116 protein-coding genes (1 of these 116 only partly in view) are annotated in these 114,654 nt (G+C 34.3%); 48 read left to right on the top strand and 68 right to left on the bottom strand.

Annotated elements, in window-relative coordinates:
• Positions 1–465: 465 nt before the first annotated feature.
• The 9 genes from Q0845_RS04715 to Q0845_RS04675 all read right to left on the bottom strand — a co-directional run bounded on the left by Q0845_RS04715 (position 466) and on the right by Q0845_RS04675 (position 7,295).
• On the bottom strand, positions 466–1,173 hold the full coding sequence (locus tag Q0845_RS04715) for a LytTR family DNA-binding domain-containing protein (RefSeq protein WP_298509897.1): 708 nt from the start codon (positions 1,171–1,173) through the stop codon (positions 466–468).
• A 3-nt stretch (positions 1,174–1,176) separates the two neighbouring features.
• A complete protein-coding gene (locus tag Q0845_RS04710) occupies positions 1,177–1,494 on the bottom strand; it encodes an Hpt domain-containing protein (protein WP_298509894.1) in 318 nt (105 codons plus the stop codon).
• 3 nt (positions 1,495–1,497) lie between these two features.
• Positions 1,498–2,547 (bottom strand): ATP-binding protein, encoded by a 1,050-nt coding sequence (locus Q0845_RS04705; protein ID WP_298509892.1) that lies wholly within the window; start codon positions 2,545–2,547, stop codon positions 1,498–1,500.
• 51 nt (positions 2,548–2,598) lie between these two features.
• Positions 2,599–3,738, bottom strand: a complete 1,140-nt coding sequence (locus Q0845_RS04700) for an FIST N-terminal domain-containing protein (protein WP_298509889.1) — start codon at positions 3,736–3,738, stop codon at positions 2,599–2,601.
• 2 nt (positions 3,739–3,740) lie between these two features.
• A complete protein-coding gene (locus tag Q0845_RS04695) occupies positions 3,741–4,955 on the bottom strand; it encodes an ATP-binding protein (protein ID WP_298509886.1) in 1,215 nt (404 codons plus the stop codon).
• Positions 4,952–5,494, bottom strand: coding sequence for a heme NO-binding domain-containing protein (locus Q0845_RS04690; protein WP_298509882.1), 543 nt, complete (start codon positions 5,492–5,494; stop codon positions 4,952–4,954). The genes Q0845_RS04695 and Q0845_RS04690 overlap by 4 nt, the downstream gene beginning before the upstream one ends.
• A 79-nt stretch (positions 5,495–5,573) precedes the next feature.
• A complete protein-coding gene (locus Q0845_RS04685) occupies positions 5,574–5,987 on the bottom strand; it encodes a response regulator (protein WP_298509879.1) in 414 nt (137 codons plus the stop codon).
• A 207-nt stretch (positions 5,988–6,194) separates the two neighbouring features.
• On the bottom strand, positions 6,195–6,701 hold the full coding sequence (locus Q0845_RS04680) for a hypothetical protein (RefSeq protein ID WP_298509877.1): 507 nt from the start codon (positions 6,699–6,701) through the stop codon (positions 6,195–6,197).
• Between the two features lie 3 nt (positions 6,702–6,704).
• Positions 6,705–7,295, bottom strand: a complete 591-nt coding sequence (locus tag Q0845_RS04675) for a carboxymuconolactone decarboxylase family protein (protein ID WP_046755002.1) — start codon at positions 7,293–7,295, stop codon at positions 6,705–6,707.
• A gap of 112 nt (positions 7,296–7,407) precedes the next feature.
• Between Q0845_RS04675 and Q0845_RS04670 the strand changes: the two genes are divergently transcribed.
• From Q0845_RS04670 to Q0845_RS04645, 6 genes are all read left to right on the top strand, one after another.
• Positions 7,408–7,830, top strand: a complete 423-nt coding sequence (locus Q0845_RS04670) for an OsmC family protein (RefSeq protein WP_298509871.1) — start codon at positions 7,408–7,410, stop codon at positions 7,828–7,830.
• A 92-nt stretch (positions 7,831–7,922) separates the two neighbouring features.
• Positions 7,923–8,663, top strand: coding sequence for a protein phosphatase 2C domain-containing protein (locus tag Q0845_RS04665; RefSeq protein WP_298509868.1), 741 nt, complete (start codon positions 7,923–7,925; stop codon positions 8,661–8,663).
• A 256-nt stretch (positions 8,664–8,919) separates the two neighbouring features.
• Positions 8,920–9,219, top strand: coding sequence for a GIY-YIG nuclease family protein (locus Q0845_RS04660; protein ID WP_298509865.1), 300 nt, complete (start codon positions 8,920–8,922; stop codon positions 9,217–9,219).
• A 505-nt stretch (positions 9,220–9,724) separates the two neighbouring features.
• Positions 9,725–11,413, top strand: a complete 1,689-nt coding sequence (gene recJ / locus Q0845_RS04655) for a single-stranded-DNA-specific exonuclease RecJ (RefSeq protein WP_298509862.1) — start codon at positions 9,725–9,727, stop codon at positions 11,411–11,413.
• Positions 11,414–11,865: 452 nt separating this feature from the next.
• The gene (locus Q0845_RS04650; RefSeq protein ID WP_298509859.1) at positions 11,866–12,972 is read left to right on the top strand and encodes an OmpA family protein; all 1,107 of its coding nucleotides are present in this window, start codon (positions 11,866–11,868) and stop codon (positions 12,970–12,972) included.
• Positions 12,973–12,979: 7 nt separating this feature from the next.
• Complete coding sequence (locus tag Q0845_RS04645; protein WP_298509856.1) at positions 12,980–14,254, top strand: MFS transporter; 1,275 nt, start codon at positions 12,980–12,982, stop codon at positions 14,252–14,254.
• A 10-nt stretch (positions 14,255–14,264) separates the two neighbouring features.
• Here Q0845_RS04645 and Q0845_RS04640 read toward each other — a convergent pair whose 3' ends face one another.
• Positions 14,265–15,599, bottom strand: coding sequence for a sulfatase-like hydrolase/transferase (locus Q0845_RS04640; RefSeq protein WP_298509853.1), 1,335 nt, complete (start codon positions 15,597–15,599; stop codon positions 14,265–14,267).
• Between the two features lie 114 nt (positions 15,600–15,713).
• Here Q0845_RS04640 and Q0845_RS04635 point away from each other — a divergent pair, with 114 nt between their 5' ends.
• Entirely contained in the window at positions 15,714–16,070 is a 357-nt protein-coding gene (locus tag Q0845_RS04635) for a DUF6686 family protein (RefSeq protein ID WP_298509850.1), read from the top strand.
• A 316-nt stretch (positions 16,071–16,386) separates the two neighbouring features.
• Here Q0845_RS04635 and Q0845_RS04630 read toward each other — a convergent pair whose 3' ends face one another.
• The 7 genes from Q0845_RS04630 to Q0845_RS04600 all read right to left on the bottom strand — a co-directional run bounded on the left by Q0845_RS04630 (position 16,387) and on the right by Q0845_RS04600 (position 23,034).
• Complete coding sequence (locus tag Q0845_RS04630; RefSeq protein ID WP_298509848.1) at positions 16,387–17,151, bottom strand: UDP-2,3-diacylglucosamine diphosphatase; 765 nt, start codon at positions 17,149–17,151, stop codon at positions 16,387–16,389.
• Positions 17,152–17,260: 109 nt separating this feature from the next.
• Positions 17,261–17,710, bottom strand: a complete 450-nt coding sequence (locus Q0845_RS04625) for a 6-carboxytetrahydropterin synthase (protein ID WP_298509846.1) — start codon at positions 17,708–17,710, stop codon at positions 17,261–17,263.
• A 172-nt stretch (positions 17,711–17,882) separates the two neighbouring features.
• Positions 17,883–19,064 (bottom strand): hypothetical protein, encoded by a 1,182-nt coding sequence (locus Q0845_RS04620; RefSeq protein WP_298509843.1) that lies wholly within the window; start codon positions 19,062–19,064, stop codon positions 17,883–17,885.
• 387 nt (positions 19,065–19,451) lie between these two features.
• On the bottom strand, positions 19,452–20,219 hold the full coding sequence (locus tag Q0845_RS04615) for an enoyl-CoA hydratase/isomerase family protein (protein WP_298509840.1): 768 nt from the start codon (positions 20,217–20,219) through the stop codon (positions 19,452–19,454).
• A gap of 395 nt (positions 20,220–20,614) precedes the next feature.
• A complete protein-coding gene (locus Q0845_RS04610; RefSeq protein ID WP_298509836.1) occupies positions 20,615–21,946 on the bottom strand; it encodes an MATE family efflux transporter in 1,332 nt (443 codons plus the stop codon).
• Positions 21,943–22,452 carry a GNAT family N-acetyltransferase gene (locus Q0845_RS04605; protein ID WP_298509833.1) on the bottom strand — a complete coding sequence of 170 codons (510 nt, stop codon included), beginning with the start codon at positions 22,450–22,452 and terminating at the stop codon, positions 21,943–21,945. The genes Q0845_RS04610 and Q0845_RS04605 overlap by 4 nt, the downstream gene beginning before the upstream one ends.
• 48 nt (positions 22,453–22,500) lie before the next feature.
• Entirely contained in the window at positions 22,501–23,034 is a 534-nt protein-coding gene (locus Q0845_RS04600; protein WP_298509830.1) for a hypothetical protein, read from the bottom strand.
• A gap of 140 nt (positions 23,035–23,174) precedes the next feature.
• On the opposite strand from Q0845_RS04600, the gene Q0845_RS04595 reads away from it, so the two are divergent.
• The 5 genes from Q0845_RS04595 to Q0845_RS04575 all read left to right on the top strand — a co-directional run bounded on the left by Q0845_RS04595 (position 23,175) and on the right by Q0845_RS04575 (position 25,978).
• Positions 23,175–23,969, top strand: a complete 795-nt coding sequence (locus tag Q0845_RS04595) for a universal stress protein (protein WP_298509827.1) — start codon at positions 23,175–23,177, stop codon at positions 23,967–23,969.
• A gap of 269 nt (positions 23,970–24,238) precedes the next feature.
• A complete protein-coding gene (locus Q0845_RS04590) occupies positions 24,239–24,466 on the top strand; it encodes a hypothetical protein (protein ID WP_298509824.1) in 228 nt (75 codons plus the stop codon).
• A 130-nt stretch (positions 24,467–24,596) separates the two neighbouring features.
• Positions 24,597–24,767 (top strand): hypothetical protein, encoded by a 171-nt coding sequence (locus tag Q0845_RS04585; protein ID WP_298509821.1) that lies wholly within the window; start codon positions 24,597–24,599, stop codon positions 24,765–24,767.
• A 184-nt stretch (positions 24,768–24,951) separates the two neighbouring features.
• On the top strand, positions 24,952–25,221 hold the full coding sequence (locus Q0845_RS04580; protein ID WP_298509818.1) for a hypothetical protein: 270 nt from the start codon (positions 24,952–24,954) through the stop codon (positions 25,219–25,221).
• A gap of 22 nt (positions 25,222–25,243) precedes the next feature.
• On the top strand, positions 25,244–25,978 hold the full coding sequence (locus Q0845_RS04575) for a nucleotidyltransferase domain-containing protein (RefSeq protein WP_298509815.1): 735 nt from the start codon (positions 25,244–25,246) through the stop codon (positions 25,976–25,978).
• Here the strand turns inward: Q0845_RS04575 and Q0845_RS04570 are convergent.
• The 7 genes from Q0845_RS04570 to Q0845_RS04540 form a co-directional block, all read right to left on the bottom strand.
• On the bottom strand, positions 25,968–26,816 hold the full coding sequence (locus tag Q0845_RS04570; RefSeq protein WP_298509812.1) for an alpha/beta hydrolase: 849 nt from the start codon (positions 26,814–26,816) through the stop codon (positions 25,968–25,970). The two genes, Q0845_RS04575 and Q0845_RS04570, sit on opposite strands and share 11 nt — an antisense overlap.
• 2 nt (positions 26,817–26,818) lie before the next feature.
• Positions 26,819–29,584: a PD-(D/E)XK nuclease family protein gene (locus Q0845_RS04565; protein ID WP_298509810.1), complete on the bottom strand. Its 2,766-nt coding sequence runs from the start codon at positions 29,582–29,584 to the stop codon at positions 26,819–26,821.
• A 66-nt stretch (positions 29,585–29,650) separates the two neighbouring features.
• Complete coding sequence (locus tag Q0845_RS04560) at positions 29,651–31,024, bottom strand: OmpA family protein (protein ID WP_298509805.1); 1,374 nt, start codon at positions 31,022–31,024, stop codon at positions 29,651–29,653.
• Positions 31,025–31,145: 121 nt separating this feature from the next.
• Complete coding sequence (kbl, locus tag Q0845_RS04555) at positions 31,146–32,339, bottom strand: glycine C-acetyltransferase (RefSeq protein WP_298509802.1); 1,194 nt, start codon at positions 32,337–32,339, stop codon at positions 31,146–31,148.
• A gap of 127 nt (positions 32,340–32,466) precedes the next feature.
• Positions 32,467–35,613, bottom strand: a complete 3,147-nt coding sequence (locus Q0845_RS04550; RefSeq protein WP_298509799.1) for an exodeoxyribonuclease V subunit beta — start codon at positions 35,611–35,613, stop codon at positions 32,467–32,469.
• A 76-nt stretch (positions 35,614–35,689) separates the two neighbouring features.
• On the bottom strand, positions 35,690–36,007 hold the full coding sequence (locus Q0845_RS04545) for a hypothetical protein (RefSeq protein ID WP_298509797.1): 318 nt from the start codon (positions 36,005–36,007) through the stop codon (positions 35,690–35,692).
• Positions 36,008–36,229: 222 nt separating this feature from the next.
• Positions 36,230–36,547 (bottom strand): hypothetical protein, encoded by a 318-nt coding sequence (locus Q0845_RS04540; protein ID WP_298509794.1) that lies wholly within the window; start codon positions 36,545–36,547, stop codon positions 36,230–36,232.
• A 336-nt stretch (positions 36,548–36,883) separates the two neighbouring features.
• On the opposite strand from Q0845_RS04540, the gene Q0845_RS04535 reads away from it, so the two are divergent.
• Entirely contained in the window at positions 36,884–37,492 is a 609-nt protein-coding gene (locus tag Q0845_RS04535) for a superoxide dismutase (RefSeq protein ID WP_298509791.1), read from the top strand.
• Between the two features lie 612 nt (positions 37,493–38,104).
• Here the strand turns inward: Q0845_RS04535 and Q0845_RS04530 are convergent.
• From Q0845_RS04530 to Q0845_RS04510, 5 genes are all read right to left on the bottom strand, one after another.
• Complete coding sequence (locus Q0845_RS04530) at positions 38,105–40,003, bottom strand: amidophosphoribosyltransferase (protein ID WP_298509788.1); 1,899 nt, start codon at positions 40,001–40,003, stop codon at positions 38,105–38,107.
• A gap of 68 nt (positions 40,004–40,071) precedes the next feature.
• Complete coding sequence (locus Q0845_RS04525; RefSeq protein WP_298509785.1) at positions 40,072–40,998, bottom strand: PfkB family carbohydrate kinase; 927 nt, start codon at positions 40,996–40,998, stop codon at positions 40,072–40,074.
• A 113-nt stretch (positions 40,999–41,111) separates the two neighbouring features.
• Complete coding sequence (locus Q0845_RS04520) at positions 41,112–41,702, bottom strand: START domain-containing protein (protein WP_298509783.1); 591 nt, start codon at positions 41,700–41,702, stop codon at positions 41,112–41,114.
• 58 nt (positions 41,703–41,760) lie between these two features.
• Positions 41,761–42,237, bottom strand: a complete 477-nt coding sequence (gene rnhA, locus Q0845_RS04515) for a ribonuclease HI (protein ID WP_298509780.1) — start codon at positions 42,235–42,237, stop codon at positions 41,761–41,763.
• 2 nt (positions 42,238–42,239) lie between these two features.
• Positions 42,240–42,809, bottom strand: a complete 570-nt coding sequence (locus tag Q0845_RS04510) for a phosphoribosylglycinamide formyltransferase (protein ID WP_298509777.1) — start codon at positions 42,807–42,809, stop codon at positions 42,240–42,242.
• A gap of 188 nt (positions 42,810–42,997) precedes the next feature.
• On the opposite strand from Q0845_RS04510, the gene Q0845_RS04505 reads away from it, so the two are divergent.
• From Q0845_RS04505 to Q0845_RS04480, 6 genes are all read left to right on the top strand, one after another.
• The gene (locus tag Q0845_RS04505) at positions 42,998–43,234 is read left to right on the top strand and encodes an acyl carrier protein (protein WP_114901751.1); all 237 of its coding nucleotides are present in this window, start codon (positions 42,998–43,000) and stop codon (positions 43,232–43,234) included.
• A 107-nt stretch (positions 43,235–43,341) separates the two neighbouring features.
• Positions 43,342–44,592 carry a beta-ketoacyl-ACP synthase II gene (gene fabF, locus Q0845_RS04500; RefSeq protein WP_298509768.1) on the top strand — a complete coding sequence of 417 codons (1,251 nt, stop codon included), beginning with the start codon at positions 43,342–43,344 and terminating at the stop codon, positions 44,590–44,592.
• A gap of 3 nt (positions 44,593–44,595) precedes the next feature.
• Positions 44,596–45,330, top strand: a complete 735-nt coding sequence (gene rnc / locus Q0845_RS04495) for a ribonuclease III (protein ID WP_298509765.1) — start codon at positions 44,596–44,598, stop codon at positions 45,328–45,330.
• 184 nt (positions 45,331–45,514) lie between these two features.
• Positions 45,515–46,000: an IPExxxVDY family protein gene (locus Q0845_RS04490; RefSeq protein WP_298509762.1), complete on the top strand. Its 486-nt coding sequence runs from the start codon at positions 45,515–45,517 to the stop codon at positions 45,998–46,000.
• Entirely contained in the window at positions 46,000–47,430 is a 1,431-nt protein-coding gene (gene pyk / locus Q0845_RS04485) for a pyruvate kinase (RefSeq protein WP_298509759.1), read from the top strand. The genes Q0845_RS04490 and pyk overlap by 1 nt, the downstream gene beginning before the upstream one ends.
• 88 nt (positions 47,431–47,518) lie before the next feature.
• The gene (locus Q0845_RS04480) at positions 47,519–48,142 is read left to right on the top strand and encodes a hypothetical protein (RefSeq protein ID WP_298509757.1); all 624 of its coding nucleotides are present in this window, start codon (positions 47,519–47,521) and stop codon (positions 48,140–48,142) included.
• 285 nt (positions 48,143–48,427) lie between these two features.
• Here the strand turns inward: Q0845_RS04480 and dinB are convergent, their stop codons facing one another.
• Positions 48,428–49,540 carry a DNA polymerase IV gene (gene dinB / locus Q0845_RS04475; protein WP_298509754.1) on the bottom strand — a complete coding sequence of 371 codons (1,113 nt, stop codon included), beginning with the start codon at positions 49,538–49,540 and terminating at the stop codon, positions 48,428–48,430.
• 40 nt (positions 49,541–49,580) lie between these two features.
• Between dinB and Q0845_RS04470 the strand changes: the two genes are divergently transcribed.
• The 10 genes from Q0845_RS04470 (at position 49,581) to Q0845_RS04425 (ending at position 58,711) form a co-directional block, all read left to right on the top strand.
• Positions 49,581–50,057, top strand: a complete 477-nt coding sequence (locus Q0845_RS04470) for a CYTH domain-containing protein (RefSeq protein ID WP_298509751.1) — start codon at positions 49,581–49,583, stop codon at positions 50,055–50,057.
• Positions 50,050–50,553: a hypothetical protein gene (locus Q0845_RS04465; protein ID WP_298509748.1), complete on the top strand. Its 504-nt coding sequence runs from the start codon at positions 50,050–50,052 to the stop codon at positions 50,551–50,553. Before Q0845_RS04470 ends, Q0845_RS04465 begins: the two co-directional genes overlap by 8 nt.
• Before the next feature lie 31 nt (positions 50,554–50,584).
• Positions 50,585–51,466: an endonuclease/exonuclease/phosphatase family protein gene (locus Q0845_RS04460; protein ID WP_298509745.1), complete on the top strand. Its 882-nt coding sequence runs from the start codon at positions 50,585–50,587 to the stop codon at positions 51,464–51,466.
• A gap of 627 nt (positions 51,467–52,093) precedes the next feature.
• Positions 52,094–53,401 (top strand): PcfJ domain-containing protein, encoded by a 1,308-nt coding sequence (locus tag Q0845_RS04455; RefSeq protein ID WP_298509743.1) that lies wholly within the window; start codon positions 52,094–52,096, stop codon positions 53,399–53,401.
• A gap of 132 nt (positions 53,402–53,533) precedes the next feature.
• On the top strand, positions 53,534–54,232 hold the full coding sequence (locus tag Q0845_RS04450) for a hypothetical protein (protein WP_298509739.1): 699 nt from the start codon (positions 53,534–53,536) through the stop codon (positions 54,230–54,232).
• Positions 54,220–55,617 carry an RtcB family protein gene (locus tag Q0845_RS04445; protein ID WP_298509734.1) on the top strand — a complete coding sequence of 466 codons (1,398 nt, stop codon included), beginning with the start codon at positions 54,220–54,222 and terminating at the stop codon, positions 55,615–55,617. The genes Q0845_RS04450 and Q0845_RS04445 overlap by 13 nt, the downstream gene beginning before the upstream one ends.
• 288 nt (positions 55,618–55,905) lie before the next feature.
• A complete protein-coding gene (locus tag Q0845_RS04440; RefSeq protein ID WP_298509731.1) occupies positions 55,906–56,466 on the top strand; it encodes a hypothetical protein in 561 nt (186 codons plus the stop codon).
• Positions 56,467–56,607: 141 nt separating this feature from the next.
• Complete coding sequence (gene prfH / locus Q0845_RS04435; RefSeq protein WP_298509728.1) at positions 56,608–57,204, top strand: peptide chain release factor H; 597 nt, start codon at positions 56,608–56,610, stop codon at positions 57,202–57,204.
• 8 nt (positions 57,205–57,212) lie between these two features.
• Entirely contained in the window at positions 57,213–57,761 is a 549-nt protein-coding gene (locus Q0845_RS04430) for a hypothetical protein (RefSeq protein ID WP_298509725.1), read from the top strand.
• 5 nt (positions 57,762–57,766) lie between these two features.
• Positions 57,767–58,711: a C45 family autoproteolytic acyltransferase/hydolase gene (locus Q0845_RS04425; protein ID WP_298509721.1), complete on the top strand. Its 945-nt coding sequence runs from the start codon at positions 57,767–57,769 to the stop codon at positions 58,709–58,711.
• A gap of 49 nt (positions 58,712–58,760) precedes the next feature.
• Here Q0845_RS04425 and Q0845_RS04420 read toward each other — a convergent pair whose 3' ends face one another.
• From Q0845_RS04420 to Q0845_RS04410, 3 genes are all read right to left on the bottom strand, one after another.
• Positions 58,761–58,928, bottom strand: a complete 168-nt coding sequence (locus Q0845_RS04420; protein ID WP_298509718.1) for a hypothetical protein — start codon at positions 58,926–58,928, stop codon at positions 58,761–58,763.
• Between the two features lie 270 nt (positions 58,929–59,198).
• A complete protein-coding gene (locus tag Q0845_RS04415) occupies positions 59,199–60,002 on the bottom strand; it encodes a hypothetical protein (RefSeq protein WP_298509715.1) in 804 nt (267 codons plus the stop codon).
• Positions 60,003–60,017: 15 nt separating this feature from the next.
• Entirely contained in the window at positions 60,018–61,133 is a 1,116-nt protein-coding gene (locus Q0845_RS04410) for a hypothetical protein (protein WP_298509713.1), read from the bottom strand.
• Between the two features lie 43 nt (positions 61,134–61,176).
• Between Q0845_RS04410 and Q0845_RS04405 the strand changes: the two genes are divergently transcribed.
• Both Q0845_RS04405 and Q0845_RS04400 read left to right on the top strand, forming a co-directional pair.
• On the top strand, positions 61,177–62,430 hold the full coding sequence (locus Q0845_RS04405; RefSeq protein ID WP_298509710.1) for a M20/M25/M40 family metallo-hydrolase: 1,254 nt from the start codon (positions 61,177–61,179) through the stop codon (positions 62,428–62,430).
• Between the two features lie 137 nt (positions 62,431–62,567).
• Positions 62,568–62,846 (top strand): hypothetical protein, encoded by a 279-nt coding sequence (locus Q0845_RS04400; protein ID WP_298509708.1) that lies wholly within the window; start codon positions 62,568–62,570, stop codon positions 62,844–62,846.
• Positions 62,847–62,922: 76 nt separating this feature from the next.
• Here Q0845_RS04400 and Q0845_RS04395 read toward each other — a convergent pair whose 3' ends face one another.
• The 11 genes from Q0845_RS04395 to Q0845_RS04345 all read right to left on the bottom strand — a co-directional run bounded on the left by Q0845_RS04395 (position 62,923) and on the right by Q0845_RS04345 (position 76,844).
• Positions 62,923–63,162, bottom strand: coding sequence for a hypothetical protein (locus Q0845_RS04395; protein WP_298509706.1), 240 nt, complete (start codon positions 63,160–63,162; stop codon positions 62,923–62,925).
• Between the two features lie 78 nt (positions 63,163–63,240).
• Complete coding sequence (locus tag Q0845_RS04390; RefSeq protein ID WP_298509703.1) at positions 63,241–64,944, bottom strand: helix-turn-helix domain-containing protein; 1,704 nt, start codon at positions 64,942–64,944, stop codon at positions 63,241–63,243.
• Between the two features lie 168 nt (positions 64,945–65,112).
• Positions 65,113–67,467 (bottom strand): penicillin-binding protein 1C, encoded by a 2,355-nt coding sequence (gene pbpC / locus Q0845_RS04385; RefSeq protein WP_298509700.1) that lies wholly within the window; start codon positions 67,465–67,467, stop codon positions 65,113–65,115.
• Between the two features lie 240 nt (positions 67,468–67,707).
• A complete protein-coding gene (locus tag Q0845_RS04380) occupies positions 67,708–68,025 on the bottom strand; it encodes an antibiotic biosynthesis monooxygenase (RefSeq protein ID WP_298509698.1) in 318 nt (105 codons plus the stop codon).
• Positions 68,026–68,046: 21 nt separating this feature from the next.
• Entirely contained in the window at positions 68,047–68,898 is an 852-nt protein-coding gene (locus Q0845_RS04375) for a hypothetical protein (RefSeq protein WP_298509695.1), read from the bottom strand.
• Positions 68,898–74,474 carry an MG2 domain-containing protein gene (locus Q0845_RS04370; protein WP_298509692.1) on the bottom strand — a complete coding sequence of 1,859 codons (5,577 nt, stop codon included), beginning with the start codon at positions 74,472–74,474 and terminating at the stop codon, positions 68,898–68,900. The genes Q0845_RS04375 and Q0845_RS04370 overlap by 1 nt, the downstream gene beginning before the upstream one ends.
• A 70-nt stretch (positions 74,475–74,544) precedes the next feature.
• Positions 74,545–75,585, bottom strand: a complete 1,041-nt coding sequence (locus tag Q0845_RS04365; RefSeq protein ID WP_298509689.1) for an isoaspartyl peptidase/L-asparaginase family protein — start codon at positions 75,583–75,585, stop codon at positions 74,545–74,547.
• Between the two features lie 166 nt (positions 75,586–75,751).
• Positions 75,752–75,985, bottom strand: a complete 234-nt coding sequence (locus Q0845_RS04360; protein ID WP_298509687.1) for a hypothetical protein — start codon at positions 75,983–75,985, stop codon at positions 75,752–75,754.
• 17 nt (positions 75,986–76,002) lie between these two features.
• Positions 76,003–76,287 (bottom strand): hypothetical protein, encoded by a 285-nt coding sequence (locus tag Q0845_RS04355; RefSeq protein WP_298509684.1) that lies wholly within the window; start codon positions 76,285–76,287, stop codon positions 76,003–76,005.
• Positions 76,288–76,298: 11 nt separating this feature from the next.
• Positions 76,299–76,571, bottom strand: coding sequence for a class I lanthipeptide (locus tag Q0845_RS04350; RefSeq protein ID WP_298509681.1), 273 nt, complete (start codon positions 76,569–76,571; stop codon positions 76,299–76,301).
• Positions 76,572–76,589: 18 nt separating this feature from the next.
• Entirely contained in the window at positions 76,590–76,844 is a 255-nt protein-coding gene (locus tag Q0845_RS04345; protein WP_298509677.1) for a hypothetical protein, read from the bottom strand.
• 170 nt (positions 76,845–77,014) lie between these two features.
• Between Q0845_RS04345 and Q0845_RS04340 the strand changes: the two genes are divergently transcribed.
• The 5 genes from Q0845_RS04340 (at position 77,015) to Q0845_RS04320 (ending at position 81,628) form a co-directional block, all read left to right on the top strand.
• Positions 77,015–77,557, top strand: a complete 543-nt coding sequence (locus Q0845_RS04340) for a 3-hydroxyanthranilate 3,4-dioxygenase (RefSeq protein WP_298509674.1) — start codon at positions 77,015–77,017, stop codon at positions 77,555–77,557.
• The gene (locus tag Q0845_RS04335) at positions 77,547–78,278 is read left to right on the top strand and encodes a hypothetical protein (RefSeq protein ID WP_298509671.1); all 732 of its coding nucleotides are present in this window, start codon (positions 77,547–77,549) and stop codon (positions 78,276–78,278) included. Before Q0845_RS04340 ends, Q0845_RS04335 begins: the two co-directional genes overlap by 11 nt.
• A gap of 88 nt (positions 78,279–78,366) precedes the next feature.
• Positions 78,367–79,920: an aldehyde dehydrogenase family protein gene (locus Q0845_RS04330; protein WP_298509668.1), complete on the top strand. Its 1,554-nt coding sequence runs from the start codon at positions 78,367–78,369 to the stop codon at positions 79,918–79,920.
• A 133-nt stretch (positions 79,921–80,053) separates the two neighbouring features.
• Positions 80,054–81,007: an OmpA family protein gene (locus tag Q0845_RS04325; RefSeq protein ID WP_298509665.1), complete on the top strand. Its 954-nt coding sequence runs from the start codon at positions 80,054–80,056 to the stop codon at positions 81,005–81,007.
• 15 nt (positions 81,008–81,022) lie between these two features.
• Positions 81,023–81,628, top strand: coding sequence for a hypothetical protein (locus Q0845_RS04320; RefSeq protein ID WP_298509662.1), 606 nt, complete (start codon positions 81,023–81,025; stop codon positions 81,626–81,628).
• Between the two features lie 90 nt (positions 81,629–81,718).
• Here the strand turns inward: Q0845_RS04320 and Q0845_RS04315 are convergent, their stop codons facing one another.
• The 17 genes from Q0845_RS04315 to prs all read right to left on the bottom strand — a co-directional run bounded on the left by Q0845_RS04315 (position 81,719) and on the right by prs (position 96,326).
• Positions 81,719–81,907 carry a hypothetical protein gene (locus Q0845_RS04315; RefSeq protein WP_298509660.1) on the bottom strand — a complete coding sequence of 63 codons (189 nt, stop codon included), beginning with the start codon at positions 81,905–81,907 and terminating at the stop codon, positions 81,719–81,721.
• An 854-nt stretch (positions 81,908–82,761) separates the two neighbouring features.
• On the bottom strand, positions 82,762–83,751 hold the full coding sequence (locus Q0845_RS04310; RefSeq protein WP_298509657.1) for an acyl-ACP desaturase: 990 nt from the start codon (positions 83,749–83,751) through the stop codon (positions 82,762–82,764).
• Between the two features lie 33 nt (positions 83,752–83,784).
• On the bottom strand, positions 83,785–85,278 hold the full coding sequence (locus tag Q0845_RS04305) for a nicotinate phosphoribosyltransferase (protein ID WP_298509654.1): 1,494 nt from the start codon (positions 85,276–85,278) through the stop codon (positions 83,785–83,787).
• Between the two features lie 229 nt (positions 85,279–85,507).
• Positions 85,508–85,888 (bottom strand): hypothetical protein, encoded by a 381-nt coding sequence (locus Q0845_RS04300; protein WP_298509651.1) that lies wholly within the window; start codon positions 85,886–85,888, stop codon positions 85,508–85,510.
• 83 nt (positions 85,889–85,971) lie between these two features.
• Positions 85,972–86,607 (bottom strand): transglutaminase family protein, encoded by a 636-nt coding sequence (locus Q0845_RS04295; protein WP_298509649.1) that lies wholly within the window; start codon positions 86,605–86,607, stop codon positions 85,972–85,974.
• On the bottom strand, positions 86,604–87,359 hold the full coding sequence (locus tag Q0845_RS04290) for a metallophosphoesterase (protein ID WP_298509646.1): 756 nt from the start codon (positions 87,357–87,359) through the stop codon (positions 86,604–86,606). The genes Q0845_RS04295 and Q0845_RS04290 overlap by 4 nt, the downstream gene beginning before the upstream one ends.
• Positions 87,360–87,405: 46 nt before the next feature.
• Positions 87,406–88,311, bottom strand: a complete 906-nt coding sequence (locus tag Q0845_RS04285) for an ADP-ribosylglycohydrolase family protein (protein WP_298509642.1) — start codon at positions 88,309–88,311, stop codon at positions 87,406–87,408.
• Positions 88,308–89,147, bottom strand: a complete 840-nt coding sequence (locus tag Q0845_RS04280) for a Sir2 family NAD-dependent protein deacetylase (RefSeq protein WP_298509639.1) — start codon at positions 89,145–89,147, stop codon at positions 88,308–88,310. Before Q0845_RS04280 ends, Q0845_RS04285 begins: the two co-directional genes overlap by 4 nt.
• 91 nt (positions 89,148–89,238) lie before the next feature.
• Positions 89,239–89,778 carry an RNA 2'-phosphotransferase gene (locus Q0845_RS04275; protein ID WP_298509637.1) on the bottom strand — a complete coding sequence of 180 codons (540 nt, stop codon included), beginning with the start codon at positions 89,776–89,778 and terminating at the stop codon, positions 89,239–89,241.
• Entirely contained in the window at positions 89,775–90,410 is a 636-nt protein-coding gene (locus tag Q0845_RS04270) for a DUF4291 domain-containing protein (protein ID WP_298509635.1), read from the bottom strand. Before Q0845_RS04270 ends, Q0845_RS04275 begins: the two co-directional genes overlap by 4 nt.
• A gap of 5 nt (positions 90,411–90,415) precedes the next feature.
• A complete protein-coding gene (locus Q0845_RS04265) occupies positions 90,416–91,333 on the bottom strand; it encodes an ADP-ribosylglycohydrolase family protein (RefSeq protein ID WP_298509632.1) in 918 nt (305 codons plus the stop codon).
• Positions 91,320–91,841, bottom strand: a complete 522-nt coding sequence (locus Q0845_RS04260; RefSeq protein ID WP_298509629.1) for an O-acetyl-ADP-ribose deacetylase — start codon at positions 91,839–91,841, stop codon at positions 91,320–91,322. The genes Q0845_RS04265 and Q0845_RS04260 overlap by 14 nt, the downstream gene beginning before the upstream one ends.
• Entirely contained in the window at positions 91,838–92,656 is an 819-nt protein-coding gene (locus tag Q0845_RS04255; RefSeq protein ID WP_298509627.1) for a TIGR02452 family protein, read from the bottom strand. Before Q0845_RS04255 ends, Q0845_RS04260 begins: the two co-directional genes overlap by 4 nt.
• A gap of 1 nt (position 92,657) precedes the next feature.
• Positions 92,658–93,524, bottom strand: coding sequence for an MBL fold metallo-hydrolase (locus Q0845_RS04250; protein WP_298509625.1), 867 nt, complete (start codon positions 93,522–93,524; stop codon positions 92,658–92,660).
• 313 nt (positions 93,525–93,837) lie between these two features.
• Positions 93,838–94,398: an NADAR family protein gene (locus tag Q0845_RS04245; RefSeq protein ID WP_298509623.1), complete on the bottom strand. Its 561-nt coding sequence runs from the start codon at positions 94,396–94,398 to the stop codon at positions 93,838–93,840.
• Positions 94,399–94,470: 72 nt separating this feature from the next.
• Positions 94,471–95,415, bottom strand: coding sequence for an ADP-ribosylglycohydrolase family protein (locus Q0845_RS04240; protein WP_298509620.1), 945 nt, complete (start codon positions 95,413–95,415; stop codon positions 94,471–94,473).
• Between the two features lie 95 nt (positions 95,416–95,510).
• The gene (gene prs, locus Q0845_RS04235; RefSeq protein ID WP_298509617.1) at positions 95,511–96,326 is read right to left on the bottom strand and encodes a ribose-phosphate diphosphokinase; all 816 of its coding nucleotides are present in this window, start codon (positions 96,324–96,326) and stop codon (positions 95,511–95,513) included.
• Between the two features lie 161 nt (positions 96,327–96,487).
• Here prs and Q0845_RS04230 point away from each other — a divergent pair, with 161 nt between their 5' ends.
• Positions 96,488–97,489: a hypothetical protein gene (locus Q0845_RS04230; protein ID WP_298509614.1), complete on the top strand. Its 1,002-nt coding sequence runs from the start codon at positions 96,488–96,490 to the stop codon at positions 97,487–97,489.
• Between the two features lie 161 nt (positions 97,490–97,650).
• Here the strand turns inward: Q0845_RS04230 and Q0845_RS04225 are convergent, their stop codons facing one another.
• Positions 97,651–98,325, bottom strand: a complete 675-nt coding sequence (locus Q0845_RS04225; protein WP_298509917.1) for an NUDIX domain-containing protein — start codon at positions 98,323–98,325, stop codon at positions 97,651–97,653.
• Positions 98,326–98,641: 316 nt separating this feature from the next.
• Here Q0845_RS04225 and Q0845_RS04220 point away from each other — a divergent pair, with 316 nt between their 5' ends.
• The 6 genes from Q0845_RS04220 to gwsS all read left to right on the top strand — a co-directional run bounded on the left by Q0845_RS04220 (position 98,642) and on the right by gwsS (position 103,515).
• Positions 98,642–100,318 (top strand): helix-turn-helix domain-containing protein, encoded by a 1,677-nt coding sequence (locus tag Q0845_RS04220; RefSeq protein ID WP_298509611.1) that lies wholly within the window; start codon positions 98,642–98,644, stop codon positions 100,316–100,318.
• Positions 100,319–100,417: 99 nt separating this feature from the next.
• Positions 100,418–100,696, top strand: coding sequence for a hypothetical protein (locus Q0845_RS04215; RefSeq protein WP_298509609.1), 279 nt, complete (start codon positions 100,418–100,420; stop codon positions 100,694–100,696).
• 358 nt (positions 100,697–101,054) lie between these two features.
• A complete protein-coding gene (locus tag Q0845_RS04210) occupies positions 101,055–101,255 on the top strand; it encodes a hypothetical protein (protein WP_298509606.1) in 201 nt (66 codons plus the stop codon).
• Positions 101,256–101,331: 76 nt separating this feature from the next.
• Entirely contained in the window at positions 101,332–102,327 is a 996-nt protein-coding gene (gene gwsG / locus Q0845_RS04205; RefSeq protein ID WP_298509602.1) for a grasp-with-spasm system ATP-grasp peptide maturase, read from the top strand.
• Positions 102,303–102,509: a hypothetical protein gene (locus tag Q0845_RS04200; protein WP_298509599.1), complete on the top strand. Its 207-nt coding sequence runs from the start codon at positions 102,303–102,305 to the stop codon at positions 102,507–102,509. The genes gwsG and Q0845_RS04200 overlap by 25 nt, the downstream gene beginning before the upstream one ends.
• Positions 102,502–103,515, top strand: coding sequence for a grasp-with-spasm system SPASM domain peptide maturase (gene gwsS / locus Q0845_RS04195; protein WP_298509596.1), 1,014 nt, complete (start codon positions 102,502–102,504; stop codon positions 103,513–103,515). Before Q0845_RS04200 ends, gwsS begins: the two co-directional genes overlap by 8 nt.
• A gap of 9 nt (positions 103,516–103,524) precedes the next feature.
• On the opposite strand, the gene Q0845_RS04190 is transcribed toward gwsS, so the two are convergent.
• The 6 genes from Q0845_RS04190 to Q0845_RS04165 all read right to left on the bottom strand — a co-directional run bounded on the left by Q0845_RS04190 (position 103,525) and on the right by Q0845_RS04165 (position 109,345).
• Positions 103,525–103,779, bottom strand: a complete 255-nt coding sequence (locus tag Q0845_RS04190; protein ID WP_298509593.1) for a hypothetical protein — start codon at positions 103,777–103,779, stop codon at positions 103,525–103,527.
• Between the two features lie 38 nt (positions 103,780–103,817).
• Positions 103,818–104,954 (bottom strand): ATP-binding protein, encoded by a 1,137-nt coding sequence (locus Q0845_RS04185; protein WP_298509590.1) that lies wholly within the window; start codon positions 104,952–104,954, stop codon positions 103,818–103,820.
• On the bottom strand, positions 104,951–105,580 hold the full coding sequence (locus tag Q0845_RS04180) for a hypothetical protein (RefSeq protein ID WP_298509587.1): 630 nt from the start codon (positions 105,578–105,580) through the stop codon (positions 104,951–104,953). The genes Q0845_RS04185 and Q0845_RS04180 overlap by 4 nt, the downstream gene beginning before the upstream one ends.
• Positions 105,581–106,333 (bottom strand): SDR family NAD(P)-dependent oxidoreductase, encoded by a 753-nt coding sequence (locus tag Q0845_RS04175; RefSeq protein ID WP_298509584.1) that lies wholly within the window; start codon positions 106,331–106,333, stop codon positions 105,581–105,583.
• Between the two features lie 87 nt (positions 106,334–106,420).
• Positions 106,421–107,290 (bottom strand): aldo/keto reductase family oxidoreductase, encoded by an 870-nt coding sequence (locus tag Q0845_RS04170; RefSeq protein ID WP_298509581.1) that lies wholly within the window; start codon positions 107,288–107,290, stop codon positions 106,421–106,423.
• Positions 107,291–107,509: 219 nt separating this feature from the next.
• Complete coding sequence (locus Q0845_RS04165; protein WP_298509578.1) at positions 107,510–109,345, bottom strand: sodium:solute symporter family protein; 1,836 nt, start codon at positions 109,343–109,345, stop codon at positions 107,510–107,512.
• 237 nt (positions 109,346–109,582) lie between these two features.
• Here Q0845_RS04165 and Q0845_RS04160 point away from each other — a divergent pair, with 237 nt between their 5' ends.
• The 5 genes from Q0845_RS04160 to Q0845_RS04140 form a co-directional block, all read left to right on the top strand.
• A complete protein-coding gene (locus Q0845_RS04160; protein ID WP_298509575.1) occupies positions 109,583–110,578 on the top strand; it encodes a MoxR family ATPase in 996 nt (331 codons plus the stop codon).
• 130 nt (positions 110,579–110,708) lie between these two features.
• Positions 110,709–111,575, top strand: a complete 867-nt coding sequence (locus tag Q0845_RS04155) for a DUF58 domain-containing protein (RefSeq protein ID WP_298509572.1) — start codon at positions 110,709–110,711, stop codon at positions 111,573–111,575.
• Positions 111,576–111,600: 25 nt separating this feature from the next.
• Complete coding sequence (locus Q0845_RS04150; protein WP_298509570.1) at positions 111,601–113,274, top strand: hypothetical protein; 1,674 nt, start codon at positions 111,601–111,603, stop codon at positions 113,272–113,274.
• On the top strand, positions 113,271–114,278 hold the full coding sequence (locus tag Q0845_RS04145) for a VWA domain-containing protein (protein ID WP_298509567.1): 1,008 nt from the start codon (positions 113,271–113,273) through the stop codon (positions 114,276–114,278). The genes Q0845_RS04150 and Q0845_RS04145 overlap by 4 nt, the downstream gene beginning before the upstream one ends.
• A gap of 2 nt (positions 114,279–114,280) precedes the next feature.
• A protein-coding gene (locus tag Q0845_RS04140) for a flavodoxin family protein (protein ID WP_298509563.1) crosses the window boundary here: on the top strand, positions 114,281–114,654 show its 5' portion. 139 nt of this gene lie beyond the right edge of the window; 374 of the gene's 513 nt are visible here — the first part of the coding sequence; its start codon is at positions 114,281–114,283; its stop codon lies beyond the right edge, outside the window.

Genomic DNA, 114,654 nt, shown 5'->3' with positions numbered 1-114,654 from the left:
AGTACTTCAAAGTGGATTCCGCAATAAATGCGGAATGACACAAGAGTAAACATTCGTGAATTCGTGGTTAAAAAAAGAATAAGAGTAAAACACAAGAGTGAGAACAATTTAAAATTCAACACTTAACATTTAATATAACAAAAGAACAAGTCTAAACGCGCAAGTTTCCGAACTCGTGCCGCCAAACAAGCTTTAAAAGTATTGAGAAGTTTCAAATAGAATAATGTGGTTTCAAATAGAAAATTCTGTGAGTACTTCAAAGTGGATTCCGCAATAAATGCGGAATGACACAAGAGTAAACATTCGTGAATTCGTGGTTAAAAAAAGGACAACAGTAATCGCCCAAGAGTGAGAACAATTTAAAATTCAGCACTTAACATTTAACACAACAAAAGAACAAGTCTAAAAGCGAAGCGGTCTAACATCTAACAGCGTAAGCGGTCTAAAAGCGTCAGCGATCTAACATCAAAGTAAATCCAATCGCTTCATCAATTCCGGACGCTTAGAACGACTTACAGGAATCACATCTTTCTTAATTAACACACTATTGTCTTCAATATCAATGATTTTCTTCAAATTGATAATATATGAACGGTGAATTTTCAGGAACAAGGTATCAGGTAATTTTTCCTCAATTTTCTTTAAAGTAGAATGTACCGTATAGTTTTTATCTTCCGTTTTAATATGAATATAATCGCCTTTCGCTTCTACCAAATAAATACTTGGAATGTCAATCTTTATCAAACGACGATCAATATTGATATAAAAATCATTTTCACGCTTCGTTTCAGCCGTATTTTCCTCCGTTTTTTCAGCGAGTAACTGATGTTTTTTTGCTTTTTCGACCGCTTTTTTAAAACGAGCAGATTCTATAGGTTTTAGCAAATAATCTACAATGCATTCGTACTGAAATGCTTCAATAGCAAACTTCGGATCAGACGTTGTTAGTACAATACTCGGTGGGTTTTTGAGTGTTTTTACAAAATCAAATCCTGTAAAATCGGGCATATGAATGTCCAAAAAGATAAGGTCTACTTCATTTTCATTCAAATATTTAATGGCTTGCATCGCATTTGGAAATTCTCCAACCACTTGCAATGAATCTATTTCATCACACAAGGTTTTTATAATCGTTCTAGCCAGTCTTTCATCATCAATAATAATACATCTCATGCCTTAAATAGTTTTTATATACGCCGTAATCGTGTTTAAAATTTCTTCAAAATCAGTTACGCCATCCATGTTTTTTTCACGAAGATTATGCTCGTAAGTATTTGCGAGTTCATAACTTTTTTCAAGTCCCAAAATACTAATTTTGTGCTTAATTTTGTGCACGTTTTCTTCAATTTTTTTGTAGTCTTTTTGAGTTAAACTATCGTAGTAGGCTATTTTTTCTTCTGGAAATTCAGTTTTAATAACATCAATAAGCGTCTTTCGGATGTTTTCATCACCGCGCGCTAATTGTTCTATATAGGTTAAGTTGGGTTGTTCCATTTTTTATTTTCTTAAGGTAAAATAAAATGTTGTTCCTAGGTTTGGTGTGGATTCAATCCAGACGTCACCTTGATAAAGATCGATGATTTTTTTTACAATTGAAAGTCCTATTCCCGTAGATTTGTAATCATTTTGAAGCTTTTGAAAGGCCACAAATATTTTGTCAAAGTATTTTTCTTCAATTCCCTTTCCATTATCCTTCACATAAAATTCCCAGAAATTATTTTTATCGGTATAACCAATTGTAATTTCTCCTTTTGGTTTATCATTAAATTTGATCGCATTTCTAAGCAGGTTTCGAAACAATTCTCCGAGTCGAAAATGATCGCCCGTAACTGTTGGTAATTTTTCTGGAATTGAGATCGTAATATGCTCAGGTACTTCCATAAAAGGGATTACTTTTTGAAGCACCTCATAGGTGTCTACTTTATAAAAATCTTTTTCAACATGACCAATAGAGGAATATCTTAAAATTCCTTTTACTAAAGTGTCCATTTTTTCTACATTGTCACGAATAAGGGTAATGGTATTTTTTCCATCATCATTCAATACACTTTCATAATCTTCCTGAAGCCAATACGTCAATGCATCAATGCTTTGCAGTGGAGATTTTAAATCGTGCGAAACCAAATGCGTATAATCGTTGAGTTCTTGATTTTGACGCTCTAAACTCTTTACCAATTTATCGCGTTGTTCGTTTATTTTTAAAATTTCTTTGGTTTGATTGTCAATGACATCAACTAATTGCATAGAATCTAAGGCAACATTGTCTTGCTTTTCGTCCTGAGGAAATTCGTGTACATTTAAGGTGTCAATCACATTTTGAAGCTTTTTGATCACTTCTTTTTGTGCATCCGATTCTTTTTTAAGTTGCTGATTGGCTTCAAAGAGTTCTTCCGAGCTAATCGCCGTAGCACGTTGTAACATGGCAAACTGCTCATCGGAAGTATTGTACGAACGATTTATAGCATCCAAGAAACGCTCCATTTCAGGATGTGCCTGCAATTCAGCACTTATATATTTTCTAAGTTGTCTTTTTAATAATGAATTCATGTACTCAATACTTGAGATTTAAAATACGTTATAATGAGCTTTTTATATAAACTATTCGCTTATGAGCGTAATGGTCATGGTTTGATTGTGTAATTGACAGGTTTTTTCATCGCTAAAAGGCGCAATTTCACCATAAGAATACAAGCCACAAATTGTGGTATTTTCGCCAACTACTTCAGTCACTTCTTCTATTTCTTCTTCGACACGTTGATCCAATACTAATTTTCGTCCAATACAACTTACCAAAATGGCTAATTCAGGAGCTTTTTTTCGTAATTCTAATGCTTGTACGGCTGCTTTTTCTGAAGCATTGACAATATTATCAACATTGGTCATCATTAACTGTACACGTGAATTTTCGAGAATATCACCTGCCAAAATCATAGAGTTTTCAGCTTCGTTAATATTTAAAATGGTACGAACTATAGATTGTTTTTCATTGGTCGATTTTACCTTGAGCGGATACAACAAAGCTGCCGCAGGCAATTCTTTCGATTTTTCACCTAAATACTTCTTATATAAGTCCAAAGCAGGTTTATGATCCAATTCATACAGCACATTCGCTTCCGACTTTGTCACAATACGTTCAGGTCCAAAAGGCGTCCAACCACCATTGATGGCAAAACTCACATCAAGTGTTTCTCCGTACAATCCAATAGCGACGATTTCTCCCGATTTTGGAATTTCGTTGTATGAGGCAACCGTTTTTTCAAATCGTGCTGCATCGCCACACAAAGCACCTGTAATTAAAACATTTTCTTCGGTAGCAGCATTCATTCCCATGGTCAATTGACTTCCATTGATAAAGCTACCTTCCGAAACAATAAATACATGCTTTAGTCCTTCGGCTGGAAATTGCTCAATAAGTTTTTTTCCCGTTTCATAACTATCAATTTTGGCATCATCCGTTAGCACATTTACCGTTTTAATGCTAAATTGACTCTTCTCAAATTCAATAGCCGTAATCGTAATACTTTCATCATCTACATATTGCGATGTAATATCTCCAGATGTAGAACCAAAGACAAATTCGCCATCATTAAAAAGCGCTTTCACTTCTTCATAAATGCCTTTATCTTCTAACATATATCTGTTTCCAAAAACCAATACAAGCGGATTTTTCAGCGTGCGATTTTCACTCAGATATTCCCAATCGGAAGTCTTTGTTTTTTTAAGTTGTACTGTTTTCATTTTTATTTTTTAATCGTAAAGAAGAACGTTGTGCCTTCTCCAGGCTCACTTTCGAGCCAGATAGTACCTTCATACAAATCGACAATTTTTTTTACGATTGATAATCCGATACCTGTAGATTCTTTGCTTTTATTTAAAGAATGAAAGATTTTGAAAATGCGGTCGTGAAACTTTTTTTCAATACCAATTCCGTTATCACTCACGGAAAATTGATAAAAAGAAGGTTCTTCTACAAAATCAATTTCAATAATTCCTTGATCTTTATTGTTAAACTTTATTGCATTGCTCACTAAGTTTTGAAATAATTGCTGAAACTTGGTAGAATCGCCTTTAACAACAGGCAGTTTTTTCAGCACCTTGATAGAAATATGCTCAGGAACGAATAACAAACGACTTACATCGTCCATTATTTGGTCTAAATATACATATTTTGTTTCATTAATTTCGGAGCCTGCACTCGAATATTCCAAGATGTTTGAAATGAGTTTTTCCATCGTTTCCAAAGTACCTTCAATGAGTGTAAGATTTTGTAGCGTTGGCTCGTCCAGCTTTCCTTCATTGTCCATTTTTATCCAAGAAATCAAGGCGTCAATACTGCGCAATGGCGATTTTAGATCGTGGGAAACTATATGTGCATATTCGTATAACTCGTTGTTGCTTTTTTCGAGTTCTTTGAGGATTTTTTCTTTTTGATTTTCTAAATTTTTCAGTGCTGTAATATCTCTCACAATACCTTGCGCAGCAATGGGTTTTTCATTTTCATCATAAATTAAAGAGGCATTTATTTGAACCCATTTTATTTCTTTTTGCTTGGTAATGATTCGCGCCGTATAATTGGCAAAAGCACCTTCTTTGAGCAGTGTTTTGAAGGATGTAAAAGCGTATTCAGCATCTTTAAAATAGATAAGTCGAACGATATTGAAATTTTCTTGTGCAATATCGTACCCAAAAAAGTCAATAGCAACATTGTTCATTTTTATTACATTTCCTGTAATATCTATGACTACATACGCATCATTAATATTTTTAAAAACGCCTTCGAGCTGTGAGGATTTTTCATTGACAGAAGCTTCTAATTTTGCATTAGAAACTTTAAGCTCTTCTGATAAAACATATAATTCCTTCGATTTATCTTCCAGAATTTTTTCTGCGGCTTTTCTTGCAGCTTTTTCTCTTTTGAGCGCGCGTTGTAATATGTCTATTTTTTCCTGACTCATTCATTTTTCTTAATGATAAACTTTACTTCAGTTCCGTCTTCTTTTATCTTTTCTAGCATAATTTCGGCAGAACTATTGAAGTGTTCAAAGGTTTTGTTCATTAAACCCAATCCAAAATGATGCATAGCTCTGCTCGATTTATAGATCATAGTCAATGAGTTTGCTGTTTTTTCTTGAACAACAAACGTGGGCAATTCAGCGTCAGGGTATATTTTGCGGACTTCTACATGAATATGATTTTCGATAGAAGCTAACATTTCAATAGGATCGTTATATGTTGCTAGCAGTCCGGGATAACTGCTTTCAATAACGCTAAAAAAATGTTCTGCATAGGTAAGTAGTAAATCATCAATAGAGATTTTAGTATGGCTACTTAAGTTTTGTAGCAATTGAAGCATTTCTGAAAAACGATACGTTCCTATTGCAGTATACGCACCTTCAGATTCTAATTTTGATTGTGAAACAATGGTATCTACCATTTCCAATCCAAACTTGTCTTCTACTAAATCTAAAAATTCTGTAAAGATGATTCCTTTCATAGCACAGTTAGGTTAAGTTCACTTAAATACTTTGGGATTATTTACGAGTTCTTAGGGATTTTGGGGGTTTATAGTGTGTTTATGCACTTTTCAATTCGTTGATAGACCAATAGGAAAGTGCGATTTCTATTTTAGAAACATACTCTTCGTATTTTAATGGTTTTAAGATATAGCCAGAAATTCCGATTCGGTAACATTCTAAAATATCTTTTCTATTGTCAGATGTTGTCAAAATCACTGTGGGAATATGTCGTAAATCAGGATCATTTTTTAAAATTGATAAAAACTCTATGCCATTAATTTTTGGCATGTTTAAATCGAGTAAAATGATATCAGGTAGATTTTGTTTCGTTTCTAAAATTGCCAGCGCTTCTTCTGCATTTTTCGCTTCTGTTATTTCATGTTTGGCTTTTAGCAATGAAACCGTACGATTCATCTTCATGATTTCGATCATGTTGTCTTCGATTAATAATACGTTTAATGAATTTTTCATTTCTTTTATTGTATGAGCAATTATGAGTACAATTTTAGTTCATAAAAAATCATTAAAACGTGAATGCAGTCTAACGAAGAATAAGTGTAGACGAAATGCAAAAAAGTGTAGATGAAGATTTTTTGAAATGAGCGATTTTTCGCGAAAACCTGTCATTATTCTGCAAATAAAAAACCCTTACTGACTTACAATAAGGGTTTTATATGCTTATAAATTGTATTTTTTCTTTAATTTATTACTTTCCATCACTGTGTATAATGCATAAAGAAGCAGACCAACAGTGATAAATTTCCAAGTAATTCCGCTAAATACTAATATTGGATTTACTAGATATAACAATAAGTAATAGCCCAAAATAACGGCCAGCGAAGCAAGAATAAAAACGATAGGTTTTTTGGGTAATAAATAGCCAAATACACCCAAAATTAGCGCAATAACCAGATAAAATATGGTATCTGACGTACTCCTGAAATTTGTGTAGACTAAAAAAGCACTTAAAACTTTAAAACCAGCTACGATATAAAGTATAATTTGTGTTCTGGACACTACTTCTTCCGCACTTGCTACTTTTGATATATTGAGCGTTTGCCGTCCAATAAAAATGGCTTTTTCTTTTTCTGTTCCAGCGATTGGAAATTTACAGTCTTCACAAATAATAGCTACTTGTGCTACTTCAGCTCCGCAATGAGGACATTTATTTTGTGCTTCTTGCATATTTTACACGTGTTTTCCTTTTTCCCAACCGTGTTTTCCTAAGTATTGATTTCCACTTTCTACAGCGCCTTCTTCAATAGAAGTTCCCATACTATCATTCCAACGGTTTAAATATCCGAATAATGAAATAACACCTAACATTTCTACAATTTCACCTTCGTTCCAGTGTTTGTATAATTCAGTTTTAATGTCTTCATTCACTGCATTAGGAATGATAGAAGCTGCCAATGAAAAATCAAGTGCAGCACGTTCAGCATCTGAAAATGCTGGATGTGTTTTATATTCCCAAATATTATCTAATTGTTCTTGTTCTGCTCCGTAACGTTCTGCAGCTCTAATAGCGTGTGCTTGACAATAGCGACAACCTGTTGCATTACTACTTACCCAAGCAATCATTCGCTTTAAAGCAGAAGTTACACGACCTTCATTTGCCATAACAGCTTTATTTAGGTTGATAAATGCTTTTGAAATGGCGGGTCTGCGTTGCATAGTCAAAACAGAATTTGGACAAAATCCTAGCGTTTCGTTAAAAAATTCGGCTAATTCTTTGGTTTCCAAATCATGATCTGGATTCAATGGAGTTACTAATGGCATAATCGTATATTTTTAAATTTATTACTTGTATTTTTGAATTCACTTTGCGTGAAAAACTATTTTTTGTATTTCATGCGAATTTAAGCAATTATAAACAAAACGAACTTCAAATATGGGACATAAAATTACGACACAATGGAAAGGAAACATGTTGTTTGAATCCGATAATCCAACGGGACAAACAGTATTGATGGATACTTCACCAGCGAATGGTGGAAATAATGAAGGATTAGGTCCAAAAGCAATGATGTTGTCTTCATTAGCAGGTTGTTCAGGATTGGATGTAGTGTCTATCATGAATAAAATGAAAGTGACTGTGGATGAATTTAAAATGGAAGTAGCTGGCGAACTGACAGAAGAACATCCAAAATACTATCATACAGTTACGCTAGATTATCACTTTTACGGGAAAGATTTAAACGAAAAAAAGATTCAACGTGCAGTAGATTTATCGGTAGAAACGTATTGCGGCGTTATGGAAATGTTTCGTCGTTTTGCAAAAGTGGAAACCAATACGTATTTTCACAGTTCTTAATTCCGTAGTATAATTTTCCTCAGTTTTATTTAGAAACCACATTTTGATGCGTTCAAGATGAAGAAAATTGTATCAGGAATTAGTGATCACAAATGAAGATATATACAAGTATTAAAAAAGGAGATTTTCATACAAATCATTGTGAAGATGCTCTCGTTTCTACAAAAATTGGAGAAAGTAAAGTCCTTATTGCAGTCATGGATGGCTGTTCAATGGGAACGGAAAGTCATTTTGCATCTACGATAATTTCAAAGATTCTTAGAAAAATTAGTCAAGAATTATTTTATACCGAGTTTTTAAAACTTCAGGAAAAGACATTGAAAGATGTCCTTCATAAAATAATGGAAACCTTGTACAAAGAATTGAAATACATTAAAAACCATCTAAGTCTTGAAACAGCCGAATTGTTAAGTACACTCATATTGTGCGTATATGACAAAGCCACCAAAGAAGCCGAGCTTATTGCGGTTGGAGATGGATTGATCGTTTATAACCAAACGATTATGGAATACGAACAAGGAGATAAACCTGATTATTTTGCTTATCACTTACAAGAAGATTTTACTTCTTGGTATGAGAATTTTGATCAGAAGTTATCTTTAAAAAATGTAGATGATGTAAGTATTATGACAGATGGAATCTATACGTTTAAACGCTTAGGTCAACGTACAGATTACGAAGAAACTACAGAAATGATTGATTATTTGGCTATTGATCAAAATGCTACCAATCATGAAGATATGTTACAAGGAAAAATGATTTTTTTAGAAAAAGAGAAATTGTTGAAACCCATGGACGATCTGGCAATTATTAGAATAATAAACCAAGAATAAAATTAGATTTTTGTTGGATCAGCAATCGTCACTTCGAGTGAATTTGTGTAACAAATTTGTATCGAGAAGTATTTTAAAACAAAAAGTATATTTTGAATACTGTAGTAGATCTCGATACAAAATTCTTTCAGAATTCCACTCGATCAGACGTTTTGGGATTCAAATGTTTGTAGAGAAACGAAAACGTCACTTCGAGTGATTTTTCATAGAAAAATAGTATCGAGAAGTACTCTGAAACTAGAACTAAATCAGGAAAATGAAACAATCGTATGTATACATCTTAAAATGCGCTGATAACTCATATTATACTGGAGTTACTTCAAACCTTGAACAACGATTTGAACAACATCAAAGCGGATTCTATAAAAATTGTTACACATACTTACGTAGACCATTGTCTTTAGTTTTTTACGCTTCTTTTACAGATATTAACATGGCAATTGATACTGAGAAACAAATTAAAAAATGGTCGCGCGCTAAAAAAGAAGCTTTAATTAATGATGCGTATGAAGCTTTACCTAATTTAGCCAAAAAGAAATTTAGAATAAACGAGTAGATCTCGATACAAAAACTCTTAGGAGTTTTCACTCGATCAGACGTTTGGAGTTTATAGAGAAACAAGAACGTCACTTCGAGTGAATTTGTGCAACAAATTTGTATCGAGAAGTATTTTGAAGCGAAAAAGTATATTGTGATTTTCTCAGTAGATCTCGATACAAAAACTCTTGGGAGTTTTCACTCGATCAGACGATTGGAATTTATAGAGAAACAAAAACGTCACTTCGAGTGAATTTTTACAACAAATTTGTATCGAGAAGTACTTTGAAGCGAAAAAGTATATTGTGATTTTCTCAGTAGATCTCGATACATAAACTCTTGGGAGTTTTCACTCGATCAGACGTTTGGAATTTATAGAGAAACAAGAACGTCACTTCGAGTGAATTTGCGCAACAAATTTGTATCGAGAAGTACTTTGAAACGAAAAATAGTAGAATAACAAACCAAGAATAAAATTAGATTTTGAAACGAAACAAAAAAGTAAAAATCTAAACAGAACAAACATGCGTTGGACATTAAAACCAAAACCAGAAACACATAAAATCAAACACCTTATGGAAGTGTTGCAAGTAGACGAAATTGTCGCAACACTTTTATTGCAAAGAGGAATTGAAACCTTTGAAGAGGCAAAAAACTTCTTTCGCCCTACTATTGAACAGATTCACGATCCGTTTTTGATGAAAGATATGGACAGCGCTGTGGCGCGAATTGATAAAGCAATTGCTGATGAAGAAAATATTTTGGTGTATGGCGATTATGATGTAGATGGAACTACTTCTGTAGCATTGGTTTCTTCCTATTTAAAGACGATTTATCCAAATGTAGCTACGTATATTCCAGATCGTTATGAAGAAGGTTATGGAGTGTCGTTTCAAGGAATTGACTATGCTTCTGATAATGATATTTCGTTAATTATTACGCTCGATTGCGGAATTAAAGCGATTGATAAAGTAGCATACGCCACCGAAAAAGGAATTGATATTGTGATTTGTGATCATCACCGACCAGGAAGCGAATTGCCAAAAGCAGTCGCAGTTTTAGATCCGAAACGAGATGATTGTACCTATCCGTATGATGAATTGTGTGGTTGTGGAGTTGGATTTAAGTTGATCCAGGCATTAGGTTCAAAAAGAGGGCAAACAGTGACGGACTTGTTTCCATATTTAGATTTGGTAGCCACTGCAATTGCGGCCGATATTGTTCCTGTAACTGGCGAAAATAGAACACTAGCACATTTTGGAATGAAAGTGATTAATTCCAAACCGAGAGCAGGTATCCAAGCGATTATCAATCAGCTAAAAAAAGATAGTTTAACGATTACGGATGTGGTTTTTGTGATTGCACCGCGAATCAATGCGGCAGGAAGAATTAGTCACGGATTGCACGCGGTAGAATTGCTTACCGAGAACGATCTGGAAGTTGCCAAACAATACGCAGCGTCCATTGAAGCCTTTAATTCTGAACGACGCACGCTTGATCAGGAAATTACGAAAGAAGCTTTTCAACAAATAGAAAAATTAGAAGAACAAGAACGCTCTACCACGGTTGTATACGATGAAAATTGGCACAAAGGTGTCATTGGAATTGTGGCTTCACGCTTGATAGAAACCTATTATCGTCCGACGTTGGTTTTTACCAAAAGTGGTGAAAAATTAGCAGCTTCTGCACGCTCTGTCAAAGGTTTTGATGTATACAATGCCTTGGAACAGTGCAAAGAACACTTAATTCAGTTTGGCGGTCACAAATATGCCGCAGGATTGACCTTGAAAGAAGAAAATTACCAAGCATTTAAAGATGCGTTTGAAGAAGTGGTGAAAAATACGATCGATAAAAATCTACTCACACCCGAAATTTTGATTGATAAAGAGATCACACTTCAAGAAATAACACCAAGATTTTATCGAATTCTCAAACAATTTGCGCCATTTGGTCCGCAAAACATGAGTCCCATTTTTATGAGTACACAATTGCAAGATACAGGTTGGGCAAAATGTGTTGGCGCCGATGAAGATCATTTAAAACTGAGTGCCGTACAACGAAAATCACCAAGAATCAATGGAATTGGTTTCAATTTAGGCGATAAGCTATCTAAAGTACAAAACAAAAAACCATTTGATGCGGTATATTCTGTAGATGAAAATACATGGAATGGAGAAACGACGTTGCAATTACGATTGCGAGATATTCGGTAGTTTTCAATCATAAATTTTATGTTTTTAAATAGAATTTGATTTGTTAAGCGTCACATCGAGTGGATTTGTAGAACAAATTTGTATCGAGATGTACTTTGATAACTTAACTTTCAAAAGTATCCTAATATTAAAAGAAGCACGTTTTACATCGAAGTAGTTCTTGATACATTTTATCTCCATTTTATTTCGATAAAACACTCGAACTGACGTTTGAAACGAAGATTTAATTGTGCATAAGAGATAGTTTGTGGATATATTTATAAATAATTAAATACTATTTAATTTGTGAATTCGTGACAAAAGAAGTGCAATAAAAAGGCTTTTGAGTATTGAGTGTTTAACCACGAATACACGAATATTTTTAAAGAGTATTTGTTAGTTGTATGATACGATTAAACTTTTATGAAACTCATATTTAAATACTAAGTTCAGCACAAAACCGTTTCTATGAAATGAAAACAACCTTTCAACTTTTTATATTTCTAACATCTTCATTTTTATTTTCGCAGAATTTAGTCTTAAACCCAAGTTTTGAAGACTGTATGCATTGCGAACGATCGATGGGACAATTTGACAAGAACGTGACTGATTGGAGTACGCCTAGTAAAGGTTCTACAGATTATTTTAATTATAAAGGAAAGAAAAATTACAATCATTACAACGGATATCAAAAGTCAAGAACCGGAATTGCACATGCAGGAATTTATGTGTTTACAGAAAAAAATTATCGAGAATATGTTCAAGGAACTCTAAAAGAAACTTTAGAAAAAGGAAAGGAATACACGGTTACGTTTTATGTGAGCTTGGCCGAAAAATCTACGAAAGCCACGACCGATTTAGATATTTTATTTACGGAAGAAAAGTTGGTTAAGTGTTATCATTCTAACTACTGTGAGAAACAAATTAAACCTAAAAAGGCAACCGATAAAAAGTTTCGTAAAGTTGAAATTGATCGTGAACGTTTCTATCGTGAGAAACTAGGTTGGACAAAAATTTCCTTTACGTATACAGCATCAGGTTTTGAAAACTATTTTTCTATTGGGAATTTTAATTCGAATTGGAAAACAAATAAAATACAAATACAACGTGCGCAAGAATACGAGTTTGCGTATTATTATATTGATGATGTTTCTATTGCATCTGTAGACAGTGAAATAATGCTTCCGCCAGAAGAACAACCAGAAATACTAAAAGTTGAAACTGTTATAAAGGAGGATGAAATTTATACGTTTAACGATGTGCTGTTTGAATTTGACAAAGCAATTTTAGTAGAAACTTCGGTAAAAGAGCTAGACGAGTTGTATGCATACTTGGAAAAAAGCCCTTTGCTTACGATTGAAATCTATGGACATACAGACAATATTGGCAGCGTAAGAAGAAATAAAGAATTATCTTTACATCGTGCAAAAGCAGTTTCAGAGTATTTAATTTCTAAAGGATTGGAAGCATCACGAATTAAATGGTTTGGGTTTGGAAGTTCAAAACCAGTAGTTCCAAATTATACAGCTGCACAACGAAAGAAAAACAGACGAGTAGAATTCAAGTTGAATTCTGAATAACCAATTCATGCAAAAACTAGATCCTTACGCAGCTTTACGATTCAAAGAATTCAACATCTTCTTATTAGTACGCTTCTTTTTGGTCTTCGGTTGGTCTATGCAATTTATGGTCATTGAATGGCAAGTGTATCAAATTACAGGCGATCCTATGTCATTGGCATATATCGGATTGGCAGAAGCAATTCCGGCAGTTTCTATGGCATTATTGGCGGGTCATATTGTAGATCAGCGGGAAAAACGAAATTTGTTACTAACCTGTATTGCTTTTTTCTCTATCATAAGCTTAGGATTATTTTTATTGACTTGGCCAGAAGTTATAGGCGATTGGTCGCAAAACACCGTATTGTTCTGCATTTATATTTTAGTATTTTTTGGCGGATTTTTACGATCGTTTTTTGGGCCAACCATTTTCTCTCTAGTAGCATTGCTTGTTCCTAAAAAAATCTATCCAAATGCCGCAACGTGGAGTAGTTCTACTTGGCAAATGGCAAGTATTTTAGGGAAAACTTTTGCAGGATTTACGATTTATTGGATTGGAGTTCATTATTCTTTATGCATTGTATTTGGAATGGTCGTATTGTCTTTTGGATTATTATCATTAATCCCGAAGAAGCCAATTATGAATCCAAAAATTGGAGAAGATGTTTGGGAAAGTCTAAAAGAAGGAATCAATTTTGTACGAAACGAACCATCTGTGTTAGGAGCGCTGACTTTAGATATGATTGCGGTACTATTTGGAGGTGCGGTAGCATTATTGCCAATTTTTGCCACAGACATATTAGGTGTAGGCGCGCTTGGATATGGCTTTTTAAGCGCAGCAACTTCCGTTGGAGCTATATTAACCATGTTGGTCACTGCGTATATTCCGATTACTAAAAACGCTGGAATGAAACTACTTGTTGCCATCTTCGGATTTGGAATTTGTATCATCATCTTCGGATTGTCTAATATATTTTGGGTATCCTTAGTAGCCTTGTTCTTTAGTGGTGTCACTGATGGCGTTTCAATGGTCATTCGTCAAACGATTTTACAACTCAAAACACCAGATGAAATGCGTGGACGTGTAGCTGCCGTAAACTCTATGTTTGTAGGTTCGTCTAATGAATTGGGCGCGTTTGAAAGTGGTGTAGCTGCAAAATTGATGGGAACAGCAACCGCCGTAGTATTTGGTGGAACCATGACCTTAATTACAGTAGTTACGACTGGACTCGTTTCTCCATCCTTCCGTAAACTAGATTTGACAAAAGATTTAGAAGAGCATCAAGGCGCAAAAGACATGTAAATAGGTATAATTACTGGCGTATTTCGTTCAATCTATTCACCAATTCATCTTTTATGGAACTATCAGAAGCGCTTAATGGCAATTGATTTGCGTTTAATAAATTAGGATTTTCAAAAGGATTTTCACTTAAATTATAGAACGCTTCTTCTCCATCTGAAAATAAAATATACTTGTGTGTAGCATTTCTAATCGTATAATCTGATCCATTATCTCTACTAATTTCTGTATACGTATAATCGCGTGTATCAGTATTTGTAGTTGTAAGTAACTCTTTAAAGCTTTTGCTATCGTTTATTTCGAAAGTTCCAGAACCAGCAATATCAGCTATGGTTGCAAACAAATCGGTTGTATTTACGAGTGCATCTTCAACGGTATTAAATCTGCCAACATCTTTTCCAGAAACAATCATAGGAACATTGACGCCACCTTGATATACCGTTCCTTTGGCACGTTGCGAAATATATTGCTGCACAACTGCATTTGGAGTGCCATTATCTCCAATAAAAATGACAATAGTATTTTCTCTTTCTTCAGCAGACATAGAATTCAGCAATCGACCAATTTCGGAATCCATAGCTTCTAACATTGCCATATAATACGGAATCGGATTGGCATCAATACTTGCTTGATCTGTAGGCAAGTTTCCTTGAGTATGCAACTCATTTGGTGGCAAATGAAAAGGTGTATGTGGCGCATTATAGGCTAACCATAAAAACCAAGGATTAGATTGGTCAGCAATCCAATCAATTGCTAAATCCGTAAATTTTGTGGTCGTGTATTCGGTAGAATTTGAAGTTTGCTGATTCTCTGTGAGATTCCAATTCCAATACGATTGTACGCCACCAGATAATAAACCTGCATAATAATCAATTCCCATAGCTGTAGGATGTGAAGCACTTGATGATAAGTGCCACTTTCCAATAACGGCGTTGGAATATTCGGGACTATTTGCTGCTAAAAATTGTTGCAATGAAGTTTCTGAAGTTGACAATACATCACCAACATTCAATACATTGGTTCTAAAACCATACTTTCCTGTTAAAATACTTGATCTGGTAGGTGTACATGTCGGATTTGACCATAAGTTTGAAAATCGAACACCACTATTGATCATGTTTTGCAAATTAGGCATGTTTGGTTTTATGGTGCCTACATCAAAACCAGGTGTTGCATCCAATCCCATATCATCTGCAATGATCAATAAAATATTGGGTTTGCTTGAGCTAGGATCTGATGGAGTTTCTGTAGGAGCCTCTGCTACAGTTGAGGTTATAGTATCGTCATTTCCACAAGCAAAAAAAAGTAAAGAAAAGAGAGCAATAACAATGATTTTGGGAGTGTTCATAAAGTAAGATTTGGATATAAGACCTTAAATCTACCAAATGGTTTATATATTAATATAAATTTTATTTAGACTAATTATAAATAATTGTATATTTGAAACTTCAAATTAAAAGTCATGAGCGATATACAACGTATTTACCACAATAATATTGGAATTGCTTTTCAATGGAAGCAAGATTTAGCTAAAAATAGACACGATCACTACCAAGTTATTTTTAGAGATACAGGTTTTTATTTGACATTATCGCAGCTAGAAAATTTTTCTAAGTTAGTACAACAAGCTGTTTCTCGTGGTTGTTGTTCAGAATGTAAAGCCAATAATAATTGTCGTTCTATTTTGTTAAAAACTCCAGCAGCAAATGTAGATTTAGCAGTTTCTGAACAAGAATTAGATTCCATTTCCGATTTGATGGAAGGCACGTTGTTTCAAATTAAACTCGATCATTATTTGAAGGATGTGTGTAGTAATTAGACCTTTCTTTTATTATTTTGAATGCTAAATGTTGAATTTTAAATTATTTCTATTCACATTCTCAAACCGTCAGATCGAGTGATTTTTTGTAGAAAAATTGTATCGAGATTTACTTTGAAACTTAGACTTTACTTCAAAAATTGTCTTTAATCTAAATATCTTGGCTCTATTTTTACCACAAATTCACGAATATTTTTTGATAGATGACTTCGCTTTTAGATTTATTAGAAACGTCATAATAAACAAAGTGAAACTATCTTTTTCTTAAGTAACAGATTACTTCGTCATACTTCCTCGTAATGACGTATTGAACATGTTAAATATCTACTTCAAATTTCTTCAAAGAAAGCGTTTTCCCATCAAATTCTCCGTAGGTATAATAGTGAATCCAATCGCCAAGATTTACATAGCGACTTTTCTCGTTGAGGTCAATTTCTAAAGGCAAATGACGATGTCCGAATACAAAATAATTGTAGTGTTTGGTTTCTAGTTTGCGTTTGCAATATTGTACCAACCATTCGTTTTCTTCTCCTAAAAACTTGGCATCTTCATCACCAGAAATCAGTTTATTTTTTACCGACATATATTGTCCCAATCGCATGCCTAGATCAGGATGTAGCCAACGAAAACACCATTTGAAAAAAGGAAAGGTAAATACTTTTTTCATGCGTTTATACCCTTTGTCTCCGGGACCTAATCCGTCACCGTGGCCAATAAAAAAAGTAGTTTCGTTAAATGTAAATTCTTGTGGTTTATGATATACAGGAATGTTCAATTCTTTCTCAAAATAATCACGCATCCACAAATCATGATTTCCTACAAAAAAGTAAATTGGAATGCCTTTATCACTCAGATCGGCTAATTTTCCAAGCACACGCACAAATCCTTTAGGAACTACGGTTTTATATTCAAACCAGAAATCAAATAAATCACCCAACAAAAAAATAGCGGCTGCATCATGCTCAATTTCATTCAGCCAAGCCACAAATTTTTTCTCTCTCGGAAAGCTCGCTTCTGCAGTTGGTGCGCCTAAGTGATTATCGGAGGAGAAGTATATTTTTTTTCCTTCAGGAATGTTCATGTTGTAAATATAAGAATTCTTGTATTCCTATGAAGATGGGAATCTTTTTCTATGCAATGTATCGTTTTCATATAAAAAGGTACTCAATCAAGTTGAGTACTGCGCTTCGCTAGTTATCGCTCGCAAACCATTCTGCACAAGACGAATCGGTTTCTTGCAGGCGCAATGAAAACAATTTGATAGTATCAGGAAGTCTATTTTTGATTTTCGCAGCAAAATCGATCACCATATTTTCGCTTGTTGGTTGATAATCTGCCAAAATTACATTGTGTCCTTCGCCACGCATTGTCAATGCTAAAGATTTATGTGGTGTATTTTGGTTGAATACAATGGCATGGTCAAATACATCAACTACTTCTTCTTTTACGATTTTTTTCAGATCGCTAAAATCAATCACCATTCCCCATTTTACATTCGTATTGTCTGTAATAGGAGTTCCAATCACGGTTACAGAGAGTTTATAACTGTGTCCGTGTACATTTTTACATTTCCCGTCATAGCCGTATAAAGCATGACCGGTTTCAAAATTAAATTGCTTTGTAATGCGAATTTTACTCATTTTCATTTTCAATTAATGCGCAAAGATAGTTTTTTATTGGATTTGTTGTTTGCTTTTAGGTGTTAGGTCTTCGTTTTTTTGGATTTATGATTCTTTGCTTGTCATTCCTGCGTAGGCAGGAATCTATCTATATTTTCATTTAGAAGGTTTGTTGTTGTAAAAAAGTATAATTTTAATTCTGAAAATACACTTCTGGAATTTGTTCTTTTACATTTTTAAATGGAAAGTCAAGATCTTCAATGGGAGTTTCTTCAAAAGACAGAAAATGTGGAATTGAGATGTTTTGAATCACCTTTTTTGGATGCAACGAATTTATATGTAAACGCTGTTTCTTATTCAATTTTTTATAAGATACGTTGTATGTTTTTCTACTAGCATTTTCTCGTATTCGAATATATTCACTATTGACAGCATCATTAAATTGTAAATAATGTTTGTAATCTGATTCTAAATCAAAAAGAACAATCAATATTTTATGTTGAGAAATGGCTTTTTCAATTTTATCAGAAAAGGCGTCATACGTATATTTTTCTTTTTCATAATAAAATTCATTTTTAATCAGAAACGCGTATACTTCTTCCTCGAAGGTAAAGTCGTTTAGTGAATAAAAAAGACCACTATGCATTCTTGGTTGATATAACTTGCCGTTTACTTTTTGATCGTAATTTGCATTGTAAATAAGTGAAAGCTTTTGTTCTTGTTGAGTAGAAATAGATTTTATGGAATCTTTAAAGACTTTATAATCAATAGAATTTACGGTGTATAAAGTTCTGGAATCTACTTTTTGCAATTCTAAGAAAAACTTTTCTAAATCTCTTGTAGAGGTATTTTTATCACATATAAATAATGTATGAGGAGGATCATATTCTCCGCCGCTACAAGAAGTAGAAGAAGAAATAAAATGTTTGATATCTGAAAAAGAACCATACTTATCGTTTAGTAAAAATGCAGATTCGTTAGTATTTGGTTTTTTGCCATAGGAGATATAATACATATTTGCATCTTGATGAATTTCAATGGCACTTTCAGATTTAATATTGGGTAATTTTATCTCTAAAGGCGAATAGATGGTTTCCTTAAAACAACGATTGCCGTTAAAAATTATGGAATCTTTGAAAATAGAAGTAGAGAAAGTTTGTCCAGCAAAGTGTAGGCTGTTATTTGTAATTTTTACTGGAAAAGAATTCCAATAACTTCCAGCTTTACTTAAATAAATGCTGTCTGCATCTATCTTTAAATACACAGGATTTAAACCATTATGACCATAAACATACCAAGTTCCATAATACTGCTCTTTTTTAGAACAGGAAAATAATATGATTGAAGCGATACAGAATAGGATGATTTTCTTCATTGGAATACTGTTGGTTTACTAAAAAGCAGCAAATTTTGTGCCTTATTTTGAATATTTTAGATTCCTGCCTACGCAGGAATGACAAATGAATAATCAATATTTATTTTGACCTCAATATTGCTCGAACAGACGTTTTGTAATTGTAATATAATGATGAGCTACTGAATCAAGTTTAGCATGACGTAAATCTATAATTATATACTAATAACAATAGATGCATCCAAAAATCTAAAAGCAAAGAGCGTTTAATTCAATTTGGTAATTGGTTAATTTGAAAAGGAGTTATATACAAAAGTTTGCTTGCCAAAATACCAAGAGCGAAGCGATCTAAGAGGCGAAGCCGATCTAAAAGCGTCAGCGATCCAAAAGCAAAGCGTGTCTAAAAATCTACTTCTTAAATTTCGCCAATGCATTTTTAGTAAAGTCAGATAATACCAATGTTCCAGAAAGTTCAGCGCGTTCGGCTAAGAGTTCATCCCAATTTTCAGTGCCTTCCCACAGTATTTTTTTCATACCAGCCAACGCATCCGGATTGTATGAAGCAAGTTTTGCTGCAAAGAGTTCAACTTCTTTGTCCAATTCTTGCTGAGTTTCAAAGACTTTAGCAAACAAACCTTTCTCTTTTGCCCAATAGGCCGTTTTCCATTCGCTTGGCGCCAAACTTAATTCTGAAAATCCAGCTTTTCCAATTCGATTTTGTACAGCTGGTGCAATCACAAACGGACCAATTCCAATGGTTAATTCTGAGAGTTTTACAGAAGCTGCTTCGGTTGCCAATGCATAATCACATGCAGAAATTAACCCAACGCCTCCGCCGACAGCTTTTCCTTGTACACGACCAACAATCAGTTTTCCACAGGTGCGCATTGCGTTGATCACATTAGCAAAACCACTAAAAAATGTTTTTCCAGCTTCCAAAGTATCAATTGCAACGAGTTCATCAAAAGAAGCGCCAGCACAAAATGCACGATTGCCTTCACTTTTAAGAATAATCACGCTTACCGCATCGTTTTCAGCCAATTTTTTCAATTCATTCGTCAATCTATCTAACAATTCGCCAGGAAAAGAATTGCTTGCAGGATGCCCAAATTCTATCGTAGCGATATTATTTTGAATGTTGGTGTATAAACTTCCGTTGTTACGTGTTGTGGTCATGATATTGTGATTTTGTGTTGCAAAAATAGGAAGATAATTTTAGTAGAGAGAATTTAGATATTCGTATTGAGATGTTCTTAAGAATAACTCAGTATTTAAAAGAAGATCTCGATACAATTTTTCTTCATTTCATTATGAAAAACCACTCGACCTGACGGTTTGAGAAAATACGAAAAGTACGTCATGCTGAACTTGATTCAGTATCACAGATGAGTGAGAAATAATTTAAATTTCAAAAAATCTAATCCCAAAACACGTCTAATATGAAAGTAATTCTCGATACATTTTATTCCGATAAAATTCTCGAACAGACGTTTGGGAAACTGAAATTGAAACAAGTCTAAAAGGCAAAGCCGCTTCTAACAGCAAAGCGATTCTAAGTAAGTCTAACAAGTCTAGCTTCTCGTTTTCGGAACAAATTCTTTTCTAAATAAGTACACAAGTGGGAAACCACGAGCAATCATCCACAAAGTAAAAGCAATCCAAACCGCATATAGTTTTAAATCGAAATAATCTAACAAGAAAATAGTAGGGACAAAAACAGCAAAAGTTGAGACTAGCAATACGTTTCTAAGAACAGCCATTTTAGCCAATCCTTTAAAAATTCCATCAAAAACAAATGCAATGGCACAAACAGGTTGCATGGCTAATACCAACCAAAAAACTGCGTAGAATTCATCTAAAACTGCGGTTTGTTTTGTGAAAACCCAACCGATTGGAAAATATAAAATACCGCCAATGATTAACATGATGACACCAACCATGATGGCATAGCGAATCAATCGTTCGCTGAGTTTTACCAATTCGATATAGTTTTTTTCTCCATAAAGTTTTCCAGATAAGATGTTTCCAGCACTTGAATATCCATCGATAATGAATGCGCCAAATAACCAAATATTGAGCAAAATGGTATATGCGGCGCTGTAGTGTGCACCGTATTTTGTTGAAAATGCAGTGCCAAAATATAAAGCGGTATTTAAAGCAATGGTTCTAATGATTAAATTCAGAATCATGATGGCCATTTTTGGCAATTCTTCATGCAAAGGAAGGCGAATCTGAAGTGGAATTTGTGTTTTTTTCAAGAGTAATATTACTGATAAAATTGCCATAAAAACCTGAGCTACAATACTTGCATACGCAGCGCCTTCTACATGCATGGCTGGAATTAAATCTTGTATTCCGTATACCAAAACGATATCTAAACCAATATTTAGTAAAGTCCCTAAAATAGCAATGATCATAGGAATATAGGTGTTTTGCAAACCTCTAAATACGCCAAAAATGGCAAACGTAAGTAAGGTAAACGGCAAACCAAAGATGCGAATTTGAAAGTACGAACTACTGTAGTTTAGAACCATGCCTTCTGCGTTGTAAAATCTAAGAATATATTCTGCAAACGGATAACTGATGCTAATAACGACAATACTAATGAGAAGAATGATTCCGATAGCTTGTGCAGGCAAGGTTTTGATTTGGTCTAACTTGTTGGCGCCTAAGTATTGTGAAACTAGCGCTGAAATAGCACTGCGCGTTTGTCCAAAAACCCATACCAGCATTGAAATGAATGCGCCTGCAATTCCGACAGCGGCCAAGGCTTCGGTAGCATCAATGTCTACGTTTCCAACAACTGCGGTATCAGTAATGGATAGCAAAGGTTCCGCAACTCCAGCAATTAAGGCAGGAATGGCAATTTTATTAACAAGTGATGTGGTGACTTTTGTTTTCAAAGAATTCGTTCGTAACAATGAAATGGATATACACTTTGCTTAGGAAAGTAGATATCTTCCAATTTTTTATAGCCACGAAGTTCGTAAAACTTTTGGTTTCTAGGGTTCTTACTAAAGGTATCTAATCTTATAGAACTATAATTATTTTCTATAGCGTAGTTTTCTGCAAATTGCATTAAAAACTGCGCGTAGCCTTTTCCTTGTGCTTTTGGATGAACCGCTAATCGATGAATGTAAATATTGGCACCATTTGGCGTAATCCAATCTACGGTTTTATATTCTTCATCCATCAAGGTAGAAATGACAACACAACCCATAATCTCGTTGGCTTCTAGCAAAACATAGAGTTCATTTCGAGTGATATCATGCGCAAATGCTTCCCGATTTGGATAGTTTTCATTCCATTGAAAAATTCCTTTTTCAGTCATATGTTTTGCACAAGCTTTGGTGATGTTTAGTAAAGCATCAATGTCTTGAGAAGTTGCTATGCGAATGTGTGCGTTCATGTGTGTTTTTATTTCTTTTCCAATATCTTTTATTAGGCAGGACTTTTTTTACCATTCTCTCCAAAGGTCTGCAATTCCTTCTCCATCAGCATAGTCTTCTGGGTTCAATCCGGAAGCAATGGTTATTTGGTCAATTAATTCACATAAATCTTCCCTTTCGCCAGTTTCAATTAAACCTTCAACACTATTATCTAAGGTATTTAATGAATTCACAGCTTTTTCAAACAGTGCTATTTTGTCTTTTTCGTTTCCATGTTCACCTAGTGTGATAAGTTTAGCAATTAGGTTGTCAAAAATAGCTTTAGCAGCATTGCAGTTTTCTTCTGAATATTGTTCCATTTCATATTCAAAAAATGCTTCTCTCCATGCTTTAAATGGATATCCTTTTTTAGTTTGATTCAGTTTTTCCGAAAAAGCGGAATTATTGGTATTCACAGTTGGTTGTTCTATCTTGATTTCTTGACTTTCTTCTGTTTTCGTGGTTGTTTCTGAAGACTTCTTGTTCTTTTTTAGATTTACGATACTATATACGATTCCACAAACGACTAGAATTCCTATTACTATGTATATGGTATTTTTCATATTCTCTTGATTGATGGTGTTTTCAGCTATTGTTAAAACTAAAATAAACTTCCAAAAGATCAAACTATTTTTAAAGTTTAAAAAACAGAAATATCAGGATAGAACTAAAAAATGATTATTTTTGCAGAAATTTTAAGACAATGAACCATATTTTAGTTCCTATTGGAGAATCTACAAATGCAAAGAATACCTTGCAGTACGCGATTGATTTCGCCGAAGCAATGAATGCCAAAGTATTTGTATTTAGAGCATTTAAAGTACTTTCTAAAGCAGGAACGATTTTAAATGTCGACGAGATTGTTGGTCGTGAAACGGCTAGCCACGTAAAAGAAGTTGTAGAAAGTGTAGACTTGAAAGGTGTTGATGTGTCTGTAATTTCTGCAAAAGGAAACGTAATTGATAGTATTAATTCAATTGATAAAGAGTTAGGAATTGACCTAATTATTCTTGGGCCAAGAAGTAACTCTATTAAAGAAGAAATGTTTTTAGGAAATACTTCTGGAAGCATTGTAAAACAAACAGATATTTCGGTTTTAGTTGTGCCTGAAGGATATGCCTTTAAACCTGTTAAAAAAGTGTTGACGGCTATCAAATCAGGAGTAATTAAGCGTAAAGAAGTATTGCAGCCATTGGAAACTATTTTAGAAGTTTTTGGTGCAAAAATGCGCTTGTTACAAGTAAAAACGCCTAACTTTTTAGAAGAAGATTTAGAATTTCATTCAGAATTGGCAGCGATAACTTCTGCATATAAAAGTTCTGAAAATGCAACCTTATTTCAAGGAGTTTTAGAGCATTTGAATGAAAATCATCCAGATATGATTTGCGTATTTAGACGCAAGCGTGGATTCTTTAAAAAGCTTTGGGAACAAAATTCTGTAAAGAAAGTAGATTTTGAAAGTCGTTTGCCTTTATTAGTATTAAAAGGAACCGAATAAGAAAAAGAAAAATTTTAATGCATAAAAAGCTGCTCAGTATTGTTATTGAGCAGCTTTTTGTTTTTTAGGCTTACTGTCAATTGATACTATGTTTTTTATAACTTTTAAAGTATAACCAAAACTTTACAGTATGAAAAGAAGACAGTTAAAAAGTTTAAACTTATTAGTAAATTTTAGTGCTCGGGTTTAAATAAATACGACTATAGACACTATTTTTTTTCAAAATTTGATTTTAGTTTCGATACAAATTAATTTCAAAATATTTAATTATGAAAAAAAGAGAAATTAAGTCATTAAGACTACGAAAAAAATCGATTGCAACTTTTAATAATCCTGCTACAGTTAAAGGTGGTCAACAAACAGAGGAAACACGTCCAGTAGGTTGTAGAAGTGGATGTTTTTGTCTTACAATAGAATGTCCAACCGATTCAATGGATGTAGGATGCTTTACCTACGATCCTAACAATACTTTATGTATAGCTCCTCCGAATCCATAAAAAAGTCTAAACGAGTTTATACTATAGAAAGTTGTTCAATACTATTTTGAGCAGCTTTTTTATGTCAGAGTTTTTTGAAGCAATCAGTAAAGTATTTTGTAACTTTATAAAGTAACCAAAACTTTAGAGTATGAAAAAAAGAGAGTTAAAAAGTTTAAACCTTCATAAAAAGGTCATCAGTAAACTAAAAGTAAAAGACTTAACAGCAAAAGTAGGAGGAGCTACTGGAGATCCTTGTAGTGGTGATACAGCTCCTATTTATAGTTGCCACGAAGAAACGTGTATGGGACCGCCACAATAGGCGATATATTATGAAGAAAGTGAGTTTTTAAGACTCACTTTTTTTATGAATTACTACGCTATATTTTTCAATAGATATATAGTTAATTTTGCACTCGTATTTTTTAAAATACGAGTATAAAAAATATGTTTTACAAGCTTTTCGTTTTAGCTTCGATTCAAATTAACTTTTAAAATCTTTTATTATGAAAAAAAAGAATGTTAGCAAATTGAAGCTGAATAAACTTCAAGTTTCTAATTTGAATTTCACCAATTCAGTAGTTGGAGGAAGAAGAACATTTACAAATTGTTTTTCATGTGATCCGAACGATTGTGTTTCAGATGGAACACATTGCGATTGTGGAACCATACGTTGTGATGGCGGTGGTGGAGGAACAGAATCTCACCCAAATTGTATCACAGCAAATTGTGGATATCCAACAGATGGTTGTCCAACAGATTATGACTGTTCTTAATCGTAAACTATAATTGTTTTATATGAGTTTTGAAACTACTTTATTTCAAAATTTTATCAATCAATTATCATATGGTTCTGAGATTGATACTATGATACTTTGCGGTAGTTATGCATTAGGCACAGCTACCGAATCGTCCGATATTGATCTCAGAATTATTGTTTTTGATACATGTGCTATTTCTGAAAGACGTATTATGACAATAGATGGCTATCAATTTTCGTATGCAACCTATGGAGAAAGTCAATATAAGTCTATGATGGAGCAGCAATTTACCAACAGAAGCAAGTTTGAAGCGCGAATGTTGGCTACTGGAACTGTGCTCTATCAGCATGAAAAAAGCACACTTTCTCTAAAAGCTTTCGCCGAGAACATCATGTTGAAGCCTTTTGATGCACTTTTGCAACGTGAGTTGAATAGATTGCGTTATAAAGTCAGGAATCACTATGAAAAAGTAATGAAACTATCTACATCATCCAGTTTCTTTGCCTATAATTATTTTTGCTTTTTGAAAAATTTACTGCTTACCTACAGTAATATTTTAGGCACTGAATATATTTTGGAAGATAAACTAGAAGCGTATTTTTATTCAGAAGATTTTCGAGAATTGCATCAAATGCAAAACATAGAAGACGAGCAATTTAAGTTACTCTTTGAAGCTGCTATTCAAAACGTAAAAAAAGATAATTTACAAAAGCTGTATGCACATGTAGAAACTAAAATTGGCGCAATTTCGTTAGATAATTTTACTTTTTGATAAAATCAATGGTTGTTTGTACGACGTGTTGCAAATCTTTTGGCAACTGTGTTTCATTCCACGGATGACGCGCACCAAATACATGATCGGCATTTTCAATGAGATAAAGCTCGCTTTTAGGATTCCACTGATGTAATTTTTGTGCTTCTTCAACCGAAACTGCTGGATCTGTAGTTCCGTGAATGATTGCATGTGGAATGTGTATGTTTTTTGTCGCTCTTTGAATATCTAAACGTGTCGCATTTGCTTTAAAATCTTCGAAAAATTGATAGAAATGTGGCATTTCTTGCTTTGTTCTGCCATTAATTACATAAAAAACACCTGAATCTTTCCAATCTTGTAAAGCTGTTCCTTTTGGGAATCGTGTTGCGTAATCGGAAACGCCAGCCCAAGAAATTAGTTGGGTTATTTTTGTTGCCTCTGCTGCTTTTATCGTTACAATTCCGCCACCGCGTGAATGACCAATTAAGGAAATAGTTGCTGTGTTTGCTTCCGCAGAAAATTCAAAGGAATTGCTGACTATATGATCAATTATATACTGTAAATCGTTGAGTTCTTTGGTATAATTGTTTTCGCCAAACGCAGTTAAATCAGGGAAATCAATAGGTTGTTCCATCGTACCGCCATTGTGCGAAAAATTGAACTTTACAAAGAAAAAATCCGCTTTAGCGAAAGCTTCTGCTACCAAATCCCATGCGCCCCAATCTTTAAAACCTTTATAACCATGACAAAAAATAACAATAGGCTTCTGCTGATCGTTTTTATTAAAAAAGTAATCAACTAGTATGCTTTTGTCGTTTTTGCGCGTTAAAACCTTGTTTTTGACCTTCTGTATCATGTTTAAACTTCTTTTTCGGTGAATGGAATATCGGTATTGCAAATTTCAAGAATCAACTGTTTCAACTCAACTAAAAAATCATCTAGCGTTTCGGTGGTGATGACTTGATTTTTGTTTCGAGCTCTGGCAGATTCTTTGGTGCCAAATTTTAAAAATCCGCTTTGTAAATTTTTAAAAGAAATAATACCTGCTTCTGTTTCTTGTTGGAATGCTTGTTTTTGATGAATCATATACGCATACGCCAATACTTGAAAGCTTTTGCTGAATTTATAATCTTGTGTGAGTAAATCCCAATCGACAATTTCGACATCACCTTGCGACACTTTTCCCGTCTTATAATCTATAATACGCATCACGCCATCGAGTTCGTCAACACGATCCACTTTTCCGCCAATATATACAGGAAAATCCAATTCTGGAATCTCAACTTTGGCTTGTAATGTTTGTTCTATTTGAAGAATTCGCAAAGTTTTTCCGCTTTTTAAAGTCTGCAATTCTTGTTGTAAAAAGTTGGTCACATAACGTTTGGCAACATTAAAAATGATGAGGTTTTTTCCACGATGAATATTTCCTTCACCATAGGTTTTCTTGAAATTTTCCACCACAAGTGCTTCTACATTTTTAAACATCGCTTTGATGTCATTTGTGGTAATTATTTTTCCTTCAAATGGCTTGTATAATAATTCCAAGGTATCGTGTACAACCGTTCCAAGCGTGTTTGCTGCCACAGTTTCTTCTACGGCTTCGTATTCGTTGATGCCTAGTATTTTTTGATAATAGAAATCTATCGGATTGCGAATGTAGGAAGTCAATGCTGAAGGCGAAAATCCTTTGTTGGCAATATCTTTGATACGACCCAACATGGAAGTTTCTTTTTTGACTACTTGCAGCTGATGTTCAATTTTTGGCACTTTCGGAATCACTACATTTTGTCTTAAAGTATGATTGGGCATCTTATAGGTTTCCAATTGCATTAAAAAACGACTTCGTTCACCACCATTGAGTCCGTCAGCTTCAGTATTGTAGAGTAAATATACGTTTTCGGCTCTGTGCAACAAACGGTAAAAGTGATACGTATAAATGGCATCTTTTTCTTTGTAAGTTGGCAGATTGAACTGTTTCTTAAGATCAAATGGAATAAACGAATTGTTGCTTTTTCCGGAAGGTAAAATTCCTTCGTTTACCGAAGAAAGAATCACGGTTTTAAAATCGAGCACACGTGTTTCTAGCATTCCCATTAATTGCAATCCTTGTAAAGGTTCGCCTTTAAAATCAAGCGTTTCTGTACTGATAATTTCTTTATACAAGGCCAATAAGGACTTAATATCTGTGATATAATTGTGTTGCTTGGTCAACAATTGTAATTGGTTGAAGACTTCATTGAAACGATATAAATATTCCAATGCTAATAAATGTTGCTCGCGATTTTCAATCAGTTTGGCTTTCAAATGACGAATCAGCTTCACGCAATTCTGAATGGCCAATTTTGGTTTATCATTCCAATAAGTAAACAAAAGTTTTGCAATTTCCTGTACGTTTTTTGGGAAGCGTTCTACAATCTGTTCCGTGCTAACGTATATGATATTATTTGATTGAATGTATTGAATAATATCTGCTGCCAGATTTCTGTCTTTTTGTTGAAAAAGCGGGCGCAAATTCGTGTCTGACAATACATTGATAATATTTTTATAGTAAAATGTATTGTTTCTATGATGTTCCTGGAGCAGGTATAAATTATTGAAAGTAGTTGCTAGTGGAATGTCTTTTAACGGAAATCCCATTGTAATATTTAGCCGTTCTATTGCTTGTGGAAGTGAATTTAAGCAAGGAATTAATAATTGCTCGTCGCCAAGTACAACCGCAACATCTTGCAGCGTTTCATCTTCTTGTTGCAAGGTTTGAAGAATTTCTCCAATATATTTTGCCTGAGTTACATTTTTAGGAACTCCAATGATTTCAATATTTTTAGTGTTGGAGAAATTATCAGCGATCCAAGAAAAATCGTGTTTTTGAAAATAATTCCATTCGTATCTGTGACGACGTAAAAATAGACTTGCATCATGTGCAGGATCGTCAAAAAATACTTGATCTGTATCCCATAAAATTTCAGCCAATCCGACTTCTAAAAATTCTTGAATAATCTTTTCTTCAGCAGTATTTAATGCATTGAAGCCAATAAAGTAATGTTTTTTGTCTTCGTTTTTCTGTAAATAAAATTCCAAACTATCCACAGCTTCACGATAGACCAATCCTTGATAAGCAATTCCTTTTTGGGTGATTTTTTCAGTTAAAACATCGTAGTATTCTTGAAGTTTATTCCAAAAAGTCAAATAGTTTTTGACTAAAGTTGTTGGTTCTTTTTCTAAAGACCAGTGATTAATTTCCTGAATTGCTCCTAGATAATTGAAAATGTCTTTTTGAGAAATTAAATAACGATCAATTTCATTAAAATCTTGTAATAATATTTGTGCCCATTTTGAAAAAGAATCAAAAGGTTCTTGTGCTTCTTTTGGTGTGAGTTCTTTATAAACAGTATAAAATTCGAAGAGTAATTCGGTATTACTTACAGAAGTATAACCAGAAATTTGCTCTACTAATTCTTCAATACTTAAAATATCGGGTGCAAAAGATGTTTGCTGAATTTGTTGCGAAAGTTCGTGCTTTAAGAAGACACCTGCTCTTTTGCTGGGCAATACCAAGGTAAGATTGCTAATATTGGTATTGGTTTCAAGAATATAGCTAACAACATGCGAAAGAAATGACTTCATGTTGTAAAAATAAAAAAACGCCTCGATATTTCGAGGCGTTTTCTATGATGTTATTGTGAATTAAGATTAGTTTCTTACTAATTTAATTTCTACTCTTCTGTTTTGAGCTCTTCCTTTGCTTGTTCTGTTAGAAGCGATTGGCTCTTTTTCTCCAAATCCTACTGCAGAAAACTTGTTACTTACTTTAGATTCTAAGTATTTTTTAACAGCGTTAGCTCTCTTTTCAGATAACTTTTGGTTTAATTTATCAGATCCTACGCTATCAGTATGTCCACCGATAGTGAAAGCTTCTTTAGGGAAACCTTTGATTAATTCAGCAATCTTGTCTAAGATAGCATAAGTTTCAGCCTTGAAAGAATCTTTTCCTGAGTTAAAGTATACAGTTCTAGCTAAGTTATCTAAAACAGTGATTTCAGTTTCAGTCATTCTAGCGATTGGAGGACATCCGTCGTTCTCAGCAACACCAGCAACTTCTGGACATCTATCATCTTTGTCTAATACTCCGTCACCGTCTTTGTCAGTCCATGGGCATCCTTTGTTTGCAGATGGTCCAGCTTCGTTAGGACAGTTATCTTTTTTGTCAGTGATTCCGTCACCGTCAGTATCAGGACATCCGTTCATTGCTTTAGAACCAGCAACTTCTGGACAATCATCTTTGTTATCAGCGATTCCGTCACCGTCAGTATCAGGACATCCGTTTAATGCAGCTAAACCTGCAGTATCAGGACAGTCATCTTTACTATCTTCGATTCCGTCACCGTCAGTATCAGGACATCCGTTGAATTCTGGTAAACCTTTTACGTCTGGACAAGCGTCGTCTTTGTCATAAATTCCATCTTCGTCAGTATCTTTTCCTCCAAATCTGATAGAAATACCAGCTAAGTGTTGGAAGTGAGGCGCTAAGTAGTCCTCAAAAGAGTGCTTATAAGTTGTTTGTACGCTGAAAGCGATATTTTCAGTAAACCAGTAGTTTACTCCTAGACCTGCATTTACAGTTCCAGCTCCGATATCGTCAACCCAAGTGTAACCTCCACCAACTTCTACGAAAGGATCAAATTTCCCTAAGTCATAAAGCTCATTAAGATTGTACTTGATAAGAGCGTCAAATCCGTAGTATGTTAGATCTTCTACTTTTTGCTCTCCGTAATTTTCAATTCTGTTAACAGAACCTCTTACTCCTACAGAGAATCCGTCTCCTACGTACTTAGAAACGCTTATTGCTGAAAGTGTAGGTAGGATATTCCAGTGATCTCCTAAGTTGAAGTACTCGTCAAACCACTTTCCTGTAATGCCCGCAGCTTCCATATCATTCGTTGGATAGAAATCAACAGCATTAACGCTAACGTTAATTTGCCATGGGTTATTTGAGTCTTGAGCTTTTACGTTGCTGAATCCTACTACAAGCAACAAAGCAACTAAAAATCTGCTAAGATGTTTCATGTTTTAATTATTTAATTTTAAGTGTTAATTAAAGGACAAATGTAAGTTGTTAATACTTATTAACAAAGACAAATATATTAATTTTTTTAGAAAACGTTAAGAAATATGAATATTTAAGCTTTTAAATGACGTTTAATTCTTTTCCTATTTCTGTAAATGCTGCAATCGCTTTGTCTAAATGTTCTTTGGTATGCGCTGCAGATAGCTGAACTCGTATTCTTGCTTTTTCTTTAGGAACTACTGGATAGAAGAAACCAATTACATAGATTCCTTTTTCCAATAACTTGTCTGCCATTACTTGTGATAGCTTGGCATCATATAACATTACTGGAACGATAGCAGAGTCACCATCTACAATATCAAAACCAGCATTTTTAATTCCTTTTTTGAAATAGTCAGTATTGTCAGAAAGCTTATCACGTAAAGTGGTATCGTTTTCTAGCATTTCAAATACTTTGATAGATGCTCCAACAATAGCAGGCGCTAGCGAGTTAGAGAATAAATAAGGTCTTGAACGTTGACGTAGTATTTCAATGATTTCTTTTTTTCCTGTGGTATATCCGCCCATAGCGCCACCCATAGCTTTTCCTAGTGTTCCTGTAATGATGTCAATTTTGCCCATTACATTCTTTTCTTCTAAGGTTCCGCGTCCAGTTTCACCAATAAAACCAGTGGCATGACATTCATCAATCATAATCATAGCATCATATTGTTCCGCCAAAACGACAATTTGATCTAGTGGTGCTACCAATCCGTCCATAGAAAATACACCATCAGTCACAATGATTTTAAATCGTGCTCCATCTGCATTTGCTTGTTGCAATTGCTTTTCTAAATCTGCCATATCATTGTTTTGATAGCGGTAACGCGCAGCCTTACACAAACGCACACCATCAATGATAGAAGCATGATTTAGTGAATCTGAAATAATAGCATCTTCTTTTGTAAGCAAAGGTTCAAAAACACCACCATTGGCATCAAAAGCAGCAGCATATAATATAGTATCTTCTGTACCGTAATAGTCTGCAATTTTTTGCTCTAATTTTTTGTGAATATCCTGTGTTCCACATATAAAACGTACCGAAGACATTCCAAATCCGTGCGTATCCATCGTATCTTTTGCCGCTTGAATTACATCAGGATGCGAAGACAATCCTAAGTAATTATTCGCACAAAAATTAATAACAGTTTCTCCTGTATTTATTGTGATTTCTGCTCCTTGCGCCGAGGTAATGACACGTTCTTTTTTATACAATCCAGCTTCTTTTATTTCTTCGAGCTCTTTTTGTAAGTGTTGTTGAATACTTCCGTACATGCTTATTTAGGTTTTTACAAAAATAGTTACCATTTTTGAGTTATACCATATTATTTTTTGAATTTACTGTAATTAAATAGCCTTTTGAATGTCAATTTTTATCATAAGTTCAAAACAAGTGCCGATATTACACATATTTAACAATAATTTCCTCATTGACATAGAGTAATATTTTTTTGGTCACCGTAAAGCCCATTTCTACCAAAGTGTCTGCATATTCATAAATTTGCTCTACATAAACCGGGTTGTGCATTCCCGTTTTATAATCAATAATCGCGGTTTCATTGTTGGGATTGACAACGATTCTATCCGGACGAAGAATTTTTCCAGCTTTTGAAATGATGTCTTTTTCGTTATAAACCGTATTATCTTGATGAAAATAGCTAGTAATTTCTGGATGTTTTACCACATGACCAATGCTTTCTTCGAGCTTTTCGCGTTGTTGCTCGTCAATAATTCCTTTGCTAATGTATTCATCCAATACAAATTCAATATCGGAAGGATATTTTATTTGCGCCAATACATCGTGAATCAGATTTCCTTTTTCAATAGCTGCTTCTTGCGAAGTGTCCCACAACAATCCTTGTTTGGTCATTAAATGTAAGTTGTGATCTTCTTTGGCTGTACTGATAAATTTTTGCTGTTTTATTGTATGAATTTCTTCTGAATGAGCTGCTTCTGCTAGATTTTCCGCAGAATCGCCAAATGTATAGGTTAAAAGTTCATCATTCCAAAGTTCCTTTCCTTTTAGATAATTAATGAATAAACCTGAAAATGTTTGCAAACGTTCATTTCCGTTGCGATCTACATCTTTTTTGGTGATAATATGTAATTGCTGTACAGGTCGCGTACAGGCTACGTACAGAATGTTGAAATTATCCAATTCCAATTGCGATTGTCTTGCTGCATGTAGCGTTTCGCCCAATTCGCCATATTCTTTTACGGTACTATTTAGGTTTAAATACGCTTCTTCAAAGCCATTAAAATCATCTTTATTGATAGGAAACCAAAGTTTGGGTTCTAATTCCTTGTAAATATCAGTATTGGCGAACGGAAAAATAACGACCGGAAATTCCAAACCTTTCGATTTGTGAATGGTCATAATTTGTACAGCATTTTCTGAGCCAGAAGCCATAATGCTGAGATGGTTCTTTTTCTTTTCCCAATGTTCTAGGAAACCAGCAAAACCTAATTGTTTCTTTTGTGTATATTCCAATACAAAATCGAGGAAAAACTGAATATAGGCATCAGATTCACTAGTTAGTTGAAATGCACGCACACAATATTCTACCGCTTCATACAACGATAATTGCAAGAAATAGGTAAAGTCAAAATCAAAGTCAGTCAAAGCTTCAAACAAAGCTTCTGGCTCCAGAATGACATGTGTTTTTAAGAATTCATGCGTTTTTGAAATCTGCAGTTTTTCAGTCGCCAAATAATTCAATAAATGCAGTTTGACTTCATTGTTTTTAGGCTGAATGGCCAAGCGTAAGATATCATTGATAAATTCTACAGCTCGCGAGCGTTTGATAAGTAAGGTTTCTGATGAAATGATTGGAATGCTCTTTGAAGAAAGTGCATCTGCAATAGCAATTCCTTCATTTTTTCTACGTGTCAACACGCAAATATCTTTATAATCGAATCCTTTTTGTAGTGTTTCTTCAATTTTGGCAATCACTTTATCAGGAATAATCTCAAATTCTTCTTCGACGGTTTTGGCTTCTACAAAATCAAAGGAAACCAATCCTCCTTTTTTGTCATTGACTTCTTGTGTACTTCCGTGTTTATAGATTTCTTGGAATTCCTCTTGGTGAAAAAACTGTGATATATGTTGAAAGAACTCATTATTGAAATTGATGATTTCGTCGTAACTGCGATAGTTTTTTGGTAGGTTTTTCGAAGCCTTTTTAACAAAAAACGGATTTACATCTTTGTTCAATCCAATAAATTGCTCTGCTTTTCCGCCACGCCAACGGTAAATAGACTGTTTGGCGTCTCCAACAATCGTTAACGAACCGCTTTTTGCGTCCATAGCTTCAGTTTGTAGTTTATTTGAAATCAATGGAATTAAATTTTGCCATTGCATTTCGGAAGTGTCTTGAAACTCGTCAATAAAATAATGCTTGTATTTTTCGCCCAAACGTTCATAAATAAACGGTGCAGGTTCATCCTTAATGGTTTCGCTAATCAAGGTGTTAAATTCTGAAATCAACAATAAATTCTGCTCTTCTTTGATGGTTTCTAGCTCTTGTTGAATGGCATTTAGTACCGAAAGTGGCGTAGCATTTTTGTAAAAATTCTTCAGAAAGCTCAAATCATACACTTTATCTTTACAACTGTGATAGCGTTCGGTTAATTCTGGTAACAAACCATCAATAGTAGCAGCTTTGTCTGGATCTAAGGTTTTTTTGTACACGCTTCCTTCGGCTAAATTATCTGCAAGCTTATTACCATAAAGACTTTTTTCATTAAAATCTTTATCCGCAATTTTTTTAAAATGATTGGGCAAGGTTTTGCGTAGAAAATCATCGAATTCAAGTCCTGCATGTTGCAATTTGTCTAAGACAGCTTGACCAGCATTGGACAATTCTTCCGAAGTCGTATTAATTTTCTTTTTAAGCAATTCTTTTAATTCGCTAAAATCTTCCAGCGTTTTGTCTTTCAGCTTCCGCAGATGTGACTTTTCGTTTTCATTGAGCAATAGTTTCGCAATCTTATTCAAATCAAAACCAATGTCCCAACTTTTATCATCATCGGCTTTTTCCAGAGCATATGCTATTAAAACATCCGAAATAAGTTTGTCTTCGCCAGCTTTGGAGATCAATTGGTCTACCGCTTCATTCAGTAAAGCATCCGTATCAAGTTCTACTTCAAAATTTAACGGAAGTTTTAAGTCGTATGCAAAGGTTCTAATGACGCTATGCGTAAACTTATCAATGGTAGCGACTTCAAAAAAGGCATAATTGTGTAAAATACTCTTCAGTACTTCTTTGGCTTTTTGTTGTAGTTGTGCAGGATGCAGTTTTAAATCTTCTGCCAATTCCATAAACATGGAAGAATTTTTAGCAGTTTCATCAAAAGAAAACGCATTTAAATTTTCAATAATACGCGCTTTCATTTCGGCCACAGCCTTATTGGTAAAAGTCACCGCCAAAATTTGCTTATACGTATCTTTTTGAACGGAAGACAGTAAAATGCGCAAATAATCTTTAACGAGTGTGTACGTTTTTCCAGAACCTGCAGAGGCATTGTAAATAATAAAAGGTGTAGACACAGAAGAATTTTTAAACTATAAACAAAGATAGTTTAAAAAAAGAAAGCCAACCTTTCGATTGACTTTCCCAGTGCTTTTAGCAGCTAAAGTTTGGACAAGATGGCTCGTTAGATCCTCCTGGAGGACAACCATCAGTAGGACAGCCATTTGTAGCAGGCGGACAATTGTTTGTATGGCAATTGTATACTGTACAATTTAAAAATGTTACATTATTACAGGTGTTAAACTGTGTACATGTATCTGTAAGTCCGCAACCTCTGTAGCAGGTTTCTAATAGTGATATGTCATACGACGTGCATAAAATACCAGATCCTCCAACAACTTGACCTTTGTTAAAGTTGGACACTTGCGATTTCTTTAACTGTAATTTCTTAATTAAATTCTTTTTTTTCATGATTTAAAAAAATTTATGGTTAAACATTTATTAAGTAGAATATCAATAGGTTAACTTGCTATTCTACAATAAAGTAACAAAAAGTATTTCGAAAATACATATTCAAATACTAGGTATTTTATTTTTTAGACTGTAAGATTATAACACATATTCATTTCTTAAATAAAAAAAATCCCGCTTTATTTTAAAGCGAGATTTTTATAATGTATACTAACTAAGTTCCTAGCATTCGTATCCTGGGCAAGAAATTCCGCCAGAATTTCCTCCTGTACCGCATCCAACATTAGTCCCGCAATTGTTTGTTCCACAGCCATTTGTAGGGCAGTTTACGGAACAGTTGGCAAATGTATATTGATTACAATTTGTGTAATTTGTACAAGTCACAGTTAAATCGCATTGTGTAACACATGTTTCTGCAATAGATAAGTCAATAGGCTCACAGATATATCTTGATCCACCACCAACAACCTGTTCTTGACTAAAATTAGAAACTTGCGTTCTTTTCAATTGTAACTTCTTGATTAAATTCTTTTTTTTCATGATTTAAAAAATTTTGTGGTTAAACATTAATTATAGAGTATTAATTAGTTAAATTGCTGCTATTCAGTAAAGTAACGAAAATTGTTTTAAAAACATATGCATCATTTTGTAGTATTTTTTTAATTCAATATGTAAGTGTTGTAGAAAATATTGAGTTTTTTATTCTGATTTTGATTAAGAATTTTAAGATTGAAATATGCAGAAATAGTTCTTTTGAAATAGATTAACTTTATGTGAACATTAGTAGAATCTCTTTTCTCTGTTTTATTATGTCCCTTGATATGATTATTTTTGTTAACATAAAACGAATGTTTAACTAAATAAAAAACAAACATAATGGCTTTTGAATTACCGAAATTACCATACGCATATGATGCCCTAGAACCAAATATTGACGCAAGAACGATGGAAATCCACCATTCAAAGCATCATAATGGATATACAAATAAGTTAAACGCTGCTATTGAAGGAACTGATTTAGAAGGAAAATCAATTGAAGATATTTTAACGAACTTAGATATGAATAATGCTGGAGTTCGTAATAATGGAGGAGGATTTTACAATCACAGTCTTTTTTGGGAAGTAATGAACCCAGAAGATAGAGGATACCTTTCAGGAGAATTAAAAGATGCTATTGAAGCAGAATTTGGTTCTAAAGACGCATTTATCGATGCATTTAGCAAAGCAGCTGCTACACAATTTGGATCTGGTTGGGCATGGCTTTGTGTGCACAAAGGAGGAAAAATTGAAGTATGTTCTACACCAAACCAAGACAATCCATTAATGCCAGGAGTTACTTGTGGAGGAACGCCAATTTTAGGATTAGATGTATGGGAACATGCATACTACTTAAACTATCAAAACAGACGTCCAGATTATATTAAAGCATTTTTTAATGTAATTAACTGGAACGAAGTTGAGAGACGTTATGCAGCAAACAAATAAGAAGAAAAATAAACTTCTATAAAATAGAAAAGGCGAACAGCAATGTTCGTCTTTTTTGTTTTACAATCAAGAACCAAGATTTTTAGAGTCTGGAATCAAGAAGTTTTTGGATGTTAGTTTGATAAAGTTTGAAATTTTATACTTCAAATAGATTTCACATCAAGTGTGGAATGATAAAGCGTAAGTAAGATAGAAAAATTAAGTAAAGCTAAACTTGATTTGGTTTCTCATAAGAGTGAGAGAAGATTTCTGAGTAAGGATCTAACAGCGAAGCAGTCTAAGAGATTCCCGTTCTCCACGGGAACAAGTCTAAAAGCGAAGCGATCTAAAAGCGGAAGCAGTCTACAACAAATCAATCTAAAATTTCACTTTAGTGTATAAAAAAAGGTGGAATGAACCACCTTTTTTTGCCCCAAATCTTACCATGAACTTAACCTACTTATGCTATGGCATTGCTAATGTAAGTAGACTCGTTAAAACAGTACTAATAAATCAGATCAAATGCCTTTTTTTTAGACTAAGTGTATAATTTAACTTTTATTTAAGATTGCAATATTGATATTGGAAAATTTCTTACAAATAAAATCTCTTTTTTTATTGAGTCTCAAAAACTTAGTATGCACGTTCTTTGTTGCCTTCGTAAAAGTTAATAAATGCTTTGTTTACTACACGATTTCCTCCATTGGTTGGATAGTTTCCTGTAAAATACCAATCTCCTAAATTGTTTGGGCACGCTTTATTTAAATTGGCTACTTTTTGGAAAATTACATTCACTTCTGCGTTGACTGTATCGGTTTTGATAAGTTCACTTATTTTTTCTGATATTTCTTCGTCTGTAAAAGGATCGTAAATCTCTTTTACAAAGTTTTGAACATCGATATCTTTTAAATTTTCTTGTGCTTTACACTTTTTATATACTTCTTCTATCAAATTGTATTGATTGCGGTCTTTTAAGAGTGATAAGGCAGCTCTAAAAGCAATTAAATCTTCCATACGCGCCATATCGATACCATAACAATCAGGATAACGAATTTGCGGAGCAGAAGACACTACAACAATTTTCTTTGGATGCAAACGATCCATCATTTTGATGATACTCTTTTTCAAAGTCGTTCCGCGCACAATACTATCATCAATAATCACCAAATTATCTTCTGGTTTTATGACTCCGTAGGTGACATCATATACGTGAGCAACCAAATCATCACGACTGCTATCTTCAGTAATAAACGTACGAAGTTTTACATCTTTGATGGCAATTTTTTCCACACGCGGTCTTTCCGAAAGAATTTCGCGTACCTTTTCTGCAGATAACGAACGTTGTCCATTTAAAATCTCATTGGTTTTGCGCTCGTTTAAGTATTCTTCCACAGCTTCCGTTAGTCCAAAAAAGGAAGTTTCTGCGGTGTTTGGAATAAAGGAGAAAACGGTATTTCTAATATCGTCATCAATCGCTTTTAATACTTTTGGAAGTAATAATTTTCCAAGTGTTTTACGCTCTTGATAAATTTCTGCATCACTTCCACGAGAAAAATAAATACGTTCAAAAGAACAAGCTTTGCGTTCTAATGGCTCTAAAATTTCTTTGGTTTGAACAGAACCATCTTTTTTAATGATTAATGCGTTTCCAGGATCAATTTCTTGTACATTTTCAAAATCTACATTAAATACAGTTTGAATCACGGGACGTTCCGATGCAACGACCACAATTTCATCATCTTTATAATAATATGCTGGACGAATTCCCGCAGGATCTCTCAATACAAAAGCATCTCCATGACCTAATAAACCAGCCATAGCATAACCTCCATCCCAATCTCTAGCAGATTTTCGTAAGATTTTAGCAATGTTCAAACGTTCTGCAATTAATGGAGAAGCTTGTTGTTTGTTGTAACCTTCAGCTTTTAATTTTTTGTACAATTTAGCCACAGCATCATCCAAAAAGTGACCAATTTTCTCCATAATTGTAATGGTATCGGCTTTTTCTTTTGGATGTTGTCCTAATGTGATTAACTTCTCAAAAAGCTGATTTACATTCGTCATGTTGAAGTTTCCAGCGACAATCAAATTACGATGCATCCAGTTGTTTTGCCTTAAAAAAGGATGTACACTTTCAATGCTGTTTTTTCCAAAAGTACCGTAACGAACGTGTCCTAAAAACAATTCGCCTAAATATGGCAATTCTGCTTTTTGGCGAGCCACATCGTTATTCAATGCTGGAGTTTCATCCATGATAGCATTGATACGTTCATTGACCTGCGCAAAAATATCTTGTATTGGTTGCTGTTGATTGGAACGAACTCTACTAATATAGCGTTCACCAGGCTTCATATCGAGCTTAATACTCGCTAATCCGGCTCCATCTTGTCCTCTGTTATGTTGTTTTTCCATTAGCAAGTACATTTTATTGATGCCATAAAATGCAGTACCATATTTTTCTTTATAGTACTCTAATGGTTTTAATAGCCTTAAAAGTGCAATACCGCACTCGTGTTTCAAAGCGTCACTCATTGTTGTAGTTTGTGTTGTTGTTGTGTGTATTGTGATAAAAAAAAGCGCTCAGTTTTGAGCGCATTTTTTTAGTTTACTTCTATTTCAAACTGAGTCAGTTGTTTAAACTGCTTCAAGCGATTTGTAATTTCTTCTTTAGTGAGCGATTCCATGCGTTGTGTTCCAAACTTTTCTACACAGAATGAAGCTAAGTTAGAACCATAAATGATGGCATTTTTCATACTTTCAAATGAAATATCTTCATGCTTCGCTAAATATCCAGAAAACCCTCCTGCAAACGTATCTCCGGCTCCTGTTGGATCAAATACTTCTTCTAATGGCAATGCTGGTGCAAAGAATATGTTTCCATCACTAAAAATTAAAGCGCCGTGCTCTCCTTTTTTAATCACTACATATTTAGGACCCATTTCATGAATCTTCTGTGCGGCTTTTACCAATGAATATTCACCAGATAATTGACGCGCTTCTTCATCATTAATTGTAATTACATCTACCTTTTTGATAACGGCTAATAAATCGTCCCAAGCGCAATCCATCCAAAAGTTCATTGTATCTAATACAATTAATTTTGGTTTCTCTGTCATTTGATTAATCACACTCATTTGTACGCCAGGATGTAAATTTCCTAACATTACAATCTCAGCATCTTTGTAGTTTTCAGGAACTACAGGATTAAAATCTGCCAATACGTTTAGCTCAGTAACCAACGTATCTCTAGAATTCATATCGTTGTGATATTTTCCACTCCAGAAAAATGTTTTTCCTCCTTCAACAACTTCTATTCCTGAAATATCAATATTTCTGTCAGCTAGCATGTCTAGGTATTCTTGTGGAAAATCTTCTCCAACAACTGATACAATTGCTGAATCTACATCAAAGTTTGCAGCAGACAAACCAATATATGTAGCTGCGCCACCTAAGATTTTATCTGTTTTTCCAAATGGTGTTTCAATAGCATCAAAAGCAACCGTTCCTACAATTAATAATTTGCTCATTTCTTGAATTAAAATTTTTTGCAAACTTACATAAAATTTTCCCAAGAAAAACAGCTTGCGTATTTAGATATTTTTTTTGTGATTTTTTTGACAGAAAGTATCTTAGAAATGTACTATTCAACGCGTTCCTTTAAAGCGTTAAGGTTGTAAAAAGGTGCTTTTGTAATGGTGCTATTTACAAACCAATTGGGAATGCTTCCGCCTGGATCGCCATGCATTTGATGTGTAATTTTTACGGTATCTCCCATTTGTTCAAGCAACCAATAGCCTTCAAAATAAGTGATACGCAAGTAATCATCTTTTTCTTCATAACGATCGGAAGCTGCCGAAACATCAATTTTTACGACATCTTGTGTAATGCGACGAATTTTAAGTGCAATAACAACATCTCTATTCCGAACTGGCCAAGGCAAATCGAGTGCTAACCAAATAAGATACTCACTTTCCGAAGTTTTACTTAGTAATTTACTGTCTAATGCTTTATAATTCCAGTCTTGTAATTTATCGCCATCTACAATAACATCCAATACTTCATCAATAGAGCTTTGGACTGTCATTTCAGCCTTAAATATCTTTAAACTACTAGAATTTGAAGATTTTACATAAATTTTAATATCGTTTTTATCTTTCTTGAGTTTCCAGTCTTTTTGAGCAAAAAGTGGAATGCAGAGAAGTAAACTGAAAATAGCAATATAGGTTTTCATGTTTGATTTTGAGGGAATTATAATAACAAAAATACAAATATGATACCAAATAAACTAGTTAGAGCAATTTGTTGCGCTCGTTTTCGAAGAAATTATCAATTTTTAACTTTTCTTTTTTTGAAGCTTCTACGGCTAAAAAATCGCAACGTTCGTTCTGTACATGATTATTATGACCTTTAATCCACTGGAAACGGACAATATGTCTTCGGTAAATTTTTAAGAAACGAATCCATAAATCGGTATTTTTCTTTCCAGAAAATCCTTTTTTCTCCCAACCAAAGACCCATTTTTTCTCTACAGAATCTACAACATACTTCGAATCGGTAAAAACTTTAACATCGGTATGCATATACTTCAATTTCTCTAAAGCCACAATAACAGCCAACAATTCCATGCGATTGTTTGTTGTTTTTCGATATCCTTCCGAAAATTCTTTGCGATACGGTTTTCCAACCCATTCCATGACAATTCCGTAACCACCAGGTCCTGGATTTCCTCTAGAAGAACCGTCTGTATAAATATGTACGTCTGCCATAATTATGAGTTTTCTAATACCTGCGCTATTACTTCAGGAAAATGTTTGTATTCAAGCTGATGAATCTTTTGAGCAAGGGTTTCGGGCGTATCATTTTCGCTTACAAAAGTTTTCGCTTGGAAAATAATAGCACCTTCATCATAATTTTCATTGACAAAATGTATGGTAATACCGCTTTCTTTTTCTTTATTTGCAACCACAGCAGTATGCACATGTGCTCCATACATGCCTTTTCCTCCATATTTTGGAAGCAAAGCAGGATGGACATTAATTACCTTGTTTGGGAATGCAGTAAGTATATGTTCAGGAAATTTCCATAGGAACCCAGCAAGAACAATTAAGTCAATTTGTGCAGTTTGGAGCAAGTTTAATACATCATTACTGCGATATAATGCAGTTCTGTTGAAGCTTAAACCACTGATTTTGTGATTTTTAGCACGTTCTAAAACTTTGGCATGCTGATTGTTAGTCAAAATTTGAACAACGGAAGCATTGTTTCGTTCTTGAAAATATCGAATAATATTTTCAGCATTAGTTCCGGAACCTGAAGCAAAAATTGCGATACGCTTCATAAAAAGAGTGAGATTTTAGTAACTGTTGTTTCGACAAAAAAAAGAATAATTATTAACAAAATGAAGGCAAAATCAAATTACTTATCCTAAAATTTTAGTAAATTAGAACACATTTTTTGTACAAAATGTTGTTTTAAATTAAAGTTTTTTATTTTTGCCAACAATTAAATTTTAAAAACTATAAGATTATGTCAGACATTGCATCAAGAGTAAAAGCGATTATCGTAGACAAATTAGGTGTAGATGAGAACGAAGTAGTTCCAGAAGGAAGCTTTACAAACGACTTAGGAGCAGATTCATTGGACACGGTAGAATTGATTATGGAATTCGAAAAAGAATTCGATATTCAAATTCCAGATGATCAAGCAGAGAACATTGCAACTGTAGGTCAAGCTATCTCTTACATTGAAGAAGCAAAAAAGTAAGAAAAGAATAAATTTTCTATATTAAAAACAACATTAGAATGCATGATGTGCATTCTAATGTTTTGTTAGAAGGAATTTCTTCTTAATTTTAAACGAACTTATCAAAGATGGAATTAAAGCGAGTTGTAGTTACAGGTTTAGGAGCGTTGACTCCTATCGGAAATACCGTAGAGGAATATTGGAATGCACTCATCGCAGGAAAAAGCGGAGCTGCTCCAGTTACACATTTTGATCCTGAAAAATTTAAAACAAAATTCGCCTGTGAAGTTAAAAACTTTAATGTCACAGATTTTATCCACAGAAAAGAATCGAGAAGAATGGATAAGTTTTCGCAGTATGCAGTTGTTGCTTCCGATGAAGCCATTGCAGATGCAAAACTTGACATGGATACTATAAATAAATTAAGAGTTGGTGTTGTTTGGGGCGCAGGAATTGGTGGTTTAGAAACATTTCAAGAAGAAGTGATTAACTATGCCAATGGTGATGGTACTCCAAAATTCAATCCTTTCTTTATTCCAAAAATGATCGCAGATATTGCGCCTGGAAATATTTCTATTAAACATGGATTTATGGGGCCAAATTATACAACAGTATCTGCTTGTGCATCATCAGCCAACGCGATGATTGATGCTTTAAACTATATTAGATTAGGACATTGTGACGTAATTGTTACTGGTGGAAGTGAAGCCGCAGTTACCATTGCTGGTATGGGCGGATTTAACGCGATGCATGCCATGTCAACACGAAACGATGACCCACAAACAGCTTCTAGACCATTTGATGCAAACCGTGATGGTTTTGTATTGGGTGAAGGTGCAGGTGCTATTATTCTTGAAGAATACGAGCACGCCAAAGCTAGAGGTGCTAAAATATATGCGGAAGTAATTGGTGGCGGATTGTCATCAGATGCTTACCATATGACAGCTCCACATCCTGATGGAATTGGAGTCATGGCAGTAATGAGAAACTGTCTTGAAAATGCAGGAATGCAACCTGAAGAAGTAGATCATATCAATACACACGGAACGTCAACGCCACTAGGTGATGTTGCAGAGCTAAAAGCCATTACCGAAGTGTTTGGTGATCATGCTAAAAATATAAATATTAATTCTACCAAGTCCATGACAGGACATTTATTGGGAGCGGCTGGTGCTATTGAAGCTATTGCCTCTATATTGGCAATTGAACACGGAGTCATACCACCCACAATAAATCATTCTACGGTAGATGAAAATATTGATCCGAGTCTTAATTTAACACTCAACAAAGCACAAGAACGAGATGTAAAAGTTGCTATGAGCAACACGTTTGGTTTTGGAGGACACAATGCTTGTGTATTATTTAAAAAGCTAAACTAATTCATGAACTTTGTTCGCAAAATACTAAACTCCCGATCTGAAGAAGATGGGGATTTTTTTGTTGAACTTGAAGATATTCTCGGTTTTAAAACCAAAAGAAAGAAAATTTATAAGAAAGCTTTTACGCATCGTTCAATGAATCAGAAAGACTCGAAAGGGAATTCTGTAAACTACGAACGACTCGAGTTTTTAGGCGATGCCATGCTAAGTAGCGTGATTTCTTCATATCTTTTTGTGGAGGTTCCTTCGGGAAATGAAGGTTATTTGACAAAAATGCGCTCCAAAATTGTAAGTCGTGAACACTTAAACGAATTGGGACGCGATTTAAAATTAATTGAGTTGGTGCGTTCTCGCATTCCTAAAGATAATTTTGGTGAAAATATTCATGGGAATCTTTTTGAAGCCTTAATTGGTGCTATATTTTTAGATAAAGGATACAAATACTGTGAAAAATTCATTCACTTACGTGTAATTTCTCCATACGTAGATATTGAACGCTTAGAAGGAAAAGTAATTAGTTACAAAAGTTTGCTCATTGAATGGTGTCAAAAAGAAAAGAAAAACTTCAAATACGATGTATATGAAGATACCGGAAATGACGAATTGAAACATTTTGCTGTCAAACTATTCATTGACAACCGCGTGGTTGGAAAAGCACGTGCCACTTCCAAAAAGAAAGCAGAAGAAAAAGCATCAAAACGTGCCTTTTTTGCCTTTCAAAAACAAATTAACACTTAATTTTCACAAACAATTCTTGCCTTTTTTTCCAAATTTCGAAATTACTACGAGGTGATTTTGCGATTTCAAAAAAAGAATTGATTAGCTATAACGTTTTCGTTGCGAAATCTTTAGAAACATTACTAAAAATTAACCTTTATATAGTCATTAAATTATATATTTACATTTGTTAATTACAAGATTTATGGCAATTCATAAACTCTTTGAGGATGATTTTGAAGAAGATAACTACACGTTGATAGCAATTCATTGTTCAGCAGAAGATTATCGTTTAGCATATTTATTAAATAGTCATTTGGATCTGAAATTAGCAAGAAAACAGGAAGATTTAGACTATAATTATATGGAAGCTTCTTTCTCTATTTATGAATGGAATGATGAAAAAAACTTTGTGACTTGGAATTTGGTTGCAAATATTAGTAGAAAAGAAGTGGAACGAGTTGCGAGTGCAGGATCATTATTTTCTGAACAACAAGGGAAAAGAACGGTTTCTAAATACTTAATCCCTGAGCGCAAAAAAGTTGATTATTTTGTAAAAATATCAAGCGAAAGTCATATAAAATCCCCTAAAATTATACTCTCTAAAGTAAATGCCATTGCAGAAGTAATTACGGCATATATCTTAGAAGCAAATCAACTAAAATCTAAAAACAATTTAATTTTTGAGTAATGCCAAAAAGAAAAAAGACGAAAATAGTAGCTACACTTGGACCAGCATCAGGATCAAGAGAAATCATTAAAAAAATGATAGAGCAAGGAGTAGATGTATTTCGCATCAACTTTTCGCATGCCAATTATGAAGATGTAACAGAACGTATTGCCATCATCCGAGAATTAAGTGAAAAACACGGATTCAACACTTCTATATTAGCAGATTTACAAGGACCAAAATTGAGAGTCGGTATCATGTCAGAAGATGTGATTGTAGAGCCAGGCGATCATATAAAATTCTGTACAGGAGAAGAGTTCAAAGGAACTTCAGAGAAAGTATACATGAACTATCAAAACTTTCCAAGAGATGTAAATACAGGAGAACGTATTTTACTAGATGACGGAAAACTTATTTTTGAAGTAGTTGATACGGATGGAGAAAAAGAAGTTACCGCGAAAGTAATTCAAGGTGGACCATTGAAATCTAAAAAAGGAGTCAATCTTCCAAATACAAATATCTCGTTGCCTGCGTTGACAGAAAAAGATATCAAAGATGCCATTTTTGCCATTGGACAAGATGTAGATTGGTTGGCTTTATCGTTTGTACGTCACAGTCAAGATTTGATGGATTTACAAGCAATTATCAACGAACATTCAGATCATAAAATTCCAATCATTGCCAAAATAGAAAAGCCAGAAGCAGTTGCCAATATTGATAAAATTGTTGCCTATTGTGATGGTTTAATGGTAGCTCGTGGTGATTTAGGTGTAGAAGTGCCTGCGCAAGAAGTACCATTGATTCAAAAGCAATTGGTATTGCGTGCTAAAAAAGCAAGAATTCCTGTAATCATTGCCACACAAATGATGGAAACGATGATTACAAGCTTAACACCAACAAGAGCTGAGGTTAATGATGTTGCCAATTCTGTAATGGATGGTGCAGATGCAGTAATGTTGTCTGGAGAAACTTCGGTTGGTAAATATCCTGTAGAAGTAATTCAGCAAATGACAAGAATCATCAAAAGTGTTGAAGATTCTCCACTCATTAGCGTACCACATTCGCCACCACACATTCGAACCAAACGATACATTACTAAATCTGTATGTTACCATGCGTCGCATATGGCAAATGAAATCAAAGCAAAAGCTATTTGTACTTTGACAAACAGTGGATATACTGCATTTCAAATATCTGCTTGGCGTCCGGCTTCACATATTTTAGTATTTACATCGAACAAAAGAATCCTTACGCAATTAAACCTACTTTGGGGCGTAAAAGCATTCTATTATGACAAATTTGTAAGTACTGATGATACCGTTGAAGATGTAAATAAAATAGCAAAAGAGAAAGGATTTGTGAAAAAAGATGATATGTTGATCAACTTGGCTGCGATGCCAATCACAGACAAAGGAATGGTAAATACCTTACGTGTTTCGTTGATTGAATAATTAGATCTTAAAAAAATAAAAATAGTACAGCAATATGCTTTGATACTTTGTCTGTATTAAAGCATATTTTTTTTAAACAACTACAGCTATGATATTCCAAGAATTACTCATAAACATTGACAAACTCACCAAGCAGTTTGATACCATTTCATCAGATAGAAAAGCACAACTAGAAACGCTATCTGCGTACGTTCAAAAAAAATATAACGACAAAAAAACACCAAAGTTGATTGTGATTTGCACGCACAACTCACGAAGAAGTCATTTAGGACAAGTATGGTTGGCAGCAGCAGCAGATTATTACCAATTACCAGCATTAGAAAGCTATTCTGGTGGAACAGAAGCTACAGCTTTCAATCCAAATGCAGTAGCTGCTGTAAGAAGAATTGGTTTTGACATTTCAAAACTAGTAGAAGCTGAAAATCCAATCTATAAAATTCAGTGGAAAGAAGATCAAGAAGCATATAACGCATTCTCAAAACGTTTTGAAGAACCGCCAAATCCAACACAAGAATTTGCTGCCATTATGGTGTGTACAGAAGCCGATGAAGGTTGTCCTTTTGTGCCTGGAACCGATTTTAGAATTGCTTTGCCTTTTGAAGATCCAAAAGCATTTGACGGAACACCACAAGAAGCTGCAAAATATGACGAACGTTGTGAACAAATCGGAACAGAAATGTTGTATATGATGTCGAAAGTTTCAGTGGAATAATCTAATCGTCACTTCGAGTGAAATTTTACACATTGAGCGGAGTCGAAATGTAAAGATTTAGTATCGAGAAGTACTTTGAAAAGTAACAGCTTCTAAGTAGATCTCGATACTATTTTTCTTCGAAAAATCACTCGATCTGACGTATGAACTTGATTGTCATTCCTGCTTAGAAAAGAAGGAAATTCCACTAAAAGAATAGAATAAAAAAGTCTAACATTCCAAGAAGTCTAAGTCAGTCTAACAATCTAACAGCGATAGCGGTCTAAAAGCATTAGCGTTTCTAATCTAAAAATCAAACTTTAACTGAACCGAAATACTCTTTTTTTCTTCTATTTTGGACGACTTTTTCTCTTTCTTATCCGTATTTAAATTACTCAAAGAAATACCCAACAAGCGTACGGAATCTTTCAATTTCTCCTGATATAACAACTCTTTTGCAGTTTCTAGAATCAAGCTTTTATCAGAAATATAATATTGGATGGTTTTGCTACGAGTTTGGGTTGTAAAGTCGCTATACTTAATTTTTAACGTGATGGTTTTTCCTGAAATAGCATACTTTTTTAAACGTTTTTCCAGTTCTTTAGCAATATTTTCAAGCTTTTCTAACATGAAAATCTCGCTGGTTAAATTATCAGAAAATGTGCGTTCGGCACCAACCGATTTTGCAATTCTATTGGGTTTTACTTCACTTAAGTGAATTCCTCTCACAACGTTGTAATAGAATTTTCCAGATTTTCCGAAATGCTCAGTCAAATAGTCAGCTTCTCTGGCTTTTAAATCTTTTCCAGTAAAAATTCCCAACTGATACATGCGTTCTGCAGTCACTTTTCCAACACCATAAAACTTTCGGATGTCCAAATCTTCTAAAAAAGTCAATACTTCTTCTGGCGGAACTGTCTTTTGTCCGTTAGGTTTATTATAATCACTGGCAACTTTGGCAATAAACTTATTAATAGAAATTCCTGCAGAAGCTGTTAAACCAACATCTTTTAAAATCTTAGCTCGGATTTCCTCTGCAATCAAAGACGCGCTCGGATTTCCTTTCTTATTCTGCGTTACATCCAAATACGCTTCATCCAAAGACAAAGGTTCTACCAGGTCTGTAAACTCATAAAAAATTTTCCGGATTTGCTTAGAAATTTCGCTGTAACGATCAAATCGCGGTCGTACAAAAACTAACTCAGGACAACGTTTCCTAGCTAAAAATCCACTCATGGCACTGCGTACACCAAACTTTCGCGCTTCATAACTTGCTGCACTCACAACACCGCGTTTTCCGCCACCGCCAACCGCAAGTGGTTTTCCTTTTAGTTCAGGATTATCCATTTGTTCTACAGACGCATAAAACGCATCCATGTCCACGTGAATAATTTTTCGTAAAGGGAAATCGAAATCCATATTCAAAATTATAATATCTTTAGCCGATATAATAGGAAACATGCAGGAAATAGAACGAAAATTTCTCGTTAACAGTTTAAAATTTAAAGAAGAAGCTACCAATTCTTTCGAAATAGCGCAAGGTTTTCTGAATACGCATGCCGAACGAACCGTGAGAGTTCGCATCAAAGGAAATGAAGGATTTCTAACTATCAAAGGAAAATCAAATGAAAGTGGAACCAGTCGTTTTGAATGGGAAACCGCAATTTCGATAGAAGAAGCAAAGCAATTATTGCCCTTGTGTGAACAAGGAATCATTGAAAAAATACGTTACAACATTCCGTACGGAAATCATACATTTGAAGTCGACGAATTTTTTGGACAAAACGAAGGCTTAATCGTTGCAGAAGTCGAACTACAACATGAAAACGAAGCGTTTAAAACACCAAATTGGCTTGGCGAAGAAGTCACGGGACAAACAAAATATTACAACTCTCAACTCAGTAAAAAACCATATAAAACTTGGCATCATGAATAAGTATCTTGGCCTCATTTTTTTAGCAATTTTCTTGGTTGCATGCAATACCTCTCAAGAAACAAAGAAACCAACACAAAATACTGTGTCAACAATAGATGCTAAAAAGAAACTTACAGAAACAGACAAGCAAAAATTAATACAAAAAGGGTACAAAATTATAGACTTTATAGATCCCAAAACAAAAGATACCATACTCATGCAACAGTACTTTATGGCATTTTTAAAAAAAGGGAAAAATCGTTCGCACAATACCAAACAAGCAGACAGTTTACAACGTTTACATTTGGCGCATTTAAAAAGAATGTATGACTTAGGATATGCTGATATTTCGGGACCTTTTGGCGATTTGGGTGACATTCGTGGAATTACGATTTACAATGTTCCAACGATTGAAATGGCAGACAGTTTGGCAAATTCAGATCCAATGGTAAAAGCAGGACGTTTGGAAATTGAAATGCATCCTTGGTGGGCAGGAAAAGGACTTCCGTTACGATAACATGTCATTCCTGCGTAGGTAGGAATCTACTATGAAATTAAAAAAGTACTTCAAAAAATCACTTCAATATTTCCTGATTCTCGCAATCATTGTACAGCTTACCGTCAAAGATATGTTTTATCTTTCGGCGTTACTTTTTTATGGAACACCGCTTCCGTTGATAGTACTCGGACTGTTGCTTTTACTACTATTTATAAAGGCTTCCGCCAGAAAATACTATGCAATTGCTGTGGTTTTATTAACGGTAATGTGGATTAATAGAAGCTATACGTATTCGCCAGATGTTGATACTACAAATGCTACAGAAGTCGTTTTGTGGAATGCGTACAGAATCCGAAATTTTGAAGATGCATTTTCAGAAAGTAAAACCATTCCAGATGTGATGGTTTTGATTGAATGTGATGAATACAATTATAAAAAAATAAAAGAAACATACAAAAACTATCATTTTGAACTCACAGAAAAATCTGTTGGAATTTTTTCAAAAACACCTATAAAAATTCATTCAAAAGTAAAAACAAAAGATCATGTTGTTGTGGTTCATTTTAGCACAAAAAACACAAATTTTTATGCAATTGATGTCTCTTCGGATCTACGACATTTTCGAAAACCAATGCTCGAAAGTATTCTTTCTGAAATCAAAACAGACGAAAAAAACATCATTTTAGGAGATTTTAATACACCTTTTGAGTCCTTATTTTTCAAAAATTTCAAAAAAAATTACCAGCATGCATTCACGGAAAAAGGAAACGGATTTCGCGAAACTTGGTTTTGGAATATTCCGCTACTTTCCCTAGATCATATCTGGCTTTCCAAAGATTTAGAAATTCTAAAAACTGAAAAAATTGCAACTTGGAAATCGGATCATTCCATGCTCAAAATGTACCTCAAAAATCAGGTTGAGAAAAAATAAATTTGGAAATTTAAAAAATGATCTTCTATATTTGCAACCATCAAAACGTGACAAAACAACAAACAAGTATTAACAAAAACTGATAAAGTGCAAAACATAAAACTTACATATCGAAACAGTGTTGGAAACATTCCGATGCGCGACTTGGGTTTTACCAGTTGTATCTTTAAATAGAAATATATAACATCATAAAACAACCCGAGTCCCAAAAGGCTCGGGTTTTTTAATGCTCATTTTTTAAAAATATGCTCATAACAGCAACAAAACATATCGGAACAAACACTGTGAATGCACAGGGAATGTTCATTTTAGAACCCAACTATTCTTTGGAATAAAGAGTAGTATATACAACAGTATCAAAGCTCGGTTCTATTGCAGAATCGGGCTTTTCTGTTTTTAAGAAAACTTATAAAATAACAACACAACAAAAACCTAGAAATCGTGTAGCAACACAAAACGAAGAAAGATGAATTTAATCAAACAAATGGAACGACTGTAAACTCGGGAGTGTGTTTTCAGTACCAACAAAAAGAATTTTTAATCCATAAAAAAAGCAAGCATGCGACAAGAAAGACAAACACACGAATTAAAATTTTTTACTGAAAACAACACTCAAAAGAGACAGTCATGGAAACAAAAAATATACATCGAAAACATATTTCGAAGTCCAGAAGATTAAAGGAAAAACTCGCGGCAAAAGCCAAAGAAGAAGCATTACAGAAAAGCTTACAAAAACATAACAAAGCAAAAAAAGTACTATTTCCTGCAATGGTTGAAAAGATTTATGAAGGAAACGGGCAAACAAAATATGAACATAATTCGCTTGCCTTTATCATAGCAAATCATTTTAGCGGATTGCATAAAAGAAATCAAGCACGCAGACGAGATGCACTGAGAAGAATATTGCTGCATCTCTATAAAAAGCGTTGTACAAAACTCTTGCGAGATGATAAGTATTTACATGTTATTTACCTCCTTGCATGGTTTAGTGCACCACATATAAAAGAAGTAGAAACTTGGAAGCGAAACAGTTACAATGCAGATAAGCAGTTGAGAAGTTTCATTAAGCATTGCTATGTAAAGTATGAAGTTCCAGCATTTATGTATGAAGCTTGGTTTGATTATAACCGTAAATATATTGCTTGGTTTATTGATTTAGGAATTGGAAAAAGTGTAAAAACCTTATCAAAAATTCCAGTCCGATTAACTAAGAAAGGAGCACATGAATTCTTGCAAGCGCCAGCAAACTATACCATTGAAATGGCGTTGCGTAGAGCACAAGCATTGGCATTTGGTTCAGATCAATTATTGGCAGAACGTATTGCATGTACAACGTTAAGTCGAAACAACTTTCAACAGGAAGCTTTTTGGGAAACAGTGATTCAGTTCTTCATGAAACAAACCATGTTAGATTTCAACAAAATGACTGAAATCATAGATTATCTAGACCATTGTATTCAACAAAACGCTGAATATTCTATCAAAGGAAGAACCATTACATCGTTGACAAGACAATCAGACGAATGGCATACAGAACAAGCAATTCACAGTGCAAGTGTGGTAGATATGTTTACATGGGAACCTACTTTAAATAGCTCATTTATAGTGACTAGTAAAAGTGATAAAGATGTTAAAAAATATCGCTTATTTGAGTTGTGTTCATCCAAAGAATTGATTGTAGAAGGACGAAAAATGAACCATTGTGTAGCATCATATGCACGTTCATGCTGTGTAAAAGTGACAAGTATTTTTTCACTAAGATGCATCAGTTTTTCAAAAGGACACGAAATATTAGCAACGATCGAAATGGACATTCGATCACAAACAATAGTGCAAGCAAAAGCACGATTCAACAAGCCAATTACAACAGTTGCCAAAAAAATTATGAACGATTGGGCAACGCAACACGATCTAAAAATCGGGAAATGGCTTTAAATAAACGCATAAGTAAAGACGCAAAAAAAAGAAATCATGAGAACTAAACAGAGCTGCATATTAGCTCGATAACATTGGGAGAAATGTTGAGCATCGTGAAAAATGAAAAAATAATAATAAATCATTTTCATAATGAAACCAGCTCACATTAAAGAACAAAGAGAAAAACATCTCAGACAAGTTGAAAAAAGACTGCGTGAAATTTGGGAACTGCAACGCGAGTTAGGATACAAAAAGTTAAAAACACCTATTCGCCACGGATGGTTCAAAGAAGTCGTACTGACTTCCAAAATAGAACGCTATCGAAATTATGAACATATCATCGCAGCTTTCAAAAGGGCGAAAGCCCAAATTTGGGGAGCCGATAAAGGGAAAGCAGATGCTAAATGGTACAAAGGTGTAGAGCGACACGAAATTTATGGAAGCTTTAAACTTATCAGTCGTAAAGCCTACAACAAGTTGCCCGTTGGAGTACAAAAACTCTTTCGAGTATATGTATACATAAACAGACTTGGAAAAAGAAGATACAAGTATTATTTGCAAATACCCAAAGAGTGTTACCGCGTAAAATTTACAAGAGCATACGTAACGCACTCTAAAATTATAGATCCTTTGCTCGAAAGTGAAGAAGCGCTTTTAAAAGCAATTCGAGAAAAAGCAGGCTACTATAATTTGTATGCAAAAGAATGGAATAGTTGGAAAAGAGGAATGAAAAAACACGAATACATTCCTAGGAAAAGAGGAGAAAGAAGACGAACGAATGCATTATTGAATCAACTCAACGGATTTTCGGTAGCTGTTCAAAAAGACGAACTATTATGGCAAAATTAAAATTAAGAGGGAAAGACCTCATAGAGATAGGGTATCCACAAAAAGGAAAAGTAATTAGTATTGCTATTGAGGTAATGCTACGAAATTTTAAGCATGAACGAAAAGACAAAGCATTACAGCGTTTAAAGACAATCCTTAAAAATCCTGAAAAATATCTAGGAGATGGAATGGTTGGCAGAATTGCGGAAGAACTGACAACTCCTGTACAAGTGGAAGCAAAAAAATTAGAAACGAAACGTGCGCCTTTTACCATATTTGGCGAAAACGGAATAGAAGAAGAAGCAAAACATCAATTGTACACCGCGTTAAAATTGCCTATTGCAAAAGCAGGCGCATTAATGCCCGATGGACATGCAGGATACGGTTTGCCAATTGGTGGTGTATTGGCGGCAAAAGATGCCGTAATTCCGTATGGAGTTGGTGTCGATATTGGTTGTAGAATGTGTTTATCGTTATACGATATTCCAGCGTCTTACATTGATGGACATCGCGACAAGTATGTGAATATGTTACAAGAACATACCAAATTTGGAGGTTACGAAACTCACAAGCGTATCAACGATCATGAAATCTTTGATCGCTCGGAATTCAGAGACATTCCAACGGTAAAGAAACTGTTCAAAAAGGCATATAAGCAATTAGGTTCTTCTGGTGGAGGAAATCACTTTGTAGAATTTGGAATCGTAGATATTTCTGATGTAAACAACGAATTCAATATTCCTATCGGGAAGTATTTGGGAATTCTGTCGCACAGCGGATCGCGTGGTTTGGGCGCTAATATTGCAAAACATTACACAAAATTAGCAATACAACAAACGCCGTTACCTGGAGAAGCGAAAAACCTAGCGTGGCTGGATTTAAATACACATGACGGGCAAGAATATTGGTTGGCAATGAATTTAGCAGGCGATTACGCTTCGGCGTGTCATCATGATATTCACAAGCGTTTAGGGAAAGCTTTAGGCGCAAGACCATTGGCAATGGTAGAAAATCATCACAATTTCGCTTGGAAAGAAATCGTCAATGGAGAAGAACTCATTGTACACCGAAAAGGAGCTACACCAGCACAAAAAGGTGTTTTGGGAATCATTCCAGGATCGATGACAGCACCAGGATTCATTGTTAGAGGAACTGGAAACAAGCATTCGTTGCAATCAGCTTCTCATGGAGCTGGACGTCAATTATCAAGACGAAAAGCCAAACAAACCATCACACAAAGTGAGATAAAGAAGCAATTAAAAGACCATGGAGTCACTTTAATTGGTGGTGGAATTGACGAAGCACCAATGGCATACAAAAACATTCACCAAGTCATGAGCAATCAAACAGAATTGGTAGAAGTTGTTGGAAGTTTTACACCAAAAATTGTGCGCATGGATCGCTAATTCCTTTTTGTCATTCCTGCGCAGGCAGGAATCTTGAGTTGCGTCTTCACAAAATACTAGGGAAACTAAGGTTCTCAAGGTTTCTCTAGTATTCTAAATGGAGATGGTAAAAAAATGAAACTAAATAAAACATAAACGTCACTTCGAGTGATTTTTCGAAATAAAATGAAGAAAAATTGTATCGAGAAGAACTTAGAAATTCAAAATATAATACTCCAAAGTAGTTCTCGATACACCAAATCACAGATTTGTCACTCGAACTAACGAAAACAAAAAAAGAGACAAAAAATGTCAACATATACAAATGATATATTATTCATTCAAGCATTAGAAAGCTATTCGTATGACATAGAACAATGTGTAGAAAAATTACAATACATATTAGGTGGAAACGATCATGCAGGCGCTAATTATTTGATGGGAAAAATTTATCACGAACAAGCACATGATTATGTGAAAGCCCGTGAATACTACCATCGTGCCTTATGTATAGATCATGAATATGTAGAAACCTATTATTTCTATCCATACTTATTAATTGATGTTTGTGATTACAGTGAAGCCGAACATGTATTAGAAGTTGGTTTTTCATTACTACAAACAGACAAAGCGCGATTGTACCATGCAAAAGCAATGATACATGAGAAATTGGAGCAATTCAAAGAAGCAAAGACGAATTTGAAAGCTGCTAAAAAGTGTGCGATGAATAATAATTTTAGATACTTCATTGACGGTCAATTAAAACGTGTAAATGAAAAAATGAACGTTGGAAAGAAGTCAAAGAAGAAAAAATCAAAACGTAAAAACAAAACAACAACTAACGTGAAATTTAATTCTATGTTAGATTAATCAAGTATGAGTTTAATATGATTTCAAATGTCATTCCTGCGAAGGCAGGAATCCATAAAATTTCAAAGTGGATTCCGCATCAAGTGCAGAATGACAGCTAGTGTCAGATCAAACTCAGATTAAATAAAAAATATAGAAATTATGGACAATCAATTTTGGGTGCAAATTTCCTCAGGTTCAGGACCTGAAGAATGTCGCCTCGCCGTAAAACACTTAACAGAAAAACTAATGCGATTGCCAAATTTTACTTTCACTGTCATTGAATTGGTAGCGACTAAATACCAAAACTATAAATCAGTTTGGTTACGTGCTACTGGCGATGCAGCTGATTTTAAAAAGCATTGGCAAGGAACGGTACAATTTATTTTTAGGAGTCCGTATCGCGCACATCATCAGCGTAAAAACTGGTTTGTGAATGTGAAAGTATACGTAATGCCTACACAAATTTTGTGGTCTCCAAAAGAAGTGCAAATCAAAACAGCACGAAGTTCTGGAGCTGGTGGACAGCATGTAAACAAAGTAGAAACGGCGGTAAGCATGACACATATTCCTACGGGAATTACAGTACAAGCAAGCGAAGAACGCTCGCAATTTTTAAACAAAAAACTAGCATTTGTACGGTTGAATATGGCGATTAATGCGCAAAATCAACAACGTCAAAACGCAATGGAAAAGCAAAAGTGGATGCAGCACAAACAGCTGCAATTGGGAAATCCAGTGCAAGTTTTTAAAAAATAGAACAACTTATGGGAGCACCACATAACAAAAAAAGATACGGTGAAGTATGGCCGCAAGACCGTATTTCACTGTCTTTACTTGAATTGCAATTTCTGAGAGAATTTGTGATTTTATCAGGCGGTTGGGCTTGGCATTTTTTATCGCCAGAAGGACATACAGAATACAAACATGCACACGATCATAAAGATATTGATGTCTTTGTAGATCCGAGAAATGTTGCAGAAGTTATGTATGTATTACACCAACGAGATTTTAAAAAAGTATGGACGCGTTATGATCATTTGCAAAGTGAAGAAAATTTTAGACGCTACGAAAAAACAGTGGAAACTGAGACAGGAAAATCCATCAGAATTACGATAGATTTCTTTGTCAAATCAGAAGTTCCATCACGATTCGTAAAAGAATGGAATGTAGTAGAACCCACATTTTTACTGAGTTTATATAGTAATATTCATTCTAGTGATAAATGTTGGGCAGTACAAGCCGCCATCCGCTTATTAGCTAAAAATATTGATCCACTTGATCATTCAGCATTGGTTACCATACCAAAAGAATAGAAAACATGAAAACGTATATTATAAATTTAGACTTGCCAGCAAGTGAACGTTGGTCATTTCTATCAGTATATAAAAAAGAAATTAACGAATTAATACAATGTTACTTGAATGATTTTACCGGAGCAGAGTTTATTTTTGAAGGTGTTGAATTGTACAAAGAACAATTTGTTAATGAAACCTATGTGCAAGAAATACAAAGCATTGCAGCTATTTCAGATTTTTCAGTGAATGAAATTTTAGTAGCAAATTTGTATTACGATGTATTGAAACTATATTTTGGTTGCACAGCTTTTGCAACTTGGAATGGCAGCGAAATGTTGCATGCACGTAACCTAGATTGGCATACAGATGAGAATATATTAAGTACACATTCGATGATTTTTGACTATCAAAAAGATGGAAAAACGGTTTTTAAAACCATTGGTTGGCCAGGATTTGTAGGCTCACTTTCGGGAATAAAACCGCAAAAATTTGCCATTACGTTAAATGCAGTTCTAAGTGAAGATCAAGCAGCATTAGCATTGCCAATTTCATTTGTATTGCGTGATGTGTTGGAAAGCTGTGAATCATTTGAAGAAGCGAAAATTAAACTGGAAAACACACCTATTATTTGTGATTGCTTATTGTTGCTTTCGGGAACACATTCGAATGAAAAAGTAGTAATTGAACGCACTCCGAAAAGAACAGCAACGCGTATTTCAAATGAAGATTTTATTGTAGTAACCAACGATTATAAACAACTGCAAAATGGAAGAGCAGCAGGCAATATTTTGCAAGCCACTTCTTGTGGACGATTTGATATAACAACAAAATTATTACGAGAAAAAGACATAAAACGAAAACAGGATTGTTTGGAAGTTTTAAAGGATAAAAATGTAATCATGGGCATTACAGTACAACAAATGGTGTTTAACGTAAATACAGGTCAAATAGCCTTGATTTGTACATAATAGAATATCTGGAAAATGGCATAAATCATTTTCCAGATATTAATGTTTGTTATTGTTGTTGCATTGTTAAGCAAAGATCTTCTCCAACGTAAATTCTAGTTGGACAAAATGCAGAGATCAAAGAAGTTGTTGGAGGCAATCCTCCATTTACTTGTCTAGCATTTAATTCAGAAATTGAACGCTTTTTTAATTGCATTTTTCTCATACTTTTTTTCATACTGTTGTAATTTAATAAGTTAATGGTTCTTAAATATACTAAAAGGAAGAGTAAATTATGAGGAATTGAAACAGTTCTACGCTGGATTTATAGACTATTTTGCAATTTGTCAGTTTTCAATTATCTAATGTCAGTTTTGTCAGTATAGGCAATATTTCACATATAAAATTTTAGAAGACTTAGAATTATTTTAAGTGGCAAAAAGAGATTTTTTAAGCAATTATGAAAGTTAAAAAGGTGTAATGCTGGATGTATAAATTGTAAGGAGCTTTATGTAAAAGAAGCGACAAGTTTGTTAAACTTTTGAACATACTGCGCTATTTTTTCAGTATCTTTTTTTGAATGTAAAAATGGTTTTCTACTTCCCGTGATCATTATATCAGCAACAATAGTTCCATTTCCGTCTTCTATACAAGCTGATGAAAAAGGAGAAAACTTATCACAAGAAGTGTTTTTTAATTGTGTAGAAAGTCGTGCAAATTCTGCCGTTGAAAATTGATTGGAAATTGCCAATTCTTCCAACGTAACTAAACTAGAAAGTGGCTGCAAACTTTTGTCTGCTACGTTCATTGCAGATAAACTCAACGATTTTAGGTTTGTTAATGAAGCCAAAGGTGCCAATGAAGAAACTTTCCAATTTGAGCCCATTCCACCAGAAATTTGTAAATCTTCTACCGAGGTTGCTTTTGCTAAATCTTCTAAGGTATTTACTTTAGTGAGATCTCCTAAATAGAGCTGTTTTAGGTTTTTATTTTTGCTAAAATCCCAAAATTGCAGCGTTTTTGTATTCCAAACATTTACAATGGTTTCTACCTTCGTAAGAGTTTCTAAAAGTGATAAATCCTTTACTCTGCAACCATACAGGTTTAAATATTCGGGTGAAATATGCGGAATTATTTTTTCAAATGCTTTTTGATTCACACAAATCAACCACACTTTTTTAAAATTGAATTCTTGAATAAAAGACAAACCTCTTGTTTTGTCACTTATCGCAATTGAAGTTGTGCTTCTATCTACAAGATCTAAATCTGTAGTAAAATTAGGTCTGTCTTTGGAAATAGCTTCAAGAATCATACATGTACGTTAAATTTATTCTTGCCATTCTGCAATAAAAAGATTGGTATCTCTTCCGCCACCATTATTTCTGTTAGATGAAAAAGCTAACTTTTTTCCGTCGTTTGAAAATACTGGAAAAGCATCAAAAGTTTCACTATGTGTAATGCGTTCCAAACCTGTTCCATCAATATTAATCATATATAAATTGAATGGAAATCCACGTTCGCTTTCATGATTTGATGAGAAGATGATTTTTTCTCCTGAAGGATGGAAAAATGGACTCCAATTGGCATTTCCTAAATCGGTTAATTGTTGTAAATCGCTTCCATCAGCATTGCAAATGTATAATTCCATTTCGGTTGGTTGTACCAAGCCTTCTGCCAATAATTCTTTGTATTCTTTGATTTCTTCTTTGGTTCTTGGACGCGACGATCTAAAAATAATTTTTGTCCCATCAGGTGAAAAGAAAGCGCCACCATCATAACCCAATTCGTCTGTGATTTGTTGTACATCAGTTCCGTCAATATTCATCGTATACAATTCTAAATCACCACTACGTGTTGAGGTAAACACAATTTTATCACCTTTTGGCGAAACAGTTGGTTCAGCATCGTATCCTTTTTCATGTGTCAATTGCTTCACGATATTTCCTTCCAAATCGGCCACAAAAATGTCAAACGAATCATATACAGGCCAAATATACTTTCCGTTTTTACGTAACGGTACATCTGGACATTTTTCATCTACCAAATGTGTAGACGAATAAATAATGTGTTTGTTATCGGGTAAAAAATACGAACAGGTTGTTCTTCCTTTTCCCGTACTTACCATTGGCGGCATGTTGTCTTTAAACGTTTCGTCAATATTCATCAAAAACATTTGATCACAAGACACATTCCATTTTGTATTATTCGACTGGAAGATTAATTGTTTGTCATCAAAACTCCAGTATGCTTCAGCATTATCGCCACCAAAAGTAACTTGACGAATGTTTTTAAAGTATTTTTCTTCTGGATAGATTAGTGGATTGTCAGAAGCAGTTTTTACGGTTTCTTTCGACTCAGAATTGGTCGTTTTCGTTTTTTCTTTTGAAGTTTCTTTGCAAGAAAAAAGAACAAAGCATAGCATTAAAACAAAAATTCGTGTCATAGCGTACTAATATTTTGATAATTTAGCACAAAAATAACTTCTTATGTGCAAGAAACTAGTATTTGTAATTCTTTTTTTAGCATTTGTATGTGCTTGTAAAACAGAACGTCCCATCGAAAACCGCATCAAACAAGACATCGAAGTCTTGGCAGATGATAAATTAAAAGGAAGAGCCACAGGCACAGAAGGTGAAATGTTAGCCGCATCGCACATTGCAAATCGTTTCAAAGAGTTAGGAATTCTGCCAAAAGGCACCAACGAATATATTCAGGCATTTACATTTACACCCAAAACAGATCCGCATGCAGAAGTTGAATATGGAAAAGGAAATGGAAAACAATCGGTTACAGGAAGAAATGTAATTGGTTATATTGATAATAAAGCAGACAATACAATTGTCATTGGTGCACATTACGATCATTTAGGAATGGGACAAGAAGGTTCGTTACACAGAGGAGAACCTATGGTACATAATGGAGCAGATGATAATGCAAGTGGCGTATCGGTGATGTTGTATTTGGCAGATAAATTGCTAGATACAAATACAGAAAACAATTATCTATTTATTGCTTTTTCGGGAGAAGAAATGGGCTTGTTAGGCTCTAACTATTTTGTGAAAAATCCAACAATCGATCTAACGAAAGTAAATTATATGATCAATATGGACATGGTTGGTCGATTGAAGAAAAATAAAACCTTAGCAATTTATGGAACCGGAACTTCACCAAGTTGGCAAGAAGCTGTAGAGAAAGCCAATAGTGAACATACGTTCGATTTTAAATTGAATCCGTCTGGAGTTGGACCTTCAGATCATACATCTTTCTACTTGCAAGATATTCCAGTATTGCACTTATTTACAGGACAACATGTAGATTACCATAAACCGTCAGACGATTTGGAAAAGTTAAATTATGACGGAATGCTTCAGATAGCAAATTTCATTCACCGTGTCATTTCACAAGTCAATTCGAAAGAAAAATTAGCATTTACCAAAACCGTCAATGAATCTGATGATACACCACGATTCAAAGTAACGTTGGGCGTTATTCCAGATTATCTATTTGACGGAAAAGGCATGCGTATTGATGGTATTAGCGAAAATCGTCCCGCACAAAAAGCAGGTTTGCAAAAAGGTGATGTTGTGGTACAATTAGGCGAGCACGAAGTAACGGATATGAAAACCTATATGCGAGCGTTGTCTAAATTTGAAAATGGCAACAAAACGACTGTAAAAGTAGATCGTAACGGCGAAATCATAGAAGCTGAGATTACATTTTTTGGGAAGAAGAAAAAATAGTTTTTACCTAAAAATGAATACGTGACAATTTATAAATTCCAATCATAGCTATTTATAAATCACAACCTACACTCCTTTTTTTAAGGCTGAATATGCACGTATTTAGCGTCATAATTTAATCGCAAAATCAAACAATTATGAAAAAAAAGAAATTAGGAAACTTGTCATTAAACAAAACAATAATCAGCAATTTTAAGGGAAACTCCATACTAGGAGGAATTGATGTAACCAAAGAACCACCTTGTACGGTATTTTCAGATAACGGACCTTGTCCTACAGAAATTGGTTGTGGAACTATTACGGGACCAACGTTAACTCCTACCTGTGCCGAAGGATGCACATTGCCTACAATTCAATTATCATACTGTAATGGCGGAATTCCAGATCCTTGTGAATCTGTACAAATATGTGCTTAATACGATATACATATTCAAAAAAAGAGAGTACTTAAAAAAGTACTCTCTTTTGATATTATTTGACTTTTTATACTACTTATTTAGGAGTTGTATTTCCAGTTCCTATGGGATCTGTGATATCATGTGTGTCTATCGATGTATTTGTACAAACGCCCACAATGCATGACATTTGTAAATTTGATGGTTCGCAAGTAATAGAAATACATTCATCTAAGTTTGCTGTTGTCCCATTTGGAGCATCGAGTCCTTTTCCTTGAATTTTTTGTAAATTTTCTAAGCGTGCAATCTTTATCTTATTCAATGCAAAACGTTTCATATGTGTAGGGTTTTTAATTAATATGAGTCTCAAAGATTGTGTTTTTTTAATCACTATCAATGATGTAATGGAGAGAATTTATGAATTATCACCATTGTTTTTATCTTGTAATTGCAGCGCCTTTATATACGATGTAGGATCCATTCCTGTAGCATTTTTAAATACTTTTGAGAAGGTTTCTCTTCGGGCATATCCAAATTCATTGGCGATTGCTTTTATAGAATATAATCTAATTTTTTTATCATTCTTCAACGTAATTAAGGCAGTATTGATGCGTAGTTCGTTCAAATATGCTGTAAACTTTTTTCCTTTATACGTATTCACTACATGTGACAAATAGGACGTATTTGTTTTTAGTTTTTTAGCAACAGAAGCAAGTGTACAATCTACATGTAAGAATAGTTGTTTGGCTTCAAACTTTTCTAAATCCTTCAATATTTGTGCAACACCTTCGTCGTTAATAGATAAGTCTGTTTTTTGTAAAGTTTCTTTAGGTTTCTTTTTTTGCGATTCTAATTGTTGTATTTGGACTAAAAGCTCTTCGAATCGTTTCTTATTCTTCTTTTTACTTCGGTTAAATAATAGAAATAATAATATTGCTAAGCCTACAAAAACAAGCGATATAATGTATAAGTAATTTACCGTCTTTTTTTGCTGATTTTTTTCATCAGTTACTTTTTGAAGCGCATCTCTTAATGATGAAATATCATGATCTTTAATCGTATTTTGAGCATGTATATTTAAGCTATCTTTTTGTTGGGTAAACTTTTCAAAGAGTTCAAAATTCTCTGTGGCGGTTTTGATATCTTTCTTTTCTAAATACATTTTTGCCAACTGATAATACACTTCTTCCAATTCGGGAGAAGTAAAATCTTCTGTCGTTGCTAAATGTGTGAATTTTTCATACTGAATAATTGCTGAATCAATATTTTTTAAGGCTTGATAACTTTTCGCTTTATATAAATAAGAAGTGATAAATTTCTTTGCCTGTCCAGTTTTTGTAACTAAAGAATCTAAAGAAACTGCATTGGCAATACATTGTTGATATTGCTTTTTTTGATAGTAAATAATGATTTTATTGAATAATAAATCAGTGTATAAAGCCGGATGTGTTTCCAAGGAGGTTTTTGCCAATCCATTACTGGTGTATATTAAAGCAGAATCTGGTTGTTGAATTCTCAAATATGTATCTCCTAAACCCAGATTATTTTTTATTTCTAAAGCAGTATAACTTGCAGAATTTAACTCTTTTATTACTTTTAAATTTTGTTTAAAATCAACAATCGCGCTAGCATATTCTTCAATTTGTTTTTTTGTCAAAGCAATATTGGTAGACATCACTAAAACATATGTAGTGCTCTTCATTGATTCGGCAATAACCTTTGCTTTTAAGTAAAAATGAATGGCAGAATTGTACGTTCCTTCTTTAAAAAATATATTCCCTTTTTGAACCAAATTTTGCAACAATAATTTTTTATCATCGGCAGGTTTATTGGCCATTGATTCATCCGTAAATTCCAAAGCAGACTTGGTGTCACCTAATCGTAGATATACATTTCCTTTGCGGTATAAGGCTTTAGCAATGCGCTGTTTGTTACTGCCTTTTTTGGCAACAATACACAAAGCATCTACATATTTTTTAGCTTCTTTCGGATTTGTATACGTTGCAAGATATCGTTGTTCTAATTCTTCAAAAGATTTTGTAGCTAAGGAATCTGTTTGCCCAAAAACACCTTGAAAACTCAGAAATAGCAACACATATATGAAAGACGGTAGTTTCATAATTAAGGGATTAATGTTTTAGGGGAATTCAACTGAACATGAAAAATACTAAATTTTGTGCCCAATAAGAAGAAACTATAATTATTATTAGTTGTTTATTGAAATGATTAAGAGTAAACGTATTTATGATAGCAATGTAAATAGAAACCTTCGTAATAAATACTTTCTTCATTCCTGAATCTCAATAGTTCGTTTGGCTTCGTTGCCCAATGCATCTACAACGGTAATTGTATGCATACCACTTTCTGGCTTGATTTCCATTTCATGAATGGTCTCAGTGGTGCCTAAAAAAGTTTCATCCAAATACCAGAAAACTTTCGTATCAGGAATGGAATGTGCCAATCGTAAAATGACACCATTTATATTGCCGTCAAAATCTTTTGGAAGAAAGACTTTTGTAGCTTCTTCAGGATAAATAAAATCCATACTTTTTTGAAATTCAGCCGTACAATCTTTTCGAAATGGCGGCAAGGTTTTATACAACGGATTTTTATTCTGATAGTAATATTCCATCAGCGGTGGCAACACAAACCAACTTTTATGCACCATTTGACTTAAAGGTTGACAAGACGAATTGACTTGATAACGTTCGTCCAAATCTAAATGCACTAATGTATGATACGGACAAGGTTTTGTTTTTAGTCCGCTTGTAGGAATGAATTGTTGTTCTTTTTCTATGCATAATTCGGAAGCTCTATAACCACTTTTGGCACAAATTTCAACTTCAACCAATTCATCATACGGAACGTCAAACCATTCACTTTTGGGTAAAATATCAAACACATCAAACAAAATTGGTGCTGCTGCAACCGTTCCAATCAATCCGGGACGACCTTCGCCATCGGCATTTCCAACCCAAACACCAACAACATAATCTTTTGTAGTTCCAATGGCCCACGCATCACGAAAACCAAAACTCGTTCCTGTTTTCCATGCAATTTGCTTGCTAGAATCGAAAAACTCCCAGTTTTCTTCACCTTCTGGACGATTTACTTCTTTCAAAGATTCATAGGTTAAATACATTGATCCAGCATCAAAGGTGGTTTTTTCCGCGGCAAGCGAACCAAAATCAACGGTTTTATCTGCTAAAAAAGTAGGTTCGCAAAATTCATTCGTAAAATATTGACCGGAGTTTTCACCAAAATGCGTCAAGGTTGATGAAAACGCAGCATAGGTTTTGCATAAATCCCACAAATTACTTTCTGCTCCACCAAGTATTAATGATAATCCATAATGATCGGCATTATACGATATATCTTTCAATTGCAATTTTTTGAGATAATAGTAAAACTTATCCAAGCCAAATTGTTGCAACATACGTACTGCCGGAACATTTAATGAACGTGATAACGCACGTTTTGCCGTTACCGCGCCATCATAGGTTTCTTTAAAGTTTTTCGGATTGTAATTCCCAATTTGCGTGGGAACATCGACCACTAATGTATTTGGAAGCAAATCGCCCGCATCTAATATTGCCGTGTACAAAAATGGTTTCATAATACTTCCTGTACTTCGCGGTTTGTGAATGATGTTGACATCTTTTTGATGTGCTTTATCGGTTGGTGTATTCCCAACATATGCGCGTACTTTTCGTGTTTTTACATCCAAAACAAGCACGGCAGCATTGTACACCTGATTCTGTTGTAGTTCTTTATAATGTTTGGCAACAATCGCATTGGTTTCTTTCTGTAAATAGGTTTCTACAGCCGTTTGCACACGTTTTCCTTTGTGTGTTTCTGCTACTTTATCAAGCAAATGTTTAGCAGTTTGCGGCAAGGCATATGGTTTTTGTGGCAAAGGTTCTTTGATCGCCAAATCATACGTTAGTTGATCAATAATCTGCTGATCAAATAGTTTTTTGAGCAAGCGATCGCGTTTGTTTTTTAACCGTATTTGATTCTTTCCAGGATAAATTAAACTTGGCGCATTGGGTAATACGGCAAGCGTAGCATTTTCTGCCCACGAGAGTTCTTGCGGTCTTCTTCCAAAATAACGCCAAGCAGCAGCATCTAGTCCGACAACATTTCCACCAAAAGGTGCATGTGACGCGTACAGTTTTAAAATTTCATCTTTAGAATAGCGAAATTCCAATCGTGTCGCAAGAATAATTTCTTTGGCTTTTTCAAAATACGTCCGTTTTTTTCCTTTTCGCGATAAGCGAATTACTTGCTGAGTTAAGGTGCTTCCGCCGCGTTGTACTTCGCCTGAAGTCATATTTTGCCAAAGTGCTTTTGACATAGAAACTGGATTAAACCCAGGGTGATTGTAGAAATACGCATCTTCAAACTGTATAATACAGGTTTTAAATTTTTCTGGAACCGAATCTAATTGCGGGAAACGCCACTGTCCATCATCGGCAATTTTTGCACCCAATAAAGTGCCTTCACGACTTTCAATAACGGTAGAAGTTGGCACGTCAAATAAAGTATCTGGCAAACAGAAATAATAAACAATCAGCAGTATCGCAATGATCGCTGTTTTGATTTTATTATTCTTTATTTTCTTGACGATGTGTTTTAGCATTTTTCTTCTTTTAAAATATAGCTAGTAGCCTAAAGATATATCTTAAGTTGAAAATAGATTAAAGATTCGTTGCTGTCACTTCGAGCGCAGTCGAGAAGCTTATGAAAAGTTGTTTTTTGTTTGAATCTCGACTGCGCTCGATTTGACATTTATTAGTTCTTATGTCCACAGTACTTCTCTATATATTTTTTCTTCATTTCATTATAAAAAAACACTCGAAGTGACATTAGAAACTTTTAATTAAAATCGTTCCTTAAAACTATACTCACGCTCTACTTTACAGATTTTTACATTATAATAAGCATACCAATCCTTGATACCTTTTCGTTGTGCCACTAAATGATCGGTATGTTGTTTCCATTGCTGAATGGCTTCCAAACTTTCCCAATAACTTACCGTAATTCCAATAGTATTTCGGGCGCTATCAATGCCAATAAATCCAGCTTGTTCTTTGGCTAAATCTTCCATTTGTTGTGCCATTTCTGCATAACCTTCTATGTTTTCAGTTTGAATAGAGGTAAAGATGACGGCGTAATACGGTGTAAATTCTGTGTTCATTATTTTTATTCAATTGATATTTTATATGTTCCCAAGAAACCAATCATAGCCAGAGATATTTCTATATTCTTTAGGGACAGTATGCAATACTTGTTCTACTTTTTTTTCGTTTGAATGATATCGTTTGTTAGATCGTATGATTTTGCCTGTTTTTTCTCCTTTTAAATTTCTTTGGAAATACATAAACTCTAAAGTATCTACAGCAGTTCCATTCCATTTGTATGTATACATTTCCGTTTCTCCTGCATGTCCATAACAAATACCTCTGATGACACCTTCTTTTGGAGAAAACGTGGGATTGAGAAAGTGAAAAATATTAGTAAATTCTTTGGAGTCTTTTTGAAATAAATAAACATTACTAAATGCTTTTAAACAACAACCTGAACTTCCATACCCATTTATCACAAAATCGTTGCGTTGGTCACCATTAATATCTTGTATGGTATCAGATATATATGTTATTGCCGATTGCTCATGATGTAAAATTTCCTTTAATTTATTTTCGTCTACACTAAAAATATTGAAATGAATTGTGCCTGAATCAGATCTAGACACAATAGCATGTCGTTCTTTTTTTGAAAAAAAGTTTCCAGTTGATATGTTTACCTTGGCAAGAATAAAACTATCTTTTATTTCTTCATAATGTGTTTTATAAACATCTTCACTAAGGTGAAGCTTTAATTTAGAAATAGCGCGATCTAATACTTCTTGCATTAAAACACTATGACTTTTTTCTTCCTCTTGTTCTTCCGTTACAATTGGTTTTGTCTTTTTCTGTTGAATGCTACTTTTTTTAACTTCAATAGATTTTGTTTTTGTACAACTGACATAAACGATACACAAAAAGATTCCAATAAGATATGTTATTCGCATTATTTCACTACTTCAATCCATTGTCCTTTGGTACGTACAAAGAAATCATTATCATACATCGCTTCTGCCTGAACGCCTGGTAAATAGTATTTTCCTAAATAGGAAGCATTCAGTAATACATTGAAGGTTTTTGCTTTTCCGCGTGGCAAATCGAAATAGAAATTCACACGATCGTCTCTAATATCTGTATGTCTTGCTTCGCTTGAAGGCGTATTTCCGTAATCGGTAAAACGTGTATTCACAATTTCCCAACCAGACGGGAAGATTTCTGTCAACGCAATATCGCCTACAAACTCTGGTTTGTCGTTTGAAACGGTTACAGTGGCCATAAAATCGGTTCCTTGTGTTAATTGTGATACATCAATGGTATTTCCAGCTTTATCCTTATAGGTTACACGAATATCAAGGTTTCGTTTTTCTGCTAATTCTTCACCCAAAGGCAATTTCCCAGTACTCAAAACTCGTACAAACAATACATTATCTTCTTTGTTTTCTACTTGAACCGTATTACTTCCTTTTTGGATAGCTAAACTACGTTGCGCAATGGCTTTTGTGGTTTGAATCGTTTGTGGAGCTTTGCCATTAAGTGCATATTGCATCTTGATATTTTTTCCACCATTTTGCGTCACCATTTTACCCATGGCTAATAAGCTATATGCTGTTGTTTGCGTACTCATCCAGCGATTTGATGATAAGTCTTTGGCAATAGTTTTGGCAATATCAATCATTTTTTGATCTTTTAAAATCACCATTGTTTCCATCGCCATCGCACGATTTCTATCTACCGAACCATAGGTATAATCATATCGTTTATTAGAAGGTGTAAAGTTGATATTGGCTGATTTTGCTATTTGCTCAGCAGCTTCTTTTTGTGAAGCCAAAGCATAGGCTGCTGCCAATCGCCATTTGGCATCGTTGGATAAATTATTGGTTTCGCGCAATCGGTTCATAGAAGCCAAATCTGGATAACCTGCCAATGCCAACGTATATAAGCGATAGGCTTGAGTTAAATCATCATTGTAGTATCGGTTATTGTTGCGCCATGAACGCGCTGCATTTTGCTGATAGTTGATCCACTGATTCATAAATGTCAATGGCAACGTATAGCCTTTTTTCTCAGCTTCAATCATAAAATGACCTGCGTAATTTGTTCCCCAATCGCTTATAGAACTTTCCCCAATCCAATAGCTCATGCCGCCATTTGGACGTTGGAAATGTGCCAAACGTTTGATTCCTTTTTCTATGTTTTGCGTAATTTCTCCTCTTTTCTGTGCTGTCAAGTCAAAAATATCGGCTAAATATAATTGTGGAAATACACTCGACGTTGTTTGCTCTACACAGCCGTGTGGATAACGAATTAAGTATTCCATACGTGCGGTGAAATCCATTGGCGGTAAGGTTGAAAACTCTACTGTAGCCGCATTGCTTCCTGCAACACCAAAAGTATCAAAAGAAAGTGTTTGCGATTCGTTTCCTTGCAATGTTAATTCATGTACTTTCTTTGAAATCGGATTCGGATTTTCTACATCTAATTCTACTTTGTACGATGCTTTTTCGCCGTTTCCAGAAGCCAATACTTCAATGGTTTGAATGCCTTTTATTTCGCTTACATCTAAGTCAAAATAGACCATTTTTTCATCTGGTTTGCTAAAGCTGAGTGATTTTGTTTTGCTTCCGACAACCGAAATTCCGTTTTGTAATTTCAGCGTAAGCGATACATTTTTCACCTTATCTTCCATAGCAAAAACAGTAACAGGTAAGGTCACTTTTTCGCCTGGACTCAGTTTTCTTGGTGCTGTTGCGAGAACCATCAATGGTTTTTTCACTTTTGATGATTTTTCCGCATTTCCATAAGCTTCTGTTTTTGCATTTCCTGCAACAACCATGGTACGAACTGCGCCAATATAATTTGGCATTTCAATTTTATGAGACGATGTTTGTCCTGCTTTAAGATTGAAAGGACCTAAATATTTTACGACAGGTTTGAAACGATTGGCTTTTTTGTTTTTCGCACCATTTCCGCCATCGCCACCACCAATGGCAAATACTTGATCAATGTCTCCGCTAAACGCTCCAATGATGTCGTCATAAATATCCCAAGTACGCACGCCAAGCGCTTGTCGTTGGTAAAACACATCCCAAGCATTTGGTGTTTTAAATCGTGTTAAATCTAGTAAACCTTCATCCACAACCGCAATGGTATAGGTCATTGCTTTTTTGTTTTCTTCGCTAACTTTTACCGTGAAGGATTGTTCTGGTCGTAACGTTTCTGGCACTGAAATTTTAGGTTTCAGAATCGTAGCTGGATTTTCCACCATTATTGGAATGACACCATATAGACGAATTGGCAAATCGTTGGAAACATTGTTGTGTTTCTGCACTAAGGAAATGTTTACAAAGACATTCGGCGCCATATCATTCATAATAGGAATCGTCGTTGTCGTTTGTTCTTTTGTAGTTTTTACCCACTTTGTACTGAGCACTTCTGTACCATTTTCTACACTTACCAATGCACGTCCGCCTTTTCCTGACGGGAATGTGATAGTTGCTGTTTCTCCAACATTGTATTTTTCTTTGTCTGCCGCAAAAATCAACATTTTAGCAGATTCTGAGTTGCCATCATTGCTTCTACGCCACCAGTTTTTATAGAAATAAGCAGTTCTTCCTGTGGCATGTCCGCTTTTAGGATCAGAAATATGAATTAAATAACGACCACGATCTCTGTCTGGAATATTCAGCTTGAAACTTCCTTTTCCATTGGCATCTGTATTCACCGTGAAGGTACGATAACGCTCATGATAGTCACTTCCTGAATAAGAAGATAAATCTTCATAAGAAGAACTCCACCACCAACGCCAGTTGATTTCATAAATCTTTACTTTGAGTCCGTTGCGCTTAATCGGATTTCCGCGATCGTCTACGGTCACAATTTCAAATGTATTGTCTTCATCGGTGTAGAACGAACCGTATTGTTTTGGTGCAGGCGATTTTAATCCGACAAAAGAAATATATGGTGCATAATCTTTTGAGAAGGCGTCAATAGAGAAATCGCCACCATTTTCATAGACACGTGTTAAGAACGATGCTTTCAACATGCCTGGCGCACTTTTTTCTACATTTATTTTTTTCGAAATGTCAACAGTACCTTCTTCATTTAGTTGTCCTTTGAACATGACAAATTCTTCTGTGTTGAAACTTCGTGTTGGATCGTTGAATTCGTAGTTCGGAAACTTTTTAAAGGATGTTTTGGTGCTTGTCAGTCGTACATTGACTTCTGCTTTTAAGTTTTTCGCTGGCGCGCCATGCAACCAAGCAGCTTTTAGTGTTCCTTCAATCGGTCTGGAATTGGCTAAGATTTCATCATCAAAGTCAATATTTATCTTTAAACGATTTGGTTTTACCGTTTCTATTTTGAGCGTTTTAGAGAAGTTTACGCCACCAACACTTACGTTGGCTTCCCAATTTCCTGTGGGTGCTTCTCGATCTGTTTCTACCGTAAATTTATAGAAGTTATCTACACCTTGCGTTTGAATGTTTTTGTAAACTAATTTTCCACGTGCATCCGTAACTTCCATTTTTACAGGATGATTTTTTGGAAGTGGATTTCCAGCATCATTCAATACAAAAGCTAAATGCAAGCTATCGCCAGGACGCCAAACTCCACGTTCTCCGTAAATATATCCGTTGATTCCTTTTTTGATTCTTTTTCCAGCAACATCAAACTTACTCATGGACAATGCGCTACCATCATTCAGTTTTACATAGGTAATTTGATTGCCTTTAGATACGGTGGCGAAATAAGCATTTTTGTCACCATCAATAGTTGTTAAACCTTCAGAATCCGTTTGTTTTGATGCTATTTCTTGTTGCTGATAATTGTACAGCGTTACTTTGGCATTGCTGACAGGATCTGTAGTTATGATATCACTTACTGCAAAATAATACGATTTGTTTCCGCCACTTTTCACAATTACACCTAAGTCAGATGCTAAAATATTTGCTGTGAGGAAACGATCTTGTAAATAATACGATTCGGTACATGGATTTTCGCGATCGTTCCAGTTGTAACGGTAGTTTCTAAAGTTATAAATTTTATTGTCCCAATATTCTTCTTCGTTTTCGTCTTCATCTTCACGATTTTGATAGTAATTATCGCCACGAGAACGAGATGTATTCGCCGTAGCGGAATCACCATCTTCACAAGTATAGAGCGAATATTCTTTTTTAAATCCGATTTCCACCTGATAAATGGCGCCAGGTTCCGCGGCAAACAATGTCGATAAGTCAATTCCGTAGGTTTTCCATTGTCCATCATTCTCGCCTTCATTTTCAATTAAGTTGATGGTTTTTTTGGCAATACGTCTTCCGACTCTACGAATGCTGTATCGGTCAATTTCGTTAAGACTATTTCCTTGTAAAAATTGCAATACATTATCTTGATATATTTTGATAATACGAACATCAACCGATTTTAAGTTCATCGCTTGAAAGTTATAGGTTAGGTTTTTTGAGTTGGGCAAAATAACACCTTTGCTAACCTCACGAAGTTGTGGTTTTTGCTGTTCGAACGAAATGTTTTTTGAGTAACCGCTTTTCAGTTTGTAATCGTCTTTGCTTTTAATTCCGGGAAAGACTTCCAGCATGGTAGTGCCTTTGATTTTATTTTTTGGATACACATTTAGAATGTTTCCATCAATGGCGTAGGTAATATTTTTTTGATTCTTAATGGTCACCAAACCTGCAAAGTTTTGATTTTTAAGTAGCGGATCTGTAAAGTTGATGCTTACTTTTTGTTCAGGACTTTGAGAAACTTTGACATCAATTATAGAAAAGTTGTTTTTTCCAGGAATGGTATAATACGTTCCACCTTTTGCTTTGGAAAGAATTGGAGTTCCGACCCAAGAAATTTTGACTTCCGAATTATTGTCTAGTCGATTGATGCTGTCAATCGTAAATTCATATGTAGTTGCATTTAACACAGAAGGTTCCCATTTTACGTTGAGTGCTTTTCCGTTTTGTGTGGCAGAAATTAATTCTTGTAATTTTTCGGTGGGAATAAAATCTGCAGATCGTAAGGTTCCATTCAGGTATTGCCATTCTTTTGAATAGGATTGCAAGTCGTTTGTGGTTACAGAAAAATTGGGTGTTACCGTTTTAAATGCGAACGTATACGTGCTAAATTCCTTTTTTACATCTTCATAGATGTCTTTTAGATTCACCGTTACCGAATACTCTGTGTCTGGTTGCAAAGGCGCATCAGGTTCAAAGCGCAATGTTTTGTTATTTTGAACGAGGAGTTTTCCACTTACTTTTGGACTAATACTGATGAGGTCTGCTGATACTTCTCCCGAATCACCTAAGTTGGGAAGTTGCTTTTGAAGTCCAATTATAATCGGTTCTTTTACTGAAACTGTTCCAGCGGTCGTTTGATAAATATAGTCTTTGAATTCAAAAATATTATCTGCTTCAGGATTTCCCGTATTACAGGAAAAAAAGCTGAGAAATATTCCAAAAAGGATAAAAACGGTAGTGTTGCGCATGATGGTTTTTGTTGTAAAATAGATAGACTTTCTCATAATATAGGTGTTCGTTGAGTATTCGTTAGGATATATCTAGCATTCGTTCACTATTTTCTAGTGTTCGTTATTACTCATTGTAAATTCCAATAGTAATGGTTCCTTTTTCATCAACCATGGCACGATACATACCTGGCGTATTAAATTCAGCAACTAAATTTCCTTTGGCATCTATGGCAATAATTCCGCCATCGCCGCCCATATTTTTTAACTTTTTTTGTATGACTTCTTTTGCGGCTTCTTGCAAAGACAGATTTTTATATTCCATCATCGCGGAAATATCATAAGCTACGGCAGCTCTGATAAAGTATTCACCGTGACCTGTACTAGAAACTGCACAGGTTTTGTTGTTTGCGTAGGTTCCGGCACCGATAATTGGCGAATCTCCAATGCGATTCCATTTTTTATTGGTCATTCCGCCTGTAGAAGTTCCGGCCGCTAGGTTTCCATTTTTATCTAAAGCAACGCAGCCTACCGTTCCGTGCTTATAATCTTTGATATACGGATCGATGTATGCAGCTTTGTCTTTATCGCCTTGTTTTGCTCTTTGTAATGATTTGAAGCGTTTTTCGGTGAAAAAATAATTCGTATCTACTACTTCCAAACCTTGTGCGGCAGCAAATTCTTCTGCACCTTTTCTTGCTAATAAAACATGACTTGAGTTTTCCATCACTTTTCTAGCTGCAGAAATTGGGTTTTTCAAATTTGTTACACCTGCTACTGCACCAGCATTGAGTGTTTTTCCTTCCATGATAGAAGCATCTAATTCATTTTTACCATTATTGGCAAAAACGGCACCTTTTCCAGCGTTGAATAAAGGAGAGTTTTCTAAGATGTGAATCGTTTGTTCAACGGCATCTAAACTAGAACCGCCATTTTGTAAAATTTCGTATCCTTTCTTCGCGGCTTTTTCTAAGGTAGCTTTGTATTCAGCTTCTAGTTCAGGCGTCATGTTCTTTTTCAAGATAGTTCCTGCACCACCGTGAATCACCAATCCGATACTATTTGTAGGTTTTGCATCAGCTTTTGGTGTTTTTTCTTCGGAAGAAGTATTGGCACAACTATGTAATAGAAAAATGGAGAACAGCAGGATAAGTGCAGATTTTTTCATGAGTATTAAAACGATTGATTAGTGCATTAAATGTACACAATTTCAAGCTGCAAAACCTGTTGTTGTTCAGATATTTATTCACAAGTAAAAACCAAAAAAAGCTCCAAAACAGTATTTTGGAGCTTTCATACATCTGTATTTTTAATTCTTTATAGAATTACTTGTATTAAGGTTCACAAGGAGCATCAAAGGATACTTGACATCCTAAATCCCAAGAAGGTTCACAATCACAAGCAGTATACAATTCACTGTACCAAGTACATTGACGTATATCCCAAGTAAAATAACACTCTCTTATGTCAATAGTTAATGGAATTGGAATGGGTGCTTGTGCACCACCATTTAACTTTGAAACGGATGCTTTTTTAAGCGATAATGATTTTAGATTCTTTTTTTTCATGATTTTAGATTTAAAAATTATTTGTCACAAATTCTTACTGATTCCAGAGCACAAGCCAAATCCATAGTTCCTGGACATGGAATATTGATAGACCCGCAGTTCGTATGCCATGAAGGTTCACAGTGACATGCTGAATATAATTCGCTTTCCCAAACTGTTGTTGTACACACAAGTAAATTTAATGTGCCAGGATCAACAGTACATGTTGGGTGCGATATTGCTGCACCTCCTTTTACGTCTCCCAATTTGGAAATTTGTTTCTTCCCAAGAGACAGCTTTTTATTTAGATTCTTTTTTTTCATATTACTATAGTTTAAGCGTCACAAACAAAATTTGTATTTGGCGAACATCCTGGTTGTTCTGTGTATTGACATGGACGATCAATAGATGGTCCGCAGTTTCCATCCCAAGAAGGGTCACAATAACAAGCTGTATACAATTCACTATACCAAGTACATGTTTTGATTAATTGGCTTGTGCAGTTTCCACCACCAAGTGTTATAGCAGCACCACCTTGTACGTCATCGAGTTTAGAGATTTGTTTTTTTCCTAAATCTAGTTTTTTGTTGAAATTCTTTTTTTTCATGGTTTTAAGTTTTTAAAATTAAGGTTGGCAAGGAATATTCACGGATTCTTCACATGGAAAATTGAAAGATTCACAACCGATTCCTTGTGAAGGAGGACAACAAGCTGAGTATAATTCGCTTTCCCAAGTCGTCGTTGTACATTCAACTAAATTTCCTGTTTGCGCACACTCTTTAATAAACCTCGATAAAGGAATTGGAAAAGGACTACCACCATTTAACTTTGAAACGGAAGTTTTCTTTAGTGTTAGGTTTTTTAACTTCTTTTTTTTCATAATTAGTTTTGTTTTTGGTTAACAAAAAGAAGATAGCCAATAATACAATCAACAAAGTATGGTTTTCCCTTACTTAACAGTTGTGTGTCAGTTTTGACAGTTAACTTTGTAGAAATGTCAGAGTATCGCTAAAAAATGCGTAATTTTAAAGTCTAAAATTCTAAATGATAATGGCTATACAAAAACCGTTTAACCTTAATCAATGGGTTGAAGAAAATAGAGATTTATTGAAGCCGCCAGTTGCAAATAAAAATTTATACAAAGATGCTGGCGATTATATTGTGATGATTGTTGGCGGACCAAACGCACGAAAGGATTATCACTACAACGAAACCGAAGAGTTATTTTACCAATTAGAAGGAAATATAGAAGTACATATTCAGGAAGATGGAGAAAAGAAAACAATGAAGTTAGGTCCTGGCGATATGTATTTGCATCCTGCGGGCGTACCACATTCGCCAGTGCGTTTTGATAATTCTATTGGATTAGTGGTAGAACGCAAACGAAAAGGAACCAATTTAATGGATGGTTTGCAATGGTATTGTGATCATTGTAACCATAAACTGCATGAAGTTCGATTTCCGTTAAAAGATGTTGAAAAAGACTTTTTGGGTCATTTTAAAACATTTTATGCTTCACAAGATTTATTGACTTGTGATAATTGTGGAACAGTAATGCCTGTTGATGAGCGATTTACAGCAGATGAAGAATAAAAGTCTTTTTATATGTGTGAGCTTGGCAATTAGCATGCTTTTTTGTGCATGTCAGCCAGAACTTACTGCCGAAATGGTGATTCAAAAATCATTGGAAGAAGCACATGGAGGAAAAGCCTTGTGGGAAACGCCAAAAGTTTTGATTTATGAAAAAACTACTACGTTTTATACTAGTGATGGCAAAGTAGAAAGTATTAAAAAACAAACCTTCCATAATACGCTAAAACCAACATTTACTTCCAAAGTAAAATGGATGGAAGAAGATGTTGAAAAACGTATTGTATTCGATGGTAAAGAAACATTTGTATTTACGGATGGATATCAAGTAACAGACGATTCAATTGTAGAAGCTGCTCATAAAGAAATTATGGGTGCACAATATGTTTTATGGCAACCCTACAAATTACTAACCGATGAAGCTACTATAGTAAGTGAAGGCATTGTACGATTGGAAGATAAAACAGATGCATATTCTATTAAAGTTACCTATCCTAATAGTGATACCATATGGTGGTATTATTTTGACATACATACATTTTTGCTCAAAGAAAACTTAATTCAACACAGCGAAACAACATACAGTCAAATAGTCAACTTAAAACAAGAAGAAAATACAGGATTGCGATTGCATCAAGATCGAAAAAGTTTTAAGGTAGATGTGGGGAAAGATGAAAAATATCTTCGTGCCACATATCATTACAACATCTTAGAATTGAAATGATAAACCGCACATTGTGCAGTAAAAGATTGGCATAATTATGCTATCTTCGCAGAAATTTAACAAAAGAACTAAAAAAAGTTATAAATAAATGGGAGCAGTGACTACTGATTTTGGAATCAAAGAGGCCTTGGCAACATTAGGCTTAAAAGATATCAATGAAGGAACTTCAACAGGTTCAAACAATTTTTCAAATGGAGAATTGATTGCATCGTATTCTCCAGTAGACGGAGAATTGATTGGAAAAGTAAAATCTTCAACAAAAGAAGATTATGAAAAAGTGATGGAAGCTGCGACATCGGCTTTTAAAACTTGGAGAACAATGCCAGCGCCACAACGTGGAGAAGTTGTGCGTCAGTTTGGAGAAAAATTAAGAGAGAAAAAAGAAGCACTTGGAAAATTGGTTTCTTATGAAATGGGAAAATCATACCAAGAAGGTTTAGGTGAAGTTCAGGAAATGATTGACATCTGTGATTTCGCAGTTGGATTATCACGTCAGTTGCACGGTTTAACAATGCACTCTGAGCGTCCAGGGCACAGAATGTACGAACAATACCATCCATTAGGAGTTGTTGGAATTATTTCTGCATTTAACTTTCCAGTAGCTGTTTGGGCTTGGAATACAGCTCTAGCTTGGATTTGTGGAGATGTATGTGTGTGGAAACCATCTGAAAAGACTCCAATGTGTGGAGTAGCTTGTCAAAATATTGCAGCTGAAGTTTTTGCTGAAAATAACTTGCCAGAAGGAATTTGCTGTTTGATAAATGGAGATTATAGAGTGGGAGAATATCTTTCAAAAGACACTCGTATTCCTTTAGTTTCTGCTACAGGATCTACGCGTATGGGTAAAATTGTAGCGAAAGAAGTAGCAGGACGTTTAGGAAAATCGTTATTAGAATTAGGAGGAAACAATGCAATTATTGTAACACCTGATGCAGATATTAAAATGACCGTTATTGGTGCTGTTTTTGGTGCTGTTGGAACGGCAGGACAACGTTGTACATCTACACGTAGATTAATTATTCATGATTCTATTTATGATAAAGTAAAAGATGCCATCGTTGCTGCTTACGGACAGTTACGTATTGGAAATCCGTTGGATGAAAACAATCATGTTGGACCAGTGATCGATAAAGATGCCGTAAAAGGATATCAAGCTGCTTTGGAAAAAGTAGTTGCTGAAGGAGGAAACATCGTGGTAGAAGGTGGTGTTTTAGAAGGAGAAGGTTACGAAAGCGGATGTTATGTAAAACCAGCAATTGCAGAAGCAGATAATTCATTCGAAATTGTTCAGCACGAAACATTTGCACCCGTTTTATATTTATTAAAATATTCTGGAGATGTTACCAATGCATTGGATCTTCAAAATGGAGTTGCACAAGGTTTATCTTCTGCAATTATGACAAATAATTTACGTGAAGCAGAAGCGTTCTTATCTGTACAAGGATCTGATTGTGGAATTGCCAATGTAAATATTGGAACTTCTGGAGCAGAGATTGGTGGAGCTTTCGGTGGAGAAAAAGATACAGGTGGTGGACGTGAGTCTGGATCTGATGCTTGGAAAGTATACATGCGTAGACAAACCAATACGATTAACTATACAACGGAATTACCGTTAGCACAAGGAATTAAGTTTGACCTGTAAATAGCAGTTCATCTAAGATATTGAGAGCCACATCGATAGATGTGGCTTTTTTTGTGGATTCATCTAATTTATCCGTAGAAATTGTTGTGGATTTAATAATTTGAAACAATAATTAACCATAAATAACGGATATATGAGTAAAAAAACATCCTACCTTTTGGGTATTTTGTTTACAATTATTATTGGAACTATCTTGTATTGGTGGCTTTGTTGTCGCGATTGTACAGATTGTGAAAATAAGAACTTGAAAGACAAAAAGAACGATGAAAAAAACATCGTAAAAGAGAAACCTAAAATGAAAGAAGCTACACTAAATCCTTTTACAATTAAGGATGGTAGTTTTGCACTGAATGCAGAGAATAACTTTAACTTCAAAGGTTCAGATTATCATCTTATGCAGCCTATTCCAGCGAATCTTCAAAAAGCAGTGGCTGATTTACAAACGTATGTAAAAGATAATCCATCTAAGAGAATCAAAATCATTGGTCATTACACAGCTGCTGAGAAAAACAATTCAGCGTATCCAAATCTTGGATTGGCAAGAGCGAATGCAATTAAGAACTATATGGTATCACAAGGAGTCCCATCCAAAATTATTGATACTTATGGAACACTTAAAGATGATCTTACACCAGATGCCAACAATGTGTTTTTTGGACCTATCGATTATGAAATCAAGACAATTGCTGAAGATGATACAAGCGAAGCTGATGCGTTAAAAGCATTGCGCGATAAGATTGTTGCAAATCCTTTGGTATTGAATTTTAAAACTGGACAAACATCCATTGCTCTTACGGCAGAACAGCGTCAAAAAGTCGCAGATATTTCTAAGTATTTAGACAAAGTAAACACTGCAAGTTGTCTGGTTACAGGACATACCGATAATACGGGAAATGCAACTAAAAATATTGAATACGGACAAAAAAGAGCCGATTTTGCTAAGCAGTATCTTATTGACAATGAAATTCCTGCCTCAAAGATTACCGCAATATCTAAAGGACAAACAGAACCAATTGCTGATAATACTACCGAAGAAGGAAAAGCAAAAAATAGAAGAACCGTAGTAACATTAAACGAAACAAATTAAAAAAATATAAAAATTATGAACTTATGTATATTAATTCCATTGTTAGTTGGACTTATCTGTGCCATTTTAGGATATCTGTTAGGTAGATTATTTGGTGCTAATACTACGAATAACAATGACGATGATTGTTTGGAAACTGTAAAGAGGCTAGAAGTAGAAGTTGCTGAATTACAAGGAAATATTGATGTGTATAAAACAGAGATAGAAAGTTTAAAATTACAATTAGAAGCTTGCGAAAAGAGTAAAATAAGTTTGGAAGCCAAAGGAAGTGCTGATGCTTTGGGAGTAGCTTCTTTTGCAGCTCCAGCGGCGAGTGCAATTTTGTTTGATGCAGCAGCAGCAAAGGCTGTTTTTGGCAAGAAAATAAAGGAAGATGATTTGACTATCATAGAAGGAATTGGACCAAAAATAAAAGAGTTATTCCATAATCATGATGTAACAACTTGGAAAGGACTTGCTGAAACAAGTGTTGAAAAATGCCAGGAAATATTAAATAGTGGAGGGGAACGTTATAAAGTTCACAATCCAGGAACTTGGCCACGACAAGCAAAACTTGCCTATGAAGGAAAGTGGAATGAATTGTTGGATTGGCAAGATATTTTAGATGGAGGAAAAGAATAATAAATTGTACATACTCGAAATTTCTAGATAAAAAAATCCGATTTCTTATGAAATCGGATTTTTTATGATTTTTATTGAAAATAGTTCTTATTAATTCACGCAGACGATACAAGGATCAACAATAGGAACATTGCTATAAGGTTCGCAAAATGCATACATCACATTATTAGGACAAGCAACAGGTTGTACTGGATGATCTTCGTTTCCTCCTGAAATATTACGTTGGTCTATTTTCTGTAATACTTTTACATTTTTTAATTCTAAAATTTTTGATAGCATAATTTTTTATTTTTCAGATTTTAATCACATAAAACTATAAAATATCGTAGTAATTAGTTTATGGTTTTACCTTATAAAAGCAGGAAGTTATTACAAAATAGAAAAGTGACATAGAAAAAACTGCTCTCATAAGAAAGCGGTTTTTTTGTTTTATTGAATAAGATGAAGATTTATTTTCCTTGTCAAATTATAAGTTTTTTCGTAACAAATTATAAAAAAAGACTCTTCATTTAAAAAGCGTCTATATTCCTAATGCGTGTTTTAAAAACTTAGGAGTTTATTTAAATTTTATATTATGAAAAAAAGAATTTTAAATCATTAAAACTTAACAAAAATTCTATTTCTAACTTCTCTTATTCTGTAGTAGCGGGACAACCTGATATTGCTCCTTCAAGGGATTGTGATCCCAACAATAGACATACATTTGAACTTTGTGTTTGTTCTATAGATTTTGGTAAATGTATTAGTGATAAACATCACTGCGGTGTTAGAGAAACGGAAGAAACACAAGTGTTATCCGTATGTTATTGTCCAGGTTAATCTTAATTTAAAATGAATTTTGGCGAGCTTTATATTTTATAATTGAAAGTTAGCAACGAATAGTAAAAAACCCACTTCAATTGAAGTGGGTTTTTGTTTTTATGAATTTCTCGATATAATTTTCTTTCATTTCAATACTACTCAATGTATAGAAAAATCACTTGAAGTGACGATCTAATAAATTATAAATGTAAAATGCTAAATTTTAAATTAAAAAGTAGTTTTTAACAACCAAAAAGTAATCTAAAAGCGCAGCGTTCTAACAGCAAAGCGTTCTAAAAAGGCAAAGCCGATCTAACAGCAAAGCAATCTAATTAAAGCATTCCATTAGCTTGAACCCATTTGAATTTTGTAATATCTTCAGGAATCGCTACACGTTCAGCAATGCGTGTCATACGATCTGGTAATCTCATTACATAATCACGTGCTTTTTCTGCGGCAGCGGTCAATCCGGTTAATTTATCAATTTCCCAATATGCATTTAGCTTTCTCATGATATCAATATAATCATACGTAGTATATACGCCTAAACGTTGTGCGGCATTAGAGAAATTTTCAAAAGCAGTTCCGATCGCTTCTCCAGATTCACGTACAAATTGTGCTGGCATGACAATTTTTTTACGCATCATATCTTCAAAAGCCAACATCATTTCACTTGGATCATACTCTAAAATCGTTTTTACAAATTCTCTGTATGCCAAATGATGTCTCATTTCGTCACCTGCAATGATATTACACATTTTTCCTAGTAGCGTATTTCCTTTTTTCTTTGCCAACTGTCCAACGCGCTTATGCGAAATATTGGTTGCTAGCTCTTGGAAACTTGTGTATACAAAATTTCTATAAGGATCATTTGCGGTTCCAATATCAAAACCATCATTAATCATGTGTTGCGTTGTAATTTCAATTTCACGCATGTCTACACGACCCGATAAGTATAGATATTTATTTAAAACATCTCCGTGACGATTTTCTTCTCCTGTCCAATGACGAACCCATTTTGACCAACCATTTTTTCCATGTTGATCTATACCTTCTACATCCATCAACCATGATTCGTAGGTTGGTAATGCTTCTTCTGTTATAGTATCGCCAACTAATACAACCCATAAATCGTATCCTATTTCTTTGGCTTCTTCTCTAATTTTATGTACTTCATCAAAGAAAGTATCTTCTTGAGAGTTTGGCAAAAAATCTGTGGGTTGCCATATTTTTTCGGGGGGAATTAGATATTTATCCATGTAGCCATCGATTTCCTTCTCGATAGTTTGCATGACTTCTAAACGAATATTTTTTATTGACATTATTGATGGTTTGAGTGGAGGGCGAATGTACCACTAAATATCTACAATAGTCTCCATTTTTACATAATTAACATCTTGTATCGATTTTGAAATTATTCTTCTAACATCTTGTAATGATTGTTCTTGGTGTAACTTTCCATCTTTAAAAACAGTTGTTAATAAGCCTTCTTTTTCTTCTTGTATAGAACATTCATCTTTATAGGTCAATTTTCCGTTTTCCGTATAGAGTTGTATCAATCCTTTTGCAGATTTTTTGGTACCATCATCCGTGATTGGATCTTTAAAAATAGCACGTCCTTCACCATGAATTTCTACGTATGTAGCTTTCATTGCAAATCCGAATGTATCACGTGTATTGTATTGATAGGTAAAACTTCCAATGCCTAACACCACATTGGTAGAAGCAAATCCTTTTTCTTGTAAACGTTCACAAATTTGTGTAGCTCTATCAATCGTAATACTATCGCCGTAAATAGCGCCAATTTTTGGATTTAATACTTTGTATCCTTGCGAATTGATGCTTCCGCCGAATTCATCCCACAGTAGTTCAATCACACCTTTTGCAACCGTTTCATCTTCGTGCTCGCATCCACAAATAATGTCTACTGGATTTCCAGAATCGGGACGAATCACGAGTTTGCCATCACGTTCTAAGATTTCTTTTTTGAGTTGAGGTAAATATGCTGTGAGTACTTTCCATAAATCCCACGTATCTGAAACTACAGAGAGAATTCCTGATGGATAGGTTTCTAGTAAGCGTCTAAACGTTTCAATTTCGTCATCTTTACTTCCAGCACACATGACACTGTGTTCAGTAGCATTTACACTTCCAATAACTAGTTCTTTCGTGACATCTGTATTGTAATATTTCTCTAAATTCATTGCAACAGGTAAGGTGTCACTTCCGGTAAAAGACAATGCATGTCCCATTCCGCTTAAGATAGAAGATTCGATTCCAGACATACCACGCATAGAAAAATCGTGTCCTTGCCAGTTGATAAAGTCTAGATTTTCTTCATCAGTTTCTTGCGCGTATTTCGTTAAAATTGTTTTGTATTGCTTTGCAATGGTAGCCGAAGTACATGGCTGCCAAATGATGTTTGAAAGGAGTGTTTCTAGATAATTTGTAATCCAGAAAAATTGAGGAAGTGTGTTGACAACCGTAAACATTGGTACACGAATTGGAACTTCAGTTCCTTCTGGTACGGCTTTAATTTCAATAGGTAAGTAGCCTAAATCGTGTAAATCTTCAATATGTGAAATATCGTAATCGACACCTAAATAGTGATCGACATATTTTTTGTATTCAGCAACTACTTGTGCTTTTGGTTGATTGAAAAATTCGGTATTGAATTGTTTGATGAGGTATTCTTTAATGAAGTATTGCAATCCAAAAAAGACAACGCTGTTAATACCTTCAATTCTACTTTTTCGCGGCGTCCAATTCGAATATACTTTGGTAGTTCCTTGCGGATATTGTTCTTTGTGTCCGAGTTTGTAACCGTCTGTCAGCAATAAAGGATTCATATAAATATTATTTTGCGTTAAATATACGCAAATATAAAATGTTTTTTGAAACTGACAAATGAATCTGTGTTTTATTCGTTGAAATTACGGGAAACTTTGAGGTTGAACTTGAAATTGAACTTGAACTTGAAATTGAACTTGAAATTGAATTTGAAGTTGAAAGTGAAATTGAATTTAGAAAGGAATCGGGATTTTTGGAGTCATGAGTTATGGTATTTTAAAAAGCAACTTATTTTTTTGCGATTATTGTCTCTTTCAATATTCCCAGCAGTAGCGCTCCAAAATACAAGAAGCTTCCAAATTTTAAATTGATATCAATTTTATGCCTATCAAAACTTACTAAAAATAGATACATAAAAATTCCATAAAAGATTGCGTTTATAACATATAACCAAACAGTTTTATTGATCCATGTTCTTTTGAATATAAGTATGAGTTGAGTCAGAATAGCCACATATACTACAGGGAATTTTATGAAGTAACCGTATATTTGAATATAATCAGAATCATTGGTCAGCTCTGCCCAGGCATTTTTAAATATTCCTGAATCTTCTATGTTACCATGAACTTTATTTCCTAAATCAAAATCCCAAAGATATCTATAACTCATGTCCCATAAGGGGAAAAATAATATGATTATAAACACGAGTAGAAGAATGATATCTAGTTGACTTTTTTTCAAACGAATTTGTATTATAGTTTAAATTCTGTAATATTTTCGCCAGTGTCAAAAATATGAGGATAGTGTTCTTTTACATTTCTTTTCATGAAGTCTAACGGAACATCTTCAAAATGCCCGTAATCGTCCGTATATTCCATAAACAAGCTTCCTTGATTATTATACTGTTGCAAGAAAGAATTATTTTCTCCATCAAACTCCAAAGGTGCAACCTTGAACTTTTTACATAAAGAAGCATTAAAAGCTGGCGATAATTTTAACCATTTATTGTTTAAAAAAACGTTCACCATTCCGTGTGGCGTGAGTTCGTTAGAACCAAATTTTTCCGTGAGTCTTTCTACAGCAATATGATTTTTTACTTTTCCTAAATGTAGTCTGGCAGGAATTCCAACTGCTCTTAAAACCGCAATTAATACAATTGATTTTTCAACACAGTTTCCAGTTGCTTTTTGAGCAATAGTGCTTGCGCGAAAGTTTTCTTTTGAAAAACTGATGGTATACGGATCGTACTTCCAATCGTCACGTACTTTGTTGTACAATGCGATGGCTTTTTCTGTATTTGAAATTGTTTCGTCTTGATAAGAAGTTATTAATTTTTGAATGACTTCCTGTTCAAAATCAAAATAGTATGTGGATTTTAGATACTTCATTTTTTACGAATGACGCGCATTTTGTTTCTCCCTTTTTCGTTTGGATACAATTCTGGAAGCGGATCACTTTGCCAAAATTCTTTGGTATCAATGTCTAAGATAGAAAGTTTTCCTGTAAAAGCAGCACCTGTATCTACATCCCATAAATTGTGAGCTTTCATTGGTATATGGCAATCATAACCTATGGTTGGTGTATGTCCGACATAAATTTCTTTATAGTGTTTTAATCTTCTTGGTGCATAACTTGTATTCTCCAATTTTTCCATACCAAGTTGTTGTACGACAACTGCACATTCAATTAAAGTTCGATCAAAATAAAAATTCTTGTGATAATGTTCCTTTAAAACACCATGCATAGAAGTAAATCCGGCATGAATAAACAATCTATTTTGCTCGTCAATATGAAAGTTTTCTAAATTTTCGTAAAAGTCTAAATGTTGTTGTTTATCATACTTGACACGTTGGTAACTTTCTAAGGTTTCTTTTCCGCCATGCATGTACCAAACATCATTTATATGACCATCCATCAACCATTCATGACACCAAACATCATGATTTCCACGAATAAAAATACATTTCTGTTTGGTGTTTAATGCTATCAAAAACTCAACCAATTCGGCAGATTCGCTCCATCCATCTACATAATCCCCCATAAATATTAAGGTGTCTTCTGTGGTTACATTGGCGCGTTCTAGCACTTGTGTTAATGCTCTAAATCCTCCATGTATGTCTCCTATTGCGAGTGTTCTCATGTGTTTAAATTTTCTCTAAAATACTATAAAAATTCACCAAAACATATCAATTTATATTTGGTAACTTATTGATAATATTCTGCAAGGTTTCATAACCAACGAGTGGTTTTATCTTGTTTTTTAATGCTGTAGGAATCTTATCAATTCCCACGAAAGTGCCCATTATTTGTCCAGCAATAGAACAATTGGTATCGGTATCTCCGCCAACAGTAATGAGTTCTTCAAAGATACTTGTAATTGATTGCGTTTTTACTTTTTGAGCCGCAAAAATTGCTAATGGAACCGAATTTACAACATAACCATTGTTTCCTAGTTTGCCAATTTCAGAGATCGATGTATTTTCTAATTCACGCAAAGCAATCAATCTGTCTTTTACGTTGGTATCAGGCAATTGTGGAATGATACGTTCTACTAAAGAAGTATTGTTCCAAGTGTCATTTATAATTTCTTGAATACACAAAACAATCGCCAAAGCGCCAACATAAGCTTCTTCATTTTGATGTGTGATGTAACTTATTTCTCGAATACGTTCTCTAGAAACATCTTTTAAAAAAGCCAACGGAGCAATTCGCATGGCGCTTCCATTTCCTGCGGCAAATTCACCTTTTCTTCCTGTTTGACTCCAATGCGCTCCAGCATTTAATTCTTGCAATGCTTTTAAAGTAGCAGCTCCGATTCCACTGATGCGATTTTCATTGTAATATTTTAGAAAATGCGTCACCAATGTTTTCGGAGCTGCTGTTGAATCCTCTAAAATGGCTTCACAGGTTGCTAAAGTCAATTGTGTATCGTCTGTAAATTGCCAAATTTTAGGCTTTTCCGGCTCTTTAAAAAGATAAAAAGCTTTTTCATCGGGAAGCGTGTGATTTTCATAAGCACTTCCCCAAGCATCACCAATAGCACCTAATAAGATACTTCCTTGAAAGCGATTTATATGTTTTTGTTCAATCATAAAATCACTTTACATTCTTCTAGAATTTTATGAAACTCACTCAAAAATTCGTCACTCGTCATTCGGTATGAAAGCGCTCTTTTTTTACCTTCTGTAAGACGTGTAATATTGTTATCTTCTAGATTTACATCTAAAACATAACCACCATACTGAAGTGTTTGTTCAATTAATCGCAATGGTAATGTTGTAGCACCTGAAGTTCCAATAACGATTAAAATCCCTGTGTTTTTAGCAATTTTCATGGTAGAATCTACTTTGTATAAGCGTTCATTGTAATATTCATCAAACCATAAAATATTAGGGCGTAACAATCCGCCACATTTTGGACATTCTAGTTTTTCCCAAGTTTCATCAGGGATTTCTTCATCAATACGATCTAAGGCAATATCTTTTGGGTATAGGTATACGGCTTTAGAACATTCTAACGAACAACGAACCAATCGCATGTTTCCGTGAATCTCGAAGATTTTAGTTCCTGAGTTTCCTGCACGATGATGCAATCCGTCAATGTTTTGTGTAATGATAGAAAAATCTTCTGGAATTGACTGTTCAATATCCACCAATAATTTATGCGAATCATTCGGTTGTGCTTTTTCAAACATTCCTTTTCTGAATAGATTGAACTGCCAAACTTCTTCCTGATTTTTACTAAAGTATTTAAACGTTCCAAATTCTTCTGGCTTGTGGAATTTAGTGCCTTTTACCCAAATCCCGTCTGTACTTCGATACGTAGGAATTCCGCTAGCAGCAGACAATCCTGCGCCTGTTAAAAATGTGATTTTATTTCTTTTTTCTTTCTGAAAATTCTCTTTCAGTATTTCTTTTAATTGTTTCATGATGTGACTTTTTTGAATTGTACACTTCGATAGCTATGCTAGGTATCTTCAATCAAAATATATTTTGATTTCAATAATGCTCTGTGTGCAATTAGAATTCTATAAACTCTGGTGAAACTGCTTCTGTCAACCACACACCATTTTCAGATTGATAAAATGTATGGTTTTGCGCATGCATTTCGCCACTTCTTACCGTTAGAATGATGGGTTTTCCACGTCTGCTTCCCACATTAATCGCGGTTTCTTTATCCGCACTTAAATGCACATGCTGTCTTGTGCCTTTGATCAATCCTTTTTCTTGAATAGATTCGATAAATTTTTCAACCGTTCCATGATATAGATAGCTTGGAGGTTCTTTGGGTTGAAGCGCCAAATCGATATTTACAGAATGTCCTTGATTTGCTCTAATCATTGTTTTGTCTTCATTGAAAGCAAAACGTTTTTTGTTATTCGTAGCAACAACTTCTTCCAGTGTTTCCATAGAAAGCGAATATTCGCCTACATTTATTTTTTCAAGTAAAATGGCAACTGAAGTCCAGCCGTTTTCATCGAGTGTAATTCCTAGTTTATCAGGATTATGTCTAAGCACATAGCTTAGAAATTTGCTTATATTTTTAATTCTTTTACTCATTGTAATTGTAGTTTTTGCTGTAATTCCTCACTCTCTGGTAAAAAAGGACGTTCAGCAGGAATCATTAATTTGTCTAGTTGATTCGATTGAACAAATTCGTATTGTTCTGCTACAAAGGCAGAGATATCTTCTATTTTTAAAATATCTTCTTTTGCGTACGAACGGATAAATTCATTTCGAATTCCAATCTGGATTGCGCGTCTTTCTAGTTTTGCACCGTATGGATCGTGATCTGGATCCCATTGCAATCGTACGTTAGAAGCTTGAACTGCTTTTTTCCAAGATTCTTGCGATTCGTATAATTCAGGTTTGAACGAGGAATGCACTGCATTTTCCAAATAACGTTGAAAAGCTTCACGTTTTAAATGAATTGCTAATACAACTTCTTGTCCTACTTTCGTTCCCCAACCATTTCGGTACATCATCCAAAGAAAATTGGGTTTGATCCAAGTCATGCGTTCTAGGCTAAATGGTCCACCAAAAAATTGATTTTTCGCTGCGAAATGTCCAATGGCAGGGCGATAGGATTGATATACAATTATTTTTTCATCATCGTATTGTGCCATGATGTGATGTCCGTTTTGCGGCCATTCGTTATTTTGTTCTATATAGTTTTGTATGTTTAATTTCATGTTTTCTAATTCTTTTGATAAAACTCACTGTTACGCCAGTTTTCTACTTTGTTTTTCCAGTTTGCTGGAATGTTTTCATCTTTTGTATTCATGATGGTAATCGCACCAACAATTGCACAAATAGTGTCTCTGTCACCTAAAGCGGAAACAGCTCTCCATAACGCTTCTTGGAAATCTGTTTGATGATGTGTAGCAATCCAAATTGAAATAGGAACTGTGTCTTGGGCAATCATTTTTACACCATTTCCTAAGATTGAAACTACGGTTCTTATGTCATAGTTTGGTAACACCGTGATCGATTTTTTAATCTTGGAAGTTGTGTCACAATCTGGCAATTGAGCAACTACTTTTTTGATGAATTCATTTGGTTCTAGCGTTTTATTATCCATCTGTAATTGTGTGTTAATCGCTGTTGCAACTGCAACTGCTATCGCACCAACACAACCTTCTTCATTAGCATGTGTAATTTCAGATGATAGAAATGCTTGTTCTTTTACATTTTCTAAATCATCATAAAAATACGCTCCGATTAAACCAGCACGCATGGCACCACCATTTCCCATAGAACCCATTCCGTTGAAAGCTGCCTTAGAAACTTCTTTCCAATTTTCGCCAGCTTCAATTGCGCGCATGGTTCTGTGCATGGCAGGTCCGTAACCTCGATTAAAATCTAAATGATAGTTTCTAGCGAATGCTTTCGCAATAAAATCTTGATTAATTCCTCCATACATTTCCAATGATGTATAGATTGCAATTGCCATTACTGTATCATCTGTGAATTCCCATGTCGTTTGTGGAATCTCACGAAAGTGAATAGCATTGTAAACAGCATTTTCTAGACCAAAGAAACTTTCGCCAAAAGCGTCACCAATGCTATTGCCAAGCAATGATTTTTGTGCTAATTGTAATCTATGTGTGTTCATTTTTCATTAATTCGTGATAAATCTCAAAGTTTTTCTGGTCAAAACAACAGAAATAGAGTTCATCAATGCTACTTTTATGTTTGTACGCTGCAACCGTTTTTAATGCGATTTTAGCAGCTAATTGCTTTGGAAACTTATAAATTCCGGTGCTGATGTTTGGAAAAGCAATGGTTTTGATATTGTGTTCAACTGCCAAATCCAAACTGTTTTTATAGCAATTTGCCAACAGTTCTTCTTTGTCTTTTCCGCCTGTATTCCAAACAGGTCCAACGCTGTGAATCACATAATCAGAAGGTAATTTTCCTGCCGTTGTAATGACTGCTTCACCGGTTTTACATTTTCCTTGTCGCGCTCTAATTTTTTTACAAGCTTCCAAAATTTCTGATCCGCCTTTTCTATGAATCGCGCCATCAACGCCACCGCCGCCAAGCAATGATGAGTTGGCGGCATTGATGATTGCATCTACTTTTAAAGTAGTGATATCTGCTTGTAAAATTTGTATTTTCATGATTCAAATTGTTGTTGAAATGCGGTGATAAACTTTTCATTTCTGGAATAAATAGCAAACACTATTTTTTTAAATTGATTTTTAAATGTCGTCTCTAAAACTTCTTTAAAAAGCTCCGCAATTAATGCAGGATCGTTTTGAAAAACACCGCAGCCCCAAGCGCCTAAAATGAGTGTATCATTTTTTTCCAATAGCGCTAATGCTAACATTTTTTCTATACGTGTTCGCATGATTTTGGCAACTAGTTTTGCCTTCTTAGCTTCTTGCCTTTTTACGACGCCATAATTTACGGCAGCCGATGTGATTACTGAACATAATACAGCATTTTCAATAAGTTCACCTTTGTTATTTCTAAAGAAAGGTACTTTTGGACTGTAAATCATGCTGTCTGTATAGATACAAGATTTCATATTTCTATGCTTTTCATAGAATTCAAATTTTTCCATCTGACTCGCATATAAGCTTGATGCTACTGCCAAACTTTCTTCTTGTGCCAATGCACCATTTAGAAATCCGCCACCTGGATTTTTCGCGGAAGCAAAATTTAAACACATGATATTTTCTTCCTCTTTCAATCGTAAAATCGCATGTAAGGATGTTTCATGAGTTACTTCATATTGTGTCTCATAAGTGTTTTCTGTTTTGATTGCTGCTAGCATTTCATCTAAAGCTTCACTTGTATGGTATGCAGCATTTTCAACAGAGTTTGTGTGTGCTTCTGCAATGTTTATAACTTTCTCTTTAAATAGATAACGTCCATTCTTTTGAATATCCAGCGTTTCTATTGCTTTGAGTTTTCGTGTTGATTTTTTCATTTTAATTGATTGGCTCTCGCGCCAAAATATTTTTAACAGCTTTTCCAACAGGAATCCGATGTACGGGAATTTTGATGTTGTACTGCTGTATGTGTTTTTTTATTTCGTTGTCTATTTCATGTTGATCGTATCGTGATGAAAAATGTCCTAAGATCAGTTTGTCTATCTTGATATTTGCAACCATTTCAAATACTGCATCTAAGGAACTGTGTTTGTTTTTAAATGCTTTTGTATTTGTTTCTTCCTTTGTCAAGAATGTCGCTTCATGAATAAGAATTTCACTGTTGTGATAACGTTCATAATCTTCAATGGGCGTATCTCCTGAGTACGAAAGTATGTTTCGTTTGATTTCATTGGTTAGGAACTGATCTCCATGTTGTTTTTTGATCTGGATCAATTCGTCTTTGTGTAAATTCACAAATTCCGATTTGAGTTTTCGTTTGGTTTCATATACTTTGAAACTGAGACTTTTCAATAAGCCAGGTTGTACTACATGACCGTTTTCAATTGCTTCTACTTGCATTGAATTTTTGACAGAAATAATGGAACAGTCTTCTATAGCTTGCCAATTTGTTCCTTTGTTATGCGGATCAAATTTGGTAAAGAAATCGTTTAGAAACGGAAATGAACCTGAGTCTTTCGGATAGTAAATCGTAGGTTTTAATCCAGCAAATAATTGATTGAATTGTAATAAACCTGTCAAATGATCTCTGTCGGCATGTGAGATAAACGCGTGTTTTATCTTTCCTGCTTTTCCTAATAAATTTGAGCAAACACCATCGCCTGCATCAAATAAAATTCCTAATTCTTCTATATAATACCATGTTGCATATAATGCAGTTGAGTATCCGTGTATGGTGAGTTTCATTTTGTCTTTTTTAATAATTTTTCAACTACAGTGTTTCAAACTTTAGTTTTAATAACGTTCATTTTTTCTTGATAAAAAACGAACCAAAAAATCAAGTCTGCGTATAGGAAATTGCTTTGCACCATTCATCAGCTAAGCTACATGCTTGAAGCTACGCTTCGCAATTCCGCTTGCTAATTCATTATTTCTGAACACAGACGTTAGCATTCCCAATAACCTTCTAAAAAAATATTATACTGATAGTATTCATCTTAAGTTTTGTTTTCTTTCTATTTACGACGAATACGCGAATTTTTCATCTCAATTCTAGAGGCTATATTCCAGCATCTTTTTTCAATTGATCTCGAACTTCCATCAAGGCAAAACCTAATAAATTTTGTCCTCTCCAAAGATTCGGATTATTTGCTTTTTCATTGTTTTCGCTCATTCCAATGCCCCAAATTCGGTCTCTTGGACTAGCTTCTACTAAAACTCTGTTTTTGGTGTTTAATAGAAATTGTTTTAACTGTTCATGTTGTGAAAATTTATGATAATTTCCTTGAACGACAATGTTAAACTTGTGTTCATCCCAAATAACAGGATCAAAGTTTTTGACTTGTCTTCCTAGTTTTTTAGCATCATGCGGATGATTTACGAGTAGAATTTTTTGTCTACTTGCTTCATCATTAAATAATGTTGCTTTTTCAGCCATCATCCAATGTTCGGCAGTTTTGTAAACTTCGTTGTTTACGGTAAATTCAACTTCCCACCATTGACTAAAACAGCTTTTGGTGACACTTCCATCTTTGGAAGGTTGATGTCCCCAAAAGAATAAATATTTTAATCGTTTTTTAGAATTAAACTGAGTTTGTATATGTTGTAATGTATGTTTCATTTTTTCTAAAATTTTAAATGCCAAATGTTGAATTTTAAATTATTTTTTAATTTAAACTCTAGCATCTTTGTTTTATGGTAAGCTTTCATGGAAACGATCAATTAGGTTGTGAATGTCTTCATAACGTGCTAATTGAAATTTCCAAGTTTCTGGAATGGCATCAAATCCATAATAGATTCCTGCTAATCCGCCAGCAATTGCGGCAGTTGTATCTGTGTCTTCTCCTAAGTTGACGGCTTTTAAAACGCAATCTTCATAAGAATCTGTTGTTAAAAAACACCATAAAGAAGCTTCTAAGGAATTGACAACATAACCACTTCCGCGAATACGTTCTGGATCTCTTTTGAAAATATCTTCTTTTAAAACTTCATGATAAAACCCAAGTTCTTTTTCATTGAAATCTTGTGTTTTTACAAAATCATTTATAAGTTTTTTTACTTCAGCATACGCTTTCAATTTTTCTGTTCCATTTAGTAATAGTAAACCGTATTCTACATAAATAAAACAAGCCAAAACGGACCTAAAGTGTGCATGCGTCATAGAAGATACTTCTTTTATAATTTGGTAACGTTCTTCAATATTTTCTTCACCTTTTAAGAAATATATCAATGGTAAAATTCGCATCAACGAGCCATTTCCATTATCATATTCGTCCATACCACCACAAATTTCTGGTGTATGTCCTTGTTCCAATCTGTAAATAGCTTGTCGCGTTGTAATTCCGATATCAAAAACACTTCCATGTGGCGACCAATATGCGCGATCGAACCAAGCGACAAATTTTCGTGCAATTACTTTGGTGTTATATCCAGAAAGTAACCCTTCCATTAAACAAAACGTGAGCGAACTATCATCTGACCAAGTTCCTAAAGGTTGATTGTGTGTTCCGTGACCAATCATGTCTGTGGCTGGAAATCGTTCCATGCGCTGTTTGCTTAAAAACTCATACGGAACGCCCAAAGCATCACCTGTGGCAACTCCAAATATTCCTCCTTGTAAGCGTTCTAATAAGTTCATAATTTTTTCTTTTTTGTTGATTCGTTTGTTTGTTAATCTGGCTGTTTATTGTTCATAACTCATAACTCATAACTCATAACTCATAACTCAACACTCTATAACTTTATCTGTACTACTTGTGTTGATTCCACATCTCTAAATGAATTCGTGGTAAATATGGTTTTATATATACTTTCTAATGCTTCAAATCCTTTGTTAAAAATTCCGTGACTTACAATTAAATGTACATCTCCCACATTTTTTTCTTGCAATGCTTTTCCTAATCCTAAAAAGGTGCCGCCACCATCGCAAATATCATCGACAACAACTCCAGTTTTGCCTTTTAAATCATCTGAATACACTGTGAATCCAGATAAAGCGCCTGTTTTTACATCTCGTTTTTTTGAACATTCTATCACTTCAATTCCTCCTAAATATGCTGACAGTTTGTATATCTTTTTCAACGCGCCGCCATCGGGAGAAATTAATACGATTTCTTCTTTAATGGTTTGCAAACATTGTTTTACATATTCATGATTGTCAATGACTTCTACATTGTTTACTAACGCTGGTGTGACTTCCGAATGCGGATCGAAAACACTGACTTTTTCATAGTTTTGACTGTTAATGATGTCTGCATATATTTTGACACTTAGTGCTTCTCCTGGAATCATGACACGATCTTGACGCGCTGCTGGAAAATACGGAATGAACAAGCTAATTTCTTTTACATTCATTCTTCGTAATGCATCCGTTGCCACTAGAATCATTCCCAAATCATTGAAAGAAGTAATGCGTTGTGTAATCGTTACAGCGTCATTAATTGCTTCTTTGATTTTGATATGTGGTTCGCCTCCAGAAAATGTAAACATTTCAAAATCAATAGATGTTCCCAAAGGAGTAAAGTCTGAATCTAAGTGTAAATACTTCATATTAGCGTTATTTGTACGCAAATATAAAATGCTTTTTTTGTTCTGCAAATTATTTTGTGTATTTTTTACATTAATTTAATTTTTATTGAGGAATTTAGTAACTGAAAATATTAAAAAAATGCTTCGTTTTTCGTATCTTATAGTCTTTGAAAAATATAAAAATGAGTGAAGAAAAAAAGTATTGCGAAGAGAGTATTCGGCCAATACAAGAGCCAATAGAACATGTACGAAGGAGACCTGCAATGTTTATTGGTCGTGTAGATGAAATCGGTAATTTGAGAATTATTTCATTTTTATTTGAATGTTTAAAACCTCATTCAGATTGGTTTAGCGCAAGTTTTACGTATCTGAAAAATGACACATTTCAATTGGTGTTTGATAGTGTTTTAAATTTTGAGTTGACTCCTAAAAATGTAAATTCAGTAGGTTATGAAATGTATATATTACCAGCTTTGTCTGAAACATGCAGTATTCAATCCAATGGAAAGAAGTTGGTGTATGAGCAAGGAATCTTAATTGCTGCGGATGAAGTGGAAAAAACAGTGGAATTGAGTATTACATTTAGGTTTGATACTGCAATTTTACGGAGTCAAAAATTACCTGAATATTTACTATTGAACTTTTTTAAACGCTATTCTTTTTTATATCCTGAAAAAGAAATTCATGTATTTGAAGACGAAAAGAGTATTGCTAGTTTTTCATCAAACGGAATGCAAGATTGGTTTGATACGCAAAGTTTTGATGCAGCACTTTTAATGAAGCCTTTTCAAATTTCTATTGAAGATACTGCGCTTGATTTGAAAGCTGAAATTATGTTTTCTATACATAATGGAAAAGAAAAATTTTCTACGATTACATTGCCAAGAACTGATTTTGTCAGAGAAAATGGATCGCATGCTACAGGTTTTAAGAAAGGTTTGAAGAATGCTGTTCGCGAAATTCTTGGAGAAACTACACATACGTTTGAACTTACCGAATATAGAAATTTGATAGGTGTTTTTAAGTTGTCATATCCTGATATAAGATTCCACGGACCTACACGTGATGAAGTTGGTTGCGAAGAATTGGTAGGAATATTTGAGAAAGGAACGCAAGAAACATTGTTAGCAGATAGTAGTTTTAGAAACACCATTTTAGAATTATTTGGCGCGAAAGGTTGTTGATTTCGAGTGAAAGATGGTATTTCGACTTTGCTCAATGTGCAAATGAAACTGGAGTTTGCGTGAAGGATAGAGGCATTGTTGGAGCTCTTTTTGAGATTCCTGCCTGCGCAGGAATGACAAGAAAGCGACTGCCGATAGCCTGACCGTTTACGGGCACGCCCTTATTTTATATCAAACAAGAAACCTTCTTTTTGTAACTTGAAGTATTGCTTTTTGTTGAATTTGAACAAATTCGCAGGTCGTCCGCGTCCTTCGGAAACTTTTTCGTCCAATTCTTCCAAAATTTCAAAGCTTAAAATCTTTTTACGGAAGTTTCTACGATCAATTTTTTTCTCCAAAATGGTCATGTATAACTTTTCTAAATCAGAGAATAAAAATTTGGTAGATAATAAGTCAAAACCAATAGGTTCGTAGGTTAACTTACTGCGGAGACGTGCTTTTGCTTTTTCTAGAATTACATGATGATCAAAAGCCAATTCGGGCAATTCATTGATAGGAAACCAGGCAACATCTTGTGCATCAGTGTCTGCTTTAATTTCGTGATGAGAAGGTTTTACCAAAGCAAAATACGCCACAGAAATCACGCGATTTCTTGGGTCACGACCTGGTTTTCCAAAGGAATATAGTTGCTCCAAATAATCAATAGTAACGTTGGTTTCTTCCTGCAATTCACGTTCTACGGCAGTTTCTAAGCTTTCATGCTCTAATACCAATCCGCCAGGCAATGCCCATGAACCTTGAAATGGCGGCACTTTTCTTTCAATCAAAAGTACGTTCAATTGATGGTCTTTATATCCAAATACGACAGCATCTACAGCTACACGAATGTTTTGCATCATGTAGCAAAAATACAAATTACCGTGAATTCGCTATAGCTTATTTGTAAAAGCCTTTTTAACTTTTTAAAAAACTAGAGAAACTCAGATTGATTGAGCAATGATATAAAGCTATTTTAATTGATAAGAATTAAAATATTTTATCGTTCACTTAAAATAAAATATAGAGGTTTTAGTTTGTCTTAACAATATCTATGGTTATAACTATGAATAACTTTTTATTTTTAACCGAAAGTGAATAGAAGCTTATTCCGATGAAATACTATTTCTAAATCATAGTAGTAACATCATTGAATGATATTTTAAAAAATCGCCTATGAAACAAATAATACTGTTATTATTCTACGTTTTTTTGAGTCACGCAAGTGCGCAGACTAATGTTTCAAGTGATGAATCGTTTGATGAGTTGTTACAGTCGTATTCTAAATTTATATATAAAGATGCTTCAAAAGCATTAACGTACGCACTTAAAGCAAAAGGAATAGCTGTAGTGAATGCAAATAATGAACAATTAGCACAAGTGTTTTATTATATTTCTAAATGTCATTATAGACTCGATGAAAACAACATTGCTCTAAAAAATATTGAGTCAGCGATATCAAAAACGATACTTTTAAAAGACACTAAACTTCTATATGAATGTTTTAGTTTAAAGGGAGATATTCTTTCAGAGCTAGGAGAAGACTCTAAAGCACTCATTGCCTATCTAAAAGCGAAAGAATACGCTAAAGATTTCGGAGATATTCTGCACGAAGTACATCTACTATCTAGTATTGCTTACATAAAAAAAATACATAAAGACTTTGAAGAAGCAATTCAGAACTATAAAAACATATTACAGTTATTAAATACGTTAGAAGCTGATAAAAATGCAGATTATTACAGGCTTATTGCATTAATGAATATTGCTGATATATACTTATGGAAAGAAAACCCAGATGAAGCGGCATTATATAACAATGCAGGATTAAAGAAATGTGAAAAAACAAAAAAATGGGCATATTATCCTTTATTGCTGAATAAAGCAATTATCCATTATCAAAGAGAGCAATACAATCAATGTACTGTATTGGCAAAAAAAATTAGAGATTATGCCTTAAAAGATCAGGAGGAAAAATTATATATAACTTCTTTATTTTACCTTGGGAAAGGGACATACCAACTGAAAAAATACCAAGAATCCATACATTATTTAGAAAAGGCATTAGAAATAACAAGTAGTTCTGATAATGTAAATATTAATGAAAAAGAATTCCACGAATTTTTAGCATTAGGATATAACAAAATTGGAAACTCTGAAAAAACATCGTTTCATTTTGAAAAATATTCGCTTTTAGAAAAAAAACAAAGTTTAGAAGATTTAAAAATTAATAATGAAACCCATGAGTTATTAGATGTTGTTCCTTTAAAAACAGAAATAAACCAATTGGGAAAGAAGCTAACTAAACAAACAAAAAGTGAAAAGAAGTTAGTTATTCTATTCGTATGCTTGCTTGGTTTATTTATAGGTATTGCAATGTATTATAAAGTAAAAGGGAAATTGATAAGAAAGAAATTTGAAGAACTCTTAAAAAAAGTCTCTCAATTAGAACAGCATAAACCCGTAGCAGTAGTTCACAAAAAAAATAAAGCACCTGATCAAAAGGAAAGAATGCTTTTAGATAAAATTGCTGACTTTGAAAAAGAAGAATATTATTTATCTACAGCGTGTAATTTAGGTTTTATGGCTCAAAAATTAGAAACCAATACTTCTTACTTATCTAAAGTAATCAATACGCATAAAGGAAAATCGTTCTCAAATTATATTACAGAGTTACGAATCAATACAGCTTTAGTTCGATTAAAAAATGATAAAAAACTACATTCCTACACAATTCAAGGTATCGCAGAAGAATTCGGATTCAAACGACAGGAAACATTTGCCAGAGCTTTTAAAACACATACAGGCATAAATCCTTCACAATATTTAAAAAATCTTTCCAAAACCAGTTAATTTATTGATAAATCATAAATTGTCAATGCTATCATTTTGGTTTTTGCTAAATATAATCTTGCTTCACAAAAAGTTTAATACCTAAACAGAAAAACTATTATGAAAAAAAAGAAATTAAAAAAACTGTCTATCCGTAAACATCGTATTTCAAACTTAGCTTTACTTCACAAAATGGTAGGAGGCGCATTAAATCCTAATGCAAATACAGAACCTAGTGGCGGCGTGTCAAATACCCTTGAAGATCCATCAAAGGAATCAGACTGCGCTTCGTGGTGTTTCCTTACCTGTAATACAAATGGAGCTACAACAAGAGCTCAACCTCCATCAGAAAATGAAGAATGTCGTAATTTTCAAACCAATAATATACGTATTCCTTAGTAGCTTTTACGATACATAATATACATGGAAGGTGTTGATATATCATAAATAATCAACACCTTTTTTTTATGCTTAAAAGAAAAATGACTTGCTTTACATCATTGATTTTAAGTCCAAAAATGACGAACAATATGTACTACTGTTGTTAAAATCATGAACTCATTTACTACGGCGTATGTCATATAAATTTTAAATGTATACGAATCTAAAACAGCATTGAAAGCGTGCGACAACACAATCTCAATACAAGTCGAATGGTCGAATTTGTCGGTTCGTTACATCGCAACTTTATAAAATGTATGTACCTAAGGACATTTTATAAAGACGTTTAATCTTAGGAGATATATTCAATAAAATTATGAGCAATTTAAAAGAAGCCTTTGGAAAATTTTCATTAAAAGAAGAGCAAAAATCAGCAATCAACGGAGGAGCAGATGGTCACTGGTGTAGAAGAACTAAGTACACTTCAAATCCTAATGCTTGGATGATTAGAGACGTATACTTGCATAAAGATTCTGGTACAGCAGAACCAGATCAACCACTTGGAGACAGAGGTTAAATCACCGAACTATAGTGTTAAAAAATTCCTTATGACCAACATACATGGTCATAAGGAATTAAAAAAATAAAAAAATATGATTTTAATCTTGTGTGAAAGTAAAGACCTAAGCGTTTCTGAAGTAATCGATTGGATTTCTTTTTTAGGGTATAATTACAAACGAGTGAATACGGATCATTTGATTGATGGCAATTATACTTTGAAGTTAAATAACGATCAGGTTTCGTATCAAAGCAATAGCATCACAGACGATATAAGCATGATATGGTATCGAGGCGGATCAGAAGTTTCATCATACAAATATCCTGTTTTAGAAAAAATAAATGCAGCAAAAAGTAGGATGATTTATAATAGTATGAAGATGGAGAAGAAAATGCTTAAAAAGAGTTTGTATGATAATGTATTGGAAAAAGAATGGTTAAGCAATCCTTTGCAAATTGATAAATTGAATAAAATATCAACCTTACGTTTGGCAAAAGAGTGCGGCGTAGATATACCGAGTTCATTAATCACGAATTCTAAGCAAGAGTTATTAGATTTTTTAAATGAACACAAAGAACTTATTGTGAAGCCAATCTATGAAGCTTACGATTTTAACTTGCATAAGGAGGAAATATATATGGAATATACAAGTTCAATATCCTTGCCTTTTATTCAAAAATTAGAGACAACTTTTTTCCCTTCATTATTTCAAGAGCGACTTCAAAAGGAATTTGAGATACGGTCTTTTTATTTAGATGGAGATTTTTACAGCATGGCTATTTTTTCTCAAAATGATAGTCAAACAGAAGTTGATTTTAGACGATATAATACTGAAAAACCAAATAGATCTGTTCCTTTTAAGCTGCCAGAAAATATAGAAAAAAAGCTCAACAAGCTCATGCGTACAATGGAATTAAAAACAGGTTCCATTGATATTGTTAAAACCAAAGATGGCCGTTACGTTTTTTTAGAAGTAAACCCAATAGGGCAATTTGGAATGGTTTCGGGAATCTGCAATTATAATTTAGAAAAAATCATAGCTACCTATCTAATTAAAAATGAAAAATGGAAGAAACAAGTGAAGAGTTAAAAAGTATTCTTGGTGAGGAAGCGCTAAAAAACTTACCAATAACGATACAGTTAATGAAAAAAATGAAAATGAATGAAGATCCAAATTCCATAATGGCCTTTTTTAACAGTGATTTTCATGGTTCGGACATGCATCATGATGCCGGACAGTATAAACCAATATCAACAATTCACAATGAATAATACACATTCACAATATTTCTTACTATACGCTAGTTGTATTCCCGTAAAAGGCATCTCAAGGAGTTCTATTTACGACATACAAAGAAACTGTTTAAGACTCATTCCTAACTTGATATATGATGTAATTAAAGATGCAGAAAATAGAACAGCAGGAGAACTAAAGAAAAAATATAATAACGAGTATGATAAAGAAATAGATATCTTTTTTGAGGAGTTAATAGAAGATGAACTAGGTTTTTTTACCGATACACCAAAACTATTTCCAAAGCTGAGTTTGGCATGGGAATCATCTTCTCAAATTTCAAACGCTATCATAGAGATTAAAGAGAAATCTGAGCTCAATTATAATTCCATTTTTTCTCAACTAGATGACTTAGGTTGCACTTCTATAGAACTGAGGTTTACAGGCAGTCCTACGATTGATTTTATTGAACATATTTTAACAGCATGCAATCGTAGTAGAATCGTGTCAATTTCTATGATTCTTCCTTATGCTGATCAATTTCAAATAGACAATATCTCTTATTTGTCAAGCAAGAACTTAAGAGTTAACAAAATAATTATTCATTCTGCAAAAGAAAATAAGAAGATCTCCAATAATTATATGGTCGCTAAAATTTATTACACCACTAATCAGCTTCGTAATTCTAGTTGCGGTCAAATTTGTAAAGAAAATCTAATTATCAATAGTGACCTGTTTAGAGAATCTCAAAAATATAACTCATGTCTCAATAAAAAAGTAACGATCACAGAAAATGGAGACATTAAAAACTGTCCTTCTTTTAAAAAGAAATTCAGTAACATAAAGGTCAAAAAACTTAAAGAAGCAATAACTGATGCTAAATTTCAAGAACTATGGCATATTAGAAAAGATGATATCAATATCTGTAAAAGCTGCGAATTTAGATATAGTTGTATGGATTGTAGAGCATATACCCAAGATCCTAAAAATAGATACTCAAAGCCTCTCAAATGCTCTTACGATCCCAAAACAATGTCGTGGTAAAAAGTTTTTTTATCTCAGCGTAGGATTGTTGTCTGTTATTTTGTCCAAAGCTTCTTTTGCTTTCCGATGTCTTTCTTCACTAGACTTTTTATTTGATTTTGGACCAAAGAGAGCAAGCAATTCAAATATATTTTCAAAAAGAAACCATGCCAGACCTATTCCAGCAATCAAAAGTGAAGTTTGTATTTCACCAGTTCGAATAAAAGTATAAACAAAGGCTATAATAGCGACTCCTAAGGCAATATAACTGAAAATCTTTCTCATTTCTCTTATAACAACACCTAATTCATCATAAAAAGAAACTAACTGTATTTAATCTTTCTTAAAATTCGAATAGACGCTTTATAGAGTTCATAAATGTCTTTGTCGTATGATTTTAAAAGTGGTTTTGCTTGAGTTAATTTGTCTTTTGCTTCGTCAAAACCGTTCAAATAACAAATCATATAGGTTGCAGGCAAATTGCGCAAATCGTGATCTTCATTTTCGTTTAATGAAATGTTTTTGATCAATTTATCAAGCAGTGCATTATTCGTATTATAAATATGATGCAATGTTTTTTTGTCGAACTGCGGCGCTTCAAAGATCAAATTGCTGTCCATAATGTACATTCCGTTCGGCTGAAAAGTAATGGTAACCTTTTCTAGCGGATAGTATTTGTATTTGTTTTGCAGTCCAAGCGGTACATATTCTATGATGGTAAATACATCTTCAGTATACGTAATTTCTACCTGATCTAATGCAGAATAAAACAGTTTTACCTGTTCGTTAATGAGTTCAATATCAACGCGCGAATAAAAAATTTTGTCGTCTTGCTTTTGTTTAATTCCTGCCCAACAGACAATAAATTGTTCTTTAAAAACTTGGTAATGTGATTCTAAATTTTTGTGTTCGTTTGTAATAAAGTTAATCACACTATCCAAAGTAAGTTTGATATTATTCTGTGCGCTTTTTTCAATCGTTTTTACGATGTCTGAATTCACATCTTTAATCTCAACATCAAACACTTTTGGCATGGAAATACTGCCATCACGCATAAAAATAGAACCGCCGAAATATTTCCAAATATTCTTTTTGAGCGAAGTGATTTTATCAATGGAGCGAATCGTAACCAAACCGACAACTTTTCCTTTGGGCAAATGCGGAAAATAGATATTTTCATACTGCACCATTGGCGGATTTTGCAGATAAGCATTGACTAAATTCTGAATCTTACTATCATCAAAAAAATCAACACCCACAATCTTATTATCTTCATCTTCTACACCGATAACGATGTACGAATTGTTTTTTGGATTGCTATTAGAGAGCGCACAAATATGTTTTAAGAACTTCGCCTTTCCTTCCTTTTCGCCAATATTAAGTTTACGCTTTTTGTCATAAAAACTATTCTCATCGTTGTGAGCGAGTAAGTTTTTAATCAAAAGGCGTTTATTGATCATAACAATGTGAGTTCTTTTTGAATATTGTTTCTAGCATTTGTTTCCCGTAAATCGTAATACTTTTCGGTGTAATAAATTCGTGGACGTTCTAGAAAATGCTGCAATACTTTCTTTCTTCCTTTTTTATACATGAAATCTGGAAACATAGCGTATTCCTTGCGAATTTTTTGAGTATAATCTTCATACCATTTCCAAGAAGCACCTAAAATTGCCAAATCCCAGTCCAAAAGATAAGCATTATCTTCATTTTGAGTATTTAGGATTTCATGTTTTTTTGTAGAAATGATCAAATTTGCGCAATTTTCTATCTTTTTTGGGTCAATTTGAAGCTTTTTAAGTCGTTTTTGGGCAAATTCAGCACTTTTCAATTCATTGTTGCTTTTGGTGGCATTGTAGATAATATCGTGGTACCAAATGGCTAAATTAAGAGTGTCAGGATCGTCTAAATCATTTTGATCAATGGAAACACATCGTAACATGTTACCAATGTGTGTTAAATTATGATAATATCGTTTTTTGGAAGTATAATTCTTGTGAATTTCTTTCCAAAGTTGATTCAATAACAATTCATCATCGGTATATTTCGATGTTAAATTTAGCCACCATCTATGTAAATCATATTTCATTTACGATTTCTTTACAATAGTACTCGAAGCTTGCGCCGTACACATCATCGTCAAATCGGCAATGTTTACATGTGCAGGTCGTGTTACAATAAAATATGCAGTTTCGGCAACATCTTTTGGAGTCAAAGGTTGAAATCCTTGATACACTTTATCAGCACGATCTGTATCTCCTTTAAAACGAACATCACTAAACTCGGTTTCTACCAATCCAGGATTTATCGCACCAACGCGAATTCCATGTGCATTTAAATCCAAGCGCATTCCTTTATTCAAAGCATCTACGGCATGTTTGCTGGCACAATATACATTTCCGTTTGGATACACTTCTTTTCCAGCTGTAGAACCAATATTTAAAATATGACCTGCATTTCTTTTAACCATTTGCGGAATTATAGCATTGCTTACATACAGCAATCCTTTGACATTAATATCCAACATTGCATCCCAATCGTCCATGCTTCCATTTTGAATTGGATCTAATCCATGCGCGTTTCCAGCATTGTTGATTAAGATATTTATGGTTTGAAAATTTTCAGGCAACGAAGCAACTGCAGCAGCCACTTTTTCCTTGTCTCGAACATCAAAATTTAACGTATGCACTTCCGTATGCGAGCTTAATTCTTCTTTAAGTTCGTCTAAGCGTTCTTGTCTGCGTCCACAAAGGATTAAACGGATATTGTGTTTTGCAAATTCGCGTGCAATCTCGCGTCCAATTCCGCTAGTAGCACCTGTAATAAAAGCTGTTTTTTTCATATTCATTTCCCATGCAAACGGGAATCTTTTTAATTAAACTAAAAATCTCAATATATGCATCTCAGATCTCAATACTCACTATTAAAATCAAGGAACTTTATGTCCTTGACTTTCTACCAATAACATAAACCAATCTTCCAAAGACAAATTAATTTCTGTGGCTTTTGCCGCATTGGTTACACGTTCTGGAGTTGTAGTTCCAATCACAGGATGTACGTTTGAAGGATGTTTTAAAATCCACGCCAATACCAATTGATCTTTGGTAGCATGGTACTTTTCTGTGAGATTATCTAAAACCTTATGAATTCTTGTGGTTTGTTCATTTTCTTCTCTAAACACACTTCCTAACGGTTGCCAAGCCATTGGTAAAATGGAATTGGTAATCATAAAATCAAGTGTTCCATCATGCATGGCGTCGAAATCGGTCAATGAAAATTGAATTTGATTGGCAGTAATATTACTTTTTGTACCCATCATGGTCATTTGCGATGGTGTAAAGTTAGAAACTCCAAAATCTTTGATTTTCCCTTGTGTTTTTACATGATCAATTGCCTTTGCAACTTCATCAGGGTGCATTAACGGACTAGGTCTGTGCAATAACAACAAATCTAAATACTCAGTTTGTAAATTTTTAAGCGAAGTTTCTACAGACCAAATAATATAGTCAGCAGAATAATCGTAATGTTTTATAGTATTTGGACGATTATCTGTTTGATATTGAATACCACATTTGGAAATAATTTCGATGCTTTCGCGATCAATCTTACTTTCGGCAAATGCTTTTCCAAAGTCAGCTTCTGTAGTATAACCACCGTAAATATCTGCGTGATCGAAGGTTGTAATTCCCACATTTTTGCAATGATGCATCAGGTCAACCATTTGTGAAGTAGTGAATTGTTTTCCCCAACTTCCCCAAGTCATGGTACCTGCAATAATTCTTGAATAATTTGAATTCACAGTCTCTAAATATTTACCGTAAAAATACAAATTTGATTGTTCAAAAACGTCAGTTCAAGTGGTTTTTCGAAATGAAGTGGAGAAAAATTGTATGGAGAACAACTGTAAAGTTCGTAGAGATAAAGCATCAAAGAATTCAATAACTACATCAGTCTAACAGGCGAAGTCAATACTAACCATCTAAAAGCGCAGCACGTCTAAAAATCTAACAAGTCTACACTAAAAAACCGATGCGCGAATCTTTTTCCAAAGTCGTGTCAAAATAAATCCTGAAGCAAGAGCAACGGCAGTTAAACTCATGGCCAGAGTTGTTTCTCCATAAATCCAATAACCAGTCGCAAACATAATGCTGTAAATAAAAATCATGGCAACCAACATGGCTAAAATTCCCGAAGGAACATTCCAAGGTTGACGATCAGTTACAATTTCTACATTATCAGCTTCTGCATCTGCAATGGTTTTATTCCAACCAGGTCCGCCAGGTTGAATCTTTTTATAAAAATTAAATAAAGTTTCTTTGGTTTCTGGTTGTGTCATAAAGGTTACAGTTAGCCAAACAGTAGTAGTAATCAAAACAATCAGAGGAAATAACATATATCCTGGCATCCAACCTTCAACAGTTTTACCTGTTATTTGATCTTGATGTGTAAACATGATTTCTCCAACAACCGTCAGCTTAAACAATATTGAGATTACTCCTGAAACTACCATAGCAGAAATTTCACTCCATGCATTAATTCGCCACCAAAACCAACGTAAAATAAAAATTGATCCAGTTCCGGCACCAAATGCAATAATAATTTCAAAAAGTTGATTGGCATTTTGTAAAAACAAGGCAAAAATGGCACTAAATATCATTAAGATCACTGTGGAAATTCGCCCAACATTTACCAATTCTTTTTCAGAAGCATTCTTATTGACTTTGATTTTGTAAAAATCATTTACAATATAAGACGATCCCCAATTTAAATGTGTCGAAATCGTAGACATATATGCTGCAACTAGTGAAGCCAATACCAAACCTAACAATCCGCTAGGCAATTTGGTCAACATCGCAGAATACGCCAAATCATTTCCTAACTTATCTGCTGGAATGTCTGGAAAAGCTGTCTGAATACTTGCAATATCTGGAAAAACGATCAAGGAAGCTAAGGCAACAATAATCCACGGCCAAGGACGCAAAGCATAATGCATAATATTAAAAAAGAAGGTGGCACCAATCGCATGATTTTCATCTTTGGCAGCTAGCATTCGTTGTGCAATATAACCACCACCGCCAGGTTCAGCTCCTGGAAACCAAGAACTCCACCATTGTACAGCGAGCGGAATTATAATTAATGTAATAAGTATTTCAGTATTATTAAAATCGGGAAAAATATTGAGTTTATCCGCTACATTTTCATGCGTAATTAAGTTTTGCAATCCGCCAACTTCGGGAAGATTTACACAATAATACGCAGCCCCAATAGCACCAGCCATAGCCACAAAAAACAATATAAAATCTGTGTAAATTACACCTTTAAATCCGCCAATAGCACTAAAAAGTACCGTAACAGCTCCTGCATATACTACGGTTTCCCAAGGTTGTAATCCTAACATGACACCACCAATTTTGATAGCGGCAAGTGTCACACCAGCCATAGCAAAAATATTGAAAACGACACCTAAATATACCGCACGAAACCATCGTAAAAACTTTGCAGGTTTTCCGCCATAACGCAATTCATAGAATTCAATATCGGTTGCCACATTTGACTTTCGCCACAGTTTTGCATAGACAAAAACAGTCAACAAGCCTGTAATTAAAAAAGCCCACCAAACCCAGTTGGAAGAAACACCTTTTTCTCTAACAATATCGGTTACAAAATTTGGAGTATCGGTCGAAAATGTGGTCGCAACCATAGAAACTCCTAAAATCCACCAAGGCATATTTCGCCCTGATAAAAAATATTCTGTACTATTTTTTCCAGAAGTTTTAGAAACATAAATTCCAATTCCTAAAACAATGGCAAAGAACCCAAAAATGAGGCTATAATCTAATCCTGATAATTCCATAAAATACAATTCAAAAAAAGGCGATACAATTGATGAGATAAGCAACTGCAAGGCTTTGAGTTATCAACACAAAAATAAGATCGTCAGTAATCTTCTATACTTTTGAGTTTTAAAGGCTTCAATATATAAATATCCTAAATATTTTAACCTATTATTAACAGCAATAAACGAATAATTTTGACAATTTGCATTGTTAAAATGTGATTAGTAAATTCACGCCTCAAAAAAAGTACCTAAATGGAAGAGACAATAGATATTAGAGCTATTAACGAAAAAATTGAAAAAGAAAGTGCCTTTATCGATTTGCTTACGATGGAAATCAACAAAGTAATCGTTGGACAAAAGCACATGGTAGAACGTTTGTTAATTGGTTTGCTAGGAAAAGGACATATCCTTTTAGAAGGTGTTCCTGGATTGGCAAAAACATTGGCAATTAATACGTTAAGTAAAGCAGTACAAGGAAGTTTTAGTAGAATTCAGTTTACGCCCGACTTGCTTCCTGCAGATGTTGTAGGAACCCTTATTTACAACATGAAAGAGAATGATTTCTCGATTAAGAAAGGACCAATTTTTGCAAATTTTGTGTTGTCGGATGAGATCAACCGTGCACCAGCAAAAGTGCAGTCAGCGCTGTTAGAAGCCATGCAAGAAAAGCAAGTTACTATTGGTGATGAAACTTTTATTTTAGACAAGCCTTTCTTAGTAATGGCAACGCAAAACCCTGTAGAGCAAGAAGGAACGTATCCGTTACCGGAAGCGCAGGTAGACCGTTTTATGTTGAAAGTGGTGATTGATTATCCAAAAATGGACGAAGAACAACTCATCATGCGTGCCAACTTAAAAGGAAGCTTTGAAACTGTAAATCCAGTCGTGTCTGTAGCACAAATCTTAAAAGCGCAAGAAGCGGTGAAAGATGTTTACATGGACGAAAAAATTGAAAAATACATCTTGGATATCATCTTTGCTACACGTTATCCAGAAAAATATAAATTAGAAGACTTAAAACCATTAATCAGTTTTGGAGCGTCGCCTCGTGGAAGTATCAACCTAGCAAATGCTGCTAAATGTTATGCATTCATCAAACGAAGAGGTTACGTAATCCCAGAAGATGTACGTGCCGTTGTACACGATGTATTGCGTCACAGAATCGGAATTACCTATGAAGCAGAAGCTGAAAACATTACTTCCGAAGAAATCATCAACAAGATTGTAAACGAAATTGAAGTACCATAGGCTAGTAATGAGTTATGAGTGTTGAGTCTTGAGTTATTTCTCAAAGAAAACACTGGTTGCTTAACTGACTAACTTAAAACTGTTTACCGTTCACTGTCTACCAAACACTGAACATTGCATACTGAAAACAATGGATACGAAAGAGTTACTTAAAAAAGTACGAAAAATAGAGATTAAAACGCGCCGACTGAGCGATCATATCTTTGGAGGAGAATATCACTCTACTTTCAAAGGTCGTGGAATGACGTTTAGCGAAGTGCGTCAGTATCAATTTGGCGATGATGTACGAAATATTGATTGGAATGTAACGGCTCGTTACAACGAACCGTATATCAAAGTATTTGAGGAAGAAAGAGAACTCACCATGATGTTAATGGTTGATGTCTCAGGATCTGAACTTTTTGGAACGAATTCACAGTTTAAAAATGAAACGATCACCGAAATTTCAGCAACGCTAGCATTTTCGGCAATGCAAAACAATGATAAAGTCGGACTGATCTTATTTTCAGACGAAATAGAATTGTTCATTCCTCCCAAAAAAGGAAAATCACATGTATTGCGCATCATTCGTGAACTTTTAGAATTTACGCCAAAAAGTACCAAAACAGACGTTTCACAAGCATTGCGATTTTTATCAAGCGTCATGAAGAAAAAAGCAATTGTCTTTATTCTTTCAGATTTTATCGCAGATGAATACGAACAAACCTTAAAAATTGCTGCCAAAAAGCACGATTTAACAGGAATTCGTATTTATGATCAGCGCGAAGAAACCATTCCGAATTTAGGAATCGTACAAATGCTCGACAGTGAAACAGGAGAAACCATGTTGGTCAATACAGGTTCAAAATCAGTAAGAACCAATTACACAAAATATTACAGAGGCAAAGTAAATTACTTCCAAGAATTATTCTCTAGAAGTGGCGCAGGTACTATCAGTGCTAGTGTAGACGAAAGCTATGTAAAAAAACTATTAGGCTATTTTAAAAGAAGAGGCTAAGCGAATTATGAATAACGAACTATTTATGAATAAAAAATTACAACGATCCGGAGTTACAAAAGCATTCTCACGAATGTGTGTCTTTGGAATGCTTTTCTTTTTTCTATTCACCACACAAACATTCGCACAAAAAGTAGAAGCTGTTGTAGATTCGACACAGATAAAAATTGGAGAAGAAATCAAACTCTCTATTATGGTAGAAGCAGATACTGCAGCAACCGTAGTATTTCCAGAAGGAAACAATATCTTCATGCCATTGGAATTGTTGGAAGCTTATGAAGCCGACACGGTTCAACAAAACGCGAAATACAGTCTCATAAAAAAATATGGAGTCACACAGTTTGACTCAGGAACGTATTTTATTCCAAAACAAAAAATACTCATCAATAACAAACCATACTTTACGGATTCAATTCGTATTGCGGTGGCCGATGTTGTGGTAGATACGCTCAAGCAGAAAATGTTTGACATCAAAAAAATCACGGCAGTTAATAAATGGAGTAGTACGTGGTGGATTTATCTCCTCATTGTTTTAGGATTGATTGCATTATTTGGCGCGTATTTTTACTTCTTTGTTTTTCAACTGAAAGAAAAAAAGAAGAAAAAGAAAAAAGCAGAAATTCCACCGTATGATCGCGCTTTACTGCAATTGAATGAATTGGATAAATCAAGATTTTTACTCAATTCTGAATACAAAGATTATTATTCTGAGTTGACAAATATTGTCCGTCAATATATAGAAGAAGAAGTGCGAATTGATGCTTTGGAAAGTACAACAGCCGAACTGATTCGTAAAATAGAAGCGCAAAAAGATGCAGGATATTTAGATTTAAAAGATGAAACCATCAAAAATCTAAAAAATGTATTGCAAACTGCCGATTTGGTAAAATTTGCAAAATCGAAACCAGATGATAGTGTCATAAAAGCAGATCGTAATTTGGTGGAAAACATTGTGGTAGAAACCAAAGAAGCGATTCCTGAAATTTCAGACGAAGAATTACGCAAAGACGAAGAATACAAATTGCGATTGCTAGAAGAACAACGCAAAAAACAACGTTTTAGAAATACGGTTATCGGAGTCGTAGCAATGATCATCGCTTTTGGCGGATTGATAGGTTATGCAACTTTAGAATACGTAAAAGAAAATACCTATGTTGGTCACTCAATGAGTGATTTGCTAGAAGATGATTGGGTAGCAAGTACTTATGGAACTTCCGATTTTATCATTTCGACACCAAAAGTATTGAAGCGTGCTACACCACTAAAAGCAAAAGACACAGTTCCATTACCATCTAAAACAGACATTTATAGTTATCAAAGTCATTTAGCACCATTTTCTGTAAGTTTAGGTGTAACCACATTTACACAGAAACCAGAAATTACGCTGGATGATATTGCAGAAAAAATCATAAAGAAATTTGAAGATGAAGGCGCAAAGAAATTTGTGGTAAAATATGACGAATACGAATCGCCTTCGGGAATCAAAGGACTCAAAATGTATGGTACAGGAATCTTTGTAGATGACTTAAGTCCTTTTAGCAGCGAACAAGAAAGAGCGTATGAAGCCTATGTGTTTGAAGAAGGACGCGGCATACAGACACTTATTATGATGTATGCAGAAGATGATGAAGATGGAAAAACAATAGTTGATCGAATTTTAAATTCCATCACACTCAAAGAAGAAGAAAAGAAAAAATGATAGATAATTATACGTTTGCACATCCACAGTTTTTCTGGTTGCTATTGTTCATTCCTTTAGCAATTGCTTGGTATGTATGGAAAAAACCAAAGCAATTAGCTGACGTAAAAATGTCGAGCCTGCAAGGTTTCAAAGTAAAGCAAAGTATACTGCCAAAACTAAAACCCATACTTTTTGCATTGCGCATGTTGGCAGTTGCAGCAATAATTACTGCATTGGCACGTCCGCAAACCAAAGAAGTTTCTACAAGAGTCAAAACCAATAAAGGAATTGATATTGTCATGGCAATTGATGTCTCGGCAAGTATGTTAGCCAAAGATTTAAAACCAAATCGACTCATTGCTTTAAAAAGAGTGGCTTCTGAATTTATTGACGGACGACCAAGTGACCGTATCGGATTGGTCGTATATGCAGGAGAAAGTTTTACCAAAACGCCTATTACAACGGATAAAAATATCATTCAAAATGCATTGAAAGATATCAAGTATAAATATGGCGAATTGACTGGTGGAACCGCCATTGGAATGGGATTGGCAACAGCAGTAAACCGTTTAAAAGATAGTAAAGCTAAAAGTAAAGTCATCATTTTATTGACAGATGGAGTAAATAATGCAGGATTCATTGAACCGCAAATTGCTTCCGAACTAGCAGTAGAATATGGCATCAAAACATATACCATTGGAATAGGAACCAACGGAACGGCTTCAACACCATTTTCGTTGAACCCAGATGGAACCTTTTCATTTAGAAACATGCAAGTGGAAATTGACGAAAAACTGTTAAAGGAAATTGCCAAAACCACTGGAGGAAAATATTTTAGAGCCAACAATAGTAAAAAACTGGCGGAAATCTATGATGAAATCAACAAGTTAGAAAAGACAGAAATCGAAGAATTTCGCTATACAAACTATGAGGAGAAATTCAGAATATTTGTATTTTTTGCTGGAATTTTACTGTTGATAGAAATCCTATTGCGTAACACCTTATTTAGAAGTTTTATCTAAACATGAGCGCAAAAGGAGTCATAATACTAGGAAGTTCGCGAAGTCAAGGAAACACACATACCATTGTTTCTGAGCTTCAACAACAAACTGGTTTTGAAGTGATTGACTTAAAACAATATAAGATCAATCATTTTGATTACGAATTGAACAATGAAGACGATTTCAATGCGCTGTTTAAAAAAATGACAGCAACCTATGAAACATTTGTCTTTGCAACGCCCATTTATTGGTATACCATGAGTGGCGTGATGAAAGTGTTTTTTGATAGAATGTCTGACTTTCTATTTGAAGAAAAAGATATTGGAAGACGCTTGCGCGGAATGAACATGGGCGTACTTAGTTGTGGTTCGGATCAAGAAATTAAAGAAGGTTTTGA

Source organism: uncultured Kordia sp., assembly GCF_947489565.1.
Taxonomy (GTDB): domain Bacteria; phylum Bacteroidota; class Bacteroidia; order Flavobacteriales; family Flavobacteriaceae; genus Kordia.
Note: the sequence above shows the minus strand (reverse complement) of the source record. Positions and strands in the feature narration are given on the sequence as shown.

What these genes read in the sequence shown, in the direction of transcription:
- Q0845_RS04715 (WP_298509897.1), bottom strand. Translation starts at nt 1,173, where the DNA reads ATGAGATGTATTATTATTGATGATGAAAGACTGGCTAGAACGATTATA.
- Q0845_RS04710 (WP_298509894.1), bottom strand. Translation starts at nt 1,494, where the DNA reads ATGGAACAACCCAACTTAACCTATATAGAACAATTAGCGCGCGGTGAT.
- Q0845_RS04705 (WP_298509892.1), bottom strand. Translation starts at nt 2,547, where the DNA reads ATGAATTCATTATTAAAAAGACAACTTAGAAAATATATAAGTGCTGAA.
- Q0845_RS04700 (WP_298509889.1), bottom strand. Translation starts at nt 3,738, where the DNA reads ATGAAAACAGTACAACTTAAAAAAACAAAGACTTCCGATTGGGAATAT.
- Q0845_RS04695 (WP_298509886.1), bottom strand. Translation starts at nt 4,955, where the DNA reads ATGAGTCAGGAAAAAATAGACATATTACAACGCGCGCTCAAAAGAGAA.
- Q0845_RS04690 (WP_298509882.1), bottom strand. Translation starts at nt 5,494, where the DNA reads ATGAAAGGAATCATCTTTACAGAATTTTTAGATTTAGTAGAAGACAAG.
- Q0845_RS04685 (WP_298509879.1), bottom strand. Translation starts at nt 5,987, where the DNA reads ATGAAAAATTCATTAAACGTATTATTAATCGAAGACAACATGATCGAA.
- Q0845_RS04680 (WP_298509877.1), bottom strand. Translation starts at nt 6,701, where the DNA reads ATGCAAGAAGCACAAAATAAATGTCCTCATTGCGGAGCTGAAGTAGCA.
- Q0845_RS04675 (WP_046755002.1), bottom strand. Translation starts at nt 7,295, where the DNA reads ATGCCATTAGTAACTCCATTGAATCCAGATCATGATTTGGAAACCAAA.
- Q0845_RS04670 (WP_298509871.1), top strand. Translation starts at nt 7,408, where the DNA reads ATGGGACATAAAATTACGACACAATGGAAAGGAAACATGTTGTTTGAA.
- Q0845_RS04665 (WP_298509868.1), top strand. Translation starts at nt 7,923, where the DNA reads ATGAAGATATATACAAGTATTAAAAAAGGAGATTTTCATACAAATCAT.
- Q0845_RS04660 (WP_298509865.1), top strand. Translation starts at nt 8,920, where the DNA reads ATGAAACAATCGTATGTATACATCTTAAAATGCGCTGATAACTCATAT.
- recJ (WP_298509862.1), top strand. Translation starts at nt 9,725, where the DNA reads ATGCGTTGGACATTAAAACCAAAACCAGAAACACATAAAATCAAACAC.
- Q0845_RS04650 (WP_298509859.1), top strand. Translation starts at nt 11,866, where the DNA reads ATGAAAACAACCTTTCAACTTTTTATATTTCTAACATCTTCATTTTTA.
- Q0845_RS04645 (WP_298509856.1), top strand. Translation starts at nt 12,980, where the DNA reads ATGCAAAAACTAGATCCTTACGCAGCTTTACGATTCAAAGAATTCAAC.
- Q0845_RS04640 (WP_298509853.1), bottom strand. Translation starts at nt 15,599, where the DNA reads ATGAACACTCCCAAAATCATTGTTATTGCTCTCTTTTCTTTACTTTTT.
- Q0845_RS04635 (WP_298509850.1), top strand. Translation starts at nt 15,714, where the DNA reads ATGAGCGATATACAACGTATTTACCACAATAATATTGGAATTGCTTTT.
- Q0845_RS04630 (WP_298509848.1), bottom strand. Translation starts at nt 17,151, where the DNA reads ATGAACATTCCTGAAGGAAAAAAAATATACTTCTCCTCCGATAATCAC.
- Q0845_RS04625 (WP_298509846.1), bottom strand. Translation starts at nt 17,710, where the DNA reads ATGAGTAAAATTCGCATTACAAAGCAATTTAATTTTGAAACCGGTCAT.
- Q0845_RS04620 (WP_298509843.1), bottom strand. Translation starts at nt 19,064, where the DNA reads ATGAAGAAAATCATCCTATTCTGTATCGCTTCAATCATATTATTTTCC.
- Q0845_RS04615 (WP_298509840.1), bottom strand. Translation starts at nt 20,219, where the DNA reads ATGACCACAACACGTAACAACGGAAGTTTATACACCAACATTCAAAAT.
- Q0845_RS04605 (WP_298509833.1), bottom strand. Translation starts at nt 22,452, where the DNA reads ATGAACGCACACATTCGCATAGCAACTTCTCAAGACATTGATGCTTTA.
- Q0845_RS04600 (WP_298509830.1), bottom strand. Translation starts at nt 23,034, where the DNA reads ATGAAAAATACCATATACATAGTAATAGGAATTCTAGTCGTTTGTGGA.
- Q0845_RS04595 (WP_298509827.1), top strand. Translation starts at nt 23,175, where the DNA reads ATGAACCATATTTTAGTTCCTATTGGAGAATCTACAAATGCAAAGAAT.
- Q0845_RS04590 (WP_298509824.1), top strand. Translation starts at nt 24,239, where the DNA reads ATGAAAAAAAGAGAAATTAAGTCATTAAGACTACGAAAAAAATCGATT.
- Q0845_RS04585 (WP_298509821.1), top strand. Translation starts at nt 24,597, where the DNA reads ATGAAAAAAAGAGAGTTAAAAAGTTTAAACCTTCATAAAAAGGTCATC.
- Q0845_RS04580 (WP_298509818.1), top strand. Translation starts at nt 24,952, where the DNA reads ATGAAAAAAAAGAATGTTAGCAAATTGAAGCTGAATAAACTTCAAGTT.
- Q0845_RS04575 (WP_298509815.1), top strand. Translation starts at nt 25,244, where the DNA reads ATGAGTTTTGAAACTACTTTATTTCAAAATTTTATCAATCAATTATCA.
- Q0845_RS04570 (WP_298509812.1), bottom strand. Translation starts at nt 26,816, where the DNA reads ATGATACAGAAGGTCAAAAACAAGGTTTTAACGCGCAAAAACGACAAA.
- Q0845_RS04565 (WP_298509810.1), bottom strand. Translation starts at nt 29,584, where the DNA reads ATGAAGTCATTTCTTTCGCATGTTGTTAGCTATATTCTTGAAACCAAT.
- Q0845_RS04560 (WP_298509805.1), bottom strand. Translation starts at nt 31,024, where the DNA reads ATGAAACATCTTAGCAGATTTTTAGTTGCTTTGTTGCTTGTAGTAGGA.
- kbl (WP_298509802.1), bottom strand. Translation starts at nt 32,339, where the DNA reads ATGTACGGAAGTATTCAACAACACTTACAAAAAGAGCTCGAAGAAATA.
- Q0845_RS04545 (WP_298509797.1), bottom strand. Translation starts at nt 36,007, where the DNA reads ATGAAAAAAAAGAATTTAATTAAGAAATTACAGTTAAAGAAATCGCAA.
- Q0845_RS04540 (WP_298509794.1), bottom strand. Translation starts at nt 36,547, where the DNA reads ATGAAAAAAAAGAATTTAATCAAGAAGTTACAATTGAAAAGAACGCAA.
- Q0845_RS04535 (WP_298509791.1), top strand. Translation starts at nt 36,884, where the DNA reads ATGGCTTTTGAATTACCGAAATTACCATACGCATATGATGCCCTAGAA.
- Q0845_RS04530 (WP_298509788.1), bottom strand. Translation starts at nt 40,003, where the DNA reads ATGAGTGACGCTTTGAAACACGAGTGCGGTATTGCACTTTTAAGGCTA.
- Q0845_RS04525 (WP_298509785.1), bottom strand. Translation starts at nt 40,998, where the DNA reads ATGAGCAAATTATTAATTGTAGGAACGGTTGCTTTTGATGCTATTGAA.
- Q0845_RS04520 (WP_298509783.1), bottom strand. Translation starts at nt 41,702, where the DNA reads ATGAAAACCTATATTGCTATTTTCAGTTTACTTCTCTGCATTCCACTT.
- rnhA (WP_298509780.1), bottom strand. Translation starts at nt 42,237, where the DNA reads ATGGCAGACGTACATATTTATACAGACGGTTCTTCTAGAGGAAATCCA.
- Q0845_RS04510 (WP_298509777.1), bottom strand. Translation starts at nt 42,809, where the DNA reads ATGAAGCGTATCGCAATTTTTGCTTCAGGTTCCGGAACTAATGCTGAA.
- Q0845_RS04505 (WP_114901751.1), top strand. Translation starts at nt 42,998, where the DNA reads ATGTCAGACATTGCATCAAGAGTAAAAGCGATTATCGTAGACAAATTA.
- fabF (WP_298509768.1), top strand. Translation starts at nt 43,342, where the DNA reads ATGGAATTAAAGCGAGTTGTAGTTACAGGTTTAGGAGCGTTGACTCCT.
- rnc (WP_298509765.1), top strand. Translation starts at nt 44,596, where the DNA reads ATGAACTTTGTTCGCAAAATACTAAACTCCCGATCTGAAGAAGATGGG.
- Q0845_RS04490 (WP_298509762.1), top strand. Translation starts at nt 45,515, where the DNA reads ATGGCAATTCATAAACTCTTTGAGGATGATTTTGAAGAAGATAACTAC.
- pyk (WP_298509759.1), top strand. Translation starts at nt 46,000, where the DNA reads ATGCCAAAAAGAAAAAAGACGAAAATAGTAGCTACACTTGGACCAGCA.
- Q0845_RS04480 (WP_298509757.1), top strand. Translation starts at nt 47,519, where the DNA reads ATGATATTCCAAGAATTACTCATAAACATTGACAAACTCACCAAGCAG.
- dinB (WP_298509754.1), bottom strand. Translation starts at nt 49,540, where the DNA reads ATGGATTTCGATTTCCCTTTACGAAAAATTATTCACGTGGACATGGAT.
- Q0845_RS04470 (WP_298509751.1), top strand. Translation starts at nt 49,581, where the DNA reads ATGCAGGAAATAGAACGAAAATTTCTCGTTAACAGTTTAAAATTTAAA.
- Q0845_RS04465 (WP_298509748.1), top strand. Translation starts at nt 50,050, where the DNA reads ATGAATAAGTATCTTGGCCTCATTTTTTTAGCAATTTTCTTGGTTGCA.
- Q0845_RS04460 (WP_298509745.1), top strand. Translation starts at nt 50,585, where the DNA reads ATGAAATTAAAAAAGTACTTCAAAAAATCACTTCAATATTTCCTGATT.
- Q0845_RS04455 (WP_298509743.1), top strand. Translation starts at nt 52,094, where the DNA reads ATGGAAACAAAAAATATACATCGAAAACATATTTCGAAGTCCAGAAGA.
- Q0845_RS04450 (WP_298509739.1), top strand. Translation starts at nt 53,534, where the DNA reads ATGAAACCAGCTCACATTAAAGAACAAAGAGAAAAACATCTCAGACAA.
- Q0845_RS04445 (WP_298509734.1), top strand. Translation starts at nt 54,220, where the DNA reads ATGGCAAAATTAAAATTAAGAGGGAAAGACCTCATAGAGATAGGGTAT.
- Q0845_RS04440 (WP_298509731.1), top strand. Translation starts at nt 55,906, where the DNA reads ATGTCAACATATACAAATGATATATTATTCATTCAAGCATTAGAAAGC.
- prfH (WP_298509728.1), top strand. Translation starts at nt 56,608, where the DNA reads ATGGACAATCAATTTTGGGTGCAAATTTCCTCAGGTTCAGGACCTGAA.
- Q0845_RS04430 (WP_298509725.1), top strand. Translation starts at nt 57,213, where the DNA reads ATGGGAGCACCACATAACAAAAAAAGATACGGTGAAGTATGGCCGCAA.
- Q0845_RS04425 (WP_298509721.1), top strand. Translation starts at nt 57,767, where the DNA reads ATGAAAACGTATATTATAAATTTAGACTTGCCAGCAAGTGAACGTTGG.
- Q0845_RS04420 (WP_298509718.1), bottom strand. Translation starts at nt 58,928, where the DNA reads ATGAAAAAAAGTATGAGAAAAATGCAATTAAAAAAGCGTTCAATTTCT.
- Q0845_RS04415 (WP_298509715.1), bottom strand. Translation starts at nt 60,002, where the DNA reads ATGATTCTTGAAGCTATTTCCAAAGACAGACCTAATTTTACTACAGAT.
- Q0845_RS04410 (WP_298509713.1), bottom strand. Translation starts at nt 61,133, where the DNA reads ATGACACGAATTTTTGTTTTAATGCTATGCTTTGTTCTTTTTTCTTGC.
- Q0845_RS04405 (WP_298509710.1), top strand. Translation starts at nt 61,177, where the DNA reads ATGTGCAAGAAACTAGTATTTGTAATTCTTTTTTTAGCATTTGTATGT.
- Q0845_RS04400 (WP_298509708.1), top strand. Translation starts at nt 62,568, where the DNA reads ATGAAAAAAAAGAAATTAGGAAACTTGTCATTAAACAAAACAATAATC.
- Q0845_RS04395 (WP_298509706.1), bottom strand. Translation starts at nt 63,162, where the DNA reads ATGAAACGTTTTGCATTGAATAAGATAAAGATTGCACGCTTAGAAAAT.
- Q0845_RS04390 (WP_298509703.1), bottom strand. Translation starts at nt 64,944, where the DNA reads ATGAAACTACCGTCTTTCATATATGTGTTGCTATTTCTGAGTTTTCAA.
- pbpC (WP_298509700.1), bottom strand. Translation starts at nt 67,467, where the DNA reads ATGCTAAAACACATCGTCAAGAAAATAAAGAATAATAAAATCAAAACA.
- Q0845_RS04380 (WP_298509698.1), bottom strand. Translation starts at nt 68,025, where the DNA reads ATGAACACAGAATTTACACCGTATTACGCCGTCATCTTTACCTCTATT.
- Q0845_RS04375 (WP_298509695.1), bottom strand. Translation starts at nt 68,898, where the DNA reads ATGCGAATAACATATCTTATTGGAATCTTTTTGTGTATCGTTTATGTC.
- Q0845_RS04370 (WP_298509692.1), bottom strand. Translation starts at nt 74,474, where the DNA reads ATGAGAAAGTCTATCTATTTTACAACAAAAACCATCATGCGCAACACT.
- Q0845_RS04365 (WP_298509689.1), bottom strand. Translation starts at nt 75,585, where the DNA reads ATGAAAAAATCTGCACTTATCCTGCTGTTCTCCATTTTTCTATTACAT.
- Q0845_RS04360 (WP_298509687.1), bottom strand. Translation starts at nt 75,985, where the DNA reads ATGAAAAAAAAGAATCTAAAATCATTATCGCTTAAAAAAGCATCCGTT.
- Q0845_RS04355 (WP_298509684.1), bottom strand. Translation starts at nt 76,287, where the DNA reads ATGAAAAAAAAGAATCTAAATAAAAAGCTGTCTCTTGGGAAGAAACAA.
- Q0845_RS04350 (WP_298509681.1), bottom strand. Translation starts at nt 76,571, where the DNA reads ATGAAAAAAAAGAATTTCAACAAAAAACTAGATTTAGGAAAAAAACAA.
- Q0845_RS04345 (WP_298509677.1), bottom strand. Translation starts at nt 76,844, where the DNA reads ATGAAAAAAAAGAAGTTAAAAAACCTAACACTAAAGAAAACTTCCGTT.
- Q0845_RS04340 (WP_298509674.1), top strand. Translation starts at nt 77,015, where the DNA reads ATGGCTATACAAAAACCGTTTAACCTTAATCAATGGGTTGAAGAAAAT.
- Q0845_RS04335 (WP_298509671.1), top strand. Translation starts at nt 77,547, where the DNA reads ATGAAGAATAAAAGTCTTTTTATATGTGTGAGCTTGGCAATTAGCATG.
- Q0845_RS04330 (WP_298509668.1), top strand. Translation starts at nt 78,367, where the DNA reads ATGGGAGCAGTGACTACTGATTTTGGAATCAAAGAGGCCTTGGCAACA.
- Q0845_RS04325 (WP_298509665.1), top strand. Translation starts at nt 80,054, where the DNA reads ATGAGTAAAAAAACATCCTACCTTTTGGGTATTTTGTTTACAATTATT.
- Q0845_RS04320 (WP_298509662.1), top strand. Translation starts at nt 81,023, where the DNA reads ATGAACTTATGTATATTAATTCCATTGTTAGTTGGACTTATCTGTGCC.
- Q0845_RS04315 (WP_298509660.1), bottom strand. Translation starts at nt 81,907, where the DNA reads ATGCTATCAAAAATTTTAGAATTAAAAAATGTAAAAGTATTACAGAAA.
- Q0845_RS04310 (WP_298509657.1), bottom strand. Translation starts at nt 83,751, where the DNA reads ATGTCAATAAAAAATATTCGTTTAGAAGTCATGCAAACTATCGAGAAG.
- Q0845_RS04305 (WP_298509654.1), bottom strand. Translation starts at nt 85,278, where the DNA reads ATGAATCCTTTATTGCTGACAGACGGTTACAAACTCGGACACAAAGAA.
- Q0845_RS04300 (WP_298509651.1), bottom strand. Translation starts at nt 85,888, where the DNA reads ATGAGTTATAGATATCTTTGGGATTTTGATTTAGGAAATAAAGTTCAT.
- Q0845_RS04295 (WP_298509649.1), bottom strand. Translation starts at nt 86,607, where the DNA reads ATGAAGTATCTAAAATCCACATACTATTTTGATTTTGAACAGGAAGTC.
- Q0845_RS04290 (WP_298509646.1), bottom strand. Translation starts at nt 87,359, where the DNA reads ATGAGAACACTCGCAATAGGAGACATACATGGAGGATTTAGAGCATTA.
- Q0845_RS04285 (WP_298509642.1), bottom strand. Translation starts at nt 88,311, where the DNA reads ATGATTGAACAAAAACATATAAATCGCTTTCAAGGAAGTATCTTATTA.
- Q0845_RS04280 (WP_298509639.1), bottom strand. Translation starts at nt 89,147, where the DNA reads ATGAAACAATTAAAAGAAATACTGAAAGAGAATTTTCAGAAAGAAAAA.
- Q0845_RS04275 (WP_298509637.1), bottom strand. Translation starts at nt 89,778, where the DNA reads ATGAGTAAAAGAATTAAAAATATAAGCAAATTTCTAAGCTATGTGCTT.
- Q0845_RS04270 (WP_298509635.1), bottom strand. Translation starts at nt 90,410, where the DNA reads ATGAAATTAAACATACAAAACTATATAGAACAAAATAACGAATGGCCG.
- Q0845_RS04265 (WP_298509632.1), bottom strand. Translation starts at nt 91,333, where the DNA reads ATGAACACACATAGATTACAATTAGCACAAAAATCATTGCTTGGCAAT.
- Q0845_RS04260 (WP_298509629.1), bottom strand. Translation starts at nt 91,841, where the DNA reads ATGAAAATACAAATTTTACAAGCAGATATCACTACTTTAAAAGTAGAT.
- Q0845_RS04255 (WP_298509627.1), bottom strand. Translation starts at nt 92,656, where the DNA reads ATGAAAAAATCAACACGAAAACTCAAAGCAATAGAAACGCTGGATATT.
- Q0845_RS04250 (WP_298509625.1), bottom strand. Translation starts at nt 93,524, where the DNA reads ATGAAACTCACCATACACGGATACTCAACTGCATTATATGCAACATGG.
- Q0845_RS04245 (WP_298509623.1), bottom strand. Translation starts at nt 94,398, where the DNA reads ATGAAACATACATTACAACATATACAAACTCAGTTTAATTCTAAAAAA.
- Q0845_RS04240 (WP_298509620.1), bottom strand. Translation starts at nt 95,415, where the DNA reads ATGAACTTATTAGAACGCTTACAAGGAGGAATATTTGGAGTTGCCACA.
- prs (WP_298509617.1), bottom strand. Translation starts at nt 96,326, where the DNA reads ATGAAGTATTTACACTTAGATTCAGACTTTACTCCTTTGGGAACATCT.
- Q0845_RS04230 (WP_298509614.1), top strand. Translation starts at nt 96,488, where the DNA reads ATGAGTGAAGAAAAAAAGTATTGCGAAGAGAGTATTCGGCCAATACAA.
- Q0845_RS04225 (WP_298509917.1), bottom strand. Translation starts at nt 98,325, where the DNA reads ATGCAAAACATTCGTGTAGCTGTAGATGCTGTCGTATTTGGATATAAA.
- Q0845_RS04220 (WP_298509611.1), top strand. Translation starts at nt 98,642, where the DNA reads ATGAAACAAATAATACTGTTATTATTCTACGTTTTTTTGAGTCACGCA.
- Q0845_RS04215 (WP_298509609.1), top strand. Translation starts at nt 100,418, where the DNA reads ATGAAAAAAAAGAAATTAAAAAAACTGTCTATCCGTAAACATCGTATT.
- Q0845_RS04210 (WP_298509606.1), top strand. Translation starts at nt 101,055, where the DNA reads ATGAGCAATTTAAAAGAAGCCTTTGGAAAATTTTCATTAAAAGAAGAG.
- gwsG (WP_298509602.1), top strand. Translation starts at nt 101,332, where the DNA reads ATGATTTTAATCTTGTGTGAAAGTAAAGACCTAAGCGTTTCTGAAGTA.
- Q0845_RS04200 (WP_298509599.1), top strand. Translation starts at nt 102,303, where the DNA reads ATGGAAGAAACAAGTGAAGAGTTAAAAAGTATTCTTGGTGAGGAAGCG.
- gwsS (WP_298509596.1), top strand. Translation starts at nt 102,502, where the DNA reads ATGAATAATACACATTCACAATATTTCTTACTATACGCTAGTTGTATT.
- Q0845_RS04190 (WP_298509593.1), bottom strand. Translation starts at nt 103,779, where the DNA reads ATGAGAAAGATTTTCAGTTATATTGCCTTAGGAGTCGCTATTATAGCC.
- Q0845_RS04185 (WP_298509590.1), bottom strand. Translation starts at nt 104,954, where the DNA reads ATGATCAATAAACGCCTTTTGATTAAAAACTTACTCGCTCACAACGAT.
- Q0845_RS04180 (WP_298509587.1), bottom strand. Translation starts at nt 105,580, where the DNA reads ATGAAATATGATTTACATAGATGGTGGCTAAATTTAACATCGAAATAT.
- Q0845_RS04175 (WP_298509584.1), bottom strand. Translation starts at nt 106,333, where the DNA reads ATGAAAAAAACAGCTTTTATTACAGGTGCTACTAGCGGAATTGGACGC.
- Q0845_RS04165 (WP_298509578.1), bottom strand. Translation starts at nt 109,345, where the DNA reads ATGGAATTATCAGGATTAGATTATAGCCTCATTTTTGGGTTCTTTGCC.
- Q0845_RS04160 (WP_298509575.1), top strand. Translation starts at nt 109,583, where the DNA reads ATGGAAGAGACAATAGATATTAGAGCTATTAACGAAAAAATTGAAAAA.
- Q0845_RS04155 (WP_298509572.1), top strand. Translation starts at nt 110,709, where the DNA reads ATGGATACGAAAGAGTTACTTAAAAAAGTACGAAAAATAGAGATTAAA.
- Q0845_RS04150 (WP_298509570.1), top strand. Translation starts at nt 111,601, where the DNA reads ATGAATAAAAAATTACAACGATCCGGAGTTACAAAAGCATTCTCACGA.
- Q0845_RS04145 (WP_298509567.1), top strand. Translation starts at nt 113,271, where the DNA reads ATGATAGATAATTATACGTTTGCACATCCACAGTTTTTCTGGTTGCTA.